The sequence below is a fragment of the Pararhizobium sp. LjRoot235 genome (genome assembly GCF_964254145.1).
Classification (GTDB): domain Bacteria; phylum Pseudomonadota; class Alphaproteobacteria; order Rhizobiales; family Rhizobiaceae; genus Pararhizobium.
Map to the genome: position 1 here is coordinate 625887 of NZ_CAXUSP020000002.1, position 115343 is coordinate 741229.

Genomic DNA, 115343 nt, shown 5'->3' on the forward strand with positions numbered 1-115343 from the left:
AGGCGCTCGATCGCACTCAACCCGTCCTGCCCCTGAAGAAGGGCGGCTCGGCACCCTGACGCACGACTACAAGCGGCACCGCACGACCACATTGTTTGCCGCCCTCAACGTGCTCGATGGCACCGTCATCGGCAGGAACATGCAGCGTCACAGTCATCAGACCACGGCACTGGCCTAGGGTCAGGGCTCGTTAATCACAGCCAGAAGATGACAGAAGCTGCGATGCAGATTGCCGAGAAGAAGGTGTGGGCACATCGGTCATAGCGTGTTGCGATGCGCCTCCAAACCTTGAGTTTGGCGAAAAGGTTCTCGACCTTGTGTCTGCGACGATAGAGGGCCTTGTCGTAGACGTAGGGTTTCTTCCGGCTTTTAGAGGATGGGATGCAGGGCTCGATGCCCCTTGCGAGGAGCTCTTCGCGGAACCAGGTGCTGTCGTAGCCCTTATCGGCGATGAGGCAATCGGCTTTGGGCAACGCGTTGAGCACGATCCGAGCGCCCTTGTGGTCGCTCATCTGGCCTTCAGAGAGCAGCATGATGATCGGCCGGCCGTCATCATCGCAGACGGCATGGAGCTTCGAGTTCAGTCCGCCCTTAGTGCGCCCGATACGACGGGGAACATCCCCTTTTTTAGAAGGCTTGCCGCCGTGCGGTCGGCCTTCAGATGTGTCGCGTCGATCATGATGCGCTCAGGCTGGGGGCCTTCGCCGGCCAAAGCGGCGAAAATCCTGTCGAACACGCCGAGCCGGCTCCAGCGAATGCAGCGGTTATAGAGCGTCTTATGTGGCCCATACTGCGAAGGTGCATCCTTCCACTGCAGACCATTGCGGATCACATAGACGATACCACTGACGACGCGCTGGTCATCGGCACGCGCAACCCCATGAGAAAGCGGAAAATGCGGAGAGATGCGAGCCATTTGGCGCTCGCTTAGCAGAAACAAATCACTCATCAGAAGCCCCTTCAATGGAGACTCTGAATCACATCTCAAACGAAATTAATAGGTCCTGAACCTAGCGGTGTCGAGTGCGTCTTGTCGGCTCCGCCACCACTTCTTGCTTACATTCTGGCTTAGTGAACAGCACTTTTCTTGGGTATTCAGGTTTGGCAAGCGAGCTTCCTGCCGGAAAACCTCCTCATCCTTATTAGCATTAAGTTGATCGTTAGCCGGCGCGCTAGACTGGAAATGGCAAAGGGGCAAAGTCGCCTCAGAGGCGGGTTTCGCAGCCGTGGCATCGGCCCGTTTAGCGGAGGGAGTCCATTGATGAAAGCAGTAATGCAATGTGGCGGTCAGGGAACTCGCCTGTGCCGGTATACCATGGTCCTCCCGATACCTCTGATGCTCGAGCTGCTGCTGTCTGGCTCGATATTGGCCGGATAGACGATTTCCACACCGCCCAGGAGCTCGATTGGGATGTTCAGTCGCCGTCATTTGACGTCCATGCAGCCTAAAGCCCATCCCGATGGAGGAACCGGCCCCGAAGCCACGTCAGGCCCCCCACCGAAGGAACCGACACGTCGCCTGCTCGCCTCACTCGACCGTATGGGGCTACGGTACTGCCATTGGAAGAGCAATCTGCGCCTTGCCGACAGCCTTGCTGGCGAAGGGGATCTCGACCTGCTCATCGACCGCCAGGACGCCGCCGGGTTCCAAACCGCGCTGGTCGAAAGCGGTTTCAAGCTCGCGGTTTCCGCGAACGGGGCCGGACATCCCGGTGTCTTCCACGCCTTTGCTCTGGATCCCGATGTGCCGCAGCTGCTTCACGTGCACGCCTATTTCCAGATCGTCACCGGCGACAGTCTGGTCAAGGCCTACCACCTCCCCGTGGAACGGGCGCTGCTGGCCAATACGCGTCGCCTGCACGGCGTTCCGATCCCCACAGTGGAGGCCGAGCTCGTGCTCTTTGCGCTCCGAATTGCGCTCAAGCATACCAGTCTTACGGAGCTGTTTTTGCTTCAGCGCCACTACGACCTCGTGCTGCAGGAGCTGAAATGGCTCTGTGCAAGCGCGAACCGCGGCAAGGCCGAGGTGCTCTGGACGACCTGGTTTCCGGGTACGCCTGTTTCGCTTCTTTATGATCTGATCGAAGCCATCGCCGAGCCGCGGGCCATGGTTCGGCGAATCCTGCTTGGTCGTCAAGTAGCGCGCCATCTCCGTGCCTGGCGACGGCTCAGCACACTCTCGGAAGCGCTGTCCCGGATGCAGCGTGTTCTACTGTTGCTGCTGAGGCGTCGCCGCAGGCTAACCCCTACTGCGGCAGGGGTCGTAATCGCTTTTGTCGGTCCCATGGGCACGGGAAAATCTACCTTGAGTCTCGCCTCGGCCCGCATTCTGGGCCATCATTTCGATGTCCGCGCCGTCCATGTCGGCAAACCTCCCGCGACGTTCGTTTCGCTCCTCCCGCGCCTCGCCCTTCCTTTGGCCCGGCGGATCCTGTCCGGACACCGATCCAGCGCGCGCGCGGAACTTGAGCAGCAGCAAAACGTGCCGCCTTCTTTGCTGAATACTCTGTGGCTCACTGTTCTGGCCCACGACCGCCGCGCGCTTCTGAGCCGTTGCTGGCGCTATGCCGCCGCCGGGTCGATTGTGATTGCCGATCGTTACCCTTCCGCAACCATTGGCGCCGTCGACAGCAGTCGGTTCGATGATGAGGCGCTGGCGCGGTGCGGACGTGGCCTGAAGCAGTGGCTGATGAGGCGCGAGCGGGCTCTCTACACCGGGCTTCCGCAGCCGACGCTTGTCATCCGTTTAACCGCGCCGATCGAGACGTCGCTAAAAAGGGACGCGGTGCGCAATAAGAAAGACGGACCCGATCCCGCAGCCGTAAAGAGGCGCAGAAAGATCGAGACGGAGACTGAGTTCCCGGATTCGCGTGTGATTTCCGTTGATACGGAGCAGCCGCTCGAGGAGACGGTGAAAGCCGTGATGAAGGCTCTGTGGGTTAGCGTCTAAGTGGAGCTGTGGGGGGGTGCCGATGTCTATTCTAACGTCACACGGACAGCGGACGACCGAGCAGGTCGACCATCGTCTACGGATTGTTTTCGTGATTTCGCGCGGAGACGAAATCGGGGGGGCACACATCCACGTGCGCGATCTATCCGCTGCGCTTCGTTCCAGAGGTGCGGAGGTGACGATTTTAGCTGGGCGCGACGGTCGGTTTGCCAATCACCTCAGAGAGCGTGGAATTCCCATTCATTGCGTGCGAAACCTGCATCGCAGCGTGGGGCCGTTCCAAGCCGTGAGAGCTGTACTTGAGATCCGAGAACTATTACGTCAGCTTCGCCCCGACATCGTATCGACGCACTCTACCACTGCGGGCCTGCTTGGTCGGATTGCCGCGTCCAGTCTTGGTATCCCGGCTCTGTTTACCGCCCACGGCTGGGGCTTCACGAAGGGGCATCCATGGACCCAGCGTGTTATTTTTTGGCTGGTCGAATGGGCCGCAGCACCGCTTGCGTCTCGTATCATTACGGTATGCGAATCTGACTTCAGTGCTGCCGAGCGGAGCTTCCTGACTCGCAAAGATCGGCTTGTGGCAATCCCGAACGCCATGCCCGACGTCAAGGAATCGCTTCGCGCCCGACCGGAAAGATCGCCGCCCAGGATCGTAATGGTGGCACGCATGGCCTGGCAAAAAGACCATGCGACGCTCTTGCGCGCTCTTGCGCAGTTAATGGACCTCGATTGGCAGCTGGAGCTGGTCGGAGACGGGCCACTGCTCTCCTCTGTCGAGGCGCTCGCTGCCTCGCTGGGGATCGCGTCGCGCGTTCGCTTTACGGGTTATCGACAGGATGTGGCAGAGCGTTTGGCGGATGGGCAGATATTTGTGCTCGCTTCCAATTGGGAAGGATTCCCGCGCTCGATCCTCGAGGCTATGCGAGCGGGGCTGCCCGTGATTGCGTCAGACGTTGGAGGAGTGCGCGAGTCGGTTCGCGAGAGCGAGACCGGATTCATTGTACCGCGGGGAAACATCGATGTCCTCCGCGACCGTCTGCGCTTGCTTATTGCGGCTCCACTGTATCGTCGCCAGATGGGAGAGGCCGGACGGGCTTGGTACGAGAAGCGCTTCTCCCTCGACCGCCTGGTGGCGGAGACAACTGCTGTTTATGACTCTGTGCTTTCGGATTCGTGAATGGAGGTCGGGGCCTCGGTGGCAATCCCCTGTCGCCTCTGTGGGTACGCCGCCATCTTGAACTTCGCGGGTTCAAGCAGAAATAACGCAACGATGGGGAACTCAGTGCCATGGCTATCGATACGCGCTACGACGGACTAACGACGGTGATCACTGGAGCCGATGGATTCATTGGTTCACATCTGGCGGAGAGCCTCGTACGTCAGGGTGCAAAGGTCACCGCGCTCAGTCTCTACAACTCTTTCGGGCAAAGGGGATGGCTGGATGAGACCCCGGCCGAGCTTCGCCAAGCCATGAATCTCGTGGCTGGCGATGTCCGCGACTCCCATTTTGTGCGCAAGTTGGTCGACGGGGCAGATGTCGTATTTCACCTCGCCGCGTTGATCGCGATCCCTTACAGCTATAGTGCGCCGCAATCCTATGTGGACACCAACATAACGGGCACGGTGAACGTGCTCGAGGCTTGTCGCGCAGGCGGGGTCGGCCGGATGGTCCACACGTCCACCTCCGAAGTCTACGGCACCGCGCAGTTCACACCAATCACCGAAGAACACCCACTTCAAGGCCAGTCACCCTATTCCGCCAGCAAGATTGGTGCGGACAAGATGGTAGAGGCCTATGCCCGATCATTCGAGACGCCCGCCGTCATCATGCGCCCCTTCAACACTTACGGGCCGCGTCAAAGCGAGCGCGCCGTCATTCCGACGATCATCCGGCAGGCCCTCCAGCCGGAATCGAAAGAGATCCGGATTGGTGACCTTAGCCCGATACGAGATTTCAATTTCGTAGACGACACCGTCAGTGCGTTTCTAGCCATCGGCCGAGCGGAACAGCTGAAATGGGGTGCCGCTTATAATGTAGGCTCGGGGTTTGCAGTTACCATTGCCGAGACCGTCGAGCGCATCAGCGAACTCGTGGCTGGGCCAGCCAAACCGATAATCGCGGAAGACGTTCGCAAGCGGCCGGCTGCATCGGAAGTGATGGCGTTAATTGCCGACTCGGATCGTTTTCGAGAGTTGACGGGCTGGGCGCCTCGCGAAACGCTCGACAGCGGCCTCGAAAAGACGATCGAGTGGTGGCGCTACCGGATCGCAGCCGGGCGCGTTCGCCCCGAGTTGAGCTATCTGATCTGACAGGCTTTGCCCCCTCGCTGCCTTGAAGTAGCGGCGGAGATGGCGGCAGGCTCCTCGGCGGTCAGGGCCTTCGAGCGCAAGCGTCCGTCCAGGAAGGCGTTTCCCGAGCATCTGCGGCGCGAGCGCGTCGTCATCGCAGTGCCGGCGACCTGCCCGTGCTGCGGTTTTGGCAAGCTGGCGAAGTTTGGCGAGGACATCACCGAGACGCTGGAGGTGATCCCGCGTCAGCGGAAGGTAACCCAGACCATGCGCCGGCACCCTTCCATGTGGCGCCGCGCGGCTTCGCCGGAAGGCGAAATCCCTCCGGCAAACGACAGCCCCAATTGGAGTGCTAAACGATGAGCCAACCGCTGCCCAAGTCGATCTCGATCACACGCCCGTCATTGACATGGCTGTTCCCGTAGTCGGCGACGTAGAGATTCATTTCACCCGGATCGTCATTGGGATCACTGCTCGGCGCGAATTCCAGGTCCTTGATCTTGGCGCTGGTATCGCCGATCGGGTTGCGGTAATCCTTAAGAAGATCGATGGTCTGCAGGATATTGCCGCCGCGATCGACAACCCAGATATTCTTGCTGAAGCCGCCGCCCACGAAGAACACGTCGTGCTGGGCGTCATAGGCCAGCGCCTCCGGATCCTTGATTACCGTGGGAAGAGTGATCCTGGAGAGAACCTGGCTGATTGCCTTGTCGGTCTCGACGATCGTATGGGAAGTCCCGTTGACAATGAACACGTTGCCATTGTTCGGGTTGACGGCGACGTCCTCCGGATCGTCACAGTTGAGGGACTTGACCGACGCCGTCCCGAGCCTCGCTGTCGGGTTCTGCGGATCGACCCAGAAGACCTTGTAATTATCATCGTCCGTGATGAGCAAATGACCGGTGACCGGGTTGAACGCCAGACCCGTCGGCTCCGTCGTGAAGCCCGTAAGGCTGAGCGACTTCTCCAGGACACCACTCGTGCTGATCTGGAACAGATTGTTCGCGCGGGAGAATGGCTTCTCATCCACTTCCGAATCGGAAAGGAAGAGGCCCTGACCCGGCACATAGGCAAGCCCTGACGGATCCGAGCTGTTGATCCCTCCGGCCTTGATGCTGGTGTCAATGATGTTGACCACGGTCGGATTCGCAGGCGGAGGCGGGTTGACATCATTGTCGGCGATACTGCCCGTTCCCGAGGAATCGGCAAGGGTGAGCGCCGTGCCGCTCGTGACGAGCTTTGCCTCGTTGATCAGGACCTGGAAGGTCTCGGTATTCTCCACGATGGTGTCGTCGCGCAGATTGATGGTGACTTCGACACTAGTCTGCCCGGCCGGGATATCGACCACGCCACCGCTCACGCCCACGAAGTCCTCACCGGCTGTCGCCGTGCCGTTTTGCGTACTGTAGGTGATGCGCACCGTCTCGGACGCCGCCGCCGACAGCGTGATCATGAACTTGATCGTGGCCGTGCTGCCTTCCGTCTGCGGGTCGGGCGCTCCGTCCGTGATCGATATTTGCGGATTCGCAGGCGGAGGCGGGTTGACATCATTGTCGGCGATACTGCCCGTTCCCGAGGAATCGGCAAGGGTGAGCGCCGTGCCGCTCGTGACGAGCTTTGCCTCGTTGATCAGGACCTGGAAGGTCTCGGTATTCTCCACGATGGTGTCGTCGCGCAGATTGATGGTGACTTCGACGCTTGTCTGCCCGGCCGGGATATCGACCACGCCACCGCTCACGCCCACGAAGTCCTCACCGGCTGTCGCCGTGCCGTTTTGCGTACTGTAGGTGATGCGCACCGTCTCGGACGCCGCCGCCGACAGCGTGATCATGAACTTGATCGTGGCCGTGCTGCCTTCCGTCTGCGGGTCGGGCGCTCCGTCCGTGATCGATATTTGCGGCGCTGGTTCTGAACCGCCAGACCCGGAAATCGTGAAGCGGTCGGCGCTCAGGATGCTTGCAATATCCGTATCGAAGGTGGCGATCGCGATCCCGGCTGCGCCGCCGGCACCATCCCCATCCCACATCAAAGTCCGATTTCCACTCGAGTAGATGAACTGCCCGTGAGACGTGGTCGCCTGGTCGCCGGAACTCACAATGGTAAAGTAGTCGCTCGACAGTTTCCCGTTGGTCAGACCGCTCCCCGCGCTCAGGCCGTAATCGGCGGCGAAGATTCCGAGTCGGTCGTCCGCGTCGAAGTCCACCACCCGGTCCGTGCTACTGACCTCAGCTGGACCGAATAGGAACGTGTCGGCGCCGCCACCGCCAGTAAGTATATCTTTTCCCCCGTCTCCAGTAAGGACGTTCGCAGCGGTATTTCCCTTGATCTTGTTGTCGAGTTCATTGCCTGTTCCGTTGATGGTGTCCGTCCCCGTCAGCGTCAGGTTTTCAAAGAACTCGGAAAGGGTGAACGTGATGGAACTCTCGACCAGATCGATTCCGCCATCATCAATGCCGTCGTTGTTTTCATCCTCGCTGATCACATCGCCGACATTATCGATCCTGTAGCGGTCGTTGCCTGATCCGCCGTACATGGCGTCCGCCCCGGTCATGCCGTCGAGCAGGTCATCCCCACCCCGGCCATAAAGGATGTCATTGCCATCCTTGCCGTAAAGCCTGTCGTTCCCCCCCTTGCCATCGAGCAGATCGTTTTCAGCGCCGCCGATGAGGTCCTCGCCAGCATCCGTGCCGATCTTATCTACCACAGCTAGTTCTCCTTTCTGCAACCGGCTCCGAAAGCCGCTATGGCGGGGGCAGCTCTTGCATCACCCGCAGCAATTGTTTCCGCAGTGAGCGTTGCGCTCGGTCAAGCGGTGCCGGACGCGACCGATGAAAACGGCTCTGTTTGATCCGTCATTCAGCGTCGCGGGTACAAGGCGATTTCGCACCAAGTCAGGTCATGGCGATCCGTGTCCCTTCTTCAAGACGATTTCGTCCGCGATCGTCTCGACGGCCATTGCGAGGGTGTCTTGGTCCCGCCAACTCACACGCATCGAATGCCGGCCGCGCTCCTTCAGCAAATCATCAATCATCGAGGAGATCTCGATCTGCCGAAGCGATCTTTGGATGTCGCTCTCAAACAGTCGCTCAAACAACCCTTGACGACGCAGCCGTTTTTTAAGGCGCGCCTGCAGCACTTCGCGCGGCGTCTCCACACGAATGAGCAAATCGGGCGCTGGAACAAGCGATAGTCCTCGCGACAGGGCATGCTGGTTTACCGCACCGGAAAAGAGGGCGAGCGAGCAGAGCGAATTCATAAAGCCCTGATCGAAGATGACGACGCTGTCCGAGGTCAGCGCCGCACTCCAGGAGCCGCAGATGTTCCGCAGATAACGTCGAGCCCGGATCGCTCTGGTCCAGCTCTTTGGCGGCAGGATCTCCATCAGTTGCCCGACGAGCGGGTCGATGGAGACCCCTGGCACCAGCGCGTCCAGAGCGGTGAAGACTTTCGAGGCGCGGGCCAAGGCTGCAGGCAGCGCGGAGGGCGGCTTGGTCCCTGCTCCTGGTGGCTCAGAACCTCTTTCTGCAGGTCGCGAGCTCCCGACGAGCCGCACCGCGATGCCCCTAGCATCGAGCGCCGCCTCGAGGGCTCGGGCAAGGGTCGTCTTCCCGGAAGCAGCTGGCCCGAAAAGCTCGATAATGATGGTGTTGCGCCTTGGAGCCGGTATCCTTGCCCATGACGATGGAACCGTGCCGGGATTGCATGCCCGCGAGGGGATCGGGCTTTCCGCACCGAGGAGCGCGCCCGAACCCCACCTCTCACGAGGCACTGGCGTTGCTGCTGTCCGGTGGGACGATCCCTGCGTCGCGTCCGCGGGACCCTGCTCAAAGGGCCTCTGCGGAGTTACCCAGCTCATAGTTGCATCCTCCTCGCGTGGCTCCAGCTCGAAGGTGGCGATAGAGCGCCCTCCGTCACAGGCGCCTGGCTGGTCCGCAGCGTGGGCAGCTGCGTTGGAAGCTTGGTCAATGTTGGATGGAGGCCGACTACCGCCATGACTCCGCGAACGATCCACACTAGGTCCTTGAGCATGGTCTTACGCGGATAATATTCGAGATCGAGACAGGCCTTCAGCGGGAAGATCACCTCTCGATAAACCTTGATCAGGTCGGTATTCACGGGGTACAGGCTGGCCTCATTGCGAAACGCTGCCTGGCTCGGACCGAATATTCCAGGCCTATAGTCCAAGATAGCCCGGTGCTTGTCGTCGAAGCAGTCGGCAAAAGCGAGGCTCTCTGGCCGCGGGCCGACAAAGGCCATATCTCCCCGGAGGATGTTATAGAGTTGCGGGAGCTCATCGAACTTTGTTTTTGCGAGTAATCGTCCAATTCTGGACGTTCGACCGTCATTGTTGACCGTCAATGGAAGGCCGAAGGGGCTGCAGTCCGCGCGAAATTTGCGAAACTTGTAAATCCGGAAGTGCCTGCCGCCCTGTCCAAGGCGCACCTGCGAGAAGAACACCGGACGGCCGCTCTCCGCGATGATCGCCACGGCAATCAGCAGCATCACGGGGCTTAGAACCGCCAAGCAGACGGCGGCGAACAGACCGTCGAGGGAGCGGGCAATCCAGCCGATAAGACGTGCTGGCGGACGGTCGTCATGGCGCATTACGTATCTCCTCACATTTGTTTCGTGACGTCCTTCATGCCTGCGCAGCAGCGGCCAGAGCGGCGACTACGCGCTCGACGTGACCGTCATCCATGCCGGGATGCAGCGGGAGCGTCAGCTCGCGACGAGAGAATTCCTCCGTCTTCGGGAGCCGAAGGTCGGGTAGCCGAGATCTGTAGAAAGAAAAGTCGTGAACAGGCGGGTAATGGATGCTCGTTTGGATGCCATCGCTTCTCATGGATGCGATGATCCGATCGCGGTCGGCTTCGGCCGGCAAGACGACCGGCATGATGTGATGAGCCGAATCGCAACCCTGCAGGCTGGGGACGAGGATGGTCGGGCAATCGGCTGCCAGAACTTCTGCATATCTGGCCGTCAGGACGCGCCGGCGTTCATTCCACGCTGTCAGGCGACCGAGTTGAACCAGACCCATGGCAGCCCGGAGTTCGTCCATTCGGTAATTGTAGCCGAGCATGGTCACGTCGTAGTGCGGCGCGCCACTCTGGTGGCGCTGGAATGTGCCGCTTGTCATCCCATGACTGCGCATTTGTCGGACTCGCTCCAGAAGGTCGGATTGAGTCGACACCACCATGCCGCCTTCTGCGGTCGTCATGTTCTTGTTGCCGTAGAAGCTGAAGGCAGCTGCGTCGCCGAAGGTTGCGGCGTCCTCGAGGCCAACTGCATGCGCCGCGTCCCCAATGAGGAACAGGCCCCGCCGGGAGGCGAACTCGCGCCATGCGCTGCGCTGCGCGACACAGCCAGCATAGTGCACGACAATGACAGCCTTCGTTCTCGGGGAGCACTTTTGCGCAGCGTCCTCCAGGGACATCAGCGGCATGGCGAGCGACTCGATGTCGACGAAGACAGGCGACGCTCCAGTATACAAGACGCTGTTGGCCGTCGCCACGAATGTGAGCGAGGGCACGAGGACTTCGTCGCCTGGCCCTATCCCCAGTGCATGGAGGATAAGATGAAGTGCGGCGGTGCAAGAGCTGACTGCCACGGCATCGTCCGTGCGATGCCGCTCGGCGAAGGCTAGCTCGAAATCGCGTACACGCGAGCCCATCGTGACCCAGCCGTCGTCCAAGACTTCGGAAACGGCGACCTGCTCCTGACGCCCCAAGATTGGTCGCGCGACGTAAATCTCTGAGCGATCGTCGGCCCCGCTGCCGGCACGCGCCGTTGCGGCACCTCCGCCCGGGGCGGCAGCATTCAGCAGAACAGCCTCAGGCTGCGTGGACGCGTTCAAACGGTGGTGACTGGACATCCCAATCAAGCTCCTGAGCGGTTTGGAAATCTTCGATCCGGCCAATGTCGAGCCACATGCCCTCGTGAATGTAGCTGTGGGTCGGAACGCCTCGCCGAAGGAGGCACAGGATCAAATCATCGAAGCCGAATGGGACGCCCGCAGGAATGTATTGAAGCACCGAGGGCTCCATGCAGTAGACACCCATGCTCACAAGGTTCGAGAGTATCGGTTTTTCCTTGAAGCTGGTGATCCGCCCGTCATGTGCCTCGATGACGCCGAAATCCATTCGAGTCTGCCGGTGCATGGTAGCCACCGTGAGTAGTCCGCCCGTGCTGTGATGGTACTGGGCGAACGCACCGAGGCTCAGATCGGTAATGACATCCCCATTGATCACCAGGAAGCTGGTGTCGAGTTCATCGCGCAGCAAGCCGAGTGGCCCGATCGTCCCCAGGGGTGCCGCTTCATCCGTATAGCGGATCCGGATGTCCCACCGCCGCCCGTCGCCACAGAAGCTCTTGATCAGCTGCCCGAGATAACCGGTGGTGATATAGACCTCTGTCAGGTCGTTTCGTCGAAGCCATTTCAGCAGAAGCTCAAGTACCGGCTGAGAGCGGACTGGCATCAGCGGCTTGGGTAGCACCATAGTGTATGGTCTCAGGCGCGTTCCCTGACCGCCACACTGGATTACGGCTTTCATCGAATCTCTCCCTGAAGTTGACTCGGTACTGCCTCAAAATCCGCGTTTGCGGAGATGTGACAGATCGATGACAGGAATCTAGCAGTCGATCAGTCCTCGGCAACTGCGCATAAGGATAGAAGGCAGTCGAGCGGCAAAGCCATACTTTGTGGAGCATCCTTTTGTGGAGCTGCTACCCAAGCGGGATGACCGCTCCAAAAGGGGGTATTCGTAGAATTTTTAGATAGCCTTTATTTTTCTGGGGCTTGCTGAGCCGGCTTGATCAGAACGGAAATCGATCACTGCTGGTACGGTGAGGTCTGCTGCCCCGCACCCGTTGCCCACAAGGCCGCCTCGGTCCGGTTCCTTATCCGAAGCTTCCGCAAGATTGCCTTCACATGTACCTTCACGGTGGCATCCGAGATCTCGAGCTTCCTGGCAATCTCCTTATTGGAGTTTCCCTGACTAAGTGACATCAATACTTCAATTTCTCGCGACGAAAGATTAGGCGCCAGGGAAATTATATGAGTTGAATGCCCGTTGTGACCATTGTTTTCGTTGTGCTTCTGTAAGACATACTCCTTTGTGATGAGCGATGTCTTGACCGGAGCGGGGGGAGGGAAAACAGGCTCGCCGAGCAGGACCAATTCCAGCGATTTCACCATGGCTTCGACGCGCATGCCCTTGTCAATCAAACCATGAACACCCGCTTGGATGGCCTGGGTGACTACAGCTTCCTCAACAGAGTCCGCCATTAGAACAACAAATGACTTTGGAAATTGCGTTTTGAGCTTCTCGACGTCCGCTTTAAATCGGCAAATATTTTGCCCCACGTCTATCAAAAACAAATCGACTTCCTGACCCTTTTCTATCAGCTCCCACAACTGAGCCATATTGGCGCATTCGATTTGTTCTTTGAATGCCGTTCGTGCAAATATTCGTGCCAGCCCTGCGCATACAATGTAGTTCGGCTCGACGATTGCAAAATTCCACGTTTTCTTCTTGTTCACGCTGCACACCCTTCCGGAGTAGGTAGAAATTTTGCAAATAATTCATCATGTCAAAAAAGAAATGGTACCACAGACGCGCAGCGGAGCAATCAACCGGGATAGCCCCAAAAAGTCAACGATGACGTTTCAATGGTCATCTCTAGGGTTGTATACATAGCACAATGGATTTACACTTGTTCGCCAACCCCCTTATACTGTTACCGCTTTTGACGTAGATATTGCCCAGTGCCGGAAAACAGGCTCTTGCTCGACGAGCGAGTTGTCGATGCGGCCACGGATGGCAAATAAAGCGACCGCGAGATGGGCACGGGGGTTGGAAGAGCTCTCGGTTCGACCGCAAAACTTTGGCGAAGCGCTGCGTCTCGCCGTCGGCCGCCATCGCAAAGCCTTAAGGTCCTGCCGCAAAGGCTTCGACCACGGAAATGGACAGCGGTCCGGCCAACACAAGCAGGTTGACGAACTCACTCAAGTTGGCGGCAGAGATGAAATGCCAGCGGCCATCGCCTCGCGAAGACTCGGCCTCCTCGTCTATCCGCGCTCCGCTCGAGCATCGATCCGGAAGACCAAGTAGAATTGGACACCTCTAAAAACCTCCCCTTTTTGCGGAATTCGTGATTCACTCCGGCAGTGTGATTTGCAGGGAGCGGATGATGCGGGGACAGCCTGGCTTTTGGGATCTGGACGAGCGTTACGAGCGCTTGAGTGCGGTAGGAGATCCGCTTGAGAAGCTCAACGCGATTATCCCCTGGGCTGTGTTCGAGAAGCGTTTGGCGAAGGCACTGAAGCGATCCGACGGATCGAAGGGCGGTCGACCTGCTTTCCCGTCGGTTTTGATGTTCAAGATCCTGGTGCTGCAGGCGCTCTACAATCTCTCCGACGACCAGGCAGAGTTCGTCATCCAGGACCGGTTGTCATTCATGCGGTTCCTGGGCCTGTCCTTGTCCGAGAAGGTGCCCGACGCCAAGACGATCTGGCTGTTTCGGGAAAGCCTGGTGCGGGCCGGTGCCATCGATAATCTGTTCGCCCGTTTCGACAAACATCTGTCGCGGTCCGGCTATCTGGCCAAGGGCGGTCAGATCGTTGACGCGACGATCATTCAGGCTCCCAAGCAGCACAATAGCCAGGACGAGAAAGCGGCGATCAAGGCGGGCGAGATCCCCGAGGGCTGGAAGGACAAGCCCGCCAAGCTCGCACAGAAGGATCGTGACGCCCGTTGGACGATGAAGTATTCCAAGGCGAAGCAACCGACAGAAACGCCGACATCAACAGCGACCCGGCAGCACGACATCGCCATTCCGATGTTCGGCTACAAGAACCATGCGGGCATCGACCGGGCGCACGGCTTCATCCGCGGATGGACGGTGACGAGTGCGTCTGCTCATGACGGCGCTCAACTCAGAAACGTTGTGACCAAGGACAACACGGCATCGACGGTCTGGGCCGACAGCGCCTATCGTTCGAAGACCAATGAGGAATGGCTGAAGGACAATGGCCTGAAGTCGGATATCCATCAAAGGAAGCCGAAGGGCAAACCGATGCCGGAAGCGATGTCGCGGGCCAATGGCCGCCGCTCGAAAGTGCGCTCCGCCGTCGAACATGTGTTCGCAAGGCAAAAGGACAAGATGAAGCTCTTCATTCGAACCATTGGTGTCAGCAGGGCGACGGTAAAGATCGGCATGGCCAATATCGCCTACAACATGCTCCGCTATGTCTTCCACGAAGGACGACGCGTCACCGCATGATGCACGCCGCCCCGAAAGGGGCAGTGACACCACGAAATCCAACCTGAAATCGGAGGCAAAAGCCGCCAACAGCCATCAGGCCGTGCCGCCGATCACCAATTCAGCGGTAATTCGAGGTCTCCAATTGAGGGATTGAGAGGTTATTTCGCGCTCTGTGCATATTGAGGCCGGTCAATGCCAAGTGCGCCGAGATCATCGCTCGTCGATAAGGACCCTTGGCGTAACGCGACTTCCACCATATCGCCCGGCTCGACCTCTTCATCATACCCCGCTTCAAAAGCGACGGGCTTCATGTCGATCCTGCGAATAACGGTAACCGCCGGGCTGGCCTCCTGGCTGGCCTCCTGGCCGCGCGGGACGGCGATGCCAGCGAGGTCCAATTTCGCCCGCAGACTCTGTAGGCGGGCATGTTCCTCGGCCAGTTTCAGATCTATGGACCGCAGTTCTTCATGAATGCCGAGCCGGCGCTGGTCTTCGAGCTTTTCCAACGACCGGCGCGCCTCGTCCAGCCGTCTGCGCATCTGCATGAGCTCGCTTTCCGTTTGCAGCCGGCGCGTGGCTGAGTAAAGCAATGAGCGTCGGGCGTCCACTACCCGCAAATTGGTGAATGCGCCTTGCCGCAGAAGTTTTTTCGCAGTTTCGTAGACTTGAGTGTCCTCGAGTTCGCCTTGGGTCTCGAGTTCGACGCGTTCGGATAGCGACTTGATCTGCTCCTCAGCAAGAGCCGCGCTCCGGTCCAGAAAGGCCCGCTCGCGATCGAAATCCACCTGCCGAAGCTCACGAATCTGCTTCTCGGTTGCCAGAATGCGCGTCAACGCGTCTTCAGGCACCGGTGCTGCTGGAATTGATGTCTTGTCGAATTCGGCCGTCTCGCCGAGCTCGGTGCGGAACCTCCAGGCGCGGGCGGCGTGGCCAGCCAATGTGAGCCAGCTGGCAATGTAGTCGCTCTGCAGCGGGATCGGATCGTATTGCGGCAGCGTGCCGGTAGCCATAATCGGTGGACGGAGCCCGCCCGCAGACGCGATCGCCTGGCGTACCGTCATCCGTGGCTGGAAAGGATGCTCGCCGGACCGAACAACATCACCGGATACCCATATCGGCGCATATTGCACGATTGCCGCCGATACATCCTCGCGTTCAACCGTACGCGTCAACTCCCGACCATCGGAAGCATAGAGGGTCAGGAGCCGGCTGGTGTAGGCAGCCTGAATAAGTTCGCGAACATTGGCCAACGTGACGCCCTCGACGTCGAGCGTGCCGATGGTCGAAATTGTGATGCTGCCATCGAGCTGAACCGGCGCGCGTTGGCCGAACTGCGGAAGCCCAGCGAGCGAGACCTCGATCACATCGCCCGCATGCAGCCGGTATTCGGAGGCGGCCGACCACGACAGCCCCAAGGCCAGAGCTACTGCGGTGCGGGCCGCCAGACCAAACAACTTGAAAAACGTGCGCGGTCGGTGACGAAGGACCATCGGCGTACTCCAATCTGAAGATTTGCTGGAGTCAGTGCATCTGGCCGGCAGACTGGCCCGGCGCGCTTCACCAGCATCATGTAAATGATGATGCTTCACCAGCATCATGTAAATGATGACAAAAGCCCCAATATCAATAAATGGAGAGTATGCTCATTCAGGCAGAGCGACATAAGGGGGTACCCCACAGCACCATGATTAGGTAATCCCCGCCGAATCCTTACTCAATTTGCGTCAATTTACGCGTCGTACAAATGATGAAATTCTATACGCTGGAAATGTTGTGAATGGGGGCAATCGGGTGAGCACTCGCATTCCCATCATCGCATTTGCCGCCGGCTAGTCAAGCAGCCGAGAACGGGTGCTCGCGGGTGGATGGAATGGTTGAGGAGTGGCACGACACAGGCTACCAAGGTCCCCTCGCCGACCAACGGCGTTGACCGTGGTGTTGCGCACCCGCTCTCGGGCCCACTCCTCCGTGGCATCCAATGTCTTCTCAAAACGCTTTGATCGATGCCGACGAACCGCAAAATTAACAAGAGCGACGCCTTCGCGCCCTTATCTCCAGGACGAGCAATGACCTACGAAGAAGACCGTACGCTCCATCTCTTGGATCTTGTTGCACTTTTGGGACGGCGATGGAAGCTGGTCGCCGTTTGCGCCGCGAGTGGTGCGTTGATGGCCATGTTGATTGGCACCAGCATCCCGGCCCGCTATACGGCGAAAGCGCAGTTGCTCGTGGCAAGCTCGGAGTCCGGGCCGGCGGGCTCTTTCGATGAGGCTGTCGTCGACACCCACGTGGAACTCATCCTGTCGCCCAGCCATCTGCGCGCGGTGCAGAAAAGCCTCGCCGAGGATCCCGGCAGCAGCGGTCCCGCAACATCCGATGCGTCCCCGTCCCCGTTTAGTGATCGGGCGCAGCGGCCATGGAGCAAGATGCTTTCAGACGCCATCTTTGGTGCAAACGACGAGCCGCCCTCCTCCCCAACGACGGGTTCATCGGGAGAAGCCGTGCCCGAAGAGTCGGAGCCCATCGATTTCGAGGTCCTCCGGCAAAACCTCAATGTTTATAAGGAACAGCACTCACGTGTAGTTGCCGTAACCTTCACTACAGAGAATCCGCAGATGGCCGCAGTCATTGCGAACCGAGTGGCCGAGATGTACGTAAATAGAGGTCGCGACCGCCTTCAGGCGCGGCGTGAGCGGCTGGAGAAGGAACTGGCCGAACGCATCCCTTCCGCGCGGGCCGCTGTCGAGCGTGCGGAAGCAGCCGTTCGTGACCATCGAATGGCCTCAGGACTTATTGACCAGAAGAACGTCGAATCGATGGATCAGCAGATTGCCGAACTGAGGCGACAGCTCGCAATTGATCTGGCCAGACTTGGAGAACGGGGAGTGCGTCTCTCAGCCTTGCTGAGCCAACAGGATCAGGAAGGGCCTCGCGTCATGAGTGACGGCCAGCCCGCAAATGCCTTCCCACTCGCGACGGAGGCCGAAACAGACGCAGCCGATGCCCTTCACCAAGTAGGTCCGTTACAGCGTGAAGAGTTGAGCCGGCTCCTCGATGAGGTCCTTGCCGAACTGCCCTTCGATCGTAGGGCGCTTGGGGAGCGCCTCCACCGCACTCGGCAACGCCTCGATTCACTCGAACAATCTCGGGAAAGCCTCCGCGAAGCTGAGGCAAAGCTGCGCGAATTGGAGCGTGAGGCCACTGCATCGGCGCAGCTATACGAGAGCCTTCTGCGGCGACAGACCGAAATCTTCGTCCAAGACCGAATTCAAGAGGAAGCACATATTGTCTCTGCTGCATTGCCACCCCAATTTCCGAGCTCGACTTCGCCGACCCTGTTCGTGCTGCCGGCATTCGTTGCCTTTGCCATCGGCGGCGGATTGACGGCTGTGCTGCTGGAGCGTTTCGACCGTCGCGTGCGCAGCGAGCGCGATGTCGAAGAATCGGTCGGAGTCCCGTGCATCGGGCTCGTGCCCAACCGCTTCCGGATGAACAGCGCGCGACACGCGTTGATCGACGACCCGTTCAACAGCTATGGCGAGGCGGTTCGCTCAGTCGTGGCGACGGCCCTGTCGCGGCGGCGTATTTCGCATCAGGGCCGACTCCGTGATTCGGCCGTCTTCGCCATCACATCGAGTGACAAGGACGACGGAAAGACCGCGCTTGCTCTTAGCTTTGCCCTGAGTGCGGGCACGATTGGGCGGCAGGTCCTGCTCATCGATCTCGATTTTCGCAACCCCAGCATCGCGCATAGTCTTGAGGGATTCGGGAAGGACAGGGCGACGTATTTCGGCGAGGAAACGGTACCCGCTGAGGAAACGGTACCCGCTGAGGAAACGGTCAAGACAATCGCCGAGTTCGGAATCGACTTTCTCCCGCTTTCCTACAGGCGGGAATATGCGCTTTCGTTCCTTTCAACAAACCAGCTTACAATCATGCTGGACAAGTTCAAGGACCAGTATGATTGCATTGTGATCGTAAGCCCACCGCTCCTTGGTGCAACGGAAGCACGCGTCATTGCTTCCGTTGTAGATAACGTCATCTTTGCACTGGAGTGGAGCGCTACGGAGGTCGACGTCGCCCGCCGCGCACTAAGTCAGCTCGGACATGTCGGGATCAAAGATGCACACGAGCGGGTGTTTGGCGTGCTGACGCAAGTTAACATGCGAAAGCACCATTTCCGATAGGAATTCGGGGATTAACAAGAGACGCACCACCAAGCGGCTCCAGCCGCAAGAGTCGATCGTGTCCCGTGAGGTGGTTGCCTACCCGCAACCTGGCAAGGTCGCCGAATGCCTAAACCACCTTGACGATTGGAATGCGATTAGACAACCACTTGTGGGGACGCGGCCCGGCGAGCGAGTGGCTCCGGAGCGTGCGGATTTCGGATTAACGGGACAGCGATTCCGGTAAATCCCGGACAGTCGTTTCACTAAATCGCGGACAGTCTTGGAATGCACCCTTATAGTGAGACAGAGAAATTGCAGGACAATTTCAGGCTTTTGAGTTCAAGTACGGCATTCCCGGCGATGTCGACAATGACTGTTCGTATTCCTCCGGCGTGAGGTAGTCGAGCGCTGAATGCAGCCGTTGCCGATTGTAAACGTCTTCAATGAAGCTAGCGATACGCCGCCGGGCATCCGAGGCATCACGATAAGCTAATCCTGCGACTTCTTCTTGCTTCAAGGTTTTCATGAAGCTTTCCGCACGCGCATTGTCATACGGATTGCCCACCCGACTCATACTCGGCTGGATCCCATGAGCATGGAGGATGTCAGAATAGCTGTTGCAAGCGTATTGAACTCCCCTGTCCGAGTGGTGAATCAAACTGCCATGCACTGGAGCACGTGCGGAGATCGCCATTTTCAGGGCATCGACCGCAAGACTGGCCCGCAGGTGGAGTTCCAGAGCCCAGCCGATGACCTTGCGGCTGAATGCATCCAGTACAACCGCCAAATAGGCGAACTGCTCGGCAAGGTGCAGATAGGTGATGTCGGCAACCCAAAGCTGGTTGATTCCTGTCAGTTCTATCCCACGAGCGAGGTTCGGAACGACCCGCCAGCTATGCTTGGAATCGGTGGTTCGCGGTACGAATGGCCGACTGCGCAAACATAGGAGATTGTCCTCTCCCATCAACCGCAAAACACGTTTGTGGTTTGCCTGCCAGCCTTCCCGGCCCAGAAGAGCACCAATCCGGCGATAGCCATAATGCCGATTGGCCAAGGCCAGCCTTTGAATGACATCTCGTAGGCCGGTTTCTTCCTGACGCGGCGCTGACTGCTGCCAGTGCCGGTAGTATCCGGCCCGGCTAACACCGGCCAAACGGCACATCTGTTCAATTCCTGTAGAGCCTTGCGGCATTCGGGCCGTCATTTTTTGAATGACTTCGAAGACGCCGTTCCGCCAGGTGCGTCTTTCCGCTGTTGACTGCCCCTGACATGCCGCAAGGCTTCTTGAAAAAAATCAAGTTCAACCTGTTGCTGGCCAATCTTGCGTTCAAGTTCGACAATGCGGCGTCGAGCTTTCGCCAATGCATCGGCACGACGCTGTTCAGCCGACAGTGCAAAACTTGCCGCCAAGGTTTGTGGGTCCGGCGGCGCCTCGGGCGGCGGCTGTTTCTTTGGACGTCCCTGCCGGGCCGGCACTAGATTGCCACACGTCCGTAGCTGCTCACGCCAAGCATATAAGCGTTGGCGGTTGTCGGGCGAAATGAGAAACTGACCCCCTAACGAAGTGAAGAACTGACCCCCTCGTGTCAAAACGAGGAGAGATGGATGACGAACGAGATTTCAGGGCATCCTGCATTGTCGCGAACGATGCAGGGCGGGGAAATGCTTCAGGCTGATGAGGTGGTGGCGATGTTGCGGCTGCACGCGCTTGGTTGGGGTGCCAAGCGGCTGTCCAAGGAATTCGGATGTGCCCGCAACACGGTGCGTCGCTATTTGCGGGAAGGTGGAGCCGTTCCTTTCAAGAAGCCTGTTCGGGGTAGTGCGTTTGACGGGCTGGACGATTGGCTACGAGAGCGCTTTTTCCGTCATGATGGCAATGCGGATGTGATCCGCCAAGAATTGGCGAGCGAGCATGGAGTGGTCATCGGTCTGCGTTCGGTAGAGCTTCGAGTACGGCAGTGGCGACGGGAGTTGAAGGCGCAGAAGCGCGCGACAGTTCGGTTCGAAACGCCGCCGGGCCGCCAACTGCAGATCGACTTTGGCCAGACGCGCGTATGGATCGGCGGTGAACGGCTTCGGGTGTATGTGTTTGTCGCAACGTTGGGTTACTCGAGACGCCTCCATATCCGGGCCTCGTTGCGAGAGGGGCAGACGGACTGGTTCGAGGGAATGGAGGGAGCGTTCCTGCGGTTTGGCGGTGTTCCCCTTGAGGTGTTGCTGGATAATGCGAAGCCGCTGGTCGAACATCACGATGCAGTCAGCCGGGAGGTGCGGTTCAATGCGCGACTGCATGCCTTTGCTCGTTACTGGGGATTTATACCGCGAGCTTGTGCACCATACCGCGCCCGCACGAAGGGCAAGGACGAGCGCGGGGTCGGCTACGTCAAGAAGAATGCGATTGCGGGCCGCCGGTTCGAGAGTTGGGCGGCGTTCGAGGCACATCTGGACCGGTGGGTACGCGATGTTGCCGACCAGCGTGAACACGGCACGACCGGCGTAGCGCCAGCGGAACGCTTTGCCGCGGAGGCTGGTGCGCTTCGCCCGCTGGCCGGCCGCGCACCGTTCGGACAATTGCGCGACCTGGTGCGCAAAGTTCAGGCCGACTGCGCGATCGACCTCGACACGAACAGCTACTCCGTGCCCTGGCGTCTGATCGGCGAGAGCGTTCAGGTCGTGGTACTGGCAGGCCGTGTGATCATCCGTCATGCGGGCCAGGTGGTGGCCGATCATGCTCTCTGCCAGGGACGGCGGCAACGGATCGTGGACCGGTTCCATTTTGTCGGCGTGACTGGTGCCGAGGGATCCGTGCGAACAGCTCCCTTGGAAATGCCTCCAGCCGCCTTGCTGCGGCCACTCGCGGAATACGAGGCGGTTGTTGGAGGAGGCTGGTGATGGCGAATGTGGATCACGACCTTCTCATCGCAACGCTCGATCGGCTGAAGCTGACGGCGATCCGCGATCAGCTCGACACGCTGCTTGACGAGGCGGCCCGCTCGAAGATGAACTTGCGCGAAGCTCTGGCATTCCTGGTGGCGCGGGAGATCGCCCGGCGCGATGAGCGTCGTATCTCCATGTCCAGCAAGCTGGCGCAGTTCCCGTTCGTGCGCGAACTCGACGGCTTTGATTTCGAGGCGCAGCCGTCGCTGGATCATGGGCAGATCTGGGAACTGGCGACCTGCCGCTGGATCGCTCACGGGGACACGGTGCTATTCCTTGGACCTCCTGGTACAGGTAAAACGCACCTTGCCGTCAGTCTTGGCCGCGAGGCGATCCGCCAGAACTACAACGTGCAGTTCGTCACGGCGGCCACGCTGGTGGCGATGCTGGCCAAGGCCCACAACGACGGCTCGCTCGACAAACAGTTGACGATCCTATCGCGACCGAAATTGCTGATCATCGACGAGTTGGGTTATCTTCCGTTCGAGGCTAACGCCGCCCACCTGTTCTTCCAACTGGTCTCCCGGCGCTACGAGAAGGGATCGATCCTGATCACCTCCAACCGCTCGGTGGGAGAATGGGGAACCGTCGGGGACGCCGTGGTCGCCACGGCGATATTGGACCGCCTGCTTCATCATTCGACGGTGATCACCATCCGGGGCGACAGCTACCGGCTTCGCGAAAAGCGCCGCTCCGGCCTTCTGCAGAAGGCCGGAGCGGCGCTTGAAACAAACGAACCGAACAATCAATGAAGGGGGTCAAATCTTCGTTTCGCCCAAGGGGTCAATTCCTCGCTTCGCTTGACAGCGGTGAATACCCAGTTCGTCGGCCAGACGGCTGACGTTCTCCCCGTTTTGCATCCGCAAGAGCATGGAGAGTTTCTCTTGCTCGCTAAATCTCGGCTTTCTTCCAACCATTTCCAGTTCCTGTAATCCAGAAACTGTCCGTTATTTATTTGTCTCAGTCGAGGGGTGCATTCCAGTCTCGCGGGATCGACTTTCGTTCGCCTGGTTGATGTCATGGGTTATTGATTTCGGCGTTTCGCGCTTCGGTCAAGAGCGGTCGTGGTTTTTGCTTCCGCATGCTGTCGCCTTCGAGCGCAATTCGATGGGCGTTATGGACGATACGATCGAGGATGGCGTCAGCGATCGTCGGCTCCCCGATCATCTCGTGCCACTGCGCCACGGGGAGTTGGGCGGTGATCAGAGTGGATTTCCGGCGGTAGCGCTCTTCGAAGATTTCCAGGAGATCGAGCCGCTGCTGATCGCTGAGCGCATGGGTTCCCCAATGGCGGTGCGGCACGGAGTAGAAGGCCTTATCGACCTCGACATGATAGTCGGGATGAACCTTTGCCGATTTCCATTCCGAGTATTCAAATGGTGACGCCGGCAAGGGCGCGAGCGCGTCTTGCTCGATCTCCTCGAAGAGCTGACGTCGGGATTTGCCAACCCGTCGCATCGGCCGGTTATTGAGATCGTTGAGAAGTTGGCTGATCCGCACGTTGAGATCGACGAGGCTGAAGAAGCGGTCGTTTCTCAGCCGCGCCAGGATCCAGCGCTCAACGATCAGAACGCTGCCTTCGACCTTGGCCTTGTCCTTCGGCCGTTTTGGACGGGTCGGCAGGATCGTCGTGTCGTAATGTTCGGCGAATGCTGCAAAAGTGGCGTTGATGGTCGGCTCAAACCACAAGGGCTTGGCAACGCCGGCCTTGAGGTTGTCGCAGACGATCGCCTTGGTCACGCCGCCGAAGAAGCTCAAAGCCCGTTGCTGACCCTCGATCCAGTCTGGCAGCCGTTGAGTGAAGCTCGCATACGCGAAGGTGTACAAGGAGGCCGGCAGAACCGCGACGAAGATCTGCGCCGGCCGGATCTCGCCCGTCGCCGGATCAATGACGGAGACGGTGTGGCCAGCATAGTCGGTCTGCATCGCCGCGCCGGATCTGGATGCTCCGCTTCTGGCCTCCTTTTCGGACTATCTGCATAGGGTACGGGGGCTGGAGCCGAACACCCGCGAAGGCGTTCTTCTGGGCGGCCGCCGCTTTCTGGATTGGTTCCGCCATCACCATCCCGACCAGGACCTCGAGGCGTTGACGGCTGAGCAGGTCCTTGCTGCTGTCGAGCATCGGCTGTCGCTATCGGCGACCTCCGGCAGTCGCACGGCAGCGACTTCTCACATTCGAACATTTCTTCGGTTCTTAAATTGGGCTGGTCGCCATCACCAAGATCTCGCCCGCGTCGTCCCAAGGACGCCCTCTTGGCGTTTGGCACATTTGCCGCCGCGCCTTGCGTGGGATGACGTTCGGCACGCGATCGATGCAATCGGCGCAACGACGTCGGTCGGCATCCGCGATCGAGCCGTCCTGCTGCTGCTCGCCACCACGGGCATTCGCAACGGCGAGTTACGCGCCATTCGGCTTCGGGATATCGACTGGCGTACTGGCGAGGTTTTTGTCCGGCGGACCAAGGGCAAGCGTGATCGGGTGGTGCCACTCCTCGAGGAGACCGGCGCCGCACTCGCCGATTACATCCTGCGCGCTCGACCGAAGTGGATAGTCCGTATCTGTTCCTGTCGTTCACGCCGCCGGTGGGACCGTTCAAGTGTGCGGCGCCTGTTTCAAGGATCGTGCGGAAGCGGTTGCGGCATGGCGGGGTCGAACTCGGGCGGGTCGCAGGTGCGCATCTCCTGCGTCACAGCCTTGCTACCCAGCTTGTCGGGCAGCGAAGGCCGATCAACGAGGTCGCCGATCTTCTTGGCCACCGGAGCATCAACACAACGGCGCTGTACGTGAAGGTTGCGGCCTCGCAGCTCGCCGAGGTCGCACTCCCCTTTCCGGGAGGCGCGGCATGACCGTCTTTGCCCGATTCCTCGGCGAGAAGGCGCGTTACATCGAACTGCGCCCGCCACCCGGACGATGGCGCTGGACTTCGTCCTGTCGTTCGGCGGCGCCGCCAACAGCCGCGCCACTCGTCACGGCGTGCTCGGCCGATTCTACGAGTATCTCTCCGTCTATGACGACCAAACCGAGACCTTGGAGCGCAGAGTATTCCCCAGATCCAGGGCGATTCCGCCTCCGCGGATCCTCAGCGAGTCAGAGTTGGTGTCGCTCATCGACGCATGCGCCCGCATTTCGCCAGGCATCCCCCTCAGGGGGCGGACGATGGCGACGCTGATCGGATTGTTGGCAAGCTCGGGACTGCGATCGGGCGAAGTGGTCAGGCTTGATCGTTCCGACGTCGATCTGACCAACGGGGTTCTCCTCGTTCGGAAGACAAAGTTCCGCAAGCACCGTCTCGTTCCAGTTCACACGACGACCCAGGCTGCCCTTCGCCACTACGTGCGTGTGCGCGATGCAGCTTTTCCTCAGCCTAAGGACCAGGCCTTCTTTCTGAGCTCCCGTGGCAACCGCCTCTCTGCGACCGGCCTAAAAAACGGTTTTGCTGAGGTCCGCAAGTTCGCCGGCCTTGACGACGGCAAGCCGTTGCGGCCGCACGATCTCAGGCACCGGTTTGCCGTGACCCGCCTGAGCCTTTGGCACCAACAGCGCGCCAACGTCCAGGCGCTGCTCCCGTTGCTCGCCACCTATCTCGGCCACGCCAGCTACAGCGACACAGCCTACTACCTCACTGGCTCGGTGGATCTTCTCGCCATGGCGGCGGAGCGCGCCTTCCTCGATGGAGGCGCAGCATGAGTGAACACCTACTCCTGGCGCCGCTTTTGGAGTCCTACTTTCGCCGGCGCTTGACCAAACAACGCAACGCCACTCCCGCGACCGTGGCCAGCTATCGCGACGCCTTGCGCATGCTGATCCTCTTTGCCGCCGCCCGGCTGCGGAAGAAGCCGGCGGCCTTGGCGCTCGAAGATCTCGATCGAGACCTCGTTCTCGCATTTCTCGACGAACTCGAAGAGAAGCGGAACAACGCCGTCGCCACGCGCAATGCCCGTCTTGCGGCGATACGATCTTTCTTCCGCCATGTCGCAGCCTCCGACCCAGCGTCCTTCGGTGTCGCCCAACGCGTGCTCACGATTCCCATAAAGCGGGCGCACATCGAGGTGACGCACCACCTCACCAAGGCCGAAGTGGACGCCCTCGTTGCGGCGCCCAATCCACGGACGTCACGTGGTCGGCGTGACCGTTCGTTTCTATTGTTCCTGGCACGGACCGGCGCGCGGGTCTCCGAAGCTACCGGCGTCAACGCAAACGACCTTCAGTTGGAGCGGTCGCACCCGCAAGTGCTGCTGCGCGGCAAAGGGCGCAGAGACCGTGTCGTCCCCATTCCTCTGGATCTGGCGAGAGCACTGATACCAACGAGCGCCGTTTCTGACTCTCAGAGATTCCCAAGGTGTCGCGAATCTGAATCCATGCTGCAAACAGGAGGTTTGCGATGGGTTCGGCGGTTTTGTTGGGTGATGATTTCGACGGAGCTGCTCTTCGACAGCTCGCACGGCAGACGAAGGATGCCAATCAGGCCCGGCGGTTGCTGGCTCTTGCCGCGATCTATGACGGCAGCCCGCGCTCGGATGCGGCACGGATCGGCAGCGTGACGCTGCAGATTGTGCGGGATTGGGTTCTGCGTTTCAACGCGCGCGGCCCCGATGGACTGGTGAATGGCAAAGCGCCTGGCGGCCGAGCGAAGTTGAATGCCGCTCAGCGCCAGGCTCTTGCAAAGGTCGTCGAGAGCGGCCCGATCCCTGCGATCCACGGTGTTGTCCGTTGGCGGCGCAAGAACCTGGTCCAGTGGATATTCCAGGAATTCCGCATCTCGATGGACGAGACGACGGTCGGCCGCGAGTTGAAGGCGCTCGGCTTTGCCAAGCTGTCGGCTCGCCCACGCCACTACGCTCAGAACGAGCTGGAAGTAGAAGCTTTTAAAAAGACTTCCCCGCCGCTGGCGGAAATCCGAAGCCGGCTCCCGCAGGGCACGGACATCGAACTCTGGTGGGCCGACGAAGCGCGCATAGGCCAGAAGAACAAGATCACGCGCCGATGGGCGCGTCGTGGCACCAGACAGCGCACCATGTGGGCCTACATCTTCGCGGCCGTCTGCCCGCGGAAGGGAAAGGGCGCGGGCCTGGTTCTGCCCTATTGCGATACCGAGGCCATGCAGGAGCACCTCGCCGAGATCTGCCGGAGCGTCGATGACGGCGCGCATGCGGTGCTCATCCTCGATCAGGCCGGATGGCACGTGACGCCGAAACTGAAGGTGCCGGACAACATCACTTTGATGTTCCTGCCGCCGCGCTCACCGGAACTCAACCCAGTCGAAAACGTCTGGCAGTTCATGCGCGACAACTGGCTCTCCAACCGTATCTTCAAGGACTACGACGACATCGTCACCCATTGCTGCGCCGCATGGAACAAGCTCGTCGACCAGCCGTGGAAGATCATGTCCATCGGACTCCGCGAATGGGCGCATCGGTCATGATCACCGCTCGTTGGTATGACAGCCTTGTTGGCCGAGCACGGTATCGCGAACCACGAGCCACGACCGATCTTTATCGGCGCCCGCCAAGAGCGTCTGACGCGCTTCGGAGCCCATATCGTGCGGCGTGCGGCGGCCCAGGCCGTGACCATCAGGCCGGCCTTGGCCCACAAGCCTATATCGCCGCACATCTTCCGACACTCACTTGCCATGAAGCTTCTCCAGTCGGGCGTGGACCTTTTGACGATCCAAGCCTGGCTCGGGCACGCACAGGTCGCCACGACCCACCGCTACGCCGCCGCGGATGTCGAAATGATGCGCAAAGGACTCGAGAAGGCTGGAGTCTCCGGCGATCTCGGTGTGCGTTTCCGACCAAATGACGCCGTTCTGCAACTGCTAAACAGCATCTGAATATTATGTGGCGGAGAATTCCAGATTTGGCAGGCCTCGGCCGGCGCCGAGACGGGCTCCGCCACATAATCTCGCTCGACGCATAAAAAAGGATCGCGGCCGAGGCCCTCCTGCACCAGCAGCACCAGACCCTGCATGCCCTTGCGCATGTCGCAGTGACCGTTCGCGATCCACACCCGCACCCCGGAACTGATCGGGATCATTTGAGCGCTCGCATCACCGCGGCTGCCAGGTCGGATGGCTGTGCGGAGCCAATTCTCACCTTCACGCCATTCGGGAAGTCCACGAGCATGGCCGCTTCGACCGCATCACTGCTGGCAGAGCCAACAAGCTTGGCTTGGACAAAGGCGGGCTCGGCCTGCTGGACCAAAGCTTGCCGCCGCATCTGTAGAGCAGGCAGGTCGAAACCTCGAAGCGGCGCGCAACTTCGGAAACCACCGCGCCTGGCGCGAATGCCTCCGCCAGTATCTGCGCGCGATCTTCTAACGACCATCGCCGACGCCGCTCTGGCCCCGTCAGCAAAACTGCATGTCCCATGAATTGCTCAGTGCGCTCTTAAGTCCACTCTTAAGAGCGCAGACTCACGGCTGCCGCGGAACTTCGCAAGGCGGTCCCTGCCGGAGGGATACTACCATCGGGTAATTTACGCATTTCAGAAATGATGGAACTCTCTTCGCCAAAATAGTCGTTGGAGCACGTTGGGTGAGTGGGTGCACTCTTGCAAGGCGTCAGGCGACCAATCCGATCGGCTGGGGTTTTGTGCGCCATCTGCCGACGTGACGCTGATGAACAGGGCCGAAGAGCCTTGCCACAATCGGCAATGAACAGGTGCGGCCGCGGCTGTCCATGATGGTGGTCGCGCTCGGCCTGTTCTCGGCGGAGCGGTATCTGCTGCGCGTGCTCGTCAGGCATCGGCAAAGCACTTGTACGCTGATCACCGGCGCTAGGCGATGAACTCTATATCCAAGAGGAGCAAAGCTTTGTGCCCGCCAATTTAGAAGAAGCACAAGCCCTGAGCTACGAAGAAGGCGTGCCGCATCCTCGCGATCTGGCTGCAATGCTGCGACGGCGATGGAAGTTGATCGCAGGTTCCGCGCTGTGCGGCGCGCCGATGTTGGAAAATCTGAAGGCAAGCTACGATTGCATAGTGATCGACAGTCCATCCTTGCTTGAGGCAACTGAAGCCCGCGCCTTGTTTCAGTTGCTGACAATGTGATTTTCGCGTTGAAATGGTCTGCGACCGAGGTCAATATTGCGCGTAGAGCCCTCCAACAATTGCGGCACGACGGGATCAAAGATGCACCACAGCGCGTGCTCGGTGTGATAACGCAGGTTAAGGTGCGAGAGCACGCCTTCTATCACCGATAAGCTTCACCATCGATGCGATCCGATGATTTCTGGTCCTGTGGACGGAGCGGATAATTTCCTATTCCCGGAAAGCGCGCCTAATCTGATCTGTGAGTGGTTTCACTAGGTAGGAGATGACCGTGCGATCAGCAGTAAGCAAGAACGCTTCTACCGGCATGCCGGGCTTGAGGCTTTCCGGTTTGAAGGAGCCACGCTGACCTTTGTCGAGCTTGATTCTCACGCTGTAGAAGGACAACCCATTTCGCTCGTCTTCGACGAGGTCCGGTGAAACGGTTAGTACATGTCCCCCGATTTCGGGCGTGATCTGCTGATTGAAGGCCGACAGACGCAGGTGGACTGGCTGGCCGGGCTGGACTTGGTCGATGTCTTGAGGCGCGATGCGCGCTTCCACCGCCAACTTGTCGGCAATGGGGACGATTTTCATGATCGGCTCGCCCGCGGCAACAACGCCTCCTACCGTGTGGATCGCAAGTTGATGTACGCGTCCGGCCTGAGGCGCACGAATGTCGGTTTGCCTCAGAAGCTGATCTGCGGCGATCTTTCGTTCTTCCAACCCCGCGATTTGGGCCTCCGTATCGCGAAGTTCTTTTGCGACGTCGCTGCGCCAATTCTCCTGAATCTGAATGACGGCTATTTCGGTTTCGCTAATCTTGCCCTTGGCCTCGGCGATCGCAGCGATCAGCTGGCCGCGGCCTCCCAGGAGCTGCGCTTCCTGGCGCTCCAACTCCAGCAGTCGTGAGTGCTGGACAAGCTTTTTCTCCCACAGGACTTTCACGCTGCTGAGTTCGTCGCGGACCAGACCAAGCTCCCGCTCCTTAGCCTCCCGTTGAGACTCGAGTCCCGCTATCTCCTTTGTGAGCTGGCCAATCCGCTCCCTGCGTTGCCCGATCTCTGCTTGATAGGCCGCGCGGCGCAGTGCGAACAGTTTCCGTTCCCCTTGGAGGACCCGCGCCACGTGCGCGGCGGAGGAGCGACTCACAATATCCTGGGGAAAGAGGAGCGCTTCAGCACCTTCGCGCTCTGCAGTCAGGCGCGCTTGTCGGGCCGAGAGTTCGTCCAGGCTCTTAGTAATGACGGCAAGGTTGGCGCGAGTGACCGTGTCATCGAGGCGAACCAAGATATCACCTGCCTTAACCTCGTCGCCATCACGCACGTTGATTGCGCCCACAACGCCGCCGCTTAGATGTTGCACCGCCTTCACGTTGGATTCAACCGCAATATGGCCCGGGGCGATCACGGCACCTGACAGCCCCGTCGTCGCGGCCCATGCGCCAAGCCCGCCAAACAGCAGTGCCACGATCGCCGCGCCGAGGACGATGTGCCTGCGCAGGGAGATATCGTTCTGCGTGGGCGCGGATACACCCTTCGCAGGAGCGTAGGCCGCAGGCAATGTCGGCCGATCAATTCTGCCCTTAGCACTTGCTGTCAAATGGCTTTTGTCCGTAGTCAACAGATTCGCGACGCCATGCGCGCGCTGAGCCCAGTCGCGAATACTCATCATCCGGACGCCCTTTCCCCCGCTGGAATCGCTCGAATTGATCTCTCGTGCGTATTCCGATGAAGCCGGCCACCGATTCCGATTTGAAGCCGGCCAGTCATTCCGATTTCATTCCGGCCACCATTCCGATTTGAAGGCGGCCATTTCTCGGACTGATCCTGGGTCTGGTTGATTTTTGGATCGGGTTTTGTTTCAGGTCAAGCGTGCGGTATTTCAGGCGCTATCGGCGAGCGCTGTTTTCGCATGCTTTCACCGGTGAGATCGATGCGATAGGCACTGTGAACGAGGCGATCCAGTATGGCATCGGCGAGCGTTGGGTTTGCGATAATTTCCCACCAGCGATCCAGGGGCACCTGACTGGTGACGATCGTCGAGCGACGCTCGTAGCGGTCTTCGATGATCTCGAGGAGATCGCGGCGCTGATCATCGTTGAGTTTTTCCGGTCCCCAGTCGTCGAGGATAAGCAGATCAGTCTTGGCGAGGGATTTGAGGATCCTGCCGTATCGCCCGTCACCCCTTGCAAGCGCGAGCGTGGCGAACAGCCGGGGAACCCGGTGGTATGCGACAGAGAAATCCTCGCGGCAGGCTTTGTGGCCGAGTGCGCAGGCAAGCCAACTTTTGCCGACACCGGCTGGCCCGGTGACGAGGAGACTATGATGCTTGCGGATCCAGTCGCAGCCAGCAAGCGCCATGAACAGATTGGAGACCTCGAATTACCGCTGAATTGGTGATCGGCGGCACGGCCTGATGGCTGTTGGCGGCTTTTGCCTCCGATTTCAGGTTGGATTTCGTGGTGTCACTGCCCCTTTCGGGGCGGCGTGCATCATGCGGTGACGCGTCGTCCTTCGTGGAAGACATAGCGGAGCATGTTGTAGGCGATATTGGCCATGCCGATCTTTACCGTCGCCCTGCTGACACCAATGGTTCGAATGAAGAGCTTCATCTTGTCCTTTTGCCTTGCGAACACATGTTCGACGGCGGAGCGCACTTTCGAGCGGCGGCCATTGGCCCGCGACATCGCTTCCGGCATCGGTTTGCCCTTCGGCTTCCTTTGATGGATATCCGACTTCAGGCCATTGTCCTTCAGCCATTCCTCATTGGTCTTCGAACGATAGGCGCTGTCGGCCCAGACCGTCGATGCCGTGTTGTCCTTGGTCACAACGTTTCTGAGTTGAGCGCCGTCATGAGCAGACGCACTCGTCACCGTCCATCCGCGGATGAAGCCGTGCGCCCGGTCGATGCCCGCATGGTTCTTGTAGCCGAACATCGGAATGGCGATGTCGTGCTGCCGGGTCGCTGTTGATGTCGGCGTTTCTGTCGGTTGCTTCGCCTTGGAATACTTCATCGTCCAACGGGCGTCACGATCCTTCTGTGCGAGCTTGGCGGGCTTGTCCTTCCAGCCCTCGGGGATCTCGCCCGCCTTGATCGCCGCTTTCTCGTCCTGGCTATTGTGCTGCTTGGGAGCCTGAATGATCGTCGCGTCAACGATCTGACCGCCCTTGGCCAGATAGCCGGACCGCGACAGATGTTTGTCGAAACGGGCGAACAGATTATCGATGGCACCGGCCCGCACCAGGCTTTCCCGAAACAGCCAGATCGTCTTGGCGTCGGGCACCTTCTCGGACAAGGACAGGCCCAGGAACCGCATGAATGACAACCGGTCCTGGATGACGAACTCTGCCTGGTCGTCGGAGAGATTGTAGAGCGCCTGCAGCACCAGGATCTTGAACATCAAAACCGACGGGAAAGCAGGTCGACCGCCCTTCGATCCGTCGGATCGCTTCAGTGCCTTCGCCAAACGCTTCTCGAACACAGCCCAGGGGATAATCGCGTTGAGCTTCTCAAGCGGATCTCCTACCGCACTCAAGCGCTCGTAACGCTCGTCCAGATCCCAAAAGCCAGGCTGTCCCCGCATCATCCGCTCCCTGCAAATCACACTGCCGGAGTGAATCACGAATTCCGCAAAAAGGGGAGGTTTTTAGAGGTGTCCATTTAACAGCCGGCAGAGACGTTGCAACCGCAGGTCGGCCCGCCGCCAAATACTCTATCGTTTTCATCGGGAAACTAGAACGATTAAATTCGCTCTGCGTATACGGAGTGAGACCGACGTCGATGGCTCTTAGATAACCAGTCATACTTTCAAATGGTTTCGGACCCAGATATCTGACGTTAGATCTTGCCGTCAGGCTTTCGAGTGAAAAAGACGGTTTTCGTGACCCGACAAGCAGTAACGAGACGCCGCGATCCGCCGTGGCCTCCAACAACGCGAGATCTATCCTTTCGGACAAGTGTCCAAAAACACCCGCAATTGGTCGCGGCAGGTCGACACCGGCGGCCAAGCTTCCACATCAACATCACGGAATCGCTCCGTGTCGCACCCGTTAGGGATCAAAACCGGAGTATGTCCCAACTTGGCCCAACGCGCCCGCAATTCTTCGGTTACGACGACTACGGTATCTGCGTTTCGTGCCTGAGCCGCCTCTTGCGCCTTGAGATAATCCCTCGAGAGGCCCATCAATTCCGCGCCGTCTACGAAATTGTCCGTTGCGTAGAGAATTGACCGATCCGCAGGTATCGAGCCGAATAGATTTTCGTGATTGGCGACAATGAACGCCTTTGCTCTATGTTGGCCGAGAGCAGTCACTGCACGTCGGATCCATCCTTTCACAAGAGCAAGTGACACGTTTCTCATCAGCTTCCGTGAAGCTCCGGGCAGCGTGATCGGTGATAGAACTGCAATTCCTGGCTGGACAAAGCGGAGGCCGGATACTCGCTTGCCTGCACGTAGCGCGGATGTCGACGGGTCGACATAAAGAATGGGGAACCGCGAAGCAATTCGCGTCGCAATATGCCTCTCCGCCGGATACCAGCCGGTGTCCCATGCGGTACCAGCACAAAAGACGACCAATCCGGCCCAAGAGGATGGATTTGGGCCGATATCAGACCGACTCACGCCTTCTAGGGCGTCGACTCATAAACTCTGACACCAGATCCTTGTCGCGACGATTTTGACGGCGGCAAGGTAGTTTTCTGGGCGCTTGTCGTAACGTGTGGCGATGCCTCGAAACTGTTTGATCTTGTTGAAGAATCTTTCCACGAGATTCCGTTGCCTGTAAACCCAGCGCGAGAATGAGAAGGAGCCCTTGCGGTTTGCTTTCGGCGGGATGTTGGCCCAGGCTTTGCGCGCAGCCGCTTTGGCTCTGATGGCGTTACTATCATAACCCTTATCTGCAAGCAGGATGTCACCTTCGCGGAGGCCTTCCGTCAGCGCATCGGCTTCAGTGCAATCGGCAATTTGCCCGCCGGTCAGGCGGAGCGTTACTGGCCGACCTTCGGCATCGACGAGCGCGTGGATTTTACTCGTAAGCCCGCCGCGGGAACGTCCCATGCCACCATCGTCTCGATCCCCCTTTTTCCCGTGGCCGCGTGCTGGTGAACGCGGACACAGGTCGAGTCGATCATGACGATGTCGCCATCATAAGCTTCTGAAACAGCTTCAAGAAGCCGATCCCAGACACCGGCCTTTCGCCAGCGGACGAAGCGGTTATAGCAGGTGGTTGGTGGACCGTAACGTTCAGGGACTTCCGCCCACGGCGAGCCTGTTCGGAACCGCCAAAGGATGCCATTCAGGACCCGCCGGTCGTCAACACGAGGAACGCCGCGCGGCTTGTTGGGAAGCAGTGGCGAAATAATCGACCATTCATGGTCCGTGAGTTCGTAGCGGCGGCGTGTCATCAAAGCTCCTCATTTGGAAGCCTTGAATCACGCGGCGCGCGCAACGCCAAGTAAATTAATGGGTTTACGGCCTAGCAAAAACATCCCTACTCGGTTCCTTCAGGTCAGAGGCGAGTGCATCTCTAAAATACTTGATAGTCTCAGCGAGACCGTCGGAAACCGAGACGTGCGGCTTCCACCCCAGAATTTGTTTCGCCACCTGAATATCTGGACGCCGTTGTTTAGGATCGTCCTGTGGCAAAGGCATGGTGACGATTGTCGACTTGCTTCCGGTCAGCTGAACAATCAACTCCGCAAGCTGCCGCATGGTGAATTCCTCCGGGTTTCCAACGTTAATCGGACCGGTTATATCCTCCGGTGTCGCCATGAGCCGAAGCATAGCGTCAATCAAATCATCAACATAGCAAAATGAACGTGTTTGCAACCCGTCCCCGTACACAGTAATGGGCAGTCCTTTTAGTGCTTGCACGATGAAATTCGACACTACACGACCGTCGTCCAGTCGCATACGCGGACCATAGGTGTTAAAAATGCGCATGACTTTTATAGGAAGTTTGTGCTGGCGCCAGTAGTCAAAGAAAAGAGTTTCGGCGCACCGTTTTCCCTCATCGTAGCAAGCGCGAGGGCCGATTGGATTAACTGAGCCCCAATACGTCTCGGGTTGCGGATGGATTGAAGGATCGCCGTACACCTCGCTCGTGGAGGCCTGAAGAATTCTACACTTCCGGCGCTTTGCTAAACCAAGCATGTTTATAGCGCCGTGGACGCTAACTTTCGTTGTCTGGACTGGATCGTACTGATAGTGCACGGGCGAGGCGGGACAGGCAAGATTGAATATAGCGTCTATTTCGATATAAAGTGGGAATGTAATATCATGCCTAAGTATCTCAAAGTATGGATTGCTTAGAAGATGCGCTATGTTGCGGCGTTGCCCCGTATAGAAATTATCAACCGCAATTACGTCCGCTCCTAGCTCGAGTAATTTTTCACAAAGATGCGATCCTAGAAATCCTGCACCTCCAGTTACAAGTACTCTTCGTCCTGAATACCGAAATTCTAACTCGTCGCTTAGGTCTAAACTGGCCACTGTAATACCCCTGCAGGACTGCCTGAACAGCAACAACAATATGTTTCCATTATACTGTGTTTTCGTTGGTCGGATTCATGCCGACGCCGCCCGCATTCTTATGGTCTCTAAATCTAGCGAAAAGGCTAGAAGTATGAAATGCCCACAAAAGGCGTAGAACACCTATATCGTAGTGACATGGGCGGCATGTGGCATCGTGCTGTAGTGCGTAAACCATATCGTGGGCGCTCACAAAACCACACTGGTCAGTCATAGCTGACACACGCGTCTGCCCCATTATCATATCCACTTCACCCCCATGTCGGCGTTCGCGATCGACCAGGTCCAACGTTAGCTTGTCGAACTGACCCGCAAGTCCGCTGCGACGTGGTTCGCACAATTCGGTCGGCCAGCTTGAGGCCGATACTCGCGCCTTCGTTGAACGCCATTACCAGGAGCCACCGGCCCTGCAAATGGACCAAGACGCTTCTGCCAAAAACCTAGCAGACATCATGCGGCGAACTTTAGAGCCTGACCGAAAATGAGTTGAGTGAAATCAGCCAGTTGTGATTCTGTTTGTTTGCTTAGGACGAACGGAGACCACAATGGGCTGGACTGATTTCACCCGTCGGCAATATGCCCGACGCGCAATGCGGTATGCAAGCGATCTGACGGACCGGGAATGGGGATTGATCTCGCCTTGCCTGCCTGGACCGAGGCGGTTGGGCAGGCCGCGCAGCACCGATCTTCGCGAGGTCGTGAATGCGTTGCTTTACATTGCCACGACGGGGTGCCAGTGGCGGATGATGCCCAGGGATTTTCCGCCTTTTACCACTGTGCAGTCCTATTTCTACGAATGGCGAGCGACAGGGTTATGGGGTCGGATCAACCATCATCTTGTGATGGAGGCGCGTGAATTGGAAGGCCGGGAAGCCTCGCCGTCTGCGGGCGTGATCGACAGTCAAAGCGTGAAAACCACGGAAAGCGGCGGAATTTCGGGCTATGACGCGGGCAAGAAGATCAAGGGACGCAAGCGTCATATCGTCGTCGACACGCTCGGACTGATGGTTGGGCTCATGGTTCACAGCGCCAATATTCAGAATCGCGACGGCGCGCCTGCCGTCCTCAAAACCATTCACAAGCGCTGGCCGTGGCTGAGACATATCTTCGCCGACGGTGGTTATGCCGGACCGAAGCTTAAGGGCGCACTGCAAAAGATCGCTGCGTTCACTCTCCAGATCGTCAAGCGGACCGACAAGGCCAAGGGCTTTGAGGTTCTGCCTCGTCGCTGGGTCGTGGAGCGCACCTTCGCATGGCTTGGCAGATGCCGACGATTGGCGAAGGATTGGGAAAAGTCCGTCGCATCAGCCGAGGCCTGGATCACTATCGCCCACATCCGGGTCCTGACACGACGCTTGGCAAGGTACGGATATTGTTGAAACCTTTTCGAGTCAGGCTCTTAGATTTGTAGACGGAAAAGAGGTTGTAGATGGCGTCGAGGAGAACTGCCGGCGATCCGTTGTTTTGTCGCGGCTTCGCCCGGCCTACGCCTTGTCAGGACCCGGCTGTACGCCATTTGGAGTAGAAATGCACGGGGCGATAAATATCAGGATGCGAGGATAACGACATCGACGCCTGGTAGATGTATTAAATAGATCATGGCCACAACAGAAGAATGTAGAGATCGAAAAGACGTTTTTAACATTATTCATTTTTCAAACGATATATTTGTAGACTTACTCTGCGAACGTTGAGTTGCGTCACTCTGTATGATTGATGGAGGCGGTCGAGTTTGTTCTGCGTAATACTGCGACAACCCTTCATCAGGGGCAATACAGGGTGACAATACTTGTGCTCCGGCGACGAGAAGATCGGAAACGTGTTCTTGTCGCCGGCGGCGCAGGATCGCGTCTTTGCGAGCAACTTCTTGGCGCGGGCATCAAGTCAGATTGCCGGCCGGGTCGAAGGGTAATTTCAAGGGCTCGAACGTGGCTGAAGCGGATCGCATTATCATCAATCGGCGGGTTCTGGCCATTCGCGACGTGTGAAATGTTTGCGACAACCCCCGGGAAGGGCAGCAATCGGATCCCCCAAAAAGATAGGGGGTATTCTTAGGGATAATCTCTTACCTCAATTAGGTGAGAGGACAATTTATTCTTCAAAAACAACGCGTTCACAAAAAATACTCTAACGCTAGGCAATCTCGTAAGGATCGGTTAATATAAGCAAATACGCATAGAACTCTTCGTTTATTGATCATGTATAAAAAAGGCTCGGGGCCTGCAATAAAAACTGGGGCTAGCGCATGCGCTTTGTGACGTCTCGATTTGAATCGGGACAAGTAAGCATGTGTCTTTAAGGGAGTAAGTTACCGATGAACTCGCTGATGATGACGAATGGCAAGGCGGCACATAACAGCCTTTTCCACACAACAGCCGTCGACCCATCCCATACGTTGAACGATAACGAGCACGATGCGCTCCCGCGCGGGCGTTCGCTTCTAATCATCGACGATCGCGCGCTTGATCGCCAATGCCTTGCCTATTGCATTTCTGCCCACAAGATGGACATGGACGTCCTGGCATTCGGCTCGATGAGTGAATGGGAGCGCAAGCGCCACGACTACCCGCCGCTGGCCGCAATTCTATTGAACGTAGGCGGCAAAAAAATCGCCGAACCAGCCGTTGGCGAGGAAATCCGGAGGCTTTCCTCCACGTTGGAGGCGCCGATTATCGTGCTGGCCGACACCGATGAACTCTCGCAGATAATGAAGGCGCTCGAATGCGGAGCCAAGGGCTATATTCCATCCTCGGTCAGCATTGACGTCTGTATCGAGGCAATAGCGCTTTCAATGGCAGGGGGCATCTTCGTACCGGCCAGTAGCGTATTGGCAATGCGCCAGGCGATTGAATCAGGCAGTCCTGCTGCACGCCCCTTGGCCGGCATGTTCACGGAACGGCAGGCTGAAGTGGTTGAGGCGCTGAGACGCGGGAAAGCCAATAAGATCATCGCCTACGAACTGAATCTGCGGGAAAGCACCGTAAAGGTTCACATCCGGAACATCATGAAGAAGGTCAAGGCGACCAACAGAACCGAAGTGGCCTACAAGATTAAAGATCTCTTCCCACTGTCGGTTGAAGGTGCGAATGGAAGTGAGCATTAAGGGCAACATCCAGCGGCGTGAAATCTGATCAGTCGGCTTCGACCGGGACTTTCGAAGTTGACGCGCGGTTTGTGGGACAACCTCGGCAAAGCAACCAGCGACAGATGGTTGCTTTGCTTTTTGTTAGATGCCGGTTCCTTTCAGCACGACAGCGGGCGTCCTCATCAATATCCACAAATCGGTGCTGAAGGACATGGTGCCGGAATACCGCGCGTCATGCAGCGCTCGCTCTGTGAATGTGCAGCCGTTGCGCTCGCTGATCTGCCAAAGCCCAGTCAACCCGGGACGCAAATCGAAGTAGGCGGTGCCTGGATAGTGTTGCCGCTGCTCGGGAAGCATTGGGCGCGGACCAACAAGGCTCATGTCCCCAACAAGTACGTTCAATAATTGCGGGAGCTCATCGATAGAGTATTTGCGCAGATATTTACCCAGCCTAGTGATGCGTGGATCATTTCTGAGCTTCTGCATCGTCTCCCATTCTGCACCCTTGCCGAGGGATCGGCGGCTAGATGTGCTCGCAGCCGCTGCTCGGCGTCGGGGGCCATGGTGCGAAGCTTCCATAGATTGAATATCCTTCCTCCCTTGCCGACGCGCGGCTGGCAGTAGAAGGCCTTGCCGCCATCCATGCGGATCAGCAACGCAAATATCCCGACAATCGTGAGTGCAAATGGCGCTGCCAACACCGTCATAGCGATATCAAACGTGCGCTTTGCCGCGAAATAAAGAAATCGCGACTTGATCGTCTGTCGATCTGGAATGCGCTGCGGGACAAGCCGCAAAGAGTATTGTAGCTCTCCCTTCGACATAAATCCTCCAACAGTATGATTTTGGTAAGAACAATCGGGCTGACCTGACACAAAAGTTTAATAATAAATCCGCGCCAGGAGGGTCGTATCCGTTCTCGTATTTGATCTTTTGATCCGGAAGCCCTTGATTAATCGAATATTAATCATATTGAAATTAAACTTCCTGGGCAGAAATCAGCGGCAACGCACTGACCGGGCTGGAAGCACGTTGCAGTTTTTCGATCAGGAAAGACGTCGGTCGCCCGGCGCATAGAAATGTTGACCCACTCGATAACTGCAACACCGGCAAGTGAGGTCGTTCTGAATTCGCTCGAGCGGAACCGGGAAAACGTTCAAACGCAGTATAATGCCGCCATCGCAAGGCGGGCGGAAGCCTTGACCGGCGAACAGATAGAGATGCGTTCGGATGGCGGACGCTTCTCGCTTCTCGAGGCTGCCACTCCACCTGCCCGCCCGATCAGCCCCAAACGAAACCGAATAATCGGCCTCGGCGCCGTAGCAGGAATCGGACTGGGATTGGCGTTCGTCGTTTTGCTCGAAGTGCTCAATAAAACGATCCGCAGGCCCGTGGAGTTGGAGCGGCTGCTTCAATCGCAACCATTGGCCATAATTCCGAACATCGGAACCCCTGACAAGCTCCAACCTGTCAAATCCAGGCGCCGCATGGCGGCAATGCTTGCCACTGGGGTGATCCCGATTTCCTTCATTGTGTCCAACCCCATCGCCATACCGTCAAATGCTCCTGTTCAGGAGATGCTCTCCGGCGTCGGACAGATAGGTCCAATGTATCATTTCAACATGGCCAAGTGCGAACGGTGTTTGTCATCAGGATCAGAGTTTAAATCATGAAACAGGTTCCGACCCCATTGCATGAGACCCGGCGTTTTCAGACCACGGACCGGCTCACGGAGCAGGCAATTCAGGCCTGCACGCGGCTTGGACGTGAAATCGCCTGGGAAAACTTGCCGGCGTTTGCCCTCGATTCCGAGAGGATCCTTCAGAGCCGTATCGTCACCATAGACCGCACTGATCCCGCGCACGCCCCGTTTGACATGCTGCGGACGAGAGTGTTGCAGAACCTGCGGCAAAACAACTGGACCTCTGTTGCGATCACATCGCCGACACCCGCTTGCGGAAAATCGCTCGTCGCGCTTAATCTGGCATTCAGCCTTGCCCACCAGACGGATTGCCGCACACTGCTGATCGATCTCAATCTAAAACGACCGGCGATCGGCGAGATGCTTGGCGTCAAAGCACCAGCGTCGATGGAGGCGTTTTTGAGGGGCGGCGCTGCCACGCACAATCTTTTCCTGCGCTATGGCGACAATTTGGCGATTGGCACGAACTATCAGCCCGTGCAGTTTTCAGCGGAATTGCTCCAGTCCCTGGAAGCGGCAAGGATATTGCAGGAACTGCAACTGAAGCTGGAACCGGACGTGATCCTGTTCGACATGCCCTCCGTTCTTTCCAGCGACGACGTGACGGCTTTTCTGCCAAATGTGGACTGCGCCATCCTGGTCGCGGCGGCTGAACGCAGCACCTTCGACGAAGTGGATGACTGCGAGCGGTACCTGTCGGAGCGAACCAAGGTGCTTGGCGCCGTGTTGAACAGGTGCGGGCACACCAACCAGTGACGTCCCGTTTTTGACGGCGAAATGCAACCCGACGACCTCTCGATCCGATGATCTGTCAACACTGGATCAAAAGGAGATTGTCATGCGTAAGATACTGATTGTCTATGGCACACGCCCGGAGGCGGTCAAGATGGCGCCGTTGATCAGCGAACTCGCTCGTTCAAGCCATTGCAGGCCCATCGTCGCTGTTACGGGTCAGCACCGCGAAATGCTTGACCAGGTCAACCGATTGTTCGGTATCCAGCCCAGCCATGATCTCAATATTATCACGCAATCACAAAGCCTCGAAAGTGTTACCACCCGCGTCCTCGCTGGAGTTTCGACCGTCATCGAGACTGAAGCACCGGATGCGCTTTTGGTCCAAGGCGACACAACAAGCTGCTTTGCCGCTGCATTGGCCGCGTTCTACCGGAAAACTCCACTGATCCACCTCGAGGCGGGACTGAGAACCGGCGATCGCCACAATCCCTTTCCCGAAGAAATCAACCGTCGCCCTGGCGCCGACCCGGACCTCGAAGCTCAATCTCCTGAATGACGGCATCGATGAACGCGATATCGTCGTCACCGGCAACACAGTCATTGATGCCCTGTTGCAGGTGTCGGGCCGCGACACGAGCCGAACGAAAATCCCGACCTTGAACGGATCAGGGGCAGGCGGAGCGTTCTAATAACAGCACATCGCCGTGAATCCTGGGGCGAGCCGATGGCGCAGACCGCTCGGGCCATTGCGCGGCTTGCGAGGATATTTCCGGAGATTGCCTTTCTCCTTCCAGCCCATCTTAATCCCGCGGTGCGCGAGGTTCTGCTTCCTCCGCTTGCCGGGCTCGAAAATGTGCTGATCACGCAGCCGCTCGATTATGGTGACTTCGTCAAAGCCATGCGCGACTGCTCGATCGTGCTCACCGATAGCGGCGGCGTACAGGAAGAAGCTCCCACCTTTGGCAAGCCGGTCCTTGTCATGCGCGAAACGACCGAGCGTCCGGAAGCGGTCGCCGCCGGTACCGTGCGGCTGGTCGGCACGAGCGAGGATCGTATCGTTGGCGAAGTGACAAACCTTCTGACGGATCGGCAAGCCTATCAGGAAATGGCCCGCGCCGTAAACCCATACGGCGATGGACAAGCCGCGATGCGGTCCGTTCGGGCCATCGAACATTTTTTCGCTTTGGGAGACCGGCCGATCGAGTTCGACGCGGGGTTGGATCCCGTTTGCGAAGCAGCGGCGCGCCCGGCACGCGTTGTGGCCGCATAGCAGAGCTGTTCTGATCTTTCCGGCACGAAACCGCGCTCGTCTCATGACCAAACCGGTGTTCTGAAAGCCAAAGGCGACTGATCGGTCGCCTTTGGCTTATCGCGGGTCATTACATGCAGGGATATGAGGCCGCACGAGGCGGCCTCATCACGTTACAGGACGAAGTAGTCCTTCGACATCGTGACCGCGTCATCCAGATGGATGGCGAAATCGGCATTCCTGTCACCATTGGTGTCACCATAAACATAGGTGTCGGAGGCCTGCTTGACGTAACGCAGCTCGCCGGCCTTGCCAGTGAAGGCAGCAGTACCGAGGTAGGTAAACGCTTGATCGCCGGACGCTGCCGAATTGGCATCGATGTCCGCAAGATCAATCTTGTCGCCGCCGGTGCCCGAGAAATCGAAGATCGTATCCCGGCCCGTCAAAGCAGACGTGCTGTCAGCCGCCGCTTTGAAGACGAACCTATCGGCACCCGAGCCGCCCACCAGATCATCCGCGCCGAGACCACCATAAAGCGCGTCGTTACCGCCAGCCCCCTTCAGGACATCATTACCGGCGCCGCCCGAAAGCGTATTGGCACCTGCGTTGCCATCGAGCTTGTCGGCAAAACTCGAGCCGCACAGGTTCTCGATCGAAACATAAGCGTCGCCTTTGGCGTCGCCGGTATTGTTCGCAGCATTGCCAAGGCTTGCTGTAACGCCGGCCTGAGCGCCAAGATAGGAGGCGGTATCAGAACCTGCTCCGCCGTCGAGCTTGTCGGCACCGGCGCCGCCGTTCAGGACATTGTTGCCGGAGTCACCTTGCAAGGTGTCGCCGTAGCTGGAACCGAGCAGTTTCTCGATACCGGTGAACTTGTCGCCCGTGGCATGGCCCCCGGAAGCAGTGCCTGCCCCAAGGCTGACCTTCACGGCAGCCGATGATCCGGAATAGCTTGCTGCGTCGATACCTGCGCCGCCATCAAGAGTGTCTGCGCCGGCACCGCCCTTGAGCAGATCGCTGCCGCCGAGGCCGTTGTAGGTCTCGTTGCCCGCATTGGTTTTTCCGGTGAGAGGCAAAGTGTCATCGCCTTCGGTGCCGGTGTAAACAGTCGGTGACGTGCCAGTATCGGTACCCGTACCGGTATCGGTGACCGTGACCGTGTCGGTGCCAGTACCGGTAGCCGTGCCTGTGTCGGTGGTCGTAGGCTGCTCGGTGGCAGGTGAATCGGGGGTAATGCCTTCTTCACCGCTGTGTCGCTCGATCCACTCGGTTTTGGCCTCCTGCCAATAGTCGCGCGCCGCCTGGCCCTGCAGGACCGTCCACCCTTCGGGAGGCATCGGGTAGTCGTCCGGGAGCGGTGTGTCCGACAGATTCAGGAAGACGTTGCCTCTGGACTCGACGGTGTTGTTCCAAGCGTCTTGCATGCTGCGGTAGCTGTGGTGCTCAACGTCCTCGATGGCAAAGACCGTGTTAATGAAGCGCAGGTTCGGTGTGAGCTCGCCGTCCGTGGCAGAGTCGGTCTTGATCATCGAGGAGTGCGTCATCTCACCCTCGTAAAGGAAAGATTGCATCCGCATCAGCACGCCGTCAAGCGTGACAGTGTTGTTATGGCCGTCGACAGGGCTTGACGACGATGGGTCTACGCTGATGCCACCGAACACCCCGTCGAAAAGGCTGTCACGGATAGTGCCCGTCTGGAGGCGGTCGTTCTCGACCGCGTCGTCGCGGGCGTTGGTGACCCAGACGTCCTCGATGAGGAAGTTAGGGCTGTCCCAAGATACGCGGACAGCGTCCCACGTATTCGTGATATGCCAGTCGCGGATCACGACGCCTGGCGTGCCCTCTGTCCTGATGCCAGCCGAGTTGCCGTCGTTGTAGACGTCACGCCAATCACCGGTCATGTCGACTTTGCCGTTGATCGTGCCGCCATCAAGTATCGCACCCGGTGAGTCGTAGACCATAAAGGGGTACGGGCTGCCGTCGCTCCCATCGTTGTCTTGTGTCCAGGATGCATTTTCGGCATCGATCAGAGTTCCCGCGGCAAGGCCGGAAGCCTTGTAAGGTTTGGAGCCGTAGTCTCCGGTCAGCGTAATTGTAGTCACTATGAAAGTTCTCCAGTTTCCCTATTTCCCCAGGAGTGAGTGGGGAGGCAATACACGGCTGTGATTTGCAGCCGCCCAATTCGTATATTAGCGGAGTATGGCTAACCTGCGGCGTTTCCGATCACCTTGGTCGCACTCGCGGGATCATGACGCACGACGCACCTCCCGGGTCCGGCGCAAAGGCATGATAGTGCACGACGTTCGCCTTCGGTTCGGTGGCCAGCGGTGCATCCACGACCGGCGCAGCGGCCGGCAATTCGGCGAAGCGCTCGCCGTCGCTGTTTGGGCACGAGCCCCAATCAGGCCACAATTCTCGACCTTTGCGGAATGTCGCCATAGGGAAAGCCTCGATCACCATCGCCGTGATCGGTCACATTCCAGGCATGGACATCAATTGGGCTGCGTTCTCGGAGTGCTTCCCACTCCGACTTGAGCGCCTTTTCCAATCTGGCAATCCGGGAAGAGAGCGGCTCGATCGGTTCAAGGTAAATGCGTCGGTCTCCACGGCGTCGTCATCCTCGATGATCTGCTTCAGCGAAGCCAGGTTCGTCGGCGCGACTTCCAGTTTTGCACCGACCGATAGAGACACAACAGGCCCGCCAAGGCCGTGCCACTTGCTTCGGACCGCGGTCAGAAAGTCAAGTAACCCATGTGGCTGCGGCAATAGCCCTAACAGGCAAATTGAAGCGTGCCGGCCAGGAGAACACAATGCCATAGGCTTGAGTTGATGTTGCTCGCACTGGTCATCGGGGTCGGAATGACAGCTCTGGTGGATGCCCTGCGGGTGCAGTTTTGGATCCTGCTACCGGACAGCGGTCCGCGGATGACCGCTGACCCTCGTATGTCGGTCGCAGCTTCCGAGTTCGTCGAAAACTAGCAATGGAAGGCTTAAGGCAAGTAAAATGTGCGGGATCGTCGGGATTGTCGGGCACTCGCCCGTTGCGCCACTTATCGTGGACGCTCTCAAGCGGCTGGAATATCGCGGCTACGATTCTGCCGGTGTCGCCACTGTTGAGGGCGGGCAGCTCGCCCGCCGACGTGCGGAAGGCAAACTGGTCAACCTCGAGCGCCGGTTGCAGGCCGAACCACTGGGCGGCACGATCGGCATCGGGCACACGCGCTGGGCCACGCACGGCGTCCCGAACGAGACCAATGCCCATCCGCATTTTTCCAGGGATGTGGCGATTGTCCACAATGGCATCATCGAGAATTTCGCGGAACTGCGCGCGGAACTGATCGCAGATGGTTTCGAATTCGCTTCGGAAACCGATACCGAAGTTGTCGCCCATCTGATCTCGCGCGAACTGGCGCGCGGCACGAAACCGGTCGGGGCCGCACACAATGCATTGAAGCGGCTCGAGGGCGCCTTCGCGCTGGCAATCATGTTCCGTGGAGACGAGGATCTGATCATCGGGGCGCGCAACGGGCCCCCGCTTGCGGTGGGCCACGGCGAAGGCGAGATGTATCTGGGCTCCGACGCCATCGCGCTCGCGCCCTTCACCGATTCTATCACCTATCTGGAGGATGGAGACTGGGCGGTCGTGCAGCGTGGCGGCTTGCAGATATTCGACATCAGCGGCACGCCGGTCGAACGTAAGCGGCAGCGGTCGATCGGCTCCTCCTTCCTGGTCGACAAGGGCAATTACCGGCATTTCATGGAGAAGGAAATCCATGAACAGCCGGAGGTGATCTCGCATACCCTTGCGCATTATCTCGACTTCGCCCAGGGAAAGGCCAAGCCGGTCGATCTGCCATTCGATTTCGCGAAGCTCGACCGTATGGCGGTTTCGGCCTGCGGCACCGCTTATCTTGCCGGCCTGATCGGGAAATACTGGTTCGAACGCCTGGGGCGGTTGCCGATCGATATCGATATCGCATCCGAGTTCCGCTATCGGGAAATGCCGCTGTCGAAGTCGAGTGCAGCCCTGTTCATCTCGCAGTCCGGCGAGACTGCCGACACGTTGGCAGCGCTACGCTATTGCCGCAGCGCCGGCATTCCGATCAGCGCAATCGTCAATGTCCGTGAATCGACGATCGCGCGCGAATCTGACTGCATTTTCCCGACGCTTGCCGGGCCGGAGATCGGCGTCGCCTCGACCAAGGCCTTTACCTGCCAGCTTTCAGTGCTTGCAGCGCTCGCGGTACGTGCGGCCGCAGTGCGGGGGACCATCGGCGGGGAAAACGAAAAGCGGCTCATCCGCCAGTTGTCGGAAGCGCCGCGTTTCGCCAGCCAGGTGCTCAAGCTCGGAGAGCAGATCGAGAAGGTCGCGCGCGAACTCACGCAGGTGCGGCATGTGCTGTATCTGGGGCGCGACACCAATTATCCGCTCGCCATGGAAGGCGCGCTCAAGCTCAAGGAGATCTCATATATCCACGGCGAAGGCTATGCCGCGGGCGAACTGAAACACGGCCCCATCGCGTTGGTCGATGAAACCATGCCTGTCATTGTCATCGCGCCGCATGACCGGATTTTCGAGAAGACTGTCTCCAACATGCAGGAGGTCGCAGCCCGCGGCGGCAGGATCATTCTGATCACCGACCGGAAGGGGGCCACGCAGGCAAGCCTGAAGACGATGGAAACGATCATCCTGCCAGACATGCCGGAGATCATAGCGCCGATCATCTACGCCCTGCCGATCCAAATGCTGGCCTATCATACCGCCGTGCACATGGGCACCGACGTTGATCAGCCGCGCAATCTGGCAAAATCCGTCACAGTGGAATAGCTCTCGCGCAGGACCGAGAGCCGGTGGGCGGGGCTGCTTATCGGACGCGCTCATATGGAATACGATGCCACCAGGCACGCAGTGCAATGCGTATCCAGCCGCTCCAAGATAGACCTGCTCGATGGGATTGAGGTCCGGGCTGTAGGGCGGCAGGAAGAAGAGGCGTGCCTCCTTGACGGCGCGGCGCACGGCTTATCCCTTGTGGCTGCCGAGATTGATTACGATGTCGCCCTTGGCGAGCGTGGGCACGAGGACTTTCTGGACATAGAGGGTGAAGAACTCGCCGTTGATCGGCCCGTCGACGACCCAAGGCGCATCGATACGGTCGCAGCGCAAAGCAGCGATGAAGGTCATGGCTTTCCAGTGGCCGTGCGGGACCGGTGCAGCGAACCGCCGGCCGCGCGGCGCCCAGCCCCGCAGTGGCGCCATATTCGTCTTGATGGTTTCATCGAGAAAGACCAGCCGACAGGCTTCGGAGCCGAGGGGATAGCTTCGTTGGCATCATTGGCAAAATCCTCCTTCAAATGACTTCTGAAACAGGATCCGGCGCGACAAACCGCTTAATCTACTGGTCCCGGAAAGCCCGCATCATCTGATCCGTCAACGGCTTCATCAGATACGAGAGCACCTTGCGCTCACCGGTCTGGATGAAAACCTCGACCGGCATGCCGGGAACGAGCGCTATCTGGCCGAGTCTCTGCAATCCCTCCGGACCCGGGGTGATGCGCACCACGTAATAACTCTCGTTGGTGCGCTGATCCCGCGTGATGTCGGCGGCGACCCTGGAGACCACTCCGATAAGCTCAGGCGTGCTGCGCAGATTGAAGGCGGTGAACCGAAGCAGGGCTGCTTGGCCAACCAGAAGCTGGTCGATGTCTTGCGGAGCCACCTTTGCCTCGACCGTGAGGGCGTCAGCATCAGGGACAATCAGCATGATCGGTTCCCCGGCACCAATGACACCGCCGACGGTGTGCACAATCGACTGATGAACGGTACCGCTCGCAGGAGCACGAATATTGATGCGCGCCAGCTGATCTTCGGCCGTGACGTTTCGCTCCTCGAACTCGGCTATCTTGGCGTCGACCTCGCGCAATTCGCGTCCCGTCTCGCTCGAGAATTCCTTATCCAGTTGCAGGACCTGGAGCTCCACTTCCGCGATCGCTCCCTTTGTCTGCGCAATGCTCGAAACAAGCTGGGCCCGTTCGCCTTCGATCCGCGTAGCTTCGCGTTCATAAGCCGTCAGCTTGGATATCGGCACCAGCTTCTGTTCAAAGAGGCTGCGAATCCCGTCGAGCTCATTGTTGACCAGCTCGATCTCCCTAGCCTTGGCCACTTCCTGGGCCGAATGGCCTTCGATCTGCTTGCGGTACTGTTCCATCCTTTCGTGAAGTCGTGCCTTGTTGCCGGATCGCGCGATCCGGCGAAGTTCGAACAGTCGCTTTTCGCCGGCAACCAGCGCCGCCACCTCGGGAACGCCCATCCGGCTCACAAGCAATGGAGCGAGCGTCATCTCTTCGCCGCCATCGCGCTCGGCCTCGAGACGGGATTTGCGGGCGTAAAGCTCGTCCAGGCTCTTGGTCACGAACGCGAGATTGGCACGGGGAACAACGTCGCTAAGCCGGACCACAACATCGCCGGCATTTACGTGGTTGCCGTCACGCACGAAGATCTCGCCGACGATACCTCCGGTGGAGTGTTGCACCTTCTTCTCATTATCCTCGACGACCACCGCGCCATGCGCGATGACCGCGCCCGAAATGTCCACGGTTGCGGCCCAGCCGCCGACGATGCCGGCGAGCAGGGTGATGAACGTCACCCCTCCCATGAGATTGCGTCGAATGGACCGCCGGTTGCAGTGCGTCGACCGAATATCTGCCATCTTTGCGCCTGCCTCTTCTCGAGCGCTGTCAATTCGGCCGTTTCGGCGAGATCGAAACGGGCTTCGGGTTGGCGTTGTTGGCCGGCTGCAATGGCAAGAGTTTTGCCAGGACCCGTTCTCGCGGCCCGATCATGTGCATCTGTCCTTCCTTCATCGCCAGAACGAAGTCCAACTCAGAGAGGATGTTCGGTCGATGCGTCACGATCACGACAATCCCGGCGCGGGCCTTGACCCCCCGGATCGCCTCGGCAAGCGCCATTTCGCCTTCAACGTCGAGATTGGAATTCGGCTCGTCGAGGACAACGAGGAACGGGTTCCCGTGGAGCGCGCGCGCGAGCGCCACACGCTGACGCTGTCCCGCCGACAAAGCGGCGCCGCCTTCCCCGATCTGGGTCTCGTAACCGTTGGGCAGGCTGACGATCAGATCATGGACGCCCGCCGCTCGGGCGGCGGCAACGACGACGCCAGGGTCCGGGTACGGGTCGAAGCGGGCAATATTGTCCGCCACCGTCCCCGCAAAAAGCTCGACATCCTGGGGCAGATAGCCCACGTGTCTGCCGAGTTGTTCCGATGGCCACTGATCGAGCGCCGCGCCATCCAGCTTTACCCGCCCCGCCAGGGGCCGCCATGCGCCGACCAGCGCGCGAACGAGGCTCGACTTGCCGGAGCCGCTTGGTCCTATGACGCCGATCCCCGAGCCGGCATCCAGATTGAACTCGATGCCCTGGACAACAACCCGCTGCGTCCCTGGCGCGCCGATCACGAGCCGGTCCACGGTCAAGCTCGATCTCGGTGCCGGAAGCGCCATTGGCTGCACGTCCTGGGGCAGGCGGGCGAGCAGTTGCCCGAGCCTGCGCCAGCTCTGGCGTGCACCCACGAAATTGCGCCAATGGGTGATGGCAAGGTCGATGGGGGCAAGCGCCCTGCCCACCAGGATCGAACCTGCAATGATGATCCCGGCGGTCGCCTCGCCATGGATCACGAGCCAGGCACCTACGCCTAGCATTGCGGACTGCAGCATCAGCCGCAATGCGCGCGAAGCGCTACCCAGGCCGCCCGTGACATCGCTGACACGCTGCTGCTGGGCGAGGCACTGGCGACTTGCGTCCCGCCATTGGTCATGGAGGCGCCTCCCCATCCCCATCGCCGCGAGGACCTCCGCATTGCGGCGACTCGCCTCGGCGAGGATATTGCGGCGGGCGCCCGTCAAGACCGCCGCGCTCGCTGGCCTGCGCGTGAGTATCTCGGTGGTCGCTGTGAGGAGAACCAGTATGATTGCGCCGCAAATGGCGGTTATCCCGAGAACCGGATGGAAACTCCAGATGATTGCCAGATAGAAGGGGAGCCACGGCAGTTCGAAGAACGCATTGGGTCCCGGCCCCGAGAGAAAGGAGCGGATGCTGTCGATATCGCGCTGCGGCTGCAGCCCGTCGCCCTGATAGCCGACCAAGAGGGGCAGCCTGGTTATCGCGGTGAAAACACGTCCGGAGACCGCCTCGTCCAGTTCGGTGCCGATGCGGGCCATGATGCGACCACGCACGAGGTCGATGATGGCCTGCCCGACGAAGAGAATGCCGGCCAGTATTGCCAGGCCGACCAGCGTCGGAACGCTGCGGCTCGGCAACACGCGGTCATAAACCTGCAGCATAAAAAGCGCACCGTTCAGCATGAGGATGTTGCTCACGCCACTGAACGCCGCAACACCGGCGAGCGCTCCCTTGCAGGAGCCAAGCGCGCTGGCCAGTTCCGAGCCCGCTGCCGGCTTACCGGCAAGGGAAATGGGCCGCGCAGCCGCCGATGGCTGTGGCGAGGGTCCCGTCCGCTTCCGCCGTGCCGGCCCGAATAACAGCAACAGGCCGAGACTTCCGATCATCAGCCAGAACGGGAGCCCGTCCGCTGCGCTCTGCAGGTCTTGAAACAACAAAGGATCGGGCAGGTACCCCGTCAGGGCCGCAAGCGCGCTACCGCCGGGATCGCCGATTTGATGAGGCAACAGCAGAGCCAAAGGTCCGGCCTGCGCGAGAGCGATGAAGATCAGAACCATACCGGCAGTCTGCCACTTTGTGAGGCTGCGTCGACGACGGCTATAGCGCGGCCTTTTCCGGCGCCATCCGGCTCGCAACAGCGCCGATCCACCGGGCTCTGCGAGGCGAGGCTCCGCGCGCAGATGGCCCGCCGGAACCACCAGTGCGGTTCCGACAAACATCGTCAAAGCCGGAGGGATGAGATCCAAGATGCCGAGCTCCGCGCCCCCGGGTTCGACACCGTCGGGAAGATAGATCCCCAAGGGCTCCGACAGCGCCTTGACTGCAACGAGAAGATCAAGAAACCGCGATTGGACGAACCAGGCAAATCCAAACAGCAGCAAGACAAAGCCCACGCCCGTGCCGAGCCGGGCGATTCGCCGCACCTGTTTATCTCCCTTGTCTTTTGCGGGCATCGCGCATGAAAATTTGGACCGGATCGGTGGCATCGAAATGATCGCCCATCAAAGCAGCAAGTATTTCGACAAAGAGCGCGAAGAGGACGTTCGAATAGACCTCAGACCTGCTGCATGGCCGCGCCTTACCTGCGCGCTGCAACACGCCAAAGTATTCTCCTCGGAACCGCCGCGAAGCAGTCGGGTCAACACATGCACGATCTTCATTTGCGAATACCTCCGCTAACCTGTGTGCCTGAGACGACGCCTCGACCGGGAGCCCGCGGGTCGAAAAAGGAAGGTCCGGATTTCAAGAATGCGCTGCAGCCCGGCTTTGCAGGGGATCATTTTCGTCCCTGAAAAGGCTAGATCGATGAGCGCGCGCGCGCTGCATCTCATGAGGCGTCTTTGCGAAGCGGCGAAGCCTTCTACAAGGAGAACCAGATCTCCTTGAAGAGCTCCCGCTTGACACTCTCAGCGCTAGCGCTGGCGTCGATGGTCCTGATGTCCTTGTCCAAGGCCCGCAGTTCGGCCATGAGTGCCAGCCGCGCGTCGAACCCCTCCCTGGTAATTTCTCCGGGCTTTCGCGCCTCGGAAACCGAATAATCGGAGACGAGATGCAGCGTCAGATGCGGCCTGCAAGAATCCATCCGCTCGTATAGCTTCTTTTCAAGCCGCGCCAGCATGCCCACGCCAGGCGCGGATGAGAGATTTGGCGGTATCATCGGCCCGTCCAGATATCCGTGCCGAAGCTTCTGTGGCCAGCGGTCGCTGATAACGATCATGCCGCGCATTGCCCATCGATGCGCACGGTTCACAACGGCGTACCGTTCGATTGCGATCAGAACTCCCCAGAGCGCCAAACCGACCGATAGTATCCTTCCCATTGCGCGGCTTTCCCGGCCCTCGGTCCGGATCATCGCCTTGAGCTCGCGCCGGCGGTAAAAAGCCAGGCGCTGCAGCCCCTTGCGCAACCGCCATCCTCTTCCCTCGCCGGTGCCGACATAAACCTGGGCGCAGCCGAACTTCCATCGAAATATCCGTGTCAGCAGGCTGACCTGCGTGCTCTTTCCCAGTCCGTCCGGAGCGACGAGCGCCACCACGACCCCGCCGGCCCAGGGCCACCGTTTTGGCGGTACGGCGCCGGGCATGACGCGACCTGCGAGCCTCAGGGCGAGATAGGAGGCCTTGCGTACGAAATGAACCGCAGCATCCGCGATACCGCTGGCTCTCGAGAAGCCGCATCTCTGCCGGAGCGAAAGCCTCAGTCTTGCAAGGTCGCCGCTGTGCACCAGAATACCGTCCTCGCTCGGCCGAATCCTGCAGCTGACGCTTCTGCCACGGCCAAATTTGTATTCAATGATGTAGGAATTCGGTTCGCCGGGGGCGGGGGACAGGCGCGCAAGTTGCTCCTTGCGACTGCCACGTATCGCCACCCAACGTTTCCACGGAAGCGTCCACAGACGGAACGCGAAGCGGGCGATCGATATCCGAACCTCGTCCTCAGGGGAGACGACGGGGATGGAAATCCCCCCAACGAATACATGCTCCCACCGCCCGACCGCCGCATGATCGAAAGCCAGGTAGCGCTTGCGAAACTCCCAGCCGACACGAATTCCGACGTGGAGGTCGAGATGGAGATAGGCACCGCATGAAAAATCGGCAACGAACCAATCCTCTCTGCCGGCGCAAACATTGTCGTAGCAAGAGAGGCTTACCCCGCGGCGACCATGCAACTCAGCCATTATCGAACAGAACATCGGGTAGTCCTGCTTATCGAGGAGCACATCCAGATCGTCGCAGCCGGCGACCGCCTCAGGCAGGCTCGCGAGATCCTGGATAATCCCGTATCTCACCCCTGCCTCATCCAGGGCGCGAAACAAGGTTGCCGCCACTGGAAACGCGGCAGCCGTATCGGCTGCGTGCAACGGCGCGATTGCGTCCGAGCCAGCTAGGTCCATACCTGGTACGTCATTCTGCTTGTCCGCCGCATCCACGGTCAGATTCCGGCGCCCAGCGATTACCTGATGTGGGTTCATATCGTGCTCCCGGGCCGCTTGCCGACCATGGCGCGCGCCGTGTTCGAAGGAGTGACGGTAATGTGCTTGTCCGGGCGGGCTTCGCTTCGCGATCTCTGCATGAAGCGCATGTGTGGCCATTTTGCCAAGGGGACGTCTACTGCGGATTTCTTCGCAAGCTGCCGCACTTAGGGTGAGTCGTGTGACTGCGCCCCCACACCAATAGAAACTATACCAAACAAGAACAATACTCTACATTAACATTCATGTTATAAGCAATTGATCCCTATCAATATACATAGGAACGGATCTATTCATAACATCAATAAGTATTCTTACTGCTCCAGACCGCCCAACATAATCCAAAGTACCAAGCTGGTCCGTAAATGGCCCATTCGTGACCCGTATCTTCTGCCCTGGCTCCAAAAGACTCTTCGGGTGCAGGAACCCCTCGTCATCGGTTGCTGACAGGAGAGTCTCAATGACGCCGAATGGAACCGGAATCGGCGCGCAATCTGTCATGACGAGCTTGCGAACGCCCACGGTGGAATTGATTGGCGACCACCTTTGCTCGCGAATATCGAATGATACGAACAGGTAACCTTCAAAATATGCGGAACAAACCGGTCTGATTTTGCGCGCATGCCGGACAGTTCGCCGTCTTTTCGGCAAATAGGTTCGGAAGTTTTGAGACGACAGGTGTCGTTCGGCCAGGACTTCGCAGTGCTGGTGCGTCTGAACCACATACCAACGTGCACTACGCGCATCCTGGCTGTCCAGCGGTTCCGCAACCGAACTTTCCATTTTTAGCATACTCAACCCTCTGAATGCAGATGGGCCGCCACAAGCAAATAAAATCAACAATTTTGCATGGCCGCGCTCATGCCCGTGAACCATCCATGTTCCGCCACCCGTTGTCGCGAACATCCATGAACATTGCACACCGAGGCGCCAGCCACCCGAGAATGTATCAGGTTCGCGGACCTGCGTGCCATCAGCACTAGAGCGTAACAGGCTGGGAGCAAGTGATTAGCAGATAGATACTTTTTGCCGATCAACCCTGCAAAAAGGCGCAGGCGCATACCACCGTAGTGGAGCGAGCTTACGACGGATTAGACGGATCGGCCCGCTGATTACAGACTTTCAAATGTGCTATTTCTCAAGCGGATTACCGGCTTTGTGAGGCCGAGTTGGGGTGCACCATGATTTTTGCCCCTCTGGCGCGGCTGCCGGCAGAGTGAAGACACGGGGTGCGGTCGGCAATTATGACGCGGGAAGGCACGGAGGAGGCCACGACGATGACCTTACTAGAAGCGAATGAAGGAGCTGTCGTGCAAGTTTCCCCTGATGGCGTGGCGGCGGGCCTCGTGACCCAGGCCCGGCTCGTGCGCATCCGTGGGCAGAACATCCTGTTCAGCCCAACCCAGCGCGCCATCTTCGCCCTTAACGACACGGCCGCCGACATCTGGCGCTCGTTGCAGGAAGGCGCTTCACCGGATGCTATCCCGCGCAGGATCATGCGCGGTCACGTTGATGCCCTCGATGCGAAAGAATACGTTCAAACCGCGCTAAGGGACTGGGAGCGCCTGGGCCTGATCCGGCCACACGCACCATCGGCCTCCGCTTCGCTTCACAAGCATGTGGTCCAAACGGTGGCCGTGGCGGACCGTCGCATCCGGATTGTCTATCCCGCGACCCATGTCTTTCCGGCAATCACCGTCTTCAGGCACCTCGAAGTCCAGCCGGAGGCCACCGACACTCTCCTGGAACTGGTCGAGCACGGGGATCGGATCCACGTGTTCCGGAATAGTGACTGGCTTCGGACCTGCTCCCCCGAGGAGATCCCCACCGTGCTGAAGGGGGAATTGCTGTCCGAAGCGCTCGAGCATGGCATCTATGAACTTGCACTCCACGCAGCCGCCCTCTCCTCAGGCGAACGCCTGATCCTGCTCTGCGGCGATCCCGGTGCAGGCAAGACGACGCTGACATTGGCCCTGGCCCAATCGGGCTTCGGCTTCGTCTCGGATGATGTGACCCTTTTGAACTGCGGCGGGCTTGGCATCGGACTTCCCTTCGCCGCCGGCGTCAAGCCCGGCGCATGGCCTCTTCTTGCCGGATACTATCCCGAGCTCGCTGCAGCACCGATCTTCAGGCGCCCCGATGGCAAGCGAGTGCGCTACATCGTGCCGAAACACTTTTCGCCGGTGTCGCAGGCCCCCCGAGCCATAGGCTGGGTGATCCTGCTTAACCGCGACCGCGGCTCCCGTCCCAGTCTGGATCCGGTCGATGCGGTCGGTGCGTTGCGCGGCTTGCTCAACGGTGCGTTTGCGCCCGGCCGAGATCTCGGCAGCACCGCCTTCGAAGTGCTGACACAGGTTATTGGATCGGCCAGGACCTGCTCCCTCACCTATTCCTCGCTGGAAGATGCGTTGGAATTGATCCGGGGAGCTTGCCGGTGATGCGTGCCGACACCGCTCTTGACGCCCTGGTCTCCGGCCTTCAGGGGCACCTCGTCGCCGATGTCGACTGGCAAGCCTTGATCGCACTGGCGAACCACACGCTGCTCACGCCCGCCCTATTCTCCTCGCTCGCCCAATCGGGCCAGATCGAGCGGCTGCCAGGCGACGTGCGCGATTATCTTGCCTTTATCGATGACTGCAATCGGAACCGGAACCTGAGCTTGAGGGCACAGTTGATCGAGACCGTCGCCGCGTTCAACAGCCGAGGGATCGTTCCGATTCTGCTCAAGGGAGCCGTTCCGCTCTTTGTTTCCCCGCCCGGCCGGTTGCCCAGCAGGATGACGAGCGATCTCGATATCGCCGTGGAAGCGGGCGAGGAGGCTGCCGCCAAGGCCTGCCTCGAAGAGCTTGGCTATCGTGAGGTGCCGGACGTTCGTGGCATGGCGCGTCTGCAGGATGCGGGCATCCTGGAACTCCGGCCGTATCGGCCGGACGGATTCGGATGCCCCCAGCCCGTCCAACGGGATGGCCTTCGGGTGAAGATTCCTTCCCTTGAGGCCCGCGCAATGCACTGGATCATGCATGACCTCCTCAAGGAAGGAGATTACTGGCGCGGAAGAATCGATCTGCGGCACCTGCACGATCTGGCACAACTCGCCGAAAGCGAACAGTTGGATTGGGCGGCGCTGCGCACGGCAATGCCAAACAAAACCACCCGGAATGCGCTCGACACCCAACTGCTGACCTTGCACCATTTCTTTGGGACGAAGATTCCGGCAGACGCCGCAGGGCGCCCGATGCCCCGCCTCCAGCACTGGAGGCGCATCTATACGGTCAGGCATCCTGTCTCCGGCGCTCCGCTACGCCTCGCCGGCAACCTGGCATGGGGCCTCAGCCGGCTCACACGTTCCCTTGAGCTGGCGCGTCGCAACCCGATCGAACTGGTGCGTCGCGCAGGCCTCATCCTTTCGAATGGGGGGCTACGCTCAAAGATTTAGGGATCAAATCTAAGGTCTGGATGGTTCCTACACGGACAGGATCTATGCTGTTCATAAGAGTGTTGCCAAAGGAGCCAGGGCAATGGAGAAGAGAAACGACTCAGAAATGGTCCCTGAGGGACTGGAAACTGAAGCGCAGGCTCGAAGAGATTTTCTCAAGAAGGCCGGGCGTTTTGCCGTTGTAACACCTCCGACGATTACCCTCCTCCTTGGTACGAGCCTGAGTTCGCGCGCCATTGCCAAGTCCAATGGCACACGTCCCGGCTGGGGTTTTGGGGACAAGAACCATACCCACAACGGACCTCCGGGTCTCTGGAAGCGGTTCGGCGGCTGATCGGTGGTCCTTCGCCTCACACTCAGTTTTTGATCATCTTCTTCCACGACTTGGTGTCCACCTATTTTGGTGGACACCTTATGCGTCAGCTTACTCAAGAGAAGACGGCGCGGGGAATTTCGCGCTTGGCGTTGATTTTCCTTGGACCCCGCTCTTTCTGAGCGTGATCTTCCTTTTTCACCCAACGCTCTCGGATAGGTCGCCAGCGGTGGCGGGCTCGTGCTGATCGTCCTGACATTGGCAAACCGTTGCGTTCCCGGACACCCGCCTCGGCCCATTGGCCGGGAAGCCGAGGCGCCGGGGCAGAATGCCGAGGCGGTTCAGGTTCTCGGAATGCGCGAGGCTGCCGTTTGTGATGGTCTCCCGATCCGAGCATCGCTATTTCGTCTCCGGCCGGTGGCAATCTGTTCACGGCCTCCGAGGCCGATCCCACCCCGCAGCGCTTGCAATTGGCACAGGCGCCGACAACCTCGAGCCTGCCGGGCGGCCTCGTCCCTGAACGAGACCTATCGCGACTGGAGCGTGTCCTGCGCGCAGCAGGGAACGGCCAAGCGCTGCGTCATGTCGCAAGCGCAGGCCCAGAAAAACGGCCAGCGCGTTGTCGTTGGCATTGCTGTCTACGCGTCTAAGCGCTGACACTGCAACGACTGCAACGCCGGTAAGGCGGAGTTTTTTGGCCATCATGCAGCCTCCTTCGTTTCGCTGGTGCGACGCGTATGAAGATTGAGGAGATCCTGCCAGTTCTGAGACCAGATGCAGCGCCACCAGATCCAGCCAGCCCTTGGCGTGCCATTCGGCGACGCGCGTGGCGGGCAGACCCCGGAATTTCTGCTCATCCACCGACATGAATCCATCCAGCGTGTAGCGGCTGCCATCGGGGAGCTGCATCTGGGCATGGTTGGCGGTCAGCAGGCCGGCGCCCGCCAGCGCGTCCACGAACGCCTGCGTCTTCAGATGATCCTGATGATAGGCATTGCAAAAAGCCATCGCCCCGCTCGCGACAGCGGTCGGCGTGCCCCGATCGTCGAACAGTGTATCGGCAGGATTGCTGTCGGTTGCCATGCTCACGAAGCGGTCACTTGCGCTGTCGATCGCCAGCAACTGCGCTGCCTTGTCCGGTGTCTCGGTGACGATGAAGGGATAGCGCCGTACATAGGCGGGCACATATCGCCCCAGTTTCCAGGCGCCATCGGCCTCGACAAATAGGTTCTCGCCTTCCTTAACGCCCAGCACAGCGAGCGGTGCACGATCATTGCCGGCGGAGAAAACGGTCGGATAGTGGCGCTGAGCGATGGCGAACTCACCGGCGCACAATGGCATCGCTTGCCGGTGCCTGTCTGGCGGGCCTCGCGCGCGCTGTCACCGGCGTCATTCCGATCTGGCTGGGTACAAAGCCGTCGCAAAACCAGAGGATCTATTTCGCCAATCACGCCAGCCATGGCGACTTCATCCTGCTTGCCTCCTGCCTCGAACCCGTGGAACGCGCGCGCACGCGCGCCGTCGCCGGCGCCGACTACTGGCGCAGCAACCTAGTACGCCGCGTCATGGCGGAAGACCTACTGCGCACCGTTCTTGTCGAGCGAAATTGGGTAGAGCGGACGCAGCACCCACTGGAAATCATGCTGAGGGCACTGGATGACGGCCATTCGCTGATCTTTTTTCCCGAAGGCACCCGCAACATGGGCGATGAACCACTTCTGCGCTTTCGCTCCGGTCTTTACAATCTCGCCGTCGCCCGTCCAGGCGTGGAACTCGTGCCGTGCTGGATCGAAAACATGCCGCGGGTTCTTCCGAAGGGAATGATCCTGCCGGTGCCCCTGCTCTGCCGGGTAATTTTTGGTACGCCGATCGCCGTTGAACCGGGAGAAGATCGCAATGCTTTCCTCCACCGCGCCCAACAGGCGCTTCTCGATCTCAAGTCAACGACCGATGGGGGGCAGCGCTGATGGCCGATATTTACAAGCTATTCTTCGGATTGATTGCCGTCCTTACCGCCGCCAGCCTGATAGCGGGCATCCTCACCTGGCGCAGCAGCAAGCCGCTTTCCTCGTCCCTGGTCAATCTCAACGCCCGTATCCGCGCCTGGTGGGTCATGTTCGCCGCAATTGCGCTCGCTTTCGTCTTTGACAAAGGAGGCGTCATTGTCCTTTTCGCGCTGATTTCCTTTGCGGCGCTGCGCGAATATGTGACGCTCACCTACACACGGCGCGGCGATTATTGGGTGCTGATCGGCATGTTCCTGGTCGCCATCCCGCTGCAATATTATCTGGTCTGGATCGACTGGTACGGTCTTTATTCGATCTTCATCCCGGTCTACTGTTTCCTCGCCATGCCGGCCCTGGCGGCGCTGTGGGGTGACACATCGCGTTTCCTGGAACGGATTTCCGAGCAGCAATGGGGCCTGATGCTGTCGGTCTATTGCGTCAGCCACGTCCCGGCGCTGGTCACGCTGGAAATCCCCGGCAACAATGGCCGGGGACTCCTTCTGATCGCGTTCCTCATCGCCACCGTGCAGGGCAGCGACGTGCTGCAATATATTTTCGGAAAACTGTTCGGCAAACACCGTATTTCGCCCAATGTCTCGCCCTCGAAGACATGGGAAGGCTTGGTCGGCGGTATCGGCAGCGCCTCTCTGCTTGGCGCCTCGCTCTCTGGCTGACGCCGTTTTCACCGCTCGAGGCCGGTGTACTGGCCTGCATCGCCTGCATCATGGGTTTTCTCGGCGGGCTCGTCGCATCCGCCATCAAACGCGACCGGGGCGTCAAAGACTGGGGACACATGATCGAGGGCAATGGTGGCATGCTCGACCGCGCAGACAGCCTCGTCTTCGCCGCCCCGTTTTCTTCCACATCGTTCGCTATGCGTGGACGTGATTACTACTGGACCCCGTGTCCAACATATTCGCCTGGTTTCGATGCAAAACTCTTCAGTGACCCTCGCGTGCCATTGTTCTGCGATGTCGCACGTTTTTGATGCTTGTAAACACGTAAATTCATATATAGAATTCTAGAAAATCTGATGTATCTCTAGATCGGAACTAGCGCATATGAGCCTCAGCATCAAGGATCCGGAAGCCCATCGGCTGGCGCAGGCGATTTCCCACGCCACAGGAGAAAGCATGACCCGCGTCGTAACCGAGGCATTGCGCGAGCGCCTTGCTAAAATCGAACTGCGAAAGGGCAAGGCAAGCGTCGAGGAACTCCTGGCGATCGCCGACCGTGCCGCGGCGCATGTCAAACGCCCTTATGTCGATCATGCCGACTTTCTCTATGACGAGAACGGCATCCCCAAATGATTGTCGACACCTCCGCACTCGTCGCAGTCCTTTACCGGGAGCCCGAAGCGGCAAGCTTTGTCGAATATATCCACGACGCCGAAACCACCCGGATCAGCGTCGCCAACTATGTTGAATTGTCCATGGTCGTGGAAAGCCAGCTCGGACCTGACGGCATGCGCCAGGCAGAAGCTTTCTTCCGGCGCGCCGGCATCGTGGTCGAACCGGTCACCATCGAACATGGCGAACTGGCGCGTCAGGCTTTTCTCGACTTCGGCAAGGGGCGGCACAAAGCCGGCCTCAATTTCGGCGATTGCTTTGCCTACGCCCTTGCAAAAGCGTTTCACGAACCCTTGCTGTTCAAGGGCAATGACTTCTCTCAAACCGATGTCCAGGCGGCCTGAAGGTCCGATTTCGGATTTGGCCTTGGCTTCGGTAAGCAGCTCGTTTCCGCAGACGCAGCACGAATGGGTTAGCATTTCTGGTTTCGGCAGACCTTTGGGCGATAGGGCCGCCTGTAAGTCCCCTCCCGAAATCTGATCTGCTGTTTCCGTTGTTGCTCACTCAGTTGCGCTGAGGGCCCTTGAGACCTCTTGGTTTCAAAGCGTCTTACTAAATGATATGGCCGGATGTCGTTTTTGACTGCCACGCCGTTCTCATTTGGTCGACGACAATCCCAACAATGGAGCCGTCAGGCGGTTATCGGGCGGCGTCTCAAACAACCGCTGAAACCGTTGCGGGAACTTTGCGGCGCTTCTTTCAAGCCCCCTCGCCTCCCGCTTCTCCCAGCTTCTTCTGGTCCATCGCAGCTTTCACGGTTGCAGCCGCTGCCGCCGCCGCAGATGGATCGCCGCCGGCGACCTGGACCGTCGGCGAGGCGAAGACGACGCCGTTCTGGACGAAGACTTCACGGATCATCATGTAGGCGCGCCGGCGGATCATCGTCTGATAGCCCGGCTTGGTCATCATGGCGAAGCTCAGATTGATGCCGTAGTCGCCGAACTGCTCCACGCCCTTCATCTTGACGGTTTCGATGATGAACGGTCCGAACTCCTCTTCCGCTAGCAGGGCCACGCCCACGCCCTTGACCATTTTCCGGACCTTGTTGATGTCGGTGTTATAGCCGACCGAGATCGTGAATTTATCGATCACCCAGTCGCGGCTCATGTTCTCGATGGCGCCGAGCTCGCCAAAGGGCACGGTGAAGATGGGGCCGCGATGGTGGCGAAGCTTGACCGAGCGGATACTGAAAGATTCCACCGTCCCCTTGTAGCTGCCGGCCTGAATATATTCGCCGACCCGAAAGGCGTCGTCCATCATGTAGAAGACGCCGCTGATCACATCCTTGACCAGCGCCTGCGAGCCGAAACCGATCGCTACGCCGAAGATGCCAGCGCCCGCAATCAGCGGACCTATCTGCACACCGAGGCCGGACAGCACCATCATGGCGGCAATCAGCGCAATGGCGATCGCCAGCATGGTCCGCAGAATCGGCAACAACGTCAGGAGGCGGGCGTTTCGAGCTTTGTGGGCATCGTCACTGGTGGCGATCCGTGCGTGCTCAACCGTTCGGTTGATGACCGCTTTGGCGATCTGCCAAAGAATATCGGCGACAAGCAGAATGATCGCGCCACCCAAAACACCTTGTATAAGGCGATCCGTCATCGCTTCGCCGGTGAACATCGAGGTATGTTTGTTGACGAGGAAGGCGAGCCAGGCGATGGCGAGCGCAATGATCCCGGCCCGTGCGCCGCGTTCGACAAGAACCTCGAACACCGGATTGCCGCCTTGGGGGGCGTCGAGCTTGGCAGCGAAGGCATTTCGCGCCGTGGCGGTCGTCGTCTGCAAAAGACCGGGCAGGATCAGGGCGTAAATGCCGAGCCACAGAATGACGATCACGCCTGCAACCCACAGACCCCACAACAGGCAGAGAAAGGCCGTCAGTGCCCATTCCATCGCGCCGCGGCCCCGGGCCAGGGCCGCAGGGCGATTCCAGACGGTTTCGATGCCAACCAGCAGCAGGCCGAGGCCAAGCAGATAGACGACCACGCCTCGCACCGCAGGAAGAATATGAAGCGCCGTCATCACGCCGGCAAGCGCCCAGCCTGCAAAAAGGATGCAGGAGAACCAGACGATGCGTTTGTACCAGAAGGCGCCCGCGGCGGGATCGATCGCCGCAAGTCCCAGCGGGGCCCCCGGGCCCTCAGCGGACGGCGGGCCGACCAACAGCAACCGGGCAATACGGATCACGAAGCGGCATGCGATGACGCCAAGCAGCAAGGGCAGCATAATGGCGTCCAGAAGCGGCGGCCATGTCATCGCCATGAACAGCCCGAGGCTCGCAAAGCTGAACGCCACCAGTGGTGCCAGCACGGCAAAAAGATGATGGCCGACCCGGTATAGCGGCTTGACGCCCGTCCCATCGTCCAGTGTCAGCGCCGCGCGCGCCCGGCTGCGGCTGGCGATGCGGTGGAACAGCCATTCCGCCCCGAGACCGATCAGGATCAGCGTTAGGAAAAGCACAAACACGCCGAATGGGCCATGGCCGTTGATCTCGGCGGCGATCTTGCTACCGGCGCGCATGAATTCGGATGAAACCTGCGGGACGGCTTGCCCGATATCGCGCAAGTGTTGGCGGATCCTGTTGCCCCAGGCGCTGAACGTCGCCGCAGACATGTCCGCGGCGGGTTCTGCCGCTGGCGAGGCCGGCGCCGTCGCGCTCTTGCTCAGCAAGGCGCGGACTTCCGGGTCATCGAGCAGCTTGATCAGCTGATCGATCTTCTGCTCGGATACAGGAGTGGGCGTCTGTCCGAAAACGGGCTGGCCGCCATAGACCGCGGCAACAGCCATGACAACCACGATCAGCCACAGCCGCGACAAAACCGGCCGGATATTGCACGCCTTCCTCATACGCCGCCCCAATCCGTACCGCCCCATATGCACTTTCATGCAATTCAGTAAGTTAGAGCATCGCCGATGCACTTTGTCACCTGTCTGTGGCAACCAGGACGAGACACATCAGTTTTGATCATTAGCTGATTTCGCGACAAATATTATGCCGTCCGGCATTTCAACCTGTCGTCACAAACGCGATGGCAGCCGCCAGCGTCTCGCTGGAATACGGCTTGGCGACCAGCTCGATACCCGGTCCTGCCTTTATGCCTTCTCCCTCGCTGTGGCCGGTCACGAAGATTGCCGGCAATCCCGCAACCATCGCCTTTGCCCGGTCAGCCAGCAAGGGCCCCGACATGTCGGGCAGCCCGATATCGGTGACGAGAATATCGATCGAACGCTCCGACAGGATCGCCAGCGCCGTCCTCGCGTCCGCCGCATCGAAGACCGTATGGCCTTGATCTTCAAGCAGATCGATCGTGCCTGAGCGTATCAGCCAATCGTCTTCGCAGATCAGGATCGTGTACTTGGCTCCGGTCACAGCGCCACGCTCCTCTTCGACAAACGCCGCTTTTACAGCGCAATGCCGCTTGTCGCGGCATACGATCGATGTCCTTTACTCCGCCGCTTTCGATGGAACCATCGACATTCTCCGACGGTCCGGAATGAGCTGGGCATAGAGCGCCGCATATTGTTCAGCGCTTCGCTCCCAGGAGAAATTCGCCTTCATCCCCTGGTTCTGAAGGCGCGCCCATTTCTTCGGATCGTGATAGGCCGCGAAGGCGCGAAGAATGGAAAGACGAAGGTTCTCGGCGGTCGCCGGATGGAACTGGAAGCCGGTGGCCACCCGGGCCGAGATCGCCGCATCATTGGCGTCGATGATCGTCTCGGACAGTCCGCCCGTGCGTGATACCACGGGCACGGCGCCATAACGCAGGGCATAAAGCTGCGTCAGACCGCACGGCTCGAAGCGGGACGGCTGGATGATGACGTCGGCGCCGCCGTGGATGAGGTGGGCTGTTGCCTCGTCATAGCCGATCCGGACGCCGATGCGGTCGGGGTGGCGTCCGGCGGCAGCGAGTAGTGCGGTCTCTATGTGTTCCTCGCCCTTGCCGAGCACGATCAGGCGGCCGCCGAGATGCGAGATTTCCTCGGCCACCTCGGCCAGCATGTCGCCGCCCTTCTGCCAGGTCAGCCGGGTGACCGCCGCAAAGATCGGTCCAGGGCCATCATCTAGCCGGAATGTTTCCAGGAGTTTCGCGCGGTTCCGGCTTCTTTGCCTTATGCTCTTGTGGTCATAATTGGCGGGAAGATGAGGGTCCGTAGCGGGGTTCCAGATCTCCATATCGATGCCGTTGACGATACCCGTCAGCGCCCGCGGTCGCGAACCAAGAGCGCCCGCCATGCCCATGCCAAGTTCGGGCGAAATCACCTCGCGGGCATAGGTGGGGCTGACCGTGGTTATGGCGCTGGCGGTGCGGATGCCGCCCTTGAGATAGCTGACATCGCCGTAATATTCGAGGCAATCGAGCGAAACGGCCTCTGGCGGCAGGCCGATCTGGCTGACGACGGAGGCCGGGAACTGGCCCTGAAAAGCCAGATTGTGGATCGTCAGCACGCTTGGCACGTTCCGGGCATAGGTCGAATATTTCATGTAGACGGAGGTCAGCGCCGTCTGCCAGTCATGCGTGTGAACGACGTCCGGCGACCAGTTCCGGAGCAGGCCACCGGCGATGGCTGAAGCCACGTAGGACAAGACCGCGAAGCGCTTCCAGTTGTCGGCGTGATCGTGGCCTGTCTCATCGAGGTAGGGGCCGCCGGGGCGTGTGTAGAGCGCCGGCGCATCGAGGATCAACAGGTCTAGCTGCTCATAGCGGGCTTCCAAAAGAGAGGCCGGGGCACCGAAGAGATTGGGAAAGAAATGAACTTGCTGGGCGCCGGTGAGCTTGGCAAACAGCGTGGGATAGCCCGGAACGAGTGTACGTGTGTAGCAGTTGTAACCGACAAGGGCCTTGGGCAACGAACCCGTTACGTCAGCAAGGCCGCCGGTCTTGATCAATGGAAAGATTTCCGACGTCACCGAAAGTATCTTCACGCAGGTCACATTCCTTGTACGGACGGTTACGATCACAAAGCAGCGGCATGGACCGCTGCCTGCCATGATGTTGCAAAGCGAAGCCGATGTCCGCAGAAAAGCGCATCGAGCGCCAAAAAAATCGTGCTGCAAAACACGCGCGCGAATTGGCGCGCAAAAAATCCGGCCGGATTTCACAGCCAGATGCGTGCCGACCCAGATTATCGTTACATCCGTTTGCGGAGTGACGGTTTGCCGGCACTCCGCAAGGCAGATTCAGACTGTCCTGGTGCGCTTCTTAGACGCGGGCTCGCTCACCGGGTCGTTCTTGACGACCGAAAGTTTCGAGGTCTTGGCAATCTTCTGCGGAATACCGGCAGCAGCGGCTTCGTCCTTCAGTTGCTGCAATGCCTCCAGCCAATGCTCTTCGTCACTACCGTCCGGGCAGCCGGCGGCTTCCCAGAGAGCGTATGCTCGTGTCCTGACGTCGTCTTCGCTGATATCCGTCATCTGCTTCTCCTTGCATATGGCCAACAATAACTGCGACGAGAGCGCTTGATCCCGCCTGAAATGCCGAACGTGCAATTTTTCCGCGTGGATGGTTCAGACTGCAAAACCGGGAATTTCAGGATGACGCGTTCCCAAGATTGAGAAAAGGACGCGTCAAAAAACCAATCGCAGATCAGCTTACGCTGACTTCGATCGCTGGCAAAAGACATTTCATCCGGCGCAAGCTTTTTTTGCACAGTCTTGGGTGGAACCGAAAGCGGCGCTACCCGTTATATATTGCGCTGGCCAGGCGGCTGGCTTTTGAGGAGTGCGCCATGAAAACAATTGCTCTCGTTCTGGCGCTGGCCGCGACTCCGGCTGCCGCCCAGTCGATGAAGGTCGAAGACCTTTGTATAAAAGTCGCGAAACATCTCCTGATGACAGACAATGTGCACACCGGCGTCGTCCAGTCATTTCCCGAACTCAAACCGCCCGGCGCTCGTATGACCTATTCGACCCGCGATGGGGTCGAGAAGAAGGACATGGTCGACACGATCTCCTGCGAATTTACCAAGACGACTGCACCGTTCGGATTGCAGCGTTTCTGCCTTGTCAGCACCTGCTATTCGGCCGGGGAGAGGAACCCGGACAACAGGCGCCGGTTCGAGGAGGTCCGCACCCTGCTGGAACGGGAAGGCCTGTAACCCTCCCGAGCTACTTGCCGCACTTCGTCGCCATCCAGATGACATGGCGCGCGCCGCCGCCCTTGGTGCTGGCGCGCACCTTCAGTTCTTCCACGACAAAACCGGCATCGCGCAGGCGCCGCATAAAACCGGCATCCGGCGCCGATGACCAGACGGAAAGAATGCCGTTCGGCCGCAGTGCCGTGCGTGCGGCGCGCAGGCCAACCGCGCTGTAGAGATTGTCATTAGCCTTGCGGGTCAGGCCCTCCGGCCCATTGTCGACATCGAGAAGGATCGCATCATATTCGGCGGTCGCCGGCTGGATCAGGCGGCCCACATCGCCTTCTCGGATGGTTACACGGGGGTCGTCGAGACAGCCGCCGAACACGTCCGCCATCGGCCCCCGCGCCCAGGCAACGACGGAGGGAACGAGTTCGCCGACAGTCACGCGCGCATCGGCGGGAAGTTCAGCCAATGCGGCCCGCAGCGTAAAGCCCATGCCGAGACCGCCGATCAGCATATGTGGTCGAGGGTGGCTGCGGATCCGTTCATAAGACAGGCGCGCCAGCGCTTCCTCGGAGCCGCTCAGTCGGCTGTTCATCAGTTCGATGGCGCCGAGCATGATGGAAAATTCGCTGCCGCGCTGCTTCAGGCGCAGTTCGCCACCGCCGTCCGGCATTATTGCCGTGTCAATGTGGGTCCAGGGGATCACGGGCACTTCCAATCGTCAGAGGCGCACGCGATAGCACATATGGCGGCGCAATACAGCTCAAAGCGTCGCCAGCGCCCGATTGGAAATCGAACCTGCATAGATCTTGCGGATAGCCAGCTTGTCTTCCAACGCCGCGACGATTTCCTCGGAGAAATCGATCTTGTGCATGCCGGCGACATCGGGAAGTCCTCCGGGCGTGAAGACGTTGATTTCCAAAATCTTGTCGCCGACGATATCGAGGCCGACGAGGAACATGCCGTCCTCGATCAGTTTCGGTCGGACCATCTCGGCGATCGCCAGAATGCCGTCGGTAATCTTCGCCGCCTCCGCCGTACCGGCGGCATGCAAGTTAGAGCGCAGATCTCCCTTGGCCGGAACGCGCCGGAAGGCGGCGTAGACGCCGTCGCGCATCAACGGCTTGCCGTTCATCAGGAAAAAGCGGGTATCGCCTGCCTTGGCCTCCGGCAGGTAGGCCTGCGCGATCAGGTAACCCTCGCCGCTGACCGCCTCGAAAATCTGGTTGAGGTTGGCATCGTTGGGCGTTGCGATCTTGAAAACATTCTTGCCGCCGGAGCCCTGCAGCGGCTTGATAATCACACCCTTGCGGTGATCGGCGATGAAGGCGCGGATTTCCTCGATGCTCTTGGAAATCAGCGTGGTCGGGCGCACGGCTTCCGGGAAACCCTGGAAATAGAGCTTGTTCTGCGCCAGCGTCAAACCCGCCGGATCGTTGACGACGATCGTTCCGCGCTCGCTAGCGAGACGCCCGAACATGGCGCCAATATGAGCCGCCCAGGGGCGATCTTCGGAATCGAGCGAGGGATCATTGCGCAGGAAAATGACGTCAACGTCGCGAACGTCGATCGTCCGGACCTCGGCACTCTTGCTCTGGAAGGCCGCGTGAAAGATCTGCGTATCCTTGTATCTCGCCGCCGGAACAATCGTCGCGCGGATCATCAGGCTATCATCCGGACGCAGTACGAAGGCGGCGGGCGTGATGTAGCAGACGTCGTGTCCACGGGCGACGGCCGCCATCGCCAGCGACGTCGTCGTAAAATCGGGCGTCTCGCCCTCGATCGAGTTGACGAAGAATGCGACACGCATGGCGGCTCCTAGCTTGTGAGCATGCCCAAAGGGGTCAGTCCCTCCCGTGCCTTGTCGAGGCGCGCCTGAGCCTGTGGATGAATGAGGAACGCGGGGCGCGTGACCGGCGCCTTGAGCAGGCCGCGCAGGCTGAGTTCCTGCATCACCCGGAAATGCGAAGCGGAAATCTTACCCATCCAGAACGGATCGAGCGCGCCGCCGGCTTTCAGGTGGTCGAGCAGTTCCAAGAGGCCGCGCAGATAGATGGCGTCCTTGGCGAGCCCGCCACCGCGGTAAAGCCGCAGCGTCAGATTAAAGGCGGTGGCCGGGCCGAACCCGTGTTCACAGACAAGCATGTTGTAGGTCTCGGCAAACGGCCGCCCTTCAAGCATCGCCGAGCAGGCGACGACGCGGGCAGCGACGAGGCGCAGCCGCGCGACCGTCATGCCACCGGCCATGTATTCGGAAAAGACGGCTAGGCCCTCCTGCATGCCCTCATAGCCGGCAAGACCCGAGCGGAAAAGCCGCAGGCCCTGCGCCGAGCCGTTAAAATAGGTGAGCAGGTGTACACCGATTTCGTGGCTGAGCAGTGCATGCACGCGGCTTTTCGCAACGCGCGTGGCGCGGGAAATGAGCAGGCGACCGTCGGATACCAAAAGACCGGGCGGCAAGTCGTCGCGCAATTCGATCTCGGCCGCGAACCCTTCACATTGCCGCTGATAGTTGGCGATCATCGCACGGGCGGCAATCTCGACATCGTAACAGCCAGCGATCTCGGTATCGGTCTCGCCGTCGTCGCCATCATGGGCAGCTTTCGCCGTTTGACCCAGGATTTCCACCGCGTTGCGGTACAACGAGGTCTCGACGGGGCCATAGAGCGCGCGGCTGTATTCGATGAAGCGGCTGGTCTCGCGCGCCGAGATCAACGACAACTGCAGATCAAGTTCCTGCTGCTTTTCGCGATAGAGATGGTAGAGAACCGGATCTTCGAAGCGGTCGAAGGCGACCGAGAAGAGCTTCCGCTTTTCCGCCTCGACCTGCACGGACAGCGGCCGGTATAAAAAGCGCGGCGCGCGCTTGAAGTTGTTTGCCTTGAACTCCTGCCAGGCGGCATCCGCATTGATCGGCGTGACGGCCAGAAGGAAGTCGAAGCTCGCGGCGACATCGTCGATGCTGCGGTCGGCCCGGCTCACCGCATCGACGAAGGCTTTGCGGCCAAGCGCGCGGTGGGTGGTGACCTTCAAACACTGCGTTGCGGCGGCAAAGGCAGCGAAGGCCTTCAGGCCGGCGTCGAAAATATTGGCGATCAGGCGCTCGCGCAAATCGGGATAGATCTTGCCCGATTCCGGCTGCCGATAGATCGGCGCAAACCGCACCGCCACCAACAAAAATCCCGTTTCCCGAGCCAGCGTCGCCGCCTGGAAATCGGTCTCGAGCGCGAACCGCTCGACACGGGGCGTGCGGAACTTGACCTGCCTTATATCGGCCCCCTCTGCCAATGCCGTCTCGGCCTCCCCGGCGGCAGGCTCGCCGGTCGCGGCAATCCTGATCTCGAACGGCGGCAGATAGGGTGCATCGTCGGTCAGGAACGTGTCATGCTCCAGTTCATCGACATCCAGCAGCATGAAGGCGCCGAACCGCTCCCTGAGAACGCCGCCGACCGCCGTGACGATCGGTAGAGCCTCATCAAGGTTATCGGCAATCAGATAGGAGGCATTGGCAGCGACGACATCGCGGGCAGCGAGGTCTTCCCGTCCCCTGGTCAGGAAAATCGACAGGAACGGCAGTGGCCGGTCGATATGCAAACGGCCGCCGTGACCGAACTCCTTGCGCACCGCCTTTTCGGCGCGGATACAGTCGAGGATTTCCTCCAGCCATTCAGGATAGACGGCGGGTCTATCGCGATCTTTGCGGCGCGTGTTCGTCATGGCAGCGCTCGCAGGGTTTCTTCGAGGACAGGCAGCGACAGCCGAACCATCTTGCGCATCGCTTCCAGCGCTTCGATGTCCGGCTCGCCGGTCCATTCGTCCATGAAGACCTTCTTGAACTCGACAGCGATGGCACAGCCGGACCGCGGGAAGCGCTCATGGACGAACCGTGTCTGCTCGCCCCTGCCATGGAAGGCGATGTTCTCGCGCACATCCATGTGAAGCCCACGAAACTGGAAGGCGCGCAATTGCTCCGTGAAGGCTTCGACCACTGGCGCCCAGCGCCGCCGATCCATCGAGAACGTGCCCAGATTGATCTGCGGTGCCACCTCAATCGCCATCTCCGGGGCGTCGGCGCCGTCGCGGCGGTGATTGTAACTGTGCACGTCAAGGAGGACGAAAGCGCCATATTGCCGTTCGAGGCCGCGCAGGTGGGTTTCAAGCATATCGTAATAGGCCTCATGCAGGCGCAACGCAGAGGCGATCGCCTCGTCGGGCAGCCGCTCCTTCCAGACCGTCAGTCCCCAGGCCTGCTCAGGCTTGAAATAGATCGCGTCGTTACGGTCGCGGTTGATGTCGACCTCGAATCGGGAGCGGTGGAAAATGATGCGGTTGGGCAGGTCGCGGATGAAGAATTCCGTGAACGGGTCCTCTTCGCGCAGCCGCTCGTCGCTGTCGAGCGTTATCAGGCCTTCGAGATCGCTGCGCAGATGATGTCCGTTGTGAACGGCCGTGCCGACGACCGGCGATGCGCCGCGATGCGCCGACCACCAGTCCAGCGGATCTGGATCTGCGATGATATCCTGGAAAGAGGGCATACCGTCCTTCTCATTGACTGAAGCAGCGAGAAAACATCGCCTCGCGTCTCTTTTTCAATCAACGAGTAAATGAAGGGGAGGTATGTTTTGTTCCATCGAACGCTTCGCTGGCCCGTTCAGCAGCCTGTGTGCGCAGGACGCTACAGGGAATTCCAGCCTCGGCTATGACACGGGAGCTTTTAGAGCATCGTAGCCCGTTGGCGGAACGAGGCGATCGCCGCCTCGCAGGCCCGCATGAAGCGCATTGATGGGCCTTCGCTGCCGGTGGCGAGTTTGCTCACCTGTGCACCCTCCATCAGCATGGAAAGTGTGTCTGACAACAGTTCGGGTTCGCTGACACCCGCCTCTTGACAGAGAGCTTCCAGCCGGCGGCGCTGGGCAAGTTTGAAGTTTTCGATCACCGCATGGGCCGGATGGCCCTGTTCCTTGAGCTCGACCGCGGCATTGGCGAGATCGCAGCCATACGGATTATCCGCAAGACACTGGGCTCTGGCTTTGACCCAGCCATGCAGACGCGCCATCGGGTCGTTCGGGTGCTGCGCTTCGAGTTCTTCCCAGAAGGCGCAGGCCTGCTCGGACTTGAACCTGAGCGTTTCGCAGATCAGGTCGTCCTTGGAGCCGAAATGACGGTAGAGCGTCATCTTGTTGGTGTCAGCGGCTTCGGCGATGGCATCGACGCCGATACCGCGGATGCCGTGCTGCCGAAAAAGCTCGCAAGCCGTTGAAACGATACGATCCCGTGGTGCTACCCGGACCTGCATACAGTCATTTTTTTCCGGCCTTACATCCGCCGGTTTCGAGCTCGATACGGATTTCGAATTTTTACTGACGAGGCTTCTTGACATAGGTGTGACCGGTCGGTAACTATATGGATGTTACTTACTGGTAACACCACATTAATATGCTGTCAAGTTTGAGACCCCGGCCGGGATCCGCCCGCCGGAAAAGACGATGAACCCGAAGGAATACCCCGATGCACCAGGCAAACAGCGATCTGACCATCACGGAGGTTTTGACCGACCCGATGATCCGCGCCGTCATGCGTGCGGATGGCGTCACCACAAACGAGATGAAAACGCTCCTCTATTCCGCGGCCAGCGCCCTTCGCCAGACGCAGCCGGGCTCAGTGAGTGCCAGGAATCATACGGCCAATCTTCTTGCCGCGCCGAAGCGCCGGCTGCTGTCCATGGTGCACCCGCTTGCCTCGCGCTCCGACTTGCTACGCATGAGCGCTTAAGAGACCCTATCCTCCCGGCGCATCCTTCAAAAAGAATGCGCAACTAGACCCAGCCGGACGCCTCCGCCGGCTGGGTTTTTGTTTTCAAAGGCCCCGGTCCGCCCAATCTGTGCCGGCCGCCGTAAGCTGGCGCTATCGGGATCGGGCTATCGCCCGCCCTGTGGAACATGGAGTGTTCCATCGGATCGCCTGCGAACAGGCGCAATGGCGTCGGTGTCAGACCTGCTGTAAAAGTAAAACCGCCGCAATCCTGATCGCCGATGCCGTTGGTTATAGCCGCTTGAGCGAGATCGACGAAGAAGGGACGCGCTTCCGTTTCCAACGCGACATGAAGGATATCTTCGAGCCGAAGATCGCTGCAAACGTCATCCGCCAAGCGGTCAGACCTTTACCACCTGCTCGGTAAAATCCTCCGTCCCGAAGAATTTCAGGTAGCGCTCGACTTCCGATGGCTCGCCGGTCGCCTTGCGTGGATTGTCGGAGAGCTTGACGGCGGGACGGCCATTGGCGTCGCTGACCTTGCAGACAATGGAAATGGCATTGAGCCCGCTGATTTCCATCGGCGCACAACCGGCGAAATCGTTGGTGAGGTTGGTACCCCAGCCGAAGCTCATCCGCACCCTGCCGCGGAAATGCCGGTAGGTCTGGAGAATTGTCTCCACATCGAGACCATCCGAGAAGATCAGCAGCTTTTCCTTCGGATCGCGGCCCATCTTCTGCCACCAGGCGATGATCTTCTCGCCGCCTTCGATCGGCGGTGCGCTGTCGGGGCGGAAACCCGTCCAATCCGCAACCCAGTCAGGCGCATTGCGCAGGAAGGCGGCCGTGCCAAAGGAATCCGGCAGGACGATCAAGAGATTGCCGCCATAAAGCTGATTCCAGTGCTGCAGCACCTTGTAGGGCGCTTCGCCGAGTTCCTGATCGTTGCGGGCCAAGGCGGCTGCGACCATCGGCAACTCGTGCGCATTCGTGCCGAGCGCTTCGAGATCGGTATCCATGGCAAGCAGCACGTTGCTGGTGCCGGAAAAGGACTTGCCGATGCCTTCCTTCAGCGCCTCGACGCACCAGCGCTGCCAGAGAAAGCTGTGGCGGCGGCGGGTACCGAAATCGGAGATACGCAGGTCGGGATAGGCCCTGAGCTGCTCGACCTTCGACCACATCTTGGCCTTGGCGCGGGCATAGAGTACGTCAAGCGCAAAAGGCCCCATATCCTTCATGGCCGTACGCGAGCGCAATTCGTTGATGATCGCCAGCGCCGGGATTTCCCACATGGTCGTGTGCGTCCATTTGCCGGGGAAAGTCAGCTCGTATTGGCCGTAACGACGCGACAGCTCGTAATCCGGCAACTGAAAATCGGCCAGCCAGGCGAGGAAATCGGGGGCGAATATCTGCTTGCGACCGTAGAAGGTATTGCCGGCGAGCCAGATCATTTCCTTCTTGGTGAAACGGAGATTACGCACGTAATCCAGCTGCTCGCGCAATTCCTGCTCGTCGATCTCGTCGGTCAGAAGTACGGTCTTGGTGCGGTTGATAACCGAGAAGGTTGCATCGACATCGGGATAGAGCCGCCAGATCATCTGCAGCATTAGGAGCTTGTAAAAGTCCGTGTCGAGCAGGCTGCGCACCACCGGATCGAGCTTCCAGGCATTGTCGTAGACGCGGCGGGCGAGATCCGTCTTGGTCATGCAAAAACTCCCCGCGCCCTGCCCTTCAATCTCAAGCCTATATGCGGCTTACCCCTACACTCATGACACGGTATCCGACCTTGCCGCAACAGGCTGATGCAAAGCCAAGTTCATCAAAAGGCAAATAGCCTCGCAGCTGGCCAGCGTCGCGTTTCGGACGGCTTGCCTCGCTCCGATGGCCAGGCCGTGATGTCGCCCGGAAATTGCCGGCGATGATGTCACCTTACGGACTGAGGCGGGTAACCGCCCTGCGCTTCGGCAGCGAGGCGATCCGAATAGCGCCGCATCATTTCCACCTGGACTTCCGTCTGGAACGCCATGACTTGCTGGGAGATCGCGTCATCCGCGCAGCCAAGCGTCTTCAGCCTTGCCGCCAGGGCGCGGCACTCCGTTTTCCAGTATTGCAGGGCGCCCTCGCCATGGATGTTTTCGAGCTCCGACGCACAGCGCCGGACCAGGCTTACCTGTCCTGCAGGGGGAAACGGCACGACCCGTTCTTTCGAATCCGAAAAACGCACATCCATCAACGCAGCACTCATCCGGCGGTTCTCCATGTTCGCCATTATTGTTTACAAAGCATATGGTTAACGCTTCGTTTCCGCAGCGCGATCTTCCTCATTTCGGAGCTTGTCACACTGTTTGAGATGAAGAGAACGGCAGCTGTGAAGAAAGCCATGCCAGGGCCTGCATGATGGGAAAATCTTAACGCCACTGCGTGGGCAGGATTTCTTCGCGGCAACCAATTCATAAGAAATAACTAAAATAGGTACGAACGGTCGATGAACGATTACGGTACAGGACCGCTCTGCTGCTGCATTTTCGGCCGGCTGAGCAACGTCGGAAGCCGCTGCATACCTTGATGGAGGTAGATGCCTGCCGTTTCCGTGCGGCTTTTTTCCTTATCGCCGGGAACATCGGTTCCCCTCCGACGTTTTGCGAAAAACGGGAGGAAACCATGACCCATCACATCGATAACCGACAAACCCAAAGGAACACAAAGCCGACCTATGAGGTCGCCAATCACTGCAAGAGAAACGGAATCGATAAATCTGAAGCACGCAAGATCGTTCAAATGTTGGGTCGTTTCGCTAGCCGGCACGAACTCGAAGTCAACGCACCGCCCAAGAAGCCGAAGTTTCGGTATTGATGGCGCCTTCACCGCCCGTTTCCAAACAATGCGATCAACTGAGGATGCAGGCCGCCGTGATTCGGTCGCGCGCTACGCCGTCGAGCATTCGTAACGAACTTTACCGGTTTCCGCGTCGACGCCCGCCAGGCTTACGTCATAGCCCCATAGATGGCGAACGCGCCGCAGGGTGGCGTCACGTTCTTTTTCTTCCAAAAGGATGCCGTTTTTTATGTTGTGCCGCAGGCGGAGTTGGCGGTCGCCCAGCAGGTCGACATCCACGACCTGGATGTCCGGCTGGTTAGCGCCGACATCGTAACTCTTGGCGAGTGCCGCGCGGACGGCCCTGTAACCCCGCTCGTTATGGATTGCAGCGACCTCGCAGTATTTCGCATTCCGCTGATCCGTCAGCAGGAACAGCCTGAATTTACGGATCAGCGCTGGGCTCAGATATTGCAGGATGAAAGATTCGTCCCGATGATTTGCCCAGGCATCGCGAAGGGTTTCGCGCCATTGGCCGCTTCCGGCGATCTGCGGAAACCAGTCTCGATCCTCCTGTGTCGGGTGGTTACAAATGCGCTCGATATCCTGCATCATGGCAAATCCCAGCGCATAGGGGTTCATGCCCGAGTAGCGCGGATCATCGAAAGACGGCTGAAAGACCACGCTGGAGTGGCTGTGGAGCATTTCCAGGATGGCGCCTTCGCTGATTTTGTCCTGATCGAACAACCGGTTGATAATGGTGTAGTGCACGAAGGTGGCGCATCCCTCGTTCATCACCTTCGTTTGCCGCTGCGGATAGAAATACTGGGCGATGACGCGAACGATCCGCAGGAGTTCCCGCTGCCACGGCTCGAGGATCAAGCTGTTCTTCTCGAGGAAATAGAGCAGATTTTCTTCCGGAAGATTGAGCACCTTCTTTCGCTCCGAGGCTTCGCGTTCGGCCTCTTCCGGGTCGGGACGACGCCCGGCCGGGCGGGGCAGCGTTCTCCACAGATCGCTATAGGTCTGTTCCTCATATTCCAGCCTTTCGCGGACCCGCTCCTGCTCTTTTTTCGAGGAGAGGCGGGGTGGGCGGCGGGAACGGAAGACACCTTGATCCATAAGTGCGTGGGCGGAATCGAGAATGGCCTCCACGGCGGATGTTCCGTGCCGCTCCTCGCATTTCGCAATGTATTTCTTGGCAAACTCCATATAGCTCAGGATGGCGTTGGCGTCGGTCCACTGCCGGAACAGGTAGTTGTTTTTAAAAAAGTGGTTGTGGCCGAAGGCAGCGTGGGCTGTCACCAGGGTCTGCATCGCCATCGTGTTCCCCTCCATCAGGTAGGTGATGCAGGGGTTGGAGTTGATCACCAGTTCGTAGGCAAGGCCGTGATGGCCCTTGCGGTAGTGATGCTCCTCGAAAACGAACCGCTTGCCGAAGGACCAGTGCTGGTACATCAGCGGCATGCCGACGGAGGAATAGGCATCGAGCATCTGCTCGGCGGAGATGATTTCGAGCTGGTTGGGATAGACGTCGAGACCGAGATCATCGAGCGCAATCGCCTCGATGGCGTCATAGGCGCGCGACAGCGTCTTGAAATTCCAGTCGGAGCTGTGAAACAACAGCTGTGAGGCGGTGCTCTTTCCCATTGCCGGCTCCGTTCAACTGCGAAACTGCATGGTCGGCTGCCTGGCGAAGAGCTTTCGAAAGACAGGGTAGATGTCGGAGGGTCTTGCGATCCGCGTCATCTGGAAATTCGGCCATTTGTCATCGACGGTACGATAAGCGCGCCAGAGCGAGGTTCCGTTGTCAGTCGACCCGAAAATTTCGGTCTCACGTTCATCGATGATTTCGACATAGGCGTAGTACTGGCAAAGGCGCATCAGCGCGCCGTTGAGAATAGAGGCGCAGCGCTCTGAATCGCGCGGGATATTGTCGCCATCCGAGGCCTGGGCGGCATAGATGTTCCATTCCTTTGCCGGATAACGCTCCCGGATGATAGCGAGCATCTCCTCCAGCGCGGTGGATACCACCGTGCCGCCACTTTGCGTGCTGTAGAAGAAAGTGTCTTCGTCGACTTCGCCGGCCTCATCGGTGTGACGGATAAAGACGATATCGATCCGGTCGTAGCGCCGTTTAAGGAAAAGGTGCAGCAGGACGAAAAAGCGCTTGGCGAGATCCTTCTCCCGCTCGCCCATGGAACTCGAAACGTCCATGAGGCAGAACATCACCGCATTGGCATTTGGCAGCGGCTGGCGCTCGAAACGGTTGAAGCGGATGTCGACCGGATCGACATAAGGAATGCGCCGGCGCCGGCGCTCCAGCCTGTCCAGTTCCTCACGCAATGCTTGCAAGCGCTGGCGTTTCGTGGCGTCTGGGCTCTTTTCCGTTTCCAGCCTGGCGATCTCCTCGGCGATTGCCTCCAGCGCCTTTCGCCCCGGCCGGTGCAGCGCGATGCGCCGCCCATAGCTGTTGCGCATGGTGCGGCCCACATTGATGTTCGTCGGAGAGCCGCTGGTGGCGAAGCCTGCCCGCCGCGGCTTGAAGGCGACGGCCTCCTTCAGGCTGAGTTTGATCATGTCAGGAAGTTCAAGATCCTCGAAGAAAAGATCGAGCACTTCCTCACGTGACAGCAGGAACTGGAAGTCGTCCTCGTCGCTGCCGGTGCCGGCGCCCGAACCTGCCCCGCCAGCGCCGCGTCCCTGTTTCTCGATGCGATCTCCCGGCGTGTATTCCCTGTTGCCGGGCAGGACGTATTGCCGATCGCCGCTGTCGCGTGAAGGCCGGAAAGTCGGCTCGCTGGCGCCGCCTGCGGGCATGGGGACTTTGTGCCCGGCGTCGACGTCGGCGATCCGGTCCGTCTTGACATGCTCCTTGATGGTCCGCTTCAGTTCCTCGCGTGCCCGCTTCAAGAAACGCCGCCGGTTGCCGAGGCTCTTGTCTTTCGGGTTGAGGCGACGGTCGATGAAATTCGGCATTGACTACCCCTAGAACATGATGCCGAAAAGTGTGACGCGGCTTTCGGGCGACATCATGCTCCAACTCATTAATTGAGAGGCGGATTCAGATTTCAGGTGGATTCGACCTAAAATCATCCGGCTCTGGACATCCGTACCCTCACCCCGCCTTGTTGACGCGCATGTACCATTCGACGAGCCGCCGGATCTGCCGTTCGGTATATCCGCGCGCGATCATGCGCTGGACGAACTCGGCATGCTGCTTTTCGGTGGCACTGTCCTTCTTCGAACCGAAACTGATCACCGGCAGCAGATCTTCCACCTGGCCGAACATACGCTTTTCGATCACTTCGCGCAGCTTTTCATAGCTCATCCAGGACGGATTTCGGCCGTGGTTCTTGGCACGGGCGCGAAGCGTGAACTTGACGACCTCGTTGCGGAAGTCCTTCGGATTGGCGATGCCGGCCGGTTTCTCGATCTGTGACAGCTCGTTGTCGAGGACTGTCCGGTTGAGGATCTGCCCGGTGTCCGGATCCTTGAAGTCCTGATCCTCGAGCCAGGCGTCAGCATAGGCGATATAGCGGTCAAACAGGTTTTGGCCGTATTCGCTGTAGGATTCCAGATAGGCCTTCTGGATTTCATGGCCGATGAATTCGGCATAACGGGTCGCCAGCTCCGACTTGATGAAGTCGAGATAGGCTGCCTCCGTCTCCTTGGGAAACTGCTCGCGCCGGATTGCCTGCTCCATGATGTACATGAGATGCACCGGATCGGCAGCAATTTCCTTGGTGTCGTAGTTGAAGGTCTCAGACAGCACCTTGAAAGCGAAACGGGTGCTGACGCCCGTCATGCCCTCGTCGACACCGGCGGCGTCACGATATTCCTGCACCGATTTCGCCTTCGGATCGATGTCCTTCAGGTTCTCGCCGTCATAAACCCGCATCTTTGTGTAGAGGGGCGAGTTCTCATGCTCCGCGAGCCGTGTGGAAACGGTGAAACGGCTTAGATTCTCCAACACCTCCGGCGCACACGGATTATTGGCCAGTTCGCTTTCACGAAGAAGCTTCTCGTAGATCTGCCGCTCTTCGGTGACGCGCAGGCAATAGGGCACCTTGACCACCAGAATGCGGTCGAGGAATGCCTCGTTGTTCTTGTTGTTCTTGAACTGCAGCCATTCGGACTCGTTCGAATGGGCGACGACGATGCCCTGATAGGGAAACGCGCCGAAGTTCTCCGTGCCGTTATAGTTGCCCTCCTGGGTCGCGGTCAGAAGCGGGTGGAGGACCTTGATCGGCGCCTTGAACATTTCGACGAATTCGAGCAGGCCCTGCGTCGTGCGGTTCAGCCCGCCGCTGTAGGAATAGGCGTCAGGATCGGCCTGGCTAAAGTTTTCGAGCTGGCGGATATCGACCTTGCCCACCAGCGACGAGACGTCCTGATTGTTTTCGTCGCCCGGCTCGGTCTTGGCGATGCCGATCTGGCGCAGACGGGAGGGCATCAGCCTGACGACGCTGAATTTCGAGATGTCGCCGCCCACCTCGTCGAGCCGCTTGGTGGCCCAGGGCGAAATCATGCCCGTGAGGCGCCGCCTGGCTATGCCATACTTGTCTTCCAGGAGATCGGCCATGCGTTCGGGATCAAACAGGCCAAGCGGGGACTCAAAGACGGGGCTGATCTTGCCGCCGACCATCAGCGTATAGATGGGCCGCTGCTCCATCAGCTTCTTCAGCCGCTCTGCCAGTGACGACTTGCCTCCGCCGACCGGGCCTAGCAGATAAAGAATCTGCTTGCGTTCTTCGAGGCCCTGAGCCGCATAGCGGAAATAACCGACGATGCGCTCGATCGTATCTTCCATGCCATAGAAGTCGGAGAATGCGGGATAGACTTTGATTGTTCGGTTGGCGAAGATTCTGCCAAGACGCTCGTCTGAACTTGTCTCGACGAAGGTCGGGTCTCCGATGGCTGCCACCATCCGCTCCTGTGCAGTGGCGTACATGTTTTTATCATCACGGCATGCGAGGAGATATTCCTGGAGACTGATCTCCTCTTGCGCTGCACTGGTGTAAATCTCCGAAAAGAGATCGAAGACGTCGGTTTCACCCTTTTGCATCATGCTCTCCCGCGGCCGGTTGGCTGCCATGGGATCGCTGGCTTGTCGGCTCGCTTCATGAGATCAACGGTTTCCCTTGCAGTAAGTTCCTTCACATAACCGGCATCAGCAATGAATTAATAGATTGGCGACGGGGGCGACATGTTGCGCATCCGCGCCGGTGATCAATGCCGGGACAAGACAAGTCAGCATTCCCGTTGCACACGACTCAGCAGTGTAGTGAAGACCGCCTGTGATGGCAATTCTAAGTGCCCAATTATAACGAGGAATTCATCGTCATCACTACTGCTGTGGCGTACGGAATTGCCGGCCCTCGCCGCGACTGCGTCATCAAAATGGATGGCGAATTCAACATCCGGTCGCCACTCGCGTTGCGGTAGATGAGGGGCTGCCCCCTGTTTTACTACCCATGCTCGCCGCCATTGCCCGTGAAAGTAGCGGCGCCTATTTGGCCACTGCCCTTCCGGCGTTTGGCGCCCCCGTTCGCATGCCGCCATACCTCTTGCGGCCGTCATCTATCAGCCGAAAGCCTGCGCCTCTACCGCTTGTATCATTCTGCCTACCGCAACCGGGAAATGGTAAAAAGGACTTGTCAGTTCAGTGCCAGAGGCGCGGCTGGCGCCTAGTACCCAATCCCACGCCCCACGGATTGCAGGTTGCTGGAAACACCAAACTGTACCATCGCATGGGGAGTCAAAATGCTTTTTTATTCGACCTAGCGTGAGCACACCAAGAAACTGGTTGTTGCATAGATCACATATTTATCAATAACTTAGATGATTTTTCTGCTGAACGCAGCGCACTTTGTCGTGCGCGGCGAGCAAGGGATTTTGACGATGAGGACGCTCGACCCAGCCACATCTCGCATGCAGTCGGATACCAATTGCCACTCCATCGACGACGACCTGATGACCTGCGAGCGGCATGAGGGCCGCAACTGGTCTTTGCTCTTGATCTTCGGATCGCTGACGCTTGCCGTTGTGGCCGCTCTTTTCTGGCTGGCGTCTGCTGCCTTCTCGTTGGTAAGCGCAGCCGAACCGATCGCATTCAGCATCTATTGCATGGATCACCTTGATGAGTGCCCGACGAAGGGTCCCCGGTTCGTCCGCTATTCGGCTCCGCTGATGCAACTGGTGAGCAAGGTCCAAACCCAGGTCAATGGCGCAATAATCCCGAGGCGGGAAACCGTCGATGTGTGGTCGGCCGATGTCTCCAGCGGAGACTGCGACGACTATGTCATGACAAAGCGCCGCAGGCTTATTCAGGCTGGCGTTCCTGCGACAGCGATGCGCGTCGTCGTCAGTCGCCGCTCCGGCGAAGGTCACGTCGTATTGGTGCTGAGGACGGACAAGGGCGAGATCATCCTCGATAACCTGCGCCGCACCGCATATCTTCGTTGATCGCTGGCCGGATGTAAACTCGCCAAGTGATCAACCTGGGAATGCGTGGCCGGCAGGTCAGATCCGTGCCGGCCACATGACGGCTTAGTTTGCGGTTTCGACTTCAATCGTCGTTGTTGTCGTCGTAGTCGTGGTTGTCTCAGATGTCGTTTCCGGAAGCGTGTCACGAATTTGATCGATCTTGCCGACCGCCGGTCCGACACCAAGGATGTCCTTGGCCTCCTCCAAAGTGTCATCGGTCACAACGCCGTCCTTGGTGAAGCCGGCAAGTGCATCACGCAGTGCGTCGTCGCTGAGCGCCGGATCGGTCGGAACGACGTCAGGGCCGTTCTCGGCCTCGAACTGAGCATAGGCTATCGCATAGGCCGAAATCGCCGCCATGCGCGGATCGCTTGAATTCAGGTATGCGTGATAATTGCGATTGAGCGAGCTTAACCCGGCAGTATTGGCCTTGTCTGCGTTCACTTTCGCCGTGACCGTCTTCTCGGCTTTCGGCGTCTTTGCCGCCTTGACCGCCTTATCGGATTTCTTCCCGAACGTAAAAAGCGACTTCAGCGTCGGAGTGTCGTCTGCGCTGCTACTCTTTCCGGTCTTGCCTGAGCGCGCTTCACCAGACTTTCCATGGTTTTCGCTGCCGCCGCGACCTCCGCCATTACCGTTGCCGCCTCCACCTCCGGAGTTACCATTCCCGTCCTTCGCATAGGCCGCGCCGGTAATGCCAAGCGTGCCGCTTGCCACGGGGGCGACGGCGATGGTCAAAGCCACGATGCTTCGCCCGATTATTTTCCTAACAGACATATTGATCTCCCGTTGAAATATTCGCGGCCGGTGTTACCGTGACGTAGCCGCCTTCGATGTGAAGCCAGCATAGTGTGCCCACGAGAGCGGTTCCATCGCCTACGGACCATTGCTTCAGCGTGTAAGACTTAGGTCTGATCGGGGTGACGCCAAAAGTCCGGCAAATGTCCATACCGTTCGCGTGCCATTGACCGTTCGGCTGGAGTGGGTAGTTTAACGACTCTAACCGCTACCGAAGTGCCGCCTGCGATCAAGGCGACCGATCCCGAGATTGCTCGTGCGCGCCGACACCCTGATTACACGATGGAACATGCAGTCGCTGACGAAACAGTTCCTGCTGATCGGCGGCATTGTCGCGACGACCGCCATGGTACTGGTCGGCGGGTTCGTTTCCAGCCTGATAGAAGATGCGGTCACGCGAAATTCGGCCGCAACCACGGCGCTCTACGTCGACAGCGTCATCGCGCCGCTCTTGCCCGATATGCAGACGACCCAGGTTCTGGACGACGCAGCCACCCGCGCCCTCGATGAAACGCTTGGGCAGGGAGCGCTGGGTGAGCGGCTTCTGTCGTTCCGCCTCTGGCGAGCGGACGGCACTGTTCTCTATTCGAACGAGGAGGACGCGGTCGGCAAGCGGTTTGATCCCAGCGACGACTTGAGGACGGCATTTGCCGGCACGATGGTTGCCCAGTTCGAGCCGTTTGACGCCGCTGACAAAGAGACTGACCGGCCGGCCGGCGTGCCGCTTCTCAAGATCTACAATCCGGTTCTTCAACCGTGGTCAGGACAAGTTGTCGCCGTTTCTGAATTTCACGAGATTGCCAATGATTTCCAGCGAAGCCTGCGCCGGGCGCGTTTCCACGCATGGCTTGCAGTTGCGGCCTTCACGGCCTCCTTCTTCATCGTGCTTTCGGCGATCGTCCTGCGGGGCAGCAGAACCATCGAAAGTCAGCGCAGTGCCCTTGGGCAGCGCATCTACGAGCTTTCGGCTCTGCTTTCGCAAAACGAGACGCTGCGGGGACGCCTGCAGCGCGCGTCGCAACGGGCAACGGCGCTGAACGAAAGCCATCTGCGACGCATCGGCGCCGACCTGCATGACGGCCCTGCGCAACTCGTTGCATTTGCCTCGTTGCGGCTGGACAGCAATGCGCTGATCAGTCCCGAGACCTCACTGGCGGCGCGCGAACGCGAAATCACCGCCATCAAGGCAAGCCTCGATGAGGCCATGGATGAGATCAGAACGATATGCAGCGGACTGGTCCTGCCGCAGATAGAGGCTGCGAGCTTATCGGAAATATTGGAGCGGAGCGTTCAGGCTCACAAGCAGCGAACAGGATCGGCCGTGGATTTGTCGATATCCGCCCCGCCCGATCGCCTTTCTCCGTCCGCCAAGATATGCATATACCGCTTCATGCAGGAGGCGCTCAACAACGCCTACCGCCATGGCGGAGGCGTCGGCCAACGTGTCATGCAGACAATGGAAGGCGACCGGATCATGATCGAGGTCGCAGACAGCGGACCGGGCTTCGATCCCGGCGACGTGCAACCCACAAGCCTTGGACTCGCCGGTCTGAGGGAACGGATCGAAAGCCTGGGCGGCACATTTGACGTCAGCTCGTCCCCGCCCGGTACGGTCGTTAGGATGTCACTCGGCACCGAGGAGATTGGACAAGCATGATGCCAGGAATACGCGTGGCGGTGGTCGATGATCATCCTCTGTTCAGAGAGGGAGTGACGCGAAGCCTGTCGGAGATCGACGGGTTTGAAATCGTCGCAGAAGGAAGCTCGAAGGACGATGCGCTGCGTATTGCCGAGAATCTGCACCCGGATGTCATGCTGATGGATATCTCGATGCCAGGCGGCGGACTGAATGCGATCCCGCTGATCCTTGAAATCGCACCGTTGCAGAAGATCGTCATGCTTACCGTTTCCGAGGCCAGCGACGATGTTACCGCGGCTTTGAACAGTGGCGCGAAGGGTTATGTCCTTAAGGGAATTGGTTCCCGCACACTGGCAGATGTCATTCGCACCGTGGCTCAGGGGGAAAGCTATGTCGCTCCGACGCTATCGGCAAAGCTCCTGTCCAACCGCTCGCAGGCTTCAGCAAACCAGTCAGAGCTGGTTGCGAACCTGACCGCGAGAGAGCACGAGGTTCTGCATCTCGTGGCGTCAGGCATGAGCAACAAACTTGTCGCGAGGAAACTCGATCTGCAGGAGAAGACCGTCAAGCACCATATGACGCAGATCATGGCAAAACTGGGCGTCACGAACCGGACCGAAGCTGCCATGGTGTTGCGTGATGCGATCGACCACCGCGGTCAATGAATAAGCGATCGAAGCCGTTTTGCGTCTGCTGACGTTGCCCGCCGGTTCACGATGGTGCGCCCTCGGGCGTCCTTCATGATGTAGCGGCCATTTCTGATCTCTTCGCTCATCCCATCGATGTGGCGAACGCCCAGCGCCGAAGTGTCGTCTTCGATTACCGCCCCCTTCCTGCTCGCCCCACCCGAATTGTCGCCGGAATTATTGCTGTTTGCGCTGCCGCTTCCCTTGCCATTCCCGCCACCGCCATTGCCGCCACCGCCCTTGCCATTGCCGTTACCGCCGTTTTTCGCCATCGCGGACTGGGAAGCGAACTCAACGGTCGAGCCAGAAAACTTGATCTTGCAAGGAATCGTGGAAACGGAGAGAACGATAGAGACGGACCACAGCGCTGCAATAAATCTACGACCCGTCGACATTCCTATTCCCTTGAAAACGCGGATGACATACCGCTCGCCCGATATCGGCTATCGCAATAGGCACCGGTGAGCAATGGTGGACGCTGAAGGTCAACATCATCGCAACCGTTGCGATAGCGGAGCGAAACGCTTGACTGGCATGGTGGACCAACGGGGAGTCCTCGACCTTGTGCCCATCACACCTTCAAGATTTTGCTCACGGCTCAATTGCGCCGTCAACTCGAGACTAAGCTGATCCGGGGATGTCAGACCTTTCCCTCGCTATGATAAGACGTTCGTCCGACCCGCTTAGGACCAAGGTCGGAGGGCAATCAAGGGCACCGCAAGCGTTCCTTTGTCATAACCCATGCTTCGTTTCCGGCGATGTCATTCCGTCTGGCGCGTCATCCACCAGCGTCCACGAGATCGACCATTCATCCTTGCCACCCTCATCGTGGGTATAGCGACCGTGCCCCGCAACCTCATTGCCCCCTGAGTCCATGATGATCCAATCTGGCGGCGCGATGCCGGGCAGTTCCAATATATTGAGAATGTCACGCAGCTCAGCCAACGTGGTGACCTTCTGAAGATCGTGCCAGCCATGTACCCTTATCGTCCAGGCATAATGCGTCATGGCGTATCTAATCCCGTCGGCTAGCGCTCGATCATGGCAGCGAGCTTGTCGGATTAATCACCAGAATCGAACAAATTCGATATCAAGGGGAACTTCGGCAGGCGGCATCCGAACTCAGTTCTCACTCATTGGCTGCCCGCTGTGGTGATGGTTGCGAAACCTTGCAGCTGCCTCGGTCCTATTGTGGACGCCCAACTTCCGAATGATGTGGTGCAGGTGGATCTTCACGGTATGCTCGGACAGCCCGCATTCGGCGGCAATCAGCTTGTTCTGGAGACCGTGCGAAACCATCCCGAGGATCTGCGACTCGCGTGCGGTGAGTTCGGCGATGGTGTTCAATCCATTCTGCGAAGCGGGCGCTGCACCGTTGTGTGCAGATAAAGTCGCGCTTTGATCGCGCAACATCGTCTGGATCATCAGCCCCGGTGGAAAATACTCACCGCCGCAAAGCATCAGACCAATGATCGACAGCCAGACGTCGAGCCTGAGGTCCATCGGGAGAACGCTGCGAATGAGCGGAGAGGCTGCAACTTCGCTCAGAGGCGTCACCTGAACCTTGTCGTAAGGCTCGATGACGGCCGTAAGGGCATGCGGGTGTATTCGCAGAAGTTCGGCCGATGCGGCTTCTGCTTTCTTCATCAACGCTATGTCAACCAGAATAAGCGCAACCGGATGAGAAAAAGTCGTGCAGGCAGCGCCAACATGCTCGACCTGCTCGATGCGGATCCACGGGAATTCCCGTTCAATGGCATCGATCAATCGTTCCGATACGCTTCCGCTGTTCGTCAGAATCAAAATGACGCGTTGCGGCTCAAGCCGCCTTCTGGCGCCTGCAGCGTCATATGCATTCCCGTCCAACAGCATATCCGTTACCTAGCACACCATTTTGCATCGATCCTTAAACCGGCCGATTTCAGGATTTACGCAAAATTCCAAAGTGTAGGAGCGATCTTAGCCACGGCCGGAAAGGCACGCGATGCTCCAAATCAGTCCCTGCATGCCATGGCGGCACACACTCGTGGACTTTAGCCCAGTTCGTTGACAAGCGCGATGACGCAAAAGGGCGGAGACGGGGGCTGACGCTCAATAGACGAGGAGATATAGCTAGGTCCTCACTCATCCAAATGGTCTAGTACCTGAACTCCGACGGTAGTACGCTTGCGCCTGTTCTCCTACCCCTCCTTTGCCGACATCCGTCATTAGATCAGCCAGGCCGAGCCGGTATCCACCTGGGTGTAGTTCAGGTACGCGCAGGCCCCGATTTTCAGCAATATTGATGACGCTGAACCTCCGCTCTTCCCCTTCTCAATCCGTGTTCAATTGGCACACTGAGCATTGCGCTTGGCCTCGCGGCAACGGGGCGCTTTGGTTTTGCAGCATGGAGAACGACCTTGAACGCATCTTTCCGGCCTTGCCTTGGACCGCTTCACGCAGCGTTCATCGCGGCGGCGATGGGTGTCTTCGGCAGCATCGCGACTCCGGTTCTGGCCGATGACTCGCAACTTGCATCACAGACGAGAATTCGACTGACGATCGTCCAGTGGATGCCCACGAAAGGCGTCTATGAAAAATGGGATGCGATCGGCGGCGAGTTCCTGATTTCGGAGGCGAAAACGGTTTCGCTGCCCGTGATCGGTACTCTGTCTGTCAGCTCGATGACGTTGGGCTAGCCGCCGAAATTTCCAGGGAACTGAAGGCCAAAATAGGATTGGTCGAAACACCTCAGGTCACCGTCGAAATTCTCGAGCAGCAACCGATCTACGTCGTGGGAGATGTAAGTAAGCCGGGAGAGTACAAGTTTCACCCCGGCCTCACCGTTTTGCAGTCTTTGGCCATGAGCGGCGGCGAATTCCGACCATCGAATGGCTCCCTGAGCTCCGGGGATAAGATAGGATATGTCGGCCAACTTCGGGAAACCGAAAACGCCATATTGCGCAGCAAGATACGGATCGCCCGGCTTTCAAGCCGAGATTTCTGGCGCAAAGGAGATGCGGTTCGATCAAAGTTCGCAGGAAGATCGAGAACTCGCCGCGGCAATCCTTGAACAGGAAAAGGCCATTCTCGTCGCCCGCATCAAGGTCGTGAGCCGGCAGTCGAAGTCTCTCGTGGAATTGCGCGAGCTCCTCAACGCTGAAATCGGTGTCATCGAAAAGAAGATCGGTGGCACCGACGAGGACATCGCATCGATCAAAAAAGAGGTCGCGAGTGCCAAGAGCATGGTCGAGCGTGGCATTGCGCTTCCATCACGCCAAGCAGATCTTGAACGGACCCTACGCAGTTACCACGCCAATCGGCTCGACCTGGTGACGGCCATCATGCGGGCACGCCAGAATATCGCCGAGACAACGCGCAATCTTGAGGGACTCTATGACAAGCAGCAGACGGAGGTCGCCTCCGAACTGCAAGCGCAACAGGCCGATCTGGATCAACTGGTACTGAAGCGTGATACCACTCAGAAGCTTCTGCTGAACGCCCTGTCCGAGGGCGTGGGATCGGGCACATTTGGCGGCGGCGTTACGCTTGCCTTTACAGTAACGCGACGAACCGGTGAAGCGATCAGGGAGATCCCCGTGTCGGACTCAACCCGTCTGTTGCCGGGCGACGTCGTACGGGTCGCTCGCAAAATGTCCCAGAGCCCTCAACCCTCTCCGCAAATGACGCAGCTTCCGGAAACACGGAACACGCAGTCCGAACAGGTAAGCCAATGAGCGGCTCGTAAGCCAGGGGCTAACGAAGCGAGTGAAACGAACAGACGCATTTCAAGGCAGAACCAAGGGGCTCTTGCAATGAAGGGGATCACATTGGCCGGGGGAGGCGGCACACCCTCTACGATTACCTTCATCGACGACCGGCCGGGTTACAACTGCCGCTGCGCGACAGACGCGTCCGATATCGAAAATCAGTTGGGTTGGAGGCCACAAAAAAGATTGGAAACTGGGCCTGTGCGAACCACTGCCCTTTGTCTTGACAATGGGTGGTGGAAGGCGATCCGTGAGAACACCTGCGCCGGCCGCCGGCCCGGCAGAGTGGCGGCGAAGCAATGAAAATTGTGGTGACCGGCACGAGCGGCCAGGTGGTGACCAGCCTTGTCGAGGCGGCGGCCGGCATGCCGAACATCGAATTGGTAACCGTCGGCCGGCCGGACTTCGACCTCGCGGATCCCTCATCCATCCAAGAGGCGATCCTTGCGGCCAAGCCTGAAGTCGTCGTGTCGGCAGCCGCCTATACTGCGGTCGATCGCGCCGAGCACGAACGGAACCTTGCCTATTCGCTCAATGTTGTCGGTGCTGCTGCGGTGGCCGAGGCGGCGGCGGCGCTCCGCGTGCCGATCATACATCTGTCTACCAATTACGTGTTTTCCGGAGACGACCCCTATCCTTACCACGAAGAGGACGACGCCGAACCAAAAACCGTCTACGGCTACACCAAGTTGCGCGGCGAACGCGCCGTTGCCAGCGTCAACCCCGCCACATGATCCTGCGGACAAGTTGGCTCTATAGTCCATTCGGCCACAATTTTGTCAGGACCATGCTGCGCATGGCATCCGAGCGTCAGGCGGTTGCGGTCGTTTCCGATCAATGGGGCAATCCCACATCCGCTTTGGGCCTGGCCGTTGCCATCCTGCTCGTCGCAACGCATCCGGCAAAACATCATGCCGGCGTCTTTCATGTCGCCGGCACCGGCGAGACCAACTGGACCGGGTTTGCAAGGCATATCTTCAACGCAAGCCGGACCCATGGCGGCCCTTTCGCAGAGGTCAAGGACATCGCTTCCGCCGACTACCGCACAAAGGCCAAGCGCCCGTCCAATTCATGCCTCTCGACCGACAAATTCGAGAGGGTTTTCGGCTGGCGGGCGCCAAGCTGGCAAACGAGTGTGAACATTGTCGTCCGGCGTATCATCGACACGGACTACCGTGGCTTTCCATCGAAAACGCACGGGAAGCGAAAGACTTGAGCGATCCATGAACATGAACAAACCCCCGGTTGCCGGGCACACCTACATCCAAATCCTCAAATCGACGGTGTTGATCGGCAGTTCGTCGCTGGTCTCCTTGGGGTTTGCGATCATCCGCAACAAGGCAATGGCTGTGCTGCTCGGACCCGAGGGTGTTGGCCTGATGGGCATTTACAGCTCGATCGCCGACATCGCCCAGACGGTTGCGGGTCTCGGAATCCAATCCAGCGGCGTGCGCCAAATCGCCGAGGCCGTCGGAACGGGAGACGACGGAAAAATTGCGCGAACCGCATTCGTCCTGGAACGGGTATCGATGGTGCTCGGCATCGCCGGCACGATCATGCTTGCGGTATTGGCCTTCCCCGTGGCGTGGCTCACATTCGGCGACCATCAGCATGCCGCCGGCATCGCATTGCTCGCGCTTGCCATTTTCTTTCGTTTGGCCTCCGCGGGCCAGACGGCATTGATCCAGGGACTACGTGAAATTTCAACTCTTGCCCGCATCAACGTGGTTGCCGCATTTTTCACGACGGTGATCACCATACCGCTGGTGTACATGTTCGGCTCCGAAGGGATCGTGCCGTCTCTTGTCGCCGTCGCTGCCGTCACGCTTCTGACGTCGTGGTGGTACAGCCGGCAGATGCTCCAGACGACGCCCGATCTGTCTGCTCCGCAGTTCAGGCAGGAGCTGGCGGGCCTCGTGAAACTGGGCCTCGTCTTCATGATCAGCGGCATGCTCACCCTGGGTAGCGCCTACATCGTCCGCATCATCGTGCTGCAGCAGTGATCGCGGCATCCTCGGCATCCGTCCTTGGTCTTGCCGACAGTTTTCCAACAACCGAGGACCATCATCCCTACAACAACCGCACGATCGACGGCGCGGCAAAGGCATTCAACGAGCCGCTTTCAGTCATTTTAACGCTTTGGCTGTCGATCGCGCCTGCTGTCGGCGAGGCTTCTTTCCCCTCCAGTTTCTGCGCGGCCTCGTAGAGAAGGGTCCGCAGCATACCGTCGCCACAACGGGAAACATGGCCTATGCGGTTACTCTCGCCCGACTGGTTGAGAATCGGCGTCAATCCGAGAACAGCTCCAACCGCCCGCGAGGATCGGAATCGGGCCGGAATGTCGATTGTCGCCGCGTATGCCAGCGACACGATTGGGCCAACGCCGGGCACCGTCATCAATCGCTGGCAAACCGGATCGATCTTGGCTTCTTCCCGAACCTCGTGGTCTAAGTCCAATACGGTTCACATAACGACTCTGATGGCGTTTTTGATGTTGACGGGCGGTGGTGGCCTGTCGGCTTTTCGTCGGACAGGGAAGTTACTCATCTTGCGTTTGACGCCGCGTTTGTTTCGGCGATGAGCGCGGGGTGGGACGCGCTCCTGGAGGATCTCGGCGAGGATGGCGCTATGCAGGGCGGCTCGACGCCGAGGGGGGAATAGCGCCGAAGGCGGGGAGCTTTCGGCGGATGACGCGAACTGCGTGCAGAAAGGAGAGCCGATCGGGGTCCTCGTCGGCCTGGAGGGCGGCTTCATGCATGAGACCGCGAATGGCGAAGTGGGCCATCAACAGGCCGAAGACCTCCTGGCGCACCAGGTCGGGGGTTTTGCTGCGCAAGACGATCTTGGCGCCGCGCAGGTGGGTCTTGAGTTCGCCCAGGGCGGTCTCGATTTCCCAGCGCTCGTGATAGAGCGCGGCCAGGTCTTCGGCGCCGGCCTTGGCGTGGTCGAGAACCGTGGTGGCCAGGCGATAGATGGGCTCGGCACCCTCGACGCCGTCCAGGCGGTAATCGATGACGCGAACTGCGACGCCCTTGGTCTTGCGCCGGCGATCGGTCTCGGACGGATAGATGTGGCTCAGATAGGAGCCGTCGGGCAGCCGTTGCTCGTCTTTCAGGCGCGCATTCTGCTTGATCCTCCAGAGCAGGTCGGCTCCGGTGGCGCTGGCCTGGGTCCACATCGCGTAGCCAAAGAAATTGCGATCCGCCAAGCAAAGCATGCCTTGGCGCAGGGCTGGCAGAACCTCTTTGGTCAAGGCGATCTCGCTGGTGGTGCAGCCAGCCATCTTCGTGCCGAACAAGACATGCGTGCCGTTCTCCACCAAGGAGACGAAGCGGACTTGCGGGAAGGCGCTTTCGCCATGACCCGCGCCCGGCCGACCGAAGGCGGCCTCGAGAGCCGGATCGTCGGCGACGTCGAACGTGCTGCCGTCGAGGCTGACCAGACGCCACGCCCCGAACCAGGCCCCCTTGGTCCCCCGTGTCGCGATGGGCTGCACCATCGCGTCATGCAGGCGCTGCACCGCCTCGAAGCCGAGCCGCGTGCGGGCTTGGGAAATACCCGATTTTCCCGCCACCTTGAGCGCAGCCCCCGGCCCGCTCAGCCATTGGACGCCCTCCAGCATGCACCGCAGCACCTCTTTACAGGAGGCGTTCATGAACAGCGCCAGGGCGATGACGTAGTAAACCACCACATGAGCCGGCAGATCGCGCTGGCGGATGCTGGTCTTGCCCGACGCGGCCAGAACCTCATGCACCTTGCCGATCGGAAATGTCTTGGCGATCACCCCCAGACCGATGAAATCCGTGATCCGGCGTCCCGCCGCAAGCCCCGCCACCGTACGCCCCATCAATCCCACCCCCGATTCGCAGGTGGGCATTGATTCACAGCCATCGTTAACTGAATGTTAATTTTACTCTAAGTGAACCGTATTGGGTCTAAACGTGTAACGGCTCGCCTGGGCGAGCCGTTACACGTTTTCTCGGAAAAAGCACAAAGAGGTACCGCTTGTCCTACTCGGCCGGCTGGAGGCCGGTTGGCGGGAGGCTGTCAATGACCTTTCCGTCGAGCGCCTTGGCAAGCTGGTCCGCGTCCAATTCATTCTCCCAGCGAGCAACAACGATCGTGGCGACTGCGTTGCCGACGAGGTTGGTCAGCGCCCGGCATTCGGACATGAAGCGGTCGATGCCAAGAATGAGCGCCATGCCCGCGACCGGCACGGAAGGCACGACAGAGAGCGTGGCGGCAAGCGTGATGAAACCGGCACCGGTAATGCCTGCTGCGCCCTTGGAGCTCAGCATCGCGACAAGCAGCAGCAGGATCTGATCGCCCCAGGAGAGGTCGATATCCGTGGCTTGGGCGATAAACAACGCGGCCAACGTCATGTAGATGTTGGTGCCATCGAGGTTGAAGGAATAGCCGGTCGGAATGACGAGGCCGACGACCGAGCGCTTGCAGCCGGCCTTTTCCATCTTGTTCATCAGTCCCGGGAGGGCAGCTTCCGAGGATGAGGTGCCAAGGACCAGCAGCAGTTCTTCCTTGATATAGCGCAGCAGCGCCAGGATCGAGAAGCCGTTGTAGCGGGCAACAGCGCCAAGGACAACGAGCACGAAGAGCAGCGAGGTGACGTAGAAGGTGCCGATCAGCATGGCGAGGTTGGCGATCGAGCCGACGCCATATTTGCCGATAGTAAATGCCATGGCACCGAAGGCGCCGATCGGAGCTGCCTTCATCAGAATGGCGACGAGCTTGAAGATCGGCGCCGTCAGCGCGTTGAGGAAATTGATGACCGGCTCACCCTTCTCACCCACCATTGCAAGCGCAATGCCGAACAGCACGGAGAAGAACAGGACCTGCAGGATATCTCCATCCGCGAAGGCGCCGACAATCGTGGTCGGGATGATGTGGGTGAGGAAGCCCGTGATGCTTTGCTCATGCGCCTTTTCGGTGTAGGTGGCGACTGCCGTCGGATCGAGCGACGCCGGGTCGATATGCATGCCCGCGCCGGGCTGGACCAGGTTGGCGACGGCGAGGCCAATAATCAGGGCAAGCGTCGAAAAGGTCAGGAAATACAACATGGCCTTGCCCGCGACGCGGCCGACCTTCTGCAGGTCGCTCATGCCGGCAATGCCGGTTGCCACGGTCAGAAAAATGACCGGGGCGATGATCATTTTGACAAGTTTGATGAAGGCGTCGCCCAAAGGCTTCAGTTGTGTGCCGAGTTCCGGGTAAAAATGCCCAAGAAGGATACCCGCGGCGATGGCTGCGAGAACCTGGACATAGAGATGCCTGTAGAAAGGTGTCTTGCCTTGGGGCCGTTCGGCCGCGTCGAATGCTGCAATCATGATTTCCTCCTTCTGGCCCGCCGGAACACGTTCCGGCCTCCCGAGCCGTTCGCTTCAAGTCCAACGGTCGAGCCGCTGTTGAGGAAATGCTTCGCAATCGCCATGCCAGTTTTCTCATCTGAAGGTAAATCATTGAAAATACGCCATTAAAAACAACCGTCCACTACAGCCATAGGCGACTTTTATGCGAGATTTCACACCGGAATTGTTGATGTTTGTGCGAAAATATGCACAACTTCGCCATGGCTGTTTTGGGATTTCAGTGGTGGGCGCCGTCCGCTCCATTGCACACGCGCATCCGCTGGGCGTGGTTTATCTATGCGGGCGTGGCTTTAATGGTAATCGTCGCCGGATTATGGGGAAGCGGCGAGATCGGGCGGCAACGCGCTGAAGTCGCGCTCGAAGCGCAGGCTCGCAACGGTGCCAGTTTGAATGCAGCACTCTTGCGCACGGTCCTGGAAAAATATCGAGCGCTTCCCTTTGTGCTTTCGCAGGATAGCGCGCTTGCCACGGCGCTGGCGGCAAACGACGCCGGTGCGTTCGACCAGCTCAATCGCAAGCTGGAAATACTGGCCGCGGGCACGAAGGCTGCGGTCATCTATGTTATCGGAAACGACGGCGTCGCGGTCGCGGCCAGCAACTGGCACGAACCGACGAGCTTCGTCGGCAATGACTATCGCTTTCGCGAGTATTTCCAGCGCGCGATGGCCAAGGGGCAGGCTGAGCACTTCGCGCTTGGCAGCGTCAGCAAGAAACCGGGGCTCTATGTTTCGCAGCGTATTGGCGGCAGCAGCGGCCCGCTTGGCGTCGTCGTGGTGAAGGTCGAATTCGATGATGTCGAGGCGGACTGGAACGCCTCCGGAAAGCCATCCTATGCGATTGACGAGCGCGGCATTGTCCTCGTCACCAGCATTCCTTCCTGGCGTTTCATGACCATCGGCGAAATCGCTCCCGATCGCCTCGCCAGCATACGCGAAAGCCTTCAGTTCGGCGACGCGCCGTTGCGACCCCTGCCGATCCATGTCGTAGGAGCCCTCGGCGACGGGCTCGATCTGGTCCGGATCGTCATGCCGGGCGATGCCGGCGAGACGGCATTTTTGAATGTGCAGGTTTCCGTACCGACCACGGCATGGCAGTTACAGCACCTGGTGTCACTGAAAGTGCCAATCGACGCCAGCGTGCGCGAGGCGCGCATGCTGGCGCTGCTTGTCCTTTTGCCATTTTTGGCAGCAGGCGCTTTCCTGTTGCGCCGGCGCCATTCCCTCGCGTTGCGGATATTCCGCGAGCAGCAGGCGCGGGAGGAACTGGAACGCCGCGTGACGGAGCGAACGCTGGATCTCAGCCAGGCGCGCGACCGTCTGCAGGCGGAAATCACCGATCACAGAAATACCGAACAGAAACTGCAAGCGGTGCAGCAGGATCTAGTGCAAGCCAACCGGCTGGCCATCCTCGGCCAGGTCGCGGCTGGCGTCGCGCACGAGATCAATCAGCCGGTCGCCACCATTCGAGCCTATGCCGACAATGCGCGCGTATTCCTCGGCCGCGGGCAAACGGCGCCTGCTGGCGAGAACCTGGAAAATATTGCCGCGCTGACCGAGCGGATAGGCTCGATCACCGAAGAGTTGAAGGCATTTGCTCGCAAGGGCCGCAGCGCCGCGGAACCCACCGCGGTGGTGGATATCATCGAGGGTGCGGTGATATTGCTGCGCAGCCGGTTTGCGGGGCGGATGGACACACTCGACATCGACCTGCCCGAGGCCGGCCTCATGGTGATGGGAGACCGCATCCGGCTGGAGCAAGTGTTGATCAACCTTCTGCAGAATGCACTGGAGGCGGTGGCGTCGAAAGGTTCGCAGGGCCGCGTCGAGGTCAGGGTGGTGAACGATGCGGACACCGTGATGCTGACCGTCGCAGACAACGGACCGGGCATTTCGCCGAAAATCCGCGAAGGGCTGTTCACGCCGTTCAACACCTCGAAGGAAAGCGGCCTCGGTCTGGGACTGGTCATATCCAAGGACATCGTCGCCGACTATGGCGGCCGGCTCGAGGTATCGAGCGATGACAGCGGAACGCAATTCGTCGTTTATCTGAAGAAGGCATGAGATCATGGACCCGCTGACGCCAGTCGCTCTTGTCGATGACGACAAGGATCTTCGCCGCGCCACCGCGCAGACGCTCGAACTGGCCGGGTTTACCGTTTCAGCGTTCGGCAGCGCCAAGGCGGCACTTGTCGAACTGTCGCCGGACTTTGCCGGTGCCGTCGTGACGGATATCCGCATGCCCGAGATCGACGGATTACAACTGTTCAAAATGTTGAAGCAGATCGACACCGACCTGCCGGTGATCCTCATTACGGGCCATGGCGACATTCCAATGGCCGTTCAGGCGATCCAGAACGGCGCCTATGATTTCATCACAAAGCCTTTTGCGGCCGATCGCCTGGTCCAGAGCGTACGTCGTGCAAGCGAGAAACGACGGCTGGTGATGGAAAACCGTGCGTTGCGGCGGGCGGCCGAGGACGCGCAGGACAGTCTGCCGCTGATTGGCCAGACACCGGCGATGGAAAACCTGCGGAATATCCTGCGGCACATCGCCGATACCGACGTCGACGTGCTTGTTGCTGGAGAAACCGGCAGCGGCAAGGAGGTGGTCGCCCAGCTTCTCCATCAGTGGAGCCGAAGGAAAAAAGGCAATTTCGTGGCGCTTAATTGCGGCGCCCTGCCCGAGACCGTGATCGAGAGTGAACTGTTTGGCCACGAAGCCGGCGCCTTCACCGGCGCCCAAAAGCGTCGCATGGGCCGGATCGAGCATGCGAGCGGCGGCACGCTTTTTCTGGACGAGATCGAAAGCATGCCTGTGGCCACGCAGGTGAAGATGCTTCGCGTTCTCGAAATGCGCGAAATCACGCCGCTCGGTACAAACGAGGTACGCCCGGTCGATCTCAGGGTCGTGGCCGCCGCCAAGATCGATCTCGGTGATCCCGAAGCGCGCGGCGATTTTCGAGAGGATCTCTATTATCGGCTGAATGTCGTGACCATCTCCATTCCTCCGCTTCGCGAACGCCGCGAGGATGTTCCCCTGTTGTTTTCGCATTTTGCCGCCCGCGCCGCGGCCCGTTTTCATCGGGACGTGCCTCCCCTTTCAGAGAGCGTGCGCCGCCACTTGTTATCGCATGCCTGGCCGGGAAATGTGCGCGAGCTTTCCCATTTTGCCGAAAGGCTGGTACTCGGGCTTGAAGGAGGCACCGAGAAGGCGATTTCCCTGCCGGCAGCCACAACTACGCTCCCGGAGAAGCTGGAGCAGTACGAAGCGGAAATCATTCGCGAAGCGCTGGCGGCCAATGACGGTGATGTGCGCCGGACGATCGAAGCGCTCGGCATTCCACGAAAGACGTTTTACGACAAACTGCAGCGCCACGGCATCAATCGAACCGGCTACGCCGCGCGCAAATGATGCGACAGCCAGTCGCCTCGCCGCCGTCGCTCCCGACTCGGCGGGTGGCTGCCGTGGCTCCCTCAGGAAAACCACATGGATTGGCGCGTCCGGCGCGGTCCAGGAGAGCGTGTTCACACGGCCATTGCGACCGGTCTTAAATCTTTGCTTGGCCGATCGGAATATTGATTTGAAACATCAATAAAGAGGTCGTAGACTTTGAATATTAGAGCCTGACTAACATAAGCGATGGTTGAATCTTGATTACTGCCGCTCAGCTGCGGGCAGCCAGGGCCCTCCTCGGCATCGACCAGCGGCAGTTGGCCGAATTGGCGGGAGTTTCTGTGCCGACCATCCAGCGCATGGAGGCAAGCGCCGAGGTGGTTCGCGGCAATGTGGACTCGCTCATGCGGTTGCTCTCCGCCCTGGAGATCGCCGGCGTCGAGGTGATTAACGAGGGAGCGGTCAGCGAAGACGGTGGGCGCGGCGTGCGGCTGAAGGCAACCGTCAAGCCCCTCCAACGCAAAGCCTCGAAATTATCCGACACCGTGCGCGGACCAAGGGGGCGCCCATGATGCCGGCTGTCGTCATGCTGTTATGTGCGATGGCCTTTGTGGGAACGGCGGTCGTCGCGATCCTCGTCGCGCGGTCGATCCGGGCCACACAGGTGATCTACGGCACAAGCTTCGTTATTTCGAGTATCGCTTTTGCGACCTCGCTCATTCAGCTTGCCTCGGCGATTTCACCGGCTGCGGAATCAACGCTCATCCTTCCTCTCGGCTTGCCGTGGCTGGGAGCGCATTTCCGGCTCGATACGCTTGCCGCCTTCTTCCTCGTGGTCGTCGATCTCGGCGGCGTCCTGGCCAGTCTCTACGCCCTCGGTTATGGCCGTCATGAACACGCGCCACAAAGGGTCCTGCCGTTCTTTCCTGCCTTTCTGGCCGGCATGAACCTCGTGATTCTGGCGGACGACGCCTTCACCTTCCTGCTCTCCTGGGAATTCATGTCGCTGGCCTCATGGGCACTCGTGATGGCGAACCATCGAGACGCCGACAATCGGAAGGCAGGCTATCTCTATATAGTCATGGCGAGCTTCGGCACACTGGCCCTCCTGCTCGCATTCGGTCTCCTCGCTGGTCCTCAGAGCAACTACGATTTCGCCGCTATGCGCGCTGCCGGGCATGCGCCGTTTACGGCCGGCAGTGTGCTCATTTTGCTGTTGCTCGGCGCCGGCTCCAAGGCCGGGCTGGTGCCGCTGCATGTCTGGCTGCCGTTGGCCCATCCGGCCGCGCCAAGCCATGTCTCGGCCCTTATGAGCGGTGTCATGACGAAGGTCGCCGTCTATGGCTTCATCAGGGTTGTCTTCGACCTGCTTGGCACACCCACGGCGTGGTCAAGTGTTGTCGTGCTGCTGTTTGGCGGCGGAACCGCGGTCCTGGGCATCCTGCATGCGCTGATGGAGAAGGATCTCAAGCGGCTTCTTGCCTACAGCACCATCGAGAATATCGGCGTGATCTTCGTCAGTCTGGGGCTTGCGCTTGCCTTTGCCGCGAATGACATGCGCCTGGCGGCGGCGTTGGCACTCACAGCCGCGCTGTTCCATGTTCTCAACCACTCGTTCTTCAAGAGCCTGCTCTTCTTTGGCGCCGGCGCGGTGCTGACGGCGACGGGCGAGCGGAACATGGAGAAGCTAGGCGGCCTCATCCATCGCATGCCACTCACCAGTTGCGCGTTTCTTGTTGGATGCGCGGCAATCTCCGCTCTGCCACCGTTCAACGGCTTCATTTCGGAGTGGCTGGCCTTCCAGGCCATCCTGCAGAGCCCCGACCTGCCGCAGTGGGGGCTCAAGATCATGGTGCCGGCGGTCGGGGGCTTGCTGGCATTGTCGGCGGCACTTGCGGCGGCCTGTTTCGTCAAGGTTTTCGGTGTGATTTTCCTCGGCCGGCCACGAACCCAGGTGGCCGAGCATGCGCGAGAGGTCGACCGCTTTTCGCTTGCAGCGATGTTGACGTTGGCGGTGTTCTGCCTTCTCGCCGGCATTCTCCCCGGGGTCATCATCGACGGTCTTGCACCTGTGACACGCTCGCTGATCGGCGACAAAATGCCGGAGCAGATGAGCATACCGTGGCTGTCGATCGTGCCGATCGCCGAGAGCCGCAGCTCCTACAACGGCTTGCTGGTATTCCTGTTCACAGTGTCGTCAGCGTCACTTACGGCCTATGTCATTCACCGATTTGCTTCGCGGCAGTTGCGCCGGGCACCCGCCTGGGACTGCGGCTTTCCAGACGCTGGCGTCGCAACACAATATACGGCCGGCAGCTTTGCCCAACCTATCAGTCGGGTTTTCGGGACGCTCGTCTTCCAGACACGCGAGCGGGTCGAGATGCCGGCACCAGGCGATCTCCGCCCGGCTCGTTTTACCGTTGCATCCCGCGATCTGATCTGGGACGGCCTCTATATGCCGGTCGCAGGCGCCGTCGGGTTTGCCGCCGAAAAGCTCAACCACCTGCAATTTCTTACTATCCGGCGCTATCTGAGCTTGGTCTTCCTCGCTCTCGTCATCCTGCTCCTGGTGCTGGCGCTATGGTCTTGATTTCCGCGCTTTTCGTCCAGGCTCTTCAGATGGCAGCGGTCGTGTTGCTTGCGCCGCTCCTGACCGGCTTCATACGCAAGGTCAAGGCGCGATTGCTGCGCCGGCGGGGGCCGTCCGTCATCCAGCCCTATCGCGACCTCCTGCGGCTTCTGCGCAAGGAAGTCGTGCTGGCAGAGAATGCGTCCTGGCTGTTCCGGGTGACCCCTTATGTGATTTTCGCCGTGACCTGGGTTTCGGCGGCGATCATTCCCACCTTCGCCACCGGGCTCATGTTCAGCTGGACGGCGGATCTGATTGCCATCATTGCCCTGCTTGGCAGCGCCCGCTTCTTTCTGGCACTCGCCGGCATGGATGTCGGCACCAGCTTCGGCGGTATCGGCTCAAGCCGCGAGGTGATGATCGCGTCGCTGGCCGAGCCGGCGATGCTGCTCATCATATTCACACTCGCCCTTGTCGCCGGCTCGACCCAGCTTTCCACCATCGCAACCTTCATGACCTCGCCGCAGGTCGGGTTGCGGGTTTCGCTCGGCATTGCCCTCATCGCGCTTACGATGGTGGCGATCGCCGAAAACGCCCGCATCCCCGTCGACAATCCGGCAACCCATCTCGAACTCACCATGGTACATGAGGCAATGGTGCTCGAATATTCCGGCCGCCATCTCGCGATGATAGAACTGGCCGCATCTCTCAAGCTATTGCTCTATATCTCCCTGATCGCCTGCATGTTCGTGCCGTGGAAACTGGCGGCGCCGGACGCCGGTCTGGCAGCCCATCTGCTCGGCATGCTCGCCTATCTCGCCAAGCTTGCTGTTGGCGGCACACTGCTTGCGCTGTTTGAAACGGCAACCGCCAAGATGAGAGTTTTCCGCGTGCCCGAATTCCTTGGTGCGGCCCTGATGCTTGGCCTGCTTGCAACTCTTTTGCTGTTCGTCTCAAGGAGTCTATGATGAACGGTCTTGTCTTCGATATTGCTCATCTGTTTGCCGGCGGCCTGGTTCTGGTCAGCATGATGATGCTGTACCAGGACCGTCTCTATGCGCTGCTCAACGTTTTCGCGCTGCATTCGTTGGTGCTCACGCTGTCCGTGGCCTGGCAGGCATTTGTCCAGGACGCCCCGCATCTCTATGTGACGGCGGCGATCGCGCTCGTCTTCAAGGCGATCCTCATTCCCGTAGTGCTCCACCGCATGATCCGGCAACTCGGCATTCACCGCGAAATCGAAACCGTTGTCGGCATCGGCCCGACGATGCTCGCCGGCCTCGGGCTTGTCGCGCTGGCGATGGTGGTGATGCTGCGGGTGACGCCTGAAGCAGACCCTTTGGCGCGCGAGGATCTCGCCTTTGCATTGTCGGTTCTGCTGCTCGGGCTCCTGATAATGGTTACCCGCCGCAACGCGGTCAGCCAGGTTGTCGGCTTCATGTCGCTCGAAAACGGGCTGGTGCTTGCCGCCACCGGCGCCAAGGGCATGCCTCTGGTGGTGGAAATCAGTGTCGCCTTCTCTATCCTCATCGCCTTCATCGTCATCGGCGTTTTCCTGTTTCGCATCCGCGAGCGGTTCGACACGGTCGACGTCCGCGCGCTCGATGATTTCAAGGGAAGGAGGCGAAGATGAGCAGCTTTCTGCCCGCCTTGCCTTTCGATCCCGTGGCGGCCGCCCTTTTGATACCGATTGCCGCGGCCGCCCTCCTGGCGCTCTTGCCCGGCTATCGAATGACTGCGCGACTGAACGTATTCGCGAGCCTGCTGACCCTGATTGCCGCTCTTTCGTTGTTCACGACGGAGCGGCGAGCGCCAGGGCAGTATCTGCTCATCGACGATCTCAACATCGTCTTTATTATCCTCAATACTTTCGTCGGTTTCACCACCAGCGTGTTCAGCGCCAGCTACATTGCGCATGAGCTGGAGACCGGCCGGCTGACGCCCGCGAACCTTCGATTTTACCACGCCATGTATCAGATCATGATGTTCGGCATGAATCTGGCATTTGTGTCGAACAATATCGGTCTGATGTGGGTCGCCGTCGAGCTTGCAACGCTGACCACCGTACTGATGGTCGGCATCTATCGCACGCATGAAGCGCTGGAAGCGGCCTGGAAGTATTTCATTCTGGGCAGCGTCGGCATCGCGTTTGCACTTTTCGGCACTATCCTCGTTTACATGGCGGCACAACCGGTAGTTGGTGAAGGCTATGATGCGATGGTCTGGAGCCTTCTGGTCAAGCATGCCGCCGCCTTCGACCCGGCGCTCCTGAATGTCGCGTTCGTGTTTCTGCTGCTTGGCTATGGCACGAAGGTCGGCCTCGCCCCCTTGCACGCCTGGCTACCCGACGCGCATGCGGAAGGGCCGACACCGATCTCCGCCGTGCTCTCCGGCCTTCTTCTGAACGTCGCGCTTTATGCTGTGCTGCGCTTCAAGATCCTGCTCGCCGCCAGCCCTGAGACGATTGCTCCCGGGCCATTGATGGTGACGATGGGGCTCACGTCATTGGTCTTCGCCGCCTTCATGCTCTACCGCCGCCGCGACATCAAGCGCATGTTTGCCTACTCCTCGATCGAGCACATGGGCATCATTGTCTTTGCCTTCGGCATGGGCGGACCGATCGCCAATTTCGCCGGGCTGCTGCATATGGTGATGCATTCGCTGACCAAATCGGCGATTTTCTACGCTGTCGGCCATATCGCACAGATCAAAGGAACGCAGAGACTCTCCAGCATCCGCGGCCTCACCGAGACCCATCCAGGGCTCGGTTGGGGCTTGGTGATCGGCGTCGTTGCCATTGCCGGGTTGCCGCCCCTGGGGATTTTCATGAGCGAGTTCCTCGTCGTGACCTCGACATTTGCGCGCCAACCATTGCTTGCCATTCCGCTTGTCCTCGGACTTTTGATCGCCTTTGGCGCATTGTTGCTGCGCCTCACCGGCGTCGCCTTTGGCCAGCCGCGCGGCAGTACCGCGCCGGCCGAAGCGTCCTACATACCGATGTATTCCCACCTCGCCTTGGTGCTGGGCGCCGGTATCTACCTGCCACCGCCGCTGGTCTCCTGGTTCCAGCATATCGCCAACCTTCTTGGATAATGGGAACCTCAGCAATGCCAGCGCTGACCGATCTGATCCTGGAAGGCCGCCCCGTAGACGACCATCATCCCTGGCCACGCACTGTCGTCGATCCGACAACCTGGACCTCCGCAGCCCTGGCGCTTGCAGAGGAACATTGGACCCTGCTCGGTCTCTGGGGCGAAACGAATGCCGTGCACATGGCGCTGCTTGAAAAGCCGGCGGGCGCGATCGGCATCATCAGCCTGGAGGGATTGGAAGGCAGCTACCCCTCTGTCGCACAGCACCATCCGCCGGCGTTGCGCCTGGAACGCGCGATCCGTGATCTGGTCGGATTGGAACCACAGGGCTTACCTGACGCGCGTCCATGGCTCGATCACGGTCGCTGGGACATGCGGTTTCCGTTGGCAGATCGCGCGGCGCCGGTGATCAAGGCGGCGCCTTACGAATTCCTGCGCGCCGAGGGCGAAAGCCTGCATCAGATTCCTGTCGGTCCGGTGCATGCCGGCGTCATCGAGCCGGGGCATTTTCGATTCACCGCCTACGGCGAGACGATCGTCCGTCTCGAAGAACGGCTCGGATATGTTCATAAGGGGATAGAGGCGCTCATGGCAGGAGCAAGCCTCGACCGGGCGGTGCAACTTGCTGGGCGCACGTCCGGCGACAGCACAGTTGCCTATGCTTTCGCTTTTTCGCGGGCGGTCGAGGCCGCCGTCCAGCTCGAGGTTCCAACGCGGGCCGCCTGGCTGCGCGCGCTGATGGCCGAGCTCGAACGGCTCGCCAACCATATCGGCGACATCGGCGCTGTCTGCAACGACGCTGCGTTTCCACTCATGCATACGCATTGCGGCGTGCTGCGCGAGCGCATACTGCGCGCCGCCGACACCGCGTTCGGCCACCGCCTGATGCGCGACCGCGTCAAGCCCGGCGGCGTCACCACCGACTTGGAGGATGACGGGATCGTCGCCTTGCTGTCCCTGGTTGCAGAGATCCGCCAGAAGTTCCCGGCTTTGGTCGAGCTCTATGACAATACCGCATCACTTCAGGACCGGACCGTTGGCACCGGCATGCTCAGGCCGGAGCTTGCCCGCCAGTACGGTGCTGGCGGCTTTATCGGGCGGGCGTCCGGGCGCAGTTTCGACGTGCGGCGCGCGCTTTGCTACCCGCCCTATGACAGCCTCGTCTTTGATATTCCGGTGCTCAGCGAGGGCGATGTCAATGCCCGCGTATGGATTCGCATTCGCGAGGTCGAACAGAGCCTATCGCTCATCGAGCAGATCCTGGGCCAGCTGCCAGCTGGTCCGGTGCGCACCGAAATCTTGGACATTGGTGAGACACGCGAAGGTCTGGCTCTTGTTGAAGGTTTTCGCGGCGATGTGCTGATCTGGCTCCGCCTCGGCAAAAACGGCAGGATCGACCGCTGCCATATGCGCGACCCGTCCTGGTTCCAATGGCCGCTTCTGGAAGCTGCGATCGAAGGCAACATCGTCGCCGACTTTCCGCTCTGTAACAAGTCTTTCAACTGCTCCTATTCCGGTCATGATCTCTGAAGGCAGGCCATCATGCGCAAACTCCTCCTTGAAAGTCTGATCCGAGTGCCCCTGACCGAGCGAGCTCCGCCTCGCTCGGACGCCGCAATGGATGAGCTCGCTGCTGCCGTTGACAAAGCTGCCCGCCGGCATCTCGGCCACAGCCTGTCGATCCGCGCCGTCGATGCCGGCTCGTGCAATGGCTGCGAACTGGAGATGCACGCTCTTAACAATGCATTCTACGACATCGAGCGCTTCGGGATCCGCTTCGTCGCTTCGCCGCGGCACGCAGATGTACTTCTGGTTACTGGACCGGTGACCAAGAACATGCGCGAAGCTTTGGAACGGACATATGATGCCACACCTCATCCGAAATGGGTGGTCGCGTTGGGTAGCTGCGCGCGCGATGGCGGCTGCTTTGCCGATAGCTATGCTGTCGTTGGCGGCGTTTCGACGGTCATACCGGTCGATCTCCATATTCCAGGTTGCCCGCCGCCACCGGCAGATATCCTTAAAGGTCTGCTGGCATTGCTCGAGCATGCGGATATGGGAGGGCCTACGTCGCGACGATAATCAAGTATTTTCACTTTATATTGATGTTTTATATGTCAATGATAATAGTCGAAACATGACTCCTTATAGACTGACACGGAATACCTGATGATCACCGCCGCCCAGCTTCGTGCCGCCCGCGCACTCCTTGATATCGACCAGAAAACCATGGCCGAGATGGCCGGTGTTTCGCTGCCGACGATCCAGCGAATGGAAGCGAGCCTCGGCAATGTGCGAGGGATCGTCGACAGCCTTACCAAAGTCATCGAAGCGCTCAATCGGGCCGGTATCGAACTGCTCAGTGAATACACGCACAACGACGGTGGCGGACGCGGCGTTCGGTTCCGGCGCGCAGGGACGCCTTCGGGCGAACCTGGTTAGATCAGGGGACGTGGCTCTCTCTCTCTCTCTCTCTCTCTCTCTCTCTCTTTCGATCTTGGAATCCCGATGAGCCCGTGCTGGCACTTCCTCCTTCGTCCCAGCCGATCCGCGTGCTGCGGCGGCGTTCACTCATGATCCCGTATCTGCGCCGCCTGACCGGACGAGAACGAAGCGACAAGGCTGACCGGCACCTCGCACGGTTTTTGACATTTGTCGCAGGCGCGGCCAATGCCGGTGGTTTTCTGGCGGTCCAGCAATACACCTCCCATATGTCCGGCATAGTTTCATCAATGGCCGACAATCTGGCGCTCGGCGATATCGGGCTGGTGCTTTCCGGGTTGGGTGCCCTGTTGTCATTTGTCGCAGGAGCCGCCTGTTCGGCGATGCTTGTTAACTGGGGACGGCGTCAAGGTCTGCAGAGCGAGTATGCGTTTTCGCTCGTCCTGGAAGCTGCCCTGCTGATCTGCTTCGGCCTGCTCGGTGGCCACCTTGCGCGTCAGGAAGGACTGTTTGTGCCGACGACTGTCGTGCTCTTGTGCTTTATCATGGGGTTACAGAACGCCATGATCACCAAACTGTCGCAGGCGAGGATCCGGACGACGCACATCACCGGCCTGGTCACCGACATGGGCATCGAACTCGGCAAGTTGTTCTATTGGAACGTGTCGCAGCGTAGCCCGGAGGCGCCATTTGTTCGGGCAGATCGTAACAAGTTGAGACTGCTGGCATCGTTGGTCACACTGTTTTTTGTCGGAGGTGTCATCGGTGCAATGAGTTTCAAACATATCGGCTTCGCGGCGACGCTGCCTCTCGCGGTCATTTTGCTTTTGCTCGCTGCAGTGCCGGTTCTGGACGACGTGTCTATCGGCGTGAGGCGGCGTCGGCAATAAGCGGCATCGGCCTCTAGTTGTAGGCGATCGTGTCGCCGTTACGCGGGCGTGTCAGAAAATACTGCTCATATGCGTAGGCGCCGTTTCCGGTAAAGCTTCCGACAGCCTGATAAAATCGTGCCAAGCTTGTACTCGACGCGCGTCACAATCATCTGCACATCTTCTTCCCGCAGGTCCTCGGGAATTTCGATGGTGAGTCCTGCCGATCGAGAGAGCCGTCGTGCCATAGGCCGACGACCATCGGCACGGTACAGATCGCGGCCGAGATGGCGACATTGCCCCGCCTGTCGGCGATCATCGACTTCATCCATGAAACGGGGCGATTGCACCAGAAGCAAGAGTGGATTTCATTACGCCCGGGGACCTTTTCAGCTTGTTGAAGGCCGATGATCCACGATGAAGCTTATTCATCAGTCAACGATGATATGCCCGTACTGGCCAGATAACGCAGCAATATCCGTTCCGCGCAAAAAAATGCGCGCCGATTCCGTTTCGGCTCCAGCTCTTTCTGCTTGCGGACAAAGTCAGCGGCATCTGACATCGTCTCAAACGTTTCCTGGCCGAGAAGGGATCGGAGATGGAGGCTGGCACCCGGTTGCGATAATGACTTCAGGAAGGCGCGCCGCTGACAGATATCTGCAAGCGCGCGGAACCAATGCGGTTTCGCTGGCCGGCCGTCGCATCCCCTCATGATGTTTTTCGCTTATTATGGATATAAGTTGCGCAAATGGGCCGATGCTGCAGCCGATAATGCGTGCGGGCCTATATTCAACTCAACTTAATCGTATGATAATTGGAGGTTGGCGGTCTGCACCCCATGCGGCCCGGTTTAGGTATCGCTCGAGTTCCCAGGGGGCTCGTTCTTTTTGGAGCTCTGATGAGGTACGTTACTCATTCTGCCTTCCATGTCGTGGAAGCCGATGCTGACGAGATGTCGGAGCACGATGCAAAGACCCCCGCCCAAGTGGAGCTCTTCAAGCCGCGCCAACGAATCTCTGTCGAAGACCGGCATTATGCCGCCGGGCGCTACAGCGTGTGGAACGGCAGATGCCATTCCGGCATGAAGGTTGCGCTCGCCGGTGCGCCAGACGCCTACGTCCTCTACCTCCCGTTCTCGGGCGCCATGGAGACAGACGTTGGCCGGCACCGCGTCGTATCTACGGCGACGACAGGCTTTTTTGGTGACATCTCGCGCTTCGAAAAGCTGGTACTGCAGGAAGACCGGAGCCATATCGGCATGGCATTCGAAAAATCGGCAATAATACAGCAACTGAGCGAACTGCTGGACGGGCCAGTCACGGACAGCATCGAATTTGCCAGCACGGTGGATCTTACAACGGTGAAAGGCTCACGGTTGGCGGCCCTTGGAACCCTTGTCTGGAATTGCCTTGACGTCGATGATGCCGATCAGCTGTCGCCGGTCGCCATCGAGCGTCTGTTCCAGACAATGATGACCGTGCTTCTGGAGGTAGTTCCGAACAACTACATGCCGCGGCTGATACGACCGGTTTCTCCCGCTGTGCCCAGACGATTGAAAAGAGCGATCGAGTATATGTATGCCAACGTATCGCGCGCGATAACCGTCGCGGATATCGCGCGCGAAGCCGGCACCAGCGTGCGGGCGTTGCAAGCTTCTTTTCAGCAGTTCAAAACCACCACGCCGTTGAATTATTTGCGGATAATCCGACTCGAAGGCGCTCGAAAAGCCCTGGCGGACGATGCCAATTCCCTGTCTATTGCCGATATCGCACGGAACTGCGGGTTTTCACATATGGGCCGCTTTGCGGCGGCCTACTATGAAGCCTTTGGAGAAACGCCGTCAGAGACAGCCAAGATGTGCTGGAGCGAGGCCAAGAAACGCAGCGTGGCCGAGTAGGGGACTTGGGAGATCAGTGCGCACCGCGCCCGCCATGCCTGCAGCCTGGTTAAAGGCCTCGCGGCCATCACGAACGACGGACAAAACTGAAACCGCCCGTCGGGTGACAAGATCGATGGGCGGGTATCACTTTCAGGCATGCGGCCTTCATGGCCGCAGCATTTACCGCCCGAGATTGCCGCGACCAATGTCGAACCTCAATGCGGTGCGGTAGCCCAGTCATCTTTCTCCTTATCCTGCGGAACGTGCGCTATCCGGACTCCAGCCTTTTCAACGCTGCGCGAGGATCTCGTGCAGCCGATGCTGTGCCATCTGAGGCGTGATGGTCTGGTCGTTGAAAAATTCCGTGAGAACACCGATCCAGCCTTCCGACATCTGCGCCGGCATGGCCATGGACTGGGCACTAACCCCGCCTTTCTTCTCAGCGATCATTTTCAAACCGAGCTGGCCACAGCGATCGAGCCCGCTTGGATCAACGTCGGTGCGCGCCGGGAGAGAGCCCTTGATGCGGCTGAAGGCCACCTGATTGTCGCGGTCGAGCACCATGCGGGCGAAGGCCCGCTGCGCCTCAGCGGCTTCTTCGCGGTTCGTCAGCGGAAAGGCAAAGGCATCGATGTCCAAAAAGTAGGCAATGGCGGTGCCGGGTACCAGGCTGCAACCAAAGTCCTTGTCAACAGTGTAACCGCGAGCCACCAGCTCACCCTTTGCCCAGTCGCCCATGAACTGCATGCCGGCGTCACCCTGCCCGACCGCCGCCGTGGCATCCGCCCACGTCTTTTGCTCGCGCGCCGCGCTTGGCTCGACATAACGGGAGATGCGGCGCAGCATCTCCAGCGCTTCGATCATGCGCGGGTCGGTGGCCATGACCTGGTCGCCGCTGATGATGCGGGCATATCCCTCGGGTCCAAGCTTCTGATACATGATGTTGTTGAAAATCAGCGATATTTCCCAAGGGCCTCCGCCAATGGCGACAGGCAGCCGGCCACTCGCCTTGATCTTGTCGGCAGCGGCGAAGATCTCGTCCCAGGTCTGCGGCGTCGCCAAGCCCAAGTCCCGGAAGACAGCCTCGCTTGTCCAGAGCCAGTTCTCAGCGTGGATGTTGGTCGGCGCGAAATAGATCTTGCCGTCATAACTAATGCGGTCGAGCACGGTGGCAGGCAATACGTCGCGCCAATTGTCATCCCGGGCCACCTCTTCAATGTCCAGCACAATCCCCATTTCGGGAAGCTCGCGCGAGCCCTCATTGGCATTCCATTGCATGACCGCCGGTGCGTATCCATTTGCAACGCGCTCGCTGACGATCCTTTGCACCTCCACCTTGTTCCTGCCCGGCATATCGGCCCATTGCCGACCGGCCGCGGCCCACGCATTTCGAAAAATGTCGAGCGCCGCCGATTCACTTTTCGAGACCCAATAATGTACGACATCGACTGCCATACCCTCTTCGGCAGCCACTGGCTGTCCCTGGCACAAATTCGCAAGCACAACAGTCGCGGCGAAACAAAACTGGCTTGCCTTGTTCTTCATCAGAGTCTTCCTTTCAATTGAGAAAAATCAAGTACCGTCCGCCCAGCCGTCTAGCCGGCGGTTCGGCGGATGTGACGGGCCGCAGCACTCATCGCGGGCTCAGCGGCCGCGAGCCTCTTCGGCAGACGCTCGCTCGCCACCTCGGCGGGTTGCGGTTTGGCAAAGAAATAGCCCTGGCCGATCTCACAGCCTGCGTTGACGAGGAAGCGTCGCTGCGCGTCGGTCTCGATGCCTTCGGCGACACAGCGTTTGCCAAGATTGCGGGAGAGGTCGATCATGGCGCAAACGATCTGCTCCGAGCGCGTGTCAGTCCCTATGTCCGCGACGAAGCTGCGGTCGATCTTCAGTTCGTCAAAGGGAAAGTCACGCAGGTGTACCAGCGACGCAAATCCGGTTCCAAAGTCGTCGAGGGAGACTGAAAGGCCGTGTTCGCGGAAGCGCGTCACCGTCTCGAGGATCCGCTCCGCATTGCGATTGAGGAAGACATCTTCAGTCACCTCTACTGCGAAGTCGTGCCAGTCGAGGCCGTTTTCCCGAATGACCTCGGCGAGCATCTCGTGGCCATCCTCGCAGACCAGAAGCGCCTCGGGCAGGTTGATCGCGATCGGCCCGGGTACCAGCCGGGCGTCTTTCCAGGCCCTCAGATCACGGGCGACGATTTTTGCCACGGAACGGGTCATGCCGCGGATAAGATGCGGCCCTTCCATTAATGGGAGGAAGCGGCCCGGGGCCAGTATGCCAAGGCTGGGATGGCGCCAGCGCACGAGCGCCTCAAAACCCAGGTGCTCTCCCGTCCGCAGATTGACCTTCGGCTGGTAGTGCACGACGAATTCGTTGCGATCGACCGCAACGATGAGTGCGAGGGATAATTGGTTTTCCTCCAGCCGCCGCGACAGCGCCGCTTCGTCGAATATGATGGCGGTGTTGCGTCCGCTCTTGGCCGTGTAGAGCGCAAGGTCGGCAACACGCATCAGGCTCGGCTCATCCGTTGCATGATTGGGCGCGACGGCGCCCCCGATGCTGGCCGAGACCCGCAAGGTGCGGCCCTCGAAGAGAAAATCCGCCGCGATCGTTTCCACGGCGCGGTTGGCGATGCCCGCAAGCGCGGCTTCATCATAAATTCCGGGCAAGAGCACTGCGAATTCGTCGCCACCCAACCGGGCAACAAAGTCATCGGAGCGAAAGACCCTCCGGAGCGCGCTCGCGACGTGACGCAACACCGCGTCACCGGCCGGATGTCCGAAGCCGTCGTTGATGCTTTTGAAACGGTCGAGGTCCACGAGCAGTACGGAAAAGCCGGTGCCGTTTTGCCTTAATTTACTGAACAGATTACCGAGGGTGTCGCTAAAGGCAGACCGATTGTGAATCTCCGTTAGCGCGTCGGTATGCGCAAGTTGCTTCAGCTGATCCTCGAAATCCATCGTCCGGCGGTGCTCATTACGCAACTTCTTCAGAAGAGGGCTGAACAAAAATGCGCTGGCCAGAGCGAGAGTGGCCGCGATCAACGCAAGAAGGGAGGTGCTGATCACCTTGGCGTTGTCGATGCTGATCTCGCTGCGATCGTGAGCGTGGTGGATAAGGTCGCTAAACTGGCGGTTCAGGGTGCCTTCCGAAGAGACGGCAAAGTCGATCGGGCCCCAAAAGGTATAGCGTAGCCGCCGTTCCTCGTTCTTGGCGGCAGCCACCTTTTCGGCACGCCGGAGGAAGTCTTCGAGGCGTCGGTTGAGGTCGACCCGCAACAGTTCGGAACTCCCGTCGCGAGGGGTGAGCTTCTCGAGAAGATTCTGGCCGATGCGACGGTGGAGTTCCTCCAGTTGTTCGCTCATGGTTCGAATGTCAGTGACGGCTTCGCGGATGTCGTCGATCATCGGTGCGATAATGTATTCCGGCATGTTGGGATCGGTCGAGGCTCGCATCAGCGCCCGCGTTTGGTTGGCGAGCTGCTGGAAACGGATGAACTGGCTGCTGGTCAGGGAACTGATGTCCTGCTGGAGCGAATGACGATCAAGGGCGACCATAACCGTCAGATATGTGGCGCCGATGAGTAAACTCATGACCACGACGGCTTTGGTATAGTTTCGCCCGATGGATTTGATGTAGCTTTCAAGGGAAGATAGCGGCTTGGTCAGCGGGTTCGATAATTTCAGCATCTTATCGGTGACCCTCGCCGGGAATTGGATCCAGATGATCGCGCCACGCCCCCTCTCATCTTTGTCACGCTCAACTTTGCTCCACTCCCCTTTTGACGGTGGTTATGCCAGCGTCTCGCTCCCGCCTGTTCGATGCCACCTCAAACTGCACGTTTCTTTTTTTAACGCGTTTGGTGCCGGATACATCTTGCCGTCGACGCAATCCCGAAAGCATCAGGATATGGCGTTCCATACTTTCGGTGAGCCAAAATTGGGGTAAGCTGGCTAAAGGAACCTTAAAGAAAGACCTGGCCTTCCCGGATCGGAACAGTAAGTGCGCGTTCTGTATAATATTCGCGCTTTCTGACCATCCGCGCGGACTTTGCATCGTCCGGATGAAAGGTCTTCAACGATCAAGTGGCGTCGCACCGACAGGCGGCGCTTTCGGCTGTCACATAGCTCTTTCGGCTGATGGAAGGTCGACATAATTTATAAAGGCGTCGGTGCGCACAGCGGAAGCCACGCGGTCTCATTTTCCTGAAAAGCAAAGCTTCTCTTGATTCTGGCGCCGAATGGTTAACAGAACCCTACCCGCGGGACGCTGCTGTGACTGGCGGGGTGCCAACTCGCGGCGGTCCGAATCTTCCGCAAGGCCAATCGTGATTGGACTTATTCCCTCGTCCGAGTCACGCTGAAGAAAGAAAGAAAGGCCGGAGCATCAATCGTTCAATGGAGGGCGAAATGAAGCACCATGAATTCGAACAACTGCAGAATCTTGCCAGGATCAACCAGGATTACCCTCATCACGTCATGCCGCGCGACAAGCGTCTGCAACGTTGGGCGGAACTCCTCGAAGCAGACCCGCAGCGGCTTCTCTCGACGCTGCACGAAACCGAATATCAACCGCACGCCGTGCGCGCTGCCCTGCACTGCGACAACTCGGCGATCTCGGTTGCCTTCAACGATCCTGTCCTTCGGGCCGCCGGGATGAAAAACGACACCTACGGAGAAGCGAAACGGTTTTTCGAACTGTCCGACAGGCAATTGCACAGAATCGTCTGCTACTGCCATTTCGGCGCGACGGTCAGCGCTGAGACGACCGCCCGCTATATCCGGGCAAAGCATGTCGACAGGCAGGAGGGCATTTGGGCTCGCCTGCGCGAAATGTTCGTTGGCTAAGGCGGCAAGGTGGCGTTGTCAGCTGATCCGCGAAGCCATTGCGGAGGCGTCCGAGAAGAAGTCGGACATTTTCGTATACGGATCGCGCGTCTTGGCCCGATGAAAAGGCCCGGTGCGGATGTTGTTCTGCCTCGATGAGAGGCGAACCTCGGCTCACCAACTCGTCGAGTAGCGGCGCGAATGCTGTTACAGACGAGAAGGTTGGTGTGTTGCCAGTTGCCACTCGGCTGCTTTGAAGAAACCTCAAAGCAGCGCATCAAATCGTTGGCTTGGGTGTTCTTAAAAACAATCGGCATTACCAGTTCGCCTGCGGCCCGATACCTTATGGGTGAAGAGAGATGCCAAGGATTTGACGGTACCCTCCTATTCACTTTGTCTGAAATTGCGAATCCGATCGAAGAGAACGGCAAGCACGATGGCGCCGCCGATAAATGTGCCTTGCCAGAAGGCGTTGATTCCCAGCAAGCCGAGACTGTTGCGGATCACCTCGATCAATGCTGCCCCGATCAACGCGCCGAAGGCGGTACCGACGCCACCGGCGAGATTGGCGCCGCCGATGACGGCAGCGGCAATGACCTGGAGTTCCATTCCCGCACCGATGTTCGTCGTGACGGCGCCGAGCCAGCCGGTTTGAATGATGCCGGCGACCCCCGCCGACAGGGCGGAAATCATGTAGACCGCGACCTTGATCCGTTGCACGGGAACGCCGGTGAGCGTGGCAGCGTGCTCATTGCCGCCGATAGCAAAGACGTAGCGGCCAAATCTGGTCCAGCGCAGCACGAAGCCGGTGAGGAGCGCCAGCACGATCATGTAGAGGACCGGGTTTGCGATACCGAAGAACCATGCGCCGCCGCCCAACGCCAGCAATTTGTCGTGATCCGGCCCGAACTGGAAGACGACCGTATTGTTGGACGCAACCATCGCCAGACTGCGGGCAATCGAAAGCATGCCGAGCGTAACGACGAATGGCGGAAAGCCCAGATAGGCGATCAGTACGCCGTTGAACGCTCCGACGACAAGAGCCGTGCCGATCGAAGCGGCGATGCCTACCTCGATGCTGTAGCCGGCATGCATGACAACCGCCAGCACCATACTGCACAGGCAAAGCACCGATCCCACCGACAAGTCGATCCCGCCGGTAATGATGACGATCGTCATGCCGAGCGCAATGATTGCAACAAAAGTGACGTTGCGTGTGATGTTGTAAAGGTTCTTCGCCGTGGCAAAGGAGTCGGTGGCGAAGGAGAGGAAAATGCAGGCGAGGATGACAGAGAGCAAGATCCAGATCGTCTGACTGCCAAGCATCGCCCCGAGCCAGTTCTGCTGCTTTTGTTTGATCGTCTGATCAAGGGTAATTGTCATCATCGACCTTCGTTTCCAGCGGGGTACCGTTAGGTTGCTTTGATCATACCTGTTCGATCGCGCCGGTGATAAGCCCTGTTACTTCCTCAGGCGAACTTGCCGCAATCGGCTTGTCGGCGACCTTCCTGCCGCGCCGCATCACGATGACGCGGTCGGCGACGTCAAAGACGTCCGGCATGCGGTGACTGATCAGAATGACGGCGATGCCTCGGTCACGCAAGTGGCGGATCAGGTTGAGCACCTCCGCCACCTGCCGCACCGAGATGGCCGCTGTTGGCTCGTCCATGAGCACGATCTTCGCTTCGGAGAGCATGGTGCGGGCGATCGCGACCGCCTGTCGCTGGCCGCCCGACATCTGCTTGACGAGGTCGCGCGGGCGCGTCTCCGACTTTAGCTCCCTGAAAATTTCGCCGGCCCGCCGATACATAGCCTTATAATCCAGCACCTTCAGAGCCCCGACACCGCGGCGCAACTCGCGCCCCAGAAACACATTCGCGGCCGCAGTCAGATTATTGCACAGTGCAAGATCCTGGTGAACAATCTCGATGCCATGCTGGCGCGCTTCCACCGGGCGGTGAAGGGCGAGTTCTCGGCCGTCCATATGCATGGTTCCGTGGCTCGGCCTAAAATTGCCGGCGATCATCTTGACCAAGGTGGATTTGCCGGCTCCGTTGTCGCCCATGAGGCCAACCACCTGGCCCGCCTCGAGCACAAACGAAACATCATTGACCGCCTGGATGGCGCCGAAATGTTTGGAAATGTTGGTGAGTTCGAGAACTGCCACCAGCCTTCTAGCCTCCGAAGTCCGCACTTGCCCGTGGAGCCATCGCGCATCCCCTTCCCGATTTTCTTCCCAGGAGAAGAGTCGCAAAACCTCGCGGCAGCGTCAACCAATTGTACTATGGATCAAACTATATCTCATCATGTCTCATTTGTAGTATAAATATCCATTGACGTGCATAGCGCGCGGATATTAGCTGTTTTCGGGAGGAGAGCATGCTTATCCTTGTTACCGGTGCTACGGGCAAGGTCGGGCGGCGATTCATTGCTGGGCTGCTTGACGATCCGCGATTTTCGAATGCGCGCATACGTGCCCTTTGTCATAACCGGCTGTGCGATGAGACCGACCGGATTGAGGTGATGCGCGGTTCGGTCGCCGATCGAGCTGTCGCGACTGCGGCAATTGCCGGCATTACCCATGTCGTGCATCTCGCCACCTGCAAGGAGACGCCGTCCGACGTCATGGACGTGACGGTCAAGGGCCTCTTCTGGCTGCTCGA

At 59.2% G+C, this 115343-nt stretch carries 95 protein-coding genes and 16 pseudogenes (2 of these 111 cut by a window edge); 56 read left to right on the forward strand and 55 right to left on the reverse strand.

Features of this window, described 5'->3' with window-relative positions; all coding sequences use genetic code 11:
* Window positions 1-160, forward strand: a pseudogene (locus ACSQ2Z_RS23695) (IS630 family transposase); its annotated part reaches 510 nt to the left of the window's first position; the annotation flags it as partial.
* A 34-nt stretch (window positions 161-194) separates the two neighbouring features.
* On the opposite strand, the gene ACSQ2Z_RS23700 reads toward ACSQ2Z_RS23695, so the two are convergent.
* A protein-coding gene (locus ACSQ2Z_RS23700) for an IS5 family transposase (RefSeq protein WP_436083673.1) occupies window positions 195-949 on the reverse strand; the annotation gives its coding sequence in 2 pieces (ribosomal slippage) (window positions 195-616 and window positions 616-949; 756 coding nt in all).
* A gap of 462 nt (window positions 950-1411) precedes the next feature.
* Between ACSQ2Z_RS23700 and ACSQ2Z_RS23705 the strand changes: the two genes are divergently transcribed.
* From ACSQ2Z_RS23705 to ACSQ2Z_RS23720, 4 genes and pseudogenes are all read left to right on the forward strand, one after another.
* Complete coding sequence (locus tag ACSQ2Z_RS23705) at window positions 1412-2950, forward strand: dTMP kinase (RefSeq protein WP_436083674.1); 1539 nt, start codon at window positions 1412-1414, stop codon at window positions 2948-2950.
* A 22-nt stretch (window positions 2951-2972) separates the two neighbouring features.
* The gene (locus tag ACSQ2Z_RS23710) at window positions 2973-4130 is read left to right on the forward strand and encodes a glycosyltransferase family 4 protein (protein WP_436083675.1); all 1158 of its coding nucleotides are present in this window, start codon (window positions 2973-2975) and stop codon (window positions 4128-4130) included.
* 110 nt (window positions 4131-4240) lie between these two features.
* On the forward strand, window positions 4241-5263 hold the full coding sequence (locus ACSQ2Z_RS23715) for an SDR family NAD(P)-dependent oxidoreductase (RefSeq protein WP_436083676.1): 1023 nt from the start codon (window positions 4241-4243) through the stop codon (window positions 5261-5263).
* 24 nt (window positions 5264-5287) lie between these two features.
* Window positions 5288-5553 (forward strand): annotated as a pseudogene (locus ACSQ2Z_RS23720) (IS66 family transposase zinc-finger binding domain-containing protein); the annotation flags it as partial.
* 41 nt (window positions 5554-5594) lie between these two features.
* Here the strand turns inward: ACSQ2Z_RS23720 and ACSQ2Z_RS23725 are convergent.
* From ACSQ2Z_RS23725 to ACSQ2Z_RS23750, 6 genes are all read right to left on the reverse strand, one after another.
* Complete coding sequence (locus tag ACSQ2Z_RS23725) at window positions 5595-7946, reverse strand: Calx-beta domain-containing protein (RefSeq protein ID WP_436083677.1); 2352 nt, start codon at window positions 7944-7946, stop codon at window positions 5595-5597.
* Between the two features lie 192 nt (window positions 7947-8138).
* Entirely contained in the window at window positions 8139-8705 is a 567-nt protein-coding gene (locus ACSQ2Z_RS23730) for a hypothetical protein (protein WP_436083678.1), read from the reverse strand.
* A 389-nt stretch (window positions 8706-9094) separates the two neighbouring features.
* Window positions 9095-9847, reverse strand: a complete 753-nt coding sequence (locus ACSQ2Z_RS23735; protein ID WP_436083679.1) for a sugar transferase — start codon at window positions 9845-9847, stop codon at window positions 9095-9097.
* A 34-nt stretch (window positions 9848-9881) separates the two neighbouring features.
* Window positions 9882-11114, reverse strand: coding sequence for a DegT/DnrJ/EryC1/StrS family aminotransferase (locus ACSQ2Z_RS23740; RefSeq protein ID WP_436083680.1), 1233 nt, complete (start codon window positions 11112-11114; stop codon window positions 9882-9884).
* Window positions 11074-11793 carry a nucleotidyltransferase family protein gene (locus tag ACSQ2Z_RS23745; RefSeq protein WP_436083681.1) on the reverse strand — a complete coding sequence of 240 codons (720 nt, stop codon included), beginning with the start codon at window positions 11791-11793 and terminating at the stop codon, window positions 11074-11076. The genes ACSQ2Z_RS23740 and ACSQ2Z_RS23745 overlap by 41 nt, the downstream gene beginning before the upstream one ends.
* Window positions 11794-12071: 278 nt before the next feature.
* Entirely contained in the window at window positions 12072-12782 is a 711-nt protein-coding gene (locus ACSQ2Z_RS23750; RefSeq protein ID WP_436083682.1) for a LuxR C-terminal-related transcriptional regulator, read from the reverse strand.
* A gap of 650 nt (window positions 12783-13432) precedes the next feature.
* On the opposite strand from ACSQ2Z_RS23750, the gene ACSQ2Z_RS23755 reads away from it, so the two are divergent.
* Window positions 13433-14524: an IS5 family transposase gene (locus ACSQ2Z_RS23755; protein WP_436080166.1), complete on the forward strand. Its 1092-nt coding sequence runs from the start codon at window positions 13433-13435 to the stop codon at window positions 14522-14524.
* Window positions 14525-14664: 140 nt separating this feature from the next.
* Here ACSQ2Z_RS23755 and ACSQ2Z_RS23760 read toward each other — a convergent pair whose 3' ends face one another.
* Window positions 14665-16104, reverse strand: coding sequence for a polysaccharide biosynthesis/export family protein (locus ACSQ2Z_RS23760; RefSeq protein ID WP_436083683.1), 1440 nt, complete (start codon window positions 16102-16104; stop codon window positions 14665-14667).
* A 468-nt stretch (window positions 16105-16572) separates the two neighbouring features.
* Between ACSQ2Z_RS23760 and ACSQ2Z_RS23765 the strand changes: the two genes are divergently transcribed.
* Window positions 16573-18693: a GumC family protein gene (locus tag ACSQ2Z_RS23765; protein WP_436083684.1), complete on the forward strand. Its 2121-nt coding sequence runs from the start codon at window positions 16573-16575 to the stop codon at window positions 18691-18693.
* A 307-nt stretch (window positions 18694-19000) separates the two neighbouring features.
* On the opposite strand, the gene ACSQ2Z_RS23770 is transcribed toward ACSQ2Z_RS23765, so the two are convergent.
* Both ACSQ2Z_RS23770 and ACSQ2Z_RS23775 read right to left on the reverse strand, forming a co-directional pair.
* Complete coding sequence (locus ACSQ2Z_RS23770) at window positions 19001-19879, reverse strand: IS3 family transposase (protein WP_436083685.1); 879 nt, start codon at window positions 19877-19879, stop codon at window positions 19001-19003.
* On the reverse strand, window positions 19876-20085 hold the full coding sequence (locus tag ACSQ2Z_RS23775; protein ID WP_436083686.1) for a hypothetical protein: 210 nt from the start codon (window positions 20083-20085) through the stop codon (window positions 19876-19878). The genes ACSQ2Z_RS23770 and ACSQ2Z_RS23775 overlap by 4 nt, the downstream gene beginning before the upstream one ends.
* A 195-nt stretch (window positions 20086-20280) precedes the next feature.
* Between ACSQ2Z_RS23775 and istA (ACSQ2Z_RS23780) the strand changes: the two genes are divergently transcribed.
* Together istA (ACSQ2Z_RS23780) and istB are read left to right on the forward strand one after the other, a co-directional pair.
* Window positions 20281-21567, forward strand: a complete 1287-nt coding sequence (istA, locus tag ACSQ2Z_RS23780; protein ID WP_436083687.1) for an IS21 family transposase — start codon at window positions 20281-20283, stop codon at window positions 21565-21567.
* Window positions 21567-22364: an IS21-like element ISSme2 family helper ATPase IstB gene (gene istB, locus ACSQ2Z_RS23785; RefSeq protein WP_436083688.1), complete on the forward strand. Its 798-nt coding sequence runs from the start codon at window positions 21567-21569 to the stop codon at window positions 22362-22364. The genes istA (ACSQ2Z_RS23780) and istB overlap by 1 nt, the downstream gene beginning before the upstream one ends.
* Window positions 22365-22629: 265 nt before the next feature.
* On the opposite strand, the gene ACSQ2Z_RS23790 is transcribed toward istB, so the two are convergent.
* Together ACSQ2Z_RS23790 and istA (ACSQ2Z_RS23795) are read right to left on the reverse strand one after the other, a co-directional pair.
* On the reverse strand, window positions 22630-22914 hold the full coding sequence (locus ACSQ2Z_RS23790) for an ATP-binding protein (RefSeq protein ID WP_436084138.1): 285 nt from the start codon (window positions 22912-22914) through the stop codon (window positions 22630-22632).
* A pseudogene (gene istA, locus ACSQ2Z_RS23795) lies at window positions 22893-23550 on the reverse strand (IS21 family transposase); the annotation flags it as partial. The gene ACSQ2Z_RS23790 and the pseudogene istA (ACSQ2Z_RS23795), both read right to left, overlap by 22 nt.
* Before the next feature lie 331 nt (window positions 23551-23881).
* Here istA (ACSQ2Z_RS23795) and ACSQ2Z_RS23800 point away from each other — a divergent pair.
* The 6 genes and pseudogenes from ACSQ2Z_RS23800 to ACSQ2Z_RS23825 all read left to right on the forward strand — a co-directional run.
* Window positions 23882-24091: pseudogene (locus tag ACSQ2Z_RS23800) on the forward strand (tyrosine-type recombinase/integrase); the annotation flags it as partial.
* Between the two features lie 104 nt (window positions 24092-24195).
* Window positions 24196-24459: a tyrosine-type recombinase/integrase gene (locus ACSQ2Z_RS23805; RefSeq protein ID WP_436083689.1), complete on the forward strand. Its 264-nt coding sequence runs from the start codon at window positions 24196-24198 to the stop codon at window positions 24457-24459.
* Window positions 24460-24523: 64 nt separating this feature from the next.
* Window positions 24524-25300 (forward strand): tyrosine-type recombinase/integrase, encoded by a 777-nt coding sequence (locus tag ACSQ2Z_RS23810; RefSeq protein WP_436083690.1) that lies wholly within the window; start codon window positions 24524-24526, stop codon window positions 25298-25300.
* Window positions 25297-25869: pseudogene (locus tag ACSQ2Z_RS23815) on the forward strand (tyrosine-type recombinase/integrase); the annotation flags it as partial. The gene ACSQ2Z_RS23810 and the pseudogene ACSQ2Z_RS23815, both read left to right, overlap by 4 nt.
* A 125-nt stretch (window positions 25870-25994) precedes the next feature.
* Window positions 25995-27035 carry an IS630 family transposase gene (locus ACSQ2Z_RS23820; protein ID WP_436083691.1) on the forward strand — a complete coding sequence of 347 codons (1041 nt, stop codon included), beginning with the start codon at window positions 25995-25997 and terminating at the stop codon, window positions 27033-27035.
* Window positions 27036-27050: 15 nt separating this feature from the next.
* Window positions 27051-27443, forward strand: coding sequence for a tyrosine-type recombinase/integrase (locus tag ACSQ2Z_RS23825; protein ID WP_436083692.1), 393 nt, complete (start codon window positions 27051-27053; stop codon window positions 27441-27443).
* Window positions 27444-27541: 98 nt separating this feature from the next.
* Here ACSQ2Z_RS23825 and tnpB read toward each other — a convergent pair.
* Together tnpB and ACSQ2Z_RS23835 are read right to left on the reverse strand one after the other, a co-directional pair.
* Window positions 27542-27646, reverse strand: a pseudogene (gene tnpB / locus ACSQ2Z_RS23830) (IS66 family insertion sequence element accessory protein TnpB); the annotation flags it as partial.
* A gap of 61 nt (window positions 27647-27707) precedes the next feature.
* On the reverse strand, window positions 27708-27980 hold the full coding sequence (locus ACSQ2Z_RS23835) for a transposase (RefSeq protein ID WP_436083693.1): 273 nt from the start codon (window positions 27978-27980) through the stop codon (window positions 27708-27710).
* Window positions 27981-28425: 445 nt separating this feature from the next.
* On the opposite strand from ACSQ2Z_RS23835, the gene ACSQ2Z_RS23840 reads away from it, so the two are divergent.
* Window positions 28426-28659 (forward strand): hypothetical protein, encoded by a 234-nt coding sequence (locus ACSQ2Z_RS23840; protein WP_436083694.1) that lies wholly within the window; start codon window positions 28426-28428, stop codon window positions 28657-28659.
* 210 nt (window positions 28660-28869) lie between these two features.
* Here ACSQ2Z_RS23840 and ACSQ2Z_RS23845 read toward each other — a convergent pair whose 3' ends face one another.
* The 6 genes and pseudogenes from ACSQ2Z_RS23845 to ACSQ2Z_RS23870 all read right to left on the reverse strand — a co-directional run bounded on the left by ACSQ2Z_RS23845 (window position 28870) and on the right by ACSQ2Z_RS23870 (window position 35131).
* Window positions 28870-30309, reverse strand: coding sequence for an HlyD family type I secretion periplasmic adaptor subunit (locus ACSQ2Z_RS23845; RefSeq protein ID WP_436083695.1), 1440 nt, complete (start codon window positions 30307-30309; stop codon window positions 28870-28872).
* Between the two features lie 197 nt (window positions 30310-30506).
* A pseudogene (locus ACSQ2Z_RS23850) lies at window positions 30507-31007 on the reverse strand (ATP-binding protein); the annotation flags it as partial.
* A gap of 125 nt (window positions 31008-31132) precedes the next feature.
* Entirely contained in the window at window positions 31133-32224 is a 1092-nt protein-coding gene (locus ACSQ2Z_RS23855) for an IS5 family transposase (protein WP_436080166.1), read from the reverse strand.
* Window positions 32151-32648: a glycosyltransferase gene (locus ACSQ2Z_RS23860; protein ID WP_436083696.1), complete on the reverse strand. Its 498-nt coding sequence runs from the start codon at window positions 32646-32648 to the stop codon at window positions 32151-32153. Before ACSQ2Z_RS23860 ends, ACSQ2Z_RS23855 begins: the two co-directional genes overlap by 74 nt.
* 632 nt (window positions 32649-33280) lie before the next feature.
* Window positions 33281-34044 (reverse strand): IS5 family transposase gene (locus ACSQ2Z_RS23865; protein WP_436083264.1). Its coding sequence is split into 2 segments (ribosomal slippage): window positions 33281-33729 and window positions 33729-34044, totalling 765 coding nucleotides; the frame shifts between segments, so codons are not numbered across the junction.
* Between the two features lie 64 nt (window positions 34045-34108).
* Entirely contained in the window at window positions 34109-35131 is a 1023-nt protein-coding gene (locus ACSQ2Z_RS23870) for a UDP-glucuronic acid decarboxylase family protein (RefSeq protein ID WP_436083697.1), read from the reverse strand.
* Window positions 35132-35396: 265 nt separating this feature from the next.
* On the opposite strand from ACSQ2Z_RS23870, the pseudogene ACSQ2Z_RS23875 reads away from it, so the two are divergent.
* From ACSQ2Z_RS23875 to ACSQ2Z_RS23885, 3 genes and pseudogenes are all read left to right on the forward strand, one after another.
* A pseudogene (locus ACSQ2Z_RS23875) lies at window positions 35397-35596 on the forward strand (IS630 family transposase); the annotation flags it as partial.
* A 119-nt stretch (window positions 35597-35715) separates the two neighbouring features.
* A complete protein-coding gene (locus tag ACSQ2Z_RS23880) occupies window positions 35716-36549 on the forward strand; it encodes an IS5 family transposase (protein ID WP_436083698.1) in 834 nt (277 codons plus the stop codon).
* A gap of 935 nt (window positions 36550-37484) precedes the next feature.
* Window positions 37485-38273 (forward strand): LuxR C-terminal-related transcriptional regulator, encoded by a 789-nt coding sequence (locus tag ACSQ2Z_RS23885; protein ID WP_436083699.1) that lies wholly within the window; start codon window positions 37485-37487, stop codon window positions 38271-38273.
* A gap of 123 nt (window positions 38274-38396) precedes the next feature.
* Here the strand turns inward: ACSQ2Z_RS23885 and ACSQ2Z_RS23890 are convergent, their stop codons facing one another.
* Together ACSQ2Z_RS23890 and ACSQ2Z_RS23895 are read right to left on the reverse strand one after the other, a co-directional pair.
* Window positions 38397-38741, reverse strand: coding sequence for a sugar transferase (locus ACSQ2Z_RS23890; protein ID WP_436083700.1), 345 nt, complete (start codon window positions 38739-38741; stop codon window positions 38397-38399).
* Entirely contained in the window at window positions 38654-39079 is a 426-nt protein-coding gene (locus ACSQ2Z_RS23895; RefSeq protein WP_436083701.1) for a sugar transferase, read from the reverse strand. The genes ACSQ2Z_RS23890 and ACSQ2Z_RS23895 overlap by 88 nt, the downstream gene beginning before the upstream one ends.
* 255 nt (window positions 39080-39334) lie before the next feature.
* Between ACSQ2Z_RS23895 and ACSQ2Z_RS23900 the strand changes: the two genes are divergently transcribed.
* From ACSQ2Z_RS23900 to ACSQ2Z_RS23915, 4 genes and pseudogenes are all read left to right on the forward strand, one after another.
* Window positions 39335-39928 carry a hypothetical protein gene (locus ACSQ2Z_RS23900; RefSeq protein ID WP_436083702.1) on the forward strand — a complete coding sequence of 198 codons (594 nt, stop codon included), beginning with the start codon at window positions 39335-39337 and terminating at the stop codon, window positions 39926-39928.
* Window positions 39925-40713, forward strand: coding sequence for a CpsD/CapB family tyrosine-protein kinase (locus tag ACSQ2Z_RS23905; RefSeq protein ID WP_436083703.1), 789 nt, complete (start codon window positions 39925-39927; stop codon window positions 40711-40713). Before ACSQ2Z_RS23900 ends, ACSQ2Z_RS23905 begins: the two co-directional genes overlap by 4 nt.
* Window positions 40714-40921: 208 nt before the next feature.
* Window positions 40922-41381 (forward strand): annotated as a pseudogene (locus ACSQ2Z_RS23910) (UDP-N-acetylglucosamine 2-epimerase).
* Window positions 41357-41962 (forward strand): UDP-N-acetylglucosamine 2-epimerase, encoded by a 606-nt coding sequence (locus tag ACSQ2Z_RS23915; protein WP_436084139.1) that lies wholly within the window; start codon window positions 41357-41359, stop codon window positions 41960-41962. Before ACSQ2Z_RS23910 ends, ACSQ2Z_RS23915 begins: the two are co-directional and overlap by 25 nt.
* Before the next feature lie 152 nt (window positions 41963-42114).
* Here the strand turns inward: ACSQ2Z_RS23915 and ACSQ2Z_RS23920 are convergent, their stop codons facing one another.
* Window positions 42115-44043, reverse strand: coding sequence for a calcium-binding protein (locus ACSQ2Z_RS23920; RefSeq protein ID WP_436083704.1), 1929 nt, complete (start codon window positions 44041-44043; stop codon window positions 42115-42117).
* 902 nt (window positions 44044-44945) lie between these two features.
* On the opposite strand from ACSQ2Z_RS23920, the gene glmS reads away from it, so the two are divergent.
* Complete coding sequence (gene glmS / locus ACSQ2Z_RS23925; protein ID WP_436083705.1) at window positions 44946-46769, forward strand: glutamine--fructose-6-phosphate transaminase (isomerizing); 1824 nt, start codon at window positions 44946-44948, stop codon at window positions 46767-46769.
* 108 nt (window positions 46770-46877) lie between these two features.
* Here glmS and ACSQ2Z_RS23930 read toward each other — a convergent pair.
* The 5 genes and pseudogenes from ACSQ2Z_RS23930 to nusG all read right to left on the reverse strand — a co-directional run.
* Window positions 46878-47243: pseudogene (locus ACSQ2Z_RS23930) on the reverse strand (transposase); the annotation flags it as partial.
* Window positions 47244-47334: 91 nt separating this feature from the next.
* Complete coding sequence (locus ACSQ2Z_RS23935; RefSeq protein WP_436083706.1) at window positions 47335-48648, reverse strand: HlyD family type I secretion periplasmic adaptor subunit; 1314 nt, start codon at window positions 48646-48648, stop codon at window positions 47335-47337.
* A gap of 28 nt (window positions 48649-48676) precedes the next feature.
* Window positions 48677-50428, reverse strand: a complete 1752-nt coding sequence (locus ACSQ2Z_RS23940) for a type I secretion system permease/ATPase (protein WP_436084140.1) — start codon at window positions 50426-50428, stop codon at window positions 48677-48679.
* Window positions 50429-51495: 1067 nt separating this feature from the next.
* The gene (locus ACSQ2Z_RS23945; protein ID WP_436083707.1) at window positions 51496-53106 is read right to left on the reverse strand and encodes a hypothetical protein; all 1611 of its coding nucleotides are present in this window, start codon (window positions 53104-53106) and stop codon (window positions 51496-51498) included.
* A gap of 243 nt (window positions 53107-53349) precedes the next feature.
* Window positions 53350-54012, reverse strand: a complete 663-nt coding sequence (gene nusG / locus ACSQ2Z_RS23950) for a transcription termination/antitermination protein NusG (RefSeq protein WP_436083708.1) — start codon at window positions 54010-54012, stop codon at window positions 53350-53352.
* Between the two features lie 338 nt (window positions 54013-54350).
* On the opposite strand from nusG, the gene ACSQ2Z_RS23955 reads away from it, so the two are divergent.
* The 3 genes from ACSQ2Z_RS23955 to ACSQ2Z_RS23965 all read left to right on the forward strand — a co-directional run bounded on the left by ACSQ2Z_RS23955 (window position 54351) and on the right by ACSQ2Z_RS23965 (window position 56876).
* Window positions 54351-55544, forward strand: a complete 1194-nt coding sequence (locus tag ACSQ2Z_RS23955; RefSeq protein WP_436083709.1) for a PqqD family peptide modification chaperone — start codon at window positions 54351-54353, stop codon at window positions 55542-55544.
* Complete coding sequence (locus ACSQ2Z_RS23960; RefSeq protein WP_436083710.1) at window positions 55544-56542, forward strand: nucleotidyltransferase family protein; 999 nt, start codon at window positions 55544-55546, stop codon at window positions 56540-56542. The genes ACSQ2Z_RS23955 and ACSQ2Z_RS23960 overlap by 1 nt, the downstream gene beginning before the upstream one ends.
* A gap of 82 nt (window positions 56543-56624) precedes the next feature.
* The gene (locus ACSQ2Z_RS23965; protein ID WP_436083711.1) at window positions 56625-56876 is read left to right on the forward strand and encodes a hypothetical protein; all 252 of its coding nucleotides are present in this window, start codon (window positions 56625-56627) and stop codon (window positions 56874-56876) included.
* A 408-nt stretch (window positions 56877-57284) separates the two neighbouring features.
* On the opposite strand, the gene ACSQ2Z_RS23970 is transcribed toward ACSQ2Z_RS23965, so the two are convergent.
* Window positions 57285-58196 (reverse strand): SapC family protein, encoded by a 912-nt coding sequence (locus ACSQ2Z_RS23970; protein ID WP_436083712.1) that lies wholly within the window; start codon window positions 58194-58196, stop codon window positions 57285-57287.
* Between ACSQ2Z_RS23970 and ACSQ2Z_RS23975 the strand changes: the two genes are divergently transcribed.
* From ACSQ2Z_RS23975 to ACSQ2Z_RS23990, 4 genes and pseudogenes are all read left to right on the forward strand, one after another.
* Window positions 58190-58822 (forward strand): lysophospholipid acyltransferase family protein, encoded by a 633-nt coding sequence (locus ACSQ2Z_RS23975; protein ID WP_436083713.1) that lies wholly within the window; start codon window positions 58190-58192, stop codon window positions 58820-58822. The genes ACSQ2Z_RS23970 and ACSQ2Z_RS23975 overlap by 7 nt on opposite strands.
* Window positions 58822-59749 (forward strand): annotated as a pseudogene (locus ACSQ2Z_RS23980) (phosphatidate cytidylyltransferase). The gene ACSQ2Z_RS23975 and the pseudogene ACSQ2Z_RS23980 overlap by 1 nt, the downstream one beginning before the upstream one ends.
* A 173-nt stretch (window positions 59750-59922) precedes the next feature.
* Window positions 59923-60171 carry a type II toxin-antitoxin system VapB family antitoxin gene (locus ACSQ2Z_RS23985; protein ID WP_436083714.1) on the forward strand — a complete coding sequence of 83 codons (249 nt, stop codon included), beginning with the start codon at window positions 59923-59925 and terminating at the stop codon, window positions 60169-60171.
* A complete protein-coding gene (locus tag ACSQ2Z_RS23990) occupies window positions 60168-60554 on the forward strand; it encodes a type II toxin-antitoxin system VapC family toxin (protein ID WP_436083715.1) in 387 nt (128 codons plus the stop codon). Before ACSQ2Z_RS23985 ends, ACSQ2Z_RS23990 begins: the two co-directional genes overlap by 4 nt.
* 355 nt (window positions 60555-60909) lie before the next feature.
* Here the strand turns inward: ACSQ2Z_RS23990 and ACSQ2Z_RS23995 are convergent, their stop codons facing one another.
* From ACSQ2Z_RS23995 to ACSQ2Z_RS24010, 4 genes are all read right to left on the reverse strand, one after another.
* Complete coding sequence (locus ACSQ2Z_RS23995) at window positions 60910-63060, reverse strand: mechanosensitive ion channel family protein (protein ID WP_436083716.1); 2151 nt, start codon at window positions 63058-63060, stop codon at window positions 60910-60912.
* Between the two features lie 160 nt (window positions 63061-63220).
* Window positions 63221-63583 carry a response regulator gene (locus ACSQ2Z_RS24000; RefSeq protein ID WP_436083717.1) on the reverse strand — a complete coding sequence of 121 codons (363 nt, stop codon included), beginning with the start codon at window positions 63581-63583 and terminating at the stop codon, window positions 63221-63223.
* 75 nt (window positions 63584-63658) lie between these two features.
* Complete coding sequence (gene glgA, locus ACSQ2Z_RS24005; protein WP_436083718.1) at window positions 63659-65137, reverse strand: glycogen synthase GlgA; 1479 nt, start codon at window positions 65135-65137, stop codon at window positions 63659-63661.
* A 255-nt stretch (window positions 65138-65392) separates the two neighbouring features.
* The gene (locus ACSQ2Z_RS24010; protein ID WP_436083719.1) at window positions 65393-65626 is read right to left on the reverse strand and encodes a DUF2934 domain-containing protein; all 234 of its coding nucleotides are present in this window, start codon (window positions 65624-65626) and stop codon (window positions 65393-65395) included.
* Between the two features lie 314 nt (window positions 65627-65940).
* On the opposite strand from ACSQ2Z_RS24010, the gene ACSQ2Z_RS24015 reads away from it, so the two are divergent.
* Window positions 65941-66309, forward strand: a complete 369-nt coding sequence (locus ACSQ2Z_RS24015) for a hypothetical protein (RefSeq protein ID WP_436083720.1) — start codon at window positions 65941-65943, stop codon at window positions 66307-66309.
* Between the two features lie 10 nt (window positions 66310-66319).
* On the opposite strand, the gene ACSQ2Z_RS24020 is transcribed toward ACSQ2Z_RS24015, so the two are convergent.
* The 5 genes from ACSQ2Z_RS24020 to ACSQ2Z_RS24040 form a co-directional block, all read right to left on the reverse strand.
* Window positions 66320-67000 carry a spermidine synthase gene (locus ACSQ2Z_RS24020; RefSeq protein WP_436083721.1) on the reverse strand — a complete coding sequence of 227 codons (681 nt, stop codon included), beginning with the start codon at window positions 66998-67000 and terminating at the stop codon, window positions 66320-66322.
* A 57-nt stretch (window positions 67001-67057) separates the two neighbouring features.
* Window positions 67058-68104, reverse strand: coding sequence for a glutathione synthase (locus tag ACSQ2Z_RS24025; RefSeq protein WP_436083722.1), 1047 nt, complete (start codon window positions 68102-68104; stop codon window positions 67058-67060).
* An 8-nt stretch (window positions 68105-68112) separates the two neighbouring features.
* Window positions 68113-70011 carry a flavohemoglobin expression-modulating QEGLA motif protein gene (locus ACSQ2Z_RS24030; protein WP_436083723.1) on the reverse strand — a complete coding sequence of 633 codons (1899 nt, stop codon included), beginning with the start codon at window positions 70009-70011 and terminating at the stop codon, window positions 68113-68115.
* Window positions 70008-70829, reverse strand: coding sequence for an N-formylglutamate amidohydrolase (locus ACSQ2Z_RS24035; protein WP_436083724.1), 822 nt, complete (start codon window positions 70827-70829; stop codon window positions 70008-70010). Before ACSQ2Z_RS24035 ends, ACSQ2Z_RS24030 begins: the two co-directional genes overlap by 4 nt.
* Window positions 70830-71008: 179 nt before the next feature.
* Window positions 71009-71674 carry a TetR/AcrR family transcriptional regulator gene (locus tag ACSQ2Z_RS24040; protein WP_436083725.1) on the reverse strand — a complete coding sequence of 222 codons (666 nt, stop codon included), beginning with the start codon at window positions 71672-71674 and terminating at the stop codon, window positions 71009-71011.
* Between the two features lie 128 nt (window positions 71675-71802).
* On the opposite strand from ACSQ2Z_RS24040, the gene ACSQ2Z_RS24045 reads away from it, so the two are divergent.
* Window positions 71803-72066: a hypothetical protein gene (locus ACSQ2Z_RS24045; RefSeq protein ID WP_436083726.1), complete on the forward strand. Its 264-nt coding sequence runs from the start codon at window positions 71803-71805 to the stop codon at window positions 72064-72066.
* 172 nt (window positions 72067-72238) lie between these two features.
* Window positions 72239-72472 carry a hypothetical protein gene (locus ACSQ2Z_RS24050; RefSeq protein ID WP_436084167.1) on the forward strand — a complete coding sequence of 78 codons (234 nt, stop codon included), beginning with the start codon at window positions 72239-72241 and terminating at the stop codon, window positions 72470-72472.
* Here the strand turns inward: ACSQ2Z_RS24050 and pncB are convergent.
* The 6 genes from pncB to ACSQ2Z_RS24080 all read right to left on the reverse strand — a co-directional run bounded on the left by pncB (window position 72447) and on the right by ACSQ2Z_RS24080 (window position 79927).
* A complete protein-coding gene (pncB, locus tag ACSQ2Z_RS24055; RefSeq protein WP_436083727.1) occupies window positions 72447-73751 on the reverse strand; it encodes a nicotinate phosphoribosyltransferase in 1305 nt (434 codons plus the stop codon). The two genes, ACSQ2Z_RS24050 and pncB, sit on opposite strands and share 26 nt — an antisense overlap.
* A gap of 218 nt (window positions 73752-73969) precedes the next feature.
* Window positions 73970-74290 carry a DUF6074 family protein gene (locus tag ACSQ2Z_RS24060; protein WP_436083728.1) on the reverse strand — a complete coding sequence of 107 codons (321 nt, stop codon included), beginning with the start codon at window positions 74288-74290 and terminating at the stop codon, window positions 73970-73972.
* Between the two features lie 248 nt (window positions 74291-74538).
* On the reverse strand, window positions 74539-74823 hold the full coding sequence (locus ACSQ2Z_RS24065) for a hypothetical protein (RefSeq protein WP_436083729.1): 285 nt from the start codon (window positions 74821-74823) through the stop codon (window positions 74539-74541).
* Window positions 74824-74970: 147 nt separating this feature from the next.
* A complete protein-coding gene (locus tag ACSQ2Z_RS24070; protein WP_436083730.1) occupies window positions 74971-76509 on the reverse strand; it encodes a SpoVR family protein in 1539 nt (512 codons plus the stop codon).
* 12 nt (window positions 76510-76521) lie between these two features.
* On the reverse strand, window positions 76522-77838 hold the full coding sequence (locus ACSQ2Z_RS24075) for a YeaH/YhbH family protein (RefSeq protein WP_436083731.1): 1317 nt from the start codon (window positions 77836-77838) through the stop codon (window positions 76522-76524).
* 139 nt (window positions 77839-77977) lie between these two features.
* Window positions 77978-79927: a PrkA family serine protein kinase gene (locus ACSQ2Z_RS24080; protein WP_436083732.1), complete on the reverse strand. Its 1950-nt coding sequence runs from the start codon at window positions 79925-79927 to the stop codon at window positions 77978-77980.
* A gap of 836 nt (window positions 79928-80763) precedes the next feature.
* Between ACSQ2Z_RS24080 and ACSQ2Z_RS24085 the strand changes: the two genes are divergently transcribed.
* Window positions 80764-81327, forward strand: a complete 564-nt coding sequence (locus ACSQ2Z_RS24085) for a transglutaminase-like cysteine peptidase (protein ID WP_436083733.1) — start codon at window positions 80764-80766, stop codon at window positions 81325-81327.
* Window positions 81328-81411: 84 nt separating this feature from the next.
* Here ACSQ2Z_RS24085 and ACSQ2Z_RS24090 read toward each other — a convergent pair whose 3' ends face one another.
* Window positions 81412-82125, reverse strand: a complete 714-nt coding sequence (locus tag ACSQ2Z_RS24090) for a hypothetical protein (protein WP_436083734.1) — start codon at window positions 82123-82125, stop codon at window positions 81412-81414.
* Window positions 82126-82402: 277 nt separating this feature from the next.
* Here ACSQ2Z_RS24090 and ACSQ2Z_RS24095 point away from each other — a divergent pair, with 277 nt between their 5' ends.
* The gene (locus tag ACSQ2Z_RS24095) at window positions 82403-83803 is read left to right on the forward strand and encodes a sensor histidine kinase (protein WP_436083735.1); all 1401 of its coding nucleotides are present in this window, start codon (window positions 82403-82405) and stop codon (window positions 83801-83803) included.
* Window positions 83800-84450 (forward strand): response regulator, encoded by a 651-nt coding sequence (locus ACSQ2Z_RS24100; RefSeq protein ID WP_436083736.1) that lies wholly within the window; start codon window positions 83800-83802, stop codon window positions 84448-84450. Before ACSQ2Z_RS24095 ends, ACSQ2Z_RS24100 begins: the two co-directional genes overlap by 4 nt.
* On the opposite strand, the gene ACSQ2Z_RS24105 is transcribed toward ACSQ2Z_RS24100, so the two are convergent.
* The 3 genes from ACSQ2Z_RS24105 to ACSQ2Z_RS24115 all read right to left on the reverse strand — a co-directional run bounded on the left by ACSQ2Z_RS24105 (window position 84444) and on the right by ACSQ2Z_RS24115 (window position 86343).
* Window positions 84444-84866: a hypothetical protein gene (locus ACSQ2Z_RS24105; protein WP_436083737.1), complete on the reverse strand. Its 423-nt coding sequence runs from the start codon at window positions 84864-84866 to the stop codon at window positions 84444-84446. The genes ACSQ2Z_RS24100 and ACSQ2Z_RS24105 overlap by 7 nt on opposite strands.
* Window positions 84867-85203: 337 nt before the next feature.
* Window positions 85204-85479: a hypothetical protein gene (locus ACSQ2Z_RS24110; protein ID WP_436083738.1), complete on the reverse strand. Its 276-nt coding sequence runs from the start codon at window positions 85477-85479 to the stop codon at window positions 85204-85206.
* A gap of 114 nt (window positions 85480-85593) precedes the next feature.
* Window positions 85594-86343 carry a helix-turn-helix domain-containing protein gene (locus tag ACSQ2Z_RS24115; protein ID WP_436083739.1) on the reverse strand — a complete coding sequence of 250 codons (750 nt, stop codon included), beginning with the start codon at window positions 86341-86343 and terminating at the stop codon, window positions 85594-85596.
* A gap of 527 nt (window positions 86344-86870) precedes the next feature.
* On the opposite strand from ACSQ2Z_RS24115, the gene ACSQ2Z_RS24120 reads away from it, so the two are divergent.
* From ACSQ2Z_RS24120 to ACSQ2Z_RS24140, 5 genes and pseudogenes are all read left to right on the forward strand, one after another.
* Window positions 86871-87149, forward strand: coding sequence for a hypothetical protein (locus tag ACSQ2Z_RS24120; RefSeq protein ID WP_436083740.1), 279 nt, complete (start codon window positions 86871-86873; stop codon window positions 87147-87149).
* A 318-nt stretch (window positions 87150-87467) separates the two neighbouring features.
* Window positions 87468-88187, forward strand: coding sequence for a hypothetical protein (locus ACSQ2Z_RS24125; protein ID WP_436083741.1), 720 nt, complete (start codon window positions 87468-87470; stop codon window positions 88185-88187).
* A gap of 332 nt (window positions 88188-88519) precedes the next feature.
* Window positions 88520-89436: pseudogene (rfbD, locus tag ACSQ2Z_RS24130) on the forward strand (dTDP-4-dehydrorhamnose reductase).
* Window positions 89437-89443: 7 nt separating this feature from the next.
* Window positions 89444-90217, forward strand: a pseudogene (locus tag ACSQ2Z_RS24135) (oligosaccharide flippase family protein); the annotation flags it as partial.
* 2 nt (window positions 90218-90219) lie between these two features.
* Window positions 90220-90342 (forward strand): annotated as a pseudogene (locus ACSQ2Z_RS24140) (NAD-dependent epimerase); the annotation flags it as partial.
* A gap of 62 nt (window positions 90343-90404) precedes the next feature.
* Here ACSQ2Z_RS24140 and ACSQ2Z_RS24145 read toward each other — a convergent pair.
* The 3 genes and pseudogenes from ACSQ2Z_RS24145 to ACSQ2Z_RS24155 form a co-directional block, all read right to left on the reverse strand.
* A pseudogene (locus ACSQ2Z_RS24145) lies at window positions 90405-90638 on the reverse strand (transposase); the annotation flags it as partial.
* Between the two features lie 208 nt (window positions 90639-90846).
* Entirely contained in the window at window positions 90847-92076 is a 1230-nt protein-coding gene (locus ACSQ2Z_RS24150) for an IS4 family transposase (protein WP_436082954.1), read from the reverse strand.
* A 154-nt stretch (window positions 92077-92230) separates the two neighbouring features.
* On the reverse strand, window positions 92231-93562 hold the full coding sequence (locus ACSQ2Z_RS24155; protein WP_436083742.1) for a dicarboxylate/amino acid:cation symporter: 1332 nt from the start codon (window positions 93560-93562) through the stop codon (window positions 92231-92233).
* A gap of 227 nt (window positions 93563-93789) precedes the next feature.
* On the opposite strand from ACSQ2Z_RS24155, the gene ACSQ2Z_RS24160 reads away from it, so the two are divergent.
* The 12 genes and pseudogenes from ACSQ2Z_RS24160 (at window position 93790) to ACSQ2Z_RS24215 (ending at window position 107866) form a co-directional block, all read left to right on the forward strand.
* On the forward strand, window positions 93790-95664 hold the full coding sequence (locus ACSQ2Z_RS24160; RefSeq protein WP_436083743.1) for a sensor histidine kinase: 1875 nt from the start codon (window positions 93790-93792) through the stop codon (window positions 95662-95664).
* A 4-nt stretch (window positions 95665-95668) separates the two neighbouring features.
* Window positions 95669-97015 carry a sigma-54-dependent transcriptional regulator gene (locus ACSQ2Z_RS24165; protein ID WP_436083744.1) on the forward strand — a complete coding sequence of 449 codons (1347 nt, stop codon included), beginning with the start codon at window positions 95669-95671 and terminating at the stop codon, window positions 97013-97015.
* Between the two features lie 239 nt (window positions 97016-97254).
* Window positions 97255-97569, forward strand: coding sequence for a helix-turn-helix domain-containing protein (locus ACSQ2Z_RS24170; protein WP_436083745.1), 315 nt, complete (start codon window positions 97255-97257; stop codon window positions 97567-97569).
* Window positions 97566-99587 (forward strand): hydrogenase 4 subunit B, encoded by a 2022-nt coding sequence (gene hyfB / locus ACSQ2Z_RS24175; protein WP_436083746.1) that lies wholly within the window; start codon window positions 97566-97568, stop codon window positions 99585-99587. The genes ACSQ2Z_RS24170 and hyfB overlap by 4 nt, the downstream gene beginning before the upstream one ends.
* Window positions 99578-100534 carry a respiratory chain complex I subunit 1 family protein gene (locus ACSQ2Z_RS24180; protein ID WP_436083747.1) on the forward strand — a complete coding sequence of 319 codons (957 nt, stop codon included), beginning with the start codon at window positions 99578-99580 and terminating at the stop codon, window positions 100532-100534. The genes hyfB and ACSQ2Z_RS24180 overlap by 10 nt, the downstream gene beginning before the upstream one ends.
* A complete protein-coding gene (locus ACSQ2Z_RS24185) occupies window positions 100534-101199 on the forward strand; it encodes a hydrogenase-4 component E (protein WP_436083748.1) in 666 nt (221 codons plus the stop codon). The genes ACSQ2Z_RS24180 and ACSQ2Z_RS24185 overlap by 1 nt, the downstream gene beginning before the upstream one ends.
* Entirely contained in the window at window positions 101196-102659 is a 1464-nt protein-coding gene (locus ACSQ2Z_RS24190) for a hydrogenase 4 subunit F (RefSeq protein WP_436083749.1), read from the forward strand. The genes ACSQ2Z_RS24185 and ACSQ2Z_RS24190 overlap by 4 nt, the downstream gene beginning before the upstream one ends.
* 14 nt (window positions 102660-102673) lie before the next feature.
* Window positions 102674-104188, forward strand: coding sequence for an NADH-quinone oxidoreductase subunit C (locus tag ACSQ2Z_RS24195; protein ID WP_436083750.1), 1515 nt, complete (start codon window positions 102674-102676; stop codon window positions 104186-104188).
* A gap of 12 nt (window positions 104189-104200) precedes the next feature.
* On the forward strand, window positions 104201-104740 hold the full coding sequence (locus ACSQ2Z_RS24200) for an NADH-quinone oxidoreductase subunit B family protein (protein WP_436083751.1): 540 nt from the start codon (window positions 104201-104203) through the stop codon (window positions 104738-104740).
* A gap of 87 nt (window positions 104741-104827) precedes the next feature.
* A complete protein-coding gene (locus ACSQ2Z_RS24205) occupies window positions 104828-105100 on the forward strand; it encodes a helix-turn-helix domain-containing protein (RefSeq protein ID WP_436083752.1) in 273 nt (90 codons plus the stop codon).
* A 131-nt stretch (window positions 105101-105231) separates the two neighbouring features.
* Window positions 105232-105981: pseudogene (locus ACSQ2Z_RS24210) on the forward strand (YoaK family protein); the annotation flags it as partial.
* Window positions 105982-106867: 886 nt separating this feature from the next.
* Window positions 106868-107866, forward strand: a complete 999-nt coding sequence (locus tag ACSQ2Z_RS24215) for an AraC family transcriptional regulator (protein ID WP_436084141.1) — start codon at window positions 106868-106870, stop codon at window positions 107864-107866.
* Window positions 107867-108136: 270 nt separating this feature from the next.
* Here ACSQ2Z_RS24215 and ACSQ2Z_RS24220 read toward each other — a convergent pair whose 3' ends face one another.
* Together ACSQ2Z_RS24220 and ACSQ2Z_RS24225 are read right to left on the reverse strand one after the other, a co-directional pair.
* Window positions 108137-109393, reverse strand: a complete 1257-nt coding sequence (locus ACSQ2Z_RS24220; RefSeq protein WP_436083753.1) for an ABC transporter substrate-binding protein — start codon at window positions 109391-109393, stop codon at window positions 108137-108139.
* Window positions 109394-109443: 50 nt separating this feature from the next.
* A complete protein-coding gene (locus ACSQ2Z_RS24225) occupies window positions 109444-111543 on the reverse strand; it encodes a putative bifunctional diguanylate cyclase/phosphodiesterase (RefSeq protein ID WP_436083754.1) in 2100 nt (699 codons plus the stop codon).
* Window positions 111544-112263: 720 nt separating this feature from the next.
* On the opposite strand from ACSQ2Z_RS24225, the gene ACSQ2Z_RS24230 reads away from it, so the two are divergent.
* Window positions 112264-112701, forward strand: coding sequence for a hypothetical protein (locus tag ACSQ2Z_RS24230; RefSeq protein WP_436083755.1), 438 nt, complete (start codon window positions 112264-112266; stop codon window positions 112699-112701).
* Between the two features lie 363 nt (window positions 112702-113064).
* On the opposite strand, the gene ACSQ2Z_RS24235 is transcribed toward ACSQ2Z_RS24230, so the two are convergent.
* Window positions 113065-114063, reverse strand: coding sequence for an ABC transporter permease (locus ACSQ2Z_RS24235; RefSeq protein WP_436084142.1), 999 nt, complete (start codon window positions 114061-114063; stop codon window positions 113065-113067).
* Between the two features lie 43 nt (window positions 114064-114106).
* Entirely contained in the window at window positions 114107-114874 is a 768-nt protein-coding gene (locus ACSQ2Z_RS24240) for an ATP-binding cassette domain-containing protein (RefSeq protein ID WP_436083756.1), read from the reverse strand.
* Window positions 114875-115059: 185 nt separating this feature from the next.
* Here ACSQ2Z_RS24240 and ACSQ2Z_RS24245 point away from each other — a divergent pair, with 185 nt between their 5' ends.
* Window positions 115060-115343, forward strand: the beginning of a protein-coding gene (locus tag ACSQ2Z_RS24245; RefSeq protein WP_436083757.1) for an NAD-dependent epimerase/dehydratase family protein. Its footprint extends 697 nt past the window's final position; 284 of the gene's 981 nt are visible here — the first part of the coding sequence; its start codon is at window positions 115060-115062; its stop codon lies off the right edge, out of view.

Coding starts and splice junctions, on each gene's coding strand:
- ACSQ2Z_RS24060 (WP_436083728.1), bottom strand. CDS start 74,290: ATGAGTGCTGCGTTGATGGATGTGCGTTTTTCGGATTCGAAAGAACGG.
- ACSQ2Z_RS24030 (WP_436083723.1), bottom strand. CDS start 70,011: ATGACGAACACGCGCCGCAAAGATCGCGATAGACCCGCCGTCTATCCT.
- ACSQ2Z_RS24125 (WP_436083741.1), top strand. CDS start 87,468: ATGCGGTTCGATCAAAGTTCGCAGGAAGATCGAGAACTCGCCGCGGCA.
- ACSQ2Z_RS23770 (WP_436083685.1), bottom strand. CDS start 19,879: ATGACGGCCCGAATGCCGCAAGGCTCTACAGGAATTGAACAGATGTGC.
- ACSQ2Z_RS23880 (WP_436083698.1), top strand. CDS start 35,716: ATGGGCTGGACTGATTTCACCCGTCGGCAATATGCCCGACGCGCAATG.
- ACSQ2Z_RS24090 (WP_436083734.1), bottom strand. CDS start 82,125: ATGTCTGTTAGGAAAATAATCGGGCGAAGCATCGTGGCTTTGACCATC.
- ACSQ2Z_RS23890 (WP_436083700.1), bottom strand. CDS start 38,741: ATGCAGAAGCTCAGAAATGATCCACGCATCACTAGGCTGGGTAAATAT.
- ACSQ2Z_RS24010 (WP_436083719.1), bottom strand. CDS start 65,626: ATGACGGATATCAGCGAAGACGACGTCAGGACACGAGCATACGCTCTC.
- ACSQ2Z_RS24185 (WP_436083748.1), top strand. CDS start 100,534: ATGAACGGTCTTGTCTTCGATATTGCTCATCTGTTTGCCGGCGGCCTG.
- ACSQ2Z_RS23960 (WP_436083710.1), top strand. CDS start 55,544: ATGCGTGCCGACACCGCTCTTGACGCCCTGGTCTCCGGCCTTCAGGGG.
- istA (WP_436083687.1), top strand. CDS start 20,281: ATGACGAACGAGATTTCAGGGCATCCTGCATTGTCGCGAACGATGCAG.
- ACSQ2Z_RS23810 (WP_436083690.1), top strand. CDS start 24,524: ATGGCGCTGGACTTCGTCCTGTCGTTCGGCGGCGCCGCCAACAGCCGC.
- ACSQ2Z_RS23845 (WP_436083695.1), bottom strand. CDS start 30,309: ATGAGTATTCGCGACTGGGCTCAGCGCGCGCATGGCGTCGCGAATCTG.
- ACSQ2Z_RS23755 (WP_436080166.1), top strand. CDS start 13,433: ATGCGGGGACAGCCTGGCTTTTGGGATCTGGACGAGCGTTACGAGCGC.
- ACSQ2Z_RS24115 (WP_436083739.1), bottom strand. CDS start 86,343: ATGCTGTTGGACGGGAATGCATATGACGCTGCAGGCGCCAGAAGGCGG.
- ACSQ2Z_RS24235 (WP_436084142.1), bottom strand. CDS start 114,063: ATGACAATTACCCTTGATCAGACGATCAAACAAAAGCAGCAGAACTGG.
- ACSQ2Z_RS23710 (WP_436083675.1), top strand. CDS start 2,973: ATGTCTATTCTAACGTCACACGGACAGCGGACGACCGAGCAGGTCGAC.
- nusG (WP_436083708.1), bottom strand. CDS start 54,012: ATGTTCGCGACAACGGGTGGCGGAACATGGATGGTTCACGGGCATGAG.
- ACSQ2Z_RS24015 (WP_436083720.1), top strand. CDS start 65,941: ATGAAAACAATTGCTCTCGTTCTGGCGCTGGCCGCGACTCCGGCTGCC.
- ACSQ2Z_RS23895 (WP_436083701.1), bottom strand. CDS start 39,079: ATGTCGAAGGGAGAGCTACAATACTCTTTGCGGCTTGTCCCGCAGCGC.
- ACSQ2Z_RS24195 (WP_436083750.1), top strand. CDS start 102,674: ATGCCAGCGCTGACCGATCTGATCCTGGAAGGCCGCCCCGTAGACGAC.
- ACSQ2Z_RS24100 (WP_436083736.1), top strand. CDS start 83,800: ATGATGCCAGGAATACGCGTGGCGGTGGTCGATGATCATCCTCTGTTC.
- ACSQ2Z_RS24070 (WP_436083730.1), bottom strand. CDS start 76,509: ATGGGAAAGAGCACCGCCTCACAGCTGTTGTTTCACAGCTCCGACTGG.
- ACSQ2Z_RS24045 (WP_436083726.1), top strand. CDS start 71,803: ATGCACCAGGCAAACAGCGATCTGACCATCACGGAGGTTTTGACCGAC.
- ACSQ2Z_RS24225 (WP_436083754.1), bottom strand. CDS start 111,543: ATGCTGAAATTATCGAACCCGCTGACCAAGCCGCTATCTTCCCTTGAA.
- ACSQ2Z_RS23765 (WP_436083684.1), top strand. CDS start 16,573: ATGACCTACGAAGAAGACCGTACGCTCCATCTCTTGGATCTTGTTGCA.
- ACSQ2Z_RS24080 (WP_436083732.1), bottom strand. CDS start 79,927: ATGCAAAAGGGTGAAACCGACGTCTTCGATCTCTTTTCGGAGATTTAC.
- ACSQ2Z_RS24025 (WP_436083722.1), bottom strand. CDS start 68,104: ATGCGTGTCGCATTCTTCGTCAACTCGATCGAGGGCGAGACGCCCGAT.
- ACSQ2Z_RS24035 (WP_436083724.1), bottom strand. CDS start 70,829: ATGCCCTCTTTCCAGGATATCATCGCAGATCCAGATCCGCTGGACTGG.
- ACSQ2Z_RS23975 (WP_436083713.1), top strand. CDS start 58,190: ATGGCATCGCTTGCCGGTGCCTGTCTGGCGGGCCTCGCGCGCGCTGTC.
- ACSQ2Z_RS24085 (WP_436083733.1), top strand. CDS start 80,764: ATGAGGACGCTCGACCCAGCCACATCTCGCATGCAGTCGGATACCAAT.
- ACSQ2Z_RS23935 (WP_436083706.1), bottom strand. CDS start 48,648: ATGGCAGATATTCGGTCGACGCACTGCAACCGGCGGTCCATTCGACGC.
- ACSQ2Z_RS23715 (WP_436083676.1), top strand. CDS start 4,241: ATGGCTATCGATACGCGCTACGACGGACTAACGACGGTGATCACTGGA.
- ACSQ2Z_RS24190 (WP_436083749.1), top strand. CDS start 101,196: ATGAGCAGCTTTCTGCCCGCCTTGCCTTTCGATCCCGTGGCGGCCGCC.
- ACSQ2Z_RS24040 (WP_436083725.1), bottom strand. CDS start 71,674: ATGTCAAGAAGCCTCGTCAGTAAAAATTCGAAATCCGTATCGAGCTCG.
- glmS (WP_436083705.1), top strand. CDS start 44,946: ATGTGCGGGATCGTCGGGATTGTCGGGCACTCGCCCGTTGCGCCACTT.
- ACSQ2Z_RS24110 (WP_436083738.1), bottom strand. CDS start 85,479: ATGACGCATTATGCCTGGACGATAAGGGTACATGGCTGGCACGATCTT.
- ACSQ2Z_RS24180 (WP_436083747.1), top strand. CDS start 99,578: ATGGTCTTGATTTCCGCGCTTTTCGTCCAGGCTCTTCAGATGGCAGCG.
- ACSQ2Z_RS23820 (WP_436083691.1), top strand. CDS start 25,995: ATGGGTTCGGCGGTTTTGTTGGGTGATGATTTCGACGGAGCTGCTCTT.
- ACSQ2Z_RS23945 (WP_436083707.1), bottom strand. CDS start 53,106: ATGAACCCACATCAGGTAATCGCTGGGCGCCGGAATCTGACCGTGGAT.
- ACSQ2Z_RS23985 (WP_436083714.1), top strand. CDS start 59,923: ATGAGCCTCAGCATCAAGGATCCGGAAGCCCATCGGCTGGCGCAGGCG.
- ACSQ2Z_RS23900 (WP_436083702.1), top strand. CDS start 39,335: ATGTTGACCCACTCGATAACTGCAACACCGGCAAGTGAGGTCGTTCTG.
- ACSQ2Z_RS24215 (WP_436084141.1), top strand. CDS start 106,868: ATGAGGTACGTTACTCATTCTGCCTTCCATGTCGTGGAAGCCGATGCT.
- ACSQ2Z_RS23760 (WP_436083683.1), bottom strand. CDS start 16,104: ATGATGCTGGTGAAGCATCATCATTTACATGATGCTGGTGAAGCGCGC.
- ACSQ2Z_RS23825 (WP_436083692.1), top strand. CDS start 27,051: ATGACAGCCTTGTTGGCCGAGCACGGTATCGCGAACCACGAGCCACGA.
- ACSQ2Z_RS24155 (WP_436083742.1), bottom strand. CDS start 93,562: ATGATTGCAGCATTCGACGCGGCCGAACGGCCCCAAGGCAAGACACCT.
- ACSQ2Z_RS24220 (WP_436083753.1), bottom strand. CDS start 109,393: ATGAAGAACAAGGCAAGCCAGTTTTGTTTCGCCGCGACTGTTGTGCTT.
- pncB (WP_436083727.1), bottom strand. CDS start 73,751: ATGACCAAGACGGATCTCGCCCGCCGCGTCTACGACAATGCCTGGAAG.
- ACSQ2Z_RS23995 (WP_436083716.1), bottom strand. CDS start 63,060: ATGAGGAAGGCGTGCAATATCCGGCCGGTTTTGTCGCGGCTGTGGCTG.
- ACSQ2Z_RS23955 (WP_436083709.1), top strand. CDS start 54,351: ATGACGCGGGAAGGCACGGAGGAGGCCACGACGATGACCTTACTAGAA.
- ACSQ2Z_RS24200 (WP_436083751.1), top strand. CDS start 104,201: ATGCGCAAACTCCTCCTTGAAAGTCTGATCCGAGTGCCCCTGACCGAG.
- ACSQ2Z_RS24165 (WP_436083744.1), top strand. CDS start 95,669: ATGGACCCGCTGACGCCAGTCGCTCTTGTCGATGACGACAAGGATCTT.
- ACSQ2Z_RS23990 (WP_436083715.1), top strand. CDS start 60,168: ATGATTGTCGACACCTCCGCACTCGTCGCAGTCCTTTACCGGGAGCCC.
- ACSQ2Z_RS23745 (WP_436083681.1), bottom strand. CDS start 11,793: ATGAAAGCCGTAATCCAGTGTGGCGGTCAGGGAACGCGCCTGAGACCA.
- ACSQ2Z_RS23970 (WP_436083712.1), bottom strand. CDS start 58,196: ATGCCATTGTGCGCCGGTGAGTTCGCCATCGCTCAGCGCCACTATCCG.
- ACSQ2Z_RS23855 (WP_436080166.1), bottom strand. CDS start 32,224: ATGCGGGGACAGCCTGGCTTTTGGGATCTGGACGAGCGTTACGAGCGC.
- ACSQ2Z_RS23885 (WP_436083699.1), top strand. CDS start 37,485: ATGAACTCGCTGATGATGACGAATGGCAAGGCGGCACATAACAGCCTT.
- ACSQ2Z_RS24160 (WP_436083743.1), top strand. CDS start 93,790: ATGCACAACTTCGCCATGGCTGTTTTGGGATTTCAGTGGTGGGCGCCG.
- ACSQ2Z_RS23835 (WP_436083693.1), bottom strand. CDS start 27,980: ATGGGACATGCAGTTTTGCTGACGGGGCCAGAGCGGCGTCGGCGATGG.
- ACSQ2Z_RS23965 (WP_436083711.1), top strand. CDS start 56,625: ATGGAGAAGAGAAACGACTCAGAAATGGTCCCTGAGGGACTGGAAACT.
- istB (WP_436083688.1), top strand. CDS start 21,567: ATGGCGAATGTGGATCACGACCTTCTCATCGCAACGCTCGATCGGCTG.
- ACSQ2Z_RS23905 (WP_436083703.1), top strand. CDS start 39,925: ATGAAACAGGTTCCGACCCCATTGCATGAGACCCGGCGTTTTCAGACC.
- ACSQ2Z_RS24105 (WP_436083737.1), bottom strand. CDS start 84,866: ATGTCGACGGGTCGTAGATTTATTGCAGCGCTGTGGTCCGTCTCTATC.
- ACSQ2Z_RS24205 (WP_436083752.1), top strand. CDS start 104,828: ATGATCACCGCCGCCCAGCTTCGTGCCGCCCGCGCACTCCTTGATATC.
- ACSQ2Z_RS23705 (WP_436083674.1), top strand. CDS start 1,412: ATGTTCAGTCGCCGTCATTTGACGTCCATGCAGCCTAAAGCCCATCCC.
- ACSQ2Z_RS24230 (WP_436083755.1), top strand. CDS start 112,264: ATGAAGCACCATGAATTCGAACAACTGCAGAATCTTGCCAGGATCAAC.
- ACSQ2Z_RS23735 (WP_436083679.1), bottom strand. CDS start 9,847: ATGCGCCATGACGACCGTCCGCCAGCACGTCTTATCGGCTGGATTGCC.
- ACSQ2Z_RS23740 (WP_436083680.1), bottom strand. CDS start 11,114: ATGTCCAGTCACCACCGTTTGAACGCGTCCACGCAGCCTGAGGCTGTT.
- ACSQ2Z_RS24075 (WP_436083731.1), bottom strand. CDS start 77,838: ATGCCGAATTTCATCGACCGTCGCCTCAACCCGAAAGACAAGAGCCTC.
- hyfB (WP_436083746.1), top strand. CDS start 97,566: ATGATGCCGGCTGTCGTCATGCTGTTATGTGCGATGGCCTTTGTGGGA.